Origin of the sequence: Bacillus cereus (assembly GCF_002561295.1) — a bacterium.
Lineage (GTDB): Bacteria > Bacillota > Bacilli > Bacillales > Bacillaceae_G > Bacillus_A > Bacillus_A cereus_S.
Genome location: NZ_NTUG01000004.1, coordinates 1 through 83,151 on the forward strand (window position 1 = coordinate 1; position 83,151 = coordinate 83,151).

Consider the following 83,151-nt stretch of genomic DNA (forward strand, 5'->3'; position numbering starts at 1 on the left):
ACTTTTTGGGTTCACTTCAGTATTACTTGGTGTGTTTACTCATGGTACAACATAATATGTCCGCATCCGCAGCAGTGTTTTGCAGTAATTTCTTGAAACACTGGATAGTTTTCTTCATCTCGGTGTTCAATGAATACCTTTTCAAAGCGATACATGTTTGGAGCATATGCCCAGTCTTGTTTCGTACGTGCATATAATGTAGATGAAAAGAACTCCTCTCCACCACAAACTACACATATTTTTTTCATTCTCATTCCCCCCTACGCTTGTCTTACTTCATTTATATGAACATGCGCATAAAAAAAAGACCTTCTATCATTAGAAAGTCTTTTCAGTCACAAAAAGAAATGTACGAAACATACCTACTCCGCTATACTCTTTCTTTTTACCAGTTTCCGTTTCAAAAGTTTGTTTTACTGTTATAAAAAACACACCGTTTCGTGTATCTGTGCTTACAAACTTCATTTTTTGTTCTTTCTTATCTACATTTTGTGTACATTCAAAGCTACCTTGATTACAAATCAATGCATACTTATCCTCTAAATAAGACTGGAAATCAGATTCTTTTGGACAAGTTAAAAGTAGTACTGCAACAAGAATAATGCTGACAATGCCTACCGCTGTATAATATTTCTTCATTGTTTCTCCTTTCAAAAAACAAGAAAACTTGACCTAAATTGCCAAGTTTCCTTAGTCCACAATCCATTGCCACTCTTGTTCTTTCTTATCAAAAATAAGCCAGCCCGTTTCGGTTGCATCTTTTTTTAATTCCTCTACGTTATCTAATACTTCATCCGTACTCTCATACGAACCAACTACGTATACAGGAATCTCTAAGCCTCTTCTCGACTCAATTTTCCCCGCTAAATCAATGTACAGCCCGTCTTCCATTAATGGAACAAGCCCAAGAATAACTTCTTTTGAAATTGCTGGGAATATTTTTGATTTTTGGAAGAAAGAAAAGCGTTTCTTTCCAAACGAACCAAGTTTGTACGGAATTACTTTGCTAAGCATTCCTACAAAATCAGCGATTCTACGGTAATACACTTTGTTGTACCAACCGTCATCGTGTGAAAAATAAACAAATCTATTTTTCAAAAGTGGGAAAAACGCTCTCCCAAGCGGTTCTTTTTTGTGAGCCAAATATAACAATTCTGCAATTTCCTTTGGCTCCAATTCATCTAAATCGCTTGCATCATCAAAATCTACCCAACAAAACTCATCAAATTCATCAATCTCTGCTTTGATTAATTTATGTATGTTTTCTTCTTCTACATATTCGAATAAAGTATGATAGTGAAAATCAGTCCACTCAAAATTATGTTTTAAAAGCAACACTTGATGAAGCGGTGAAGGGATATTACTTGCAAACTCTTCAAATGTAATTCCAGATGTAATAAAACAATGACCCCGACGATTACCATTAATATATATCATATTCTTTACTTGGTCAGATCCTCCAGACAAAGCACCTAGCCACCTTCGTTTTATATGTTTCAATTCTATAGCATATTTTAACATGAAAAATTTTAGAAACATAGAAAAAACTTCAAAAACTATTTACAATTTCATTAGTTTTATTACATACTGATTACAAGAAAAAAAGCCTATTGAAAAATAGACTTTTTTACGCGATTTCGTCCGGATTTTGCGGATGATGATTTTCAGTATGCTTTTCATTTTTTTGAAAAATGGATTGAATCTTATCAATCGTTTGTGGCGCTAACTCAATCATTTTTTCCGCTAGGTGTGTAGCATTTTGTAAGTGAAGAATATTCACGCCATCTTTATTCACTACAAGAAAAGCTACTGGAGTAATGGAAACACCGCCTGCACTCCCGCCGCCGAATGCTGGATTACCTTGTGCTCTTTGACCATCATTTGTTTGAAAATCTGATCCCCCTGCTCCAAATCCAAACGCTACTTTAGAAACAGTTAGCACTACACCGCCATCAGCCGTCTGAACAGGCTCCCCAACAATCGTATTAACATCGACCATTTCCTTTAAATTTTCCATCGCTGCTTTCATTAATCCTTGAATTGGATGATCCACCGTTCATAACCTCCTTTGTCATATCTTTCCTAGTTTTTCCTAAACCTTGTGAACTAAACATAAAATTTTATATTGATTTCAAAAATGATAAGTAATAATATTTAGAAAAAAAAAAGAGGCGATACTGTATGATACGGAAATTAACAAAGCGTGATCATGAACAAGTACTTACATTTCTAAAAGAAGAAGCAGCGATTAACCTATTTATCATTGGCGATATTGAAGCATTTGGATACGATGCAGACTTTCAAGAATTATGGGGCATTTTCACAGAGGGTGAAGCGTTACAATCCGTATTACTACGCTTTCATGATTCATTTATACCCTATGGAAAAGACGATTTTTCAGTTGCTGACTATGAAGCAATTCTTTCACCTCACAGGCCACTAAAACTTTCTGGTAAATCGGACATTGTAGAAAAACTTGAAGATTTACATGGTATACATCTCGGAACAAAAAATAAAATGTATTTTTGTGAGTGTAAAGATGATACTGCACTACCAGAAACAATACTTCATACTAGGATAAAACTAGCAACTATGGATGATGTTAAGCGAATTATGAAACTTAGAAGCAACATTGAAGAATTCCCACAGACAACAGAACAATCCGAAAAGATTTTGCGGCAATCCCTTGAAACAAATACAGGACACACATATTACATTGAAGAAGAAGGAGAAATTGTCGCTTCCGCTTCCACATCAGCTGAAAACTCTTTATCTGCAATGGTCGTTGGGGTATGTACACATCCAGATTATCGCGGCAGAGGATACGCTTCTCTCCTATTACAAAAGATGATTCAAGACTTTACTAAAGAAAGACGAACACTTTGCTTATTTTATAACAATCCAGCTGCTGGACGGATTTATAAGCGTTTAGGTTTTAAGGACATTGGAACGTGGACGATGTATCGGTAAACTTGAACACTTACTAATTAACTTTAACAATAAGAAGAAGCTCTAAGAATGCACTTAACACTTCCTCCTAAGCGTACAAAAAAACCTTTGGACATGAGCACATAGTAATAAATGTTCTCATACCGTGATATATACGCGTTCAAAAAGGAGTGTATTCATTATGTACCCTTATTGGCAACCCTATTATTTCACACACGATGTCCCTTATTTAAATGGGAATCGAACAGCTACATTTTCATCCGTACGGAATTACCGTGTCAGTAAAAATGAAGTTGCTTTAAAAAGTTATATGCGTTTACTATGGGAACAACATGTTGCTTGGACCAGAATGGCTATCATTAGCATTATCTTTAATTTACCTGATGTTAACTTTGCAATTACACGTCTCCTTCAAAATGCTCCAGATATGGGGAATTCTCTTAAACCTTTCTACGGTGACAATGCAGCAAAAAAATATAGTGATTTAATAAAAGATCACTTAGTGATTGCTGCCGATCTTGTCAAAGCAGCAAAGGCCGGTAATCAAAATGCCGCATCAATTGCAGAGAGAAAATGGTACGCTAATGCAGATGACATTGTTGAATTTTTAAGCCGTATCAATCCGTATATACCTAAAGAAGAATTTAGGAAAATGTTTTATGAACACCTAGCGTTGACTAAAGCTGAAGCAGTCGCCATTCTAAGTAAAGATTATCAAGCTGGTGTTCAATTGTATGACAGAATTGAGAAGGAAGCTTTGGAAATGGCGGATGCACTTACTGAAGGAATAATCAAACAATTCCCTCAGCTATTTCAATAAAGGCAAGATTTAATCAGTAGGCGTTTCTTCTTTGCTTTCGCTACACTTTGACGCGAAAGTCTTACCGTCCACGAATAGCGAGATAAGAAAGGACCGATTCTATCAAAGAATCGGTCTAGTTTTCATTGCCATGTACCCATGAATACTTTTCTTGCTTCAAGGTCATAACTACTTGTCTCTCAATAAATCCAAATTCTTTATACATCTCTTGCGCAAAATTCAATATTTGCTGAACTTCCTCTTCATTTTCCTTTTGAATCATTCTTTCATCCTCCTAAACCATTCCTTATACATGTAACACCATTTTTACCGTTTGCATCATATGCCCCTCAAAGTCTTCTTCAAATTTCTCTAAAGCCGCAAAGCCCTTTGCTTCATAAAACCGCTTCCCTTTTTCATTTACGGCTTCTACATGAATATAAATCTTTCGAACACCTTCTAAAAGGGTAATACCCCTTTGTAATAAAGCTGTCCCAATTCCTTTTCCTTGATGCTCCGGTAATAAATAAATAGCCCCTAACTCTGCTTCATTTTGATATTTGATAGGTGAAAAATTAGCAAACCCAACAATTTGATCTTCTACTTCTGCTACGAATAGGTGTGAATTCTCTAATCTTCTTTTCATCATCTCATCTGAATACGCTTGTTCTAAAAATTTATCTTGGATGCCTTGTGGGATAATCCCTTTATATGTATCATGCCAAGCCACTTTCGCCACTTCTTGTACAGCAGCAATATCCAGTGCATTCATTTCTCGAACTACGTATGTCATATTGATCTCCCCGTTTTCTTCAAGTTATATTCTGCTAAAACACTACAAGAAATCATATTACTATTTTCATCGTTCACTCTAATTAATTTCAAACTTTCTATAGTTGCTTTTTGTGCGCTAAAATTTTTGTATACAGTCTCCATTACACGAACAAACTGCTCTTGCTCTAAACGGTTGGCAATCGTACAATGTGGTACCCACTTCTCTGGTACATAATAGGAATGTGGATGATCGTGAAAATCTTTAAAATGATTATGAAACGATTGATGTAACTCTAGTAATCTTCCCGTTATCGTTGGGGCCAAAAAGATTGTTCCATTTGTAGGGAAAGTACCGACAGAAGCAAATTCAACTGGAAAGCACTCTATATTCTCTGTAAACTTTTCTAATTTCTCTCCATACGTTTTCAAATCCAAAGTATGATAATCGGCTAACGTAATATGAGGTTCTAAGTCTCCGTTATGTCCAAAATCTTTTAGTTCCTTTCCAATCGCTTTTACATGCTTCGAAAACCTTTCATCAAATGTAGCAATAACAGCGTACATCTTATTTCACTCCTTTACTTCTCTCAGTTCTTCCCACTCTTCACGAATCATTCCCATTCGAATAGAATCATAATATATCCCATTATAATAACGACATTTTCGCATTCTACCTTCTAACTTCATTCCAATTTTTTCTGCAACTTTCATCATTCGTTCATTTCCAGACCAGGTTGTGAGTCCAATCCTACCAATCTCCATATTTGCAAATAGCAAATCCCTATATAGTTGCAAGGCTTCTGTACCATAACCACCATTCCAATACGCTGGATTATAAATCGTAATTCCTATTTCTAACCAGCGTGACGCCTTATATTCCCAATAGAAGCCAACTGTTCCAATGATTTCGTTATCTGTTTCAATAATGAGTTGCGACAAAGGTTCCTCTTTAAGCTTAGATTGCAAACTCCCTTTATACACAGAATACTCCTGAATCGAAAATGGGAAATATGGTGCATCCCACTTTTTCCACTCAGGTTTTTCTTCCTTATATATTTGTGAATATAAAGAATCTATATCCTTCTCGTCTATTTTTCTTACAATTACTTTTTTACCTTGTAAATATATATGTTCCATATTTCCCCCATACTATTAAGTTGTATATTAGAATTTACCATATCATAATAATATATTAAATTTTTAGAAAAATCAAAACAAAGGCGCGAATTTTGTTGTATAATATTGTAAAAAAGACGGAGGGGTTTGATGTTACACAAAGCATCCCAATTTACGATAAAACTTTCATCAATCGTTTTATCACTTTTACTATTACTAAATCTACCTTATTTATTTATGACTCAAGGTAGATTCACCTTTCAACCGATTCAATTTTTCAAACAGATCTCTATTATGTTAAAACAGGTTTTCTCTCCAGATTCTCTCATCGTTCTATCATCAGACGCGAAGTTTGGTAATTTCAAAAAAACGCCATTATTCCCAACTGTTTTAGAACCTTACGTATATTCGTTTACTGTTCTATTTGTAGCTTTTTTTCTTGCACTCTTTCTTTCATCTAGCATGGCATTTTTTTATTTTTTAGCAAAAGATTCTATCAAAAAGTGGATAAACCGATTTGTTTTTATACTAGAGGCTGTCCCTGATATGATGATGATGATTTGTTTGCAAATGTTTTTCATTTGGTTACTCAGGAAATTTGGAGACTCTCCAGTCACAATTATTTCTTTTAATGAAAATCGAGCTTATTTACTCCCTATTTTATCTTTAACTATTTTACCTACATTACAAATGTTTCGGATGATGATTTTATATATAAAAGAAGAACACGAAAAACAATATGTGGAAGTTGCTTACGGAAAGGGGCTTTCATCAAGTTATATACTACGTGTACACTTATTTAAAAATATAGCTATCCATTTCTTTCACCATTTAAAAACAATTTTCGTTTTCTTACTTTCTAATTTGTTCATTTTAGAATTTATTTTTAATATGCAGGGTATTATTCAATTTTTATTTAGGAAGGCGTTTATTTCCCCACCTGCTACATTTATCGTACTTATCATGATTATTTTACCGTTTTATACGATTTTTCAAATCACTTCTTTTATGATGAACAGATGGCAAAAACAAATAAAAGGAGAAACTCTATGAAATCTATTTGGAAATCAAAGCGCTTTTTAATCGGCTTTACTTATCTCTTCATACTTGTTTCAGCTAGTTTTATTTATAGTTGGTTTTTTAAAGATAACATCTCAAAACCTCCTCTGTTACTATACAATGACAATTACGAATTAATTGGAAAGGCACCCTTTTCACCATCAGTAATGCCGCCCTTTGGATCTGATCGTTTTGGGGAGTCTGTTTTTTTACAAATTTTAGATGGAGCAAAATTCACAATTTTATTTGCCGTAGTAATTAGTTTCCTTCGACTTTTATGTGGAACATGTATAGGAATCCTCTTAAGTTTATATGCGCCAAAGTTTAAGAGATTTTTCCAGACATGTTCAGAAGTTTTTTATTATATCCCAACTCTATTTATCGCATTCATACTCATCACGCCTATTAATATTGTAATCACATCGAATGCTGATCGACTAAATCCAAATATTTCATTTGCTCTTTATCAAGCACTCATACTTATTTTTGTCGCTCTGCCTACAATTTCTTTATATATCTCCTCAGAAGTTGATGAATTTATGAAGCGAGATTACATATTAAGTTCACAGTTAATGGGGGCAAGCCGTTTTCATATTATTAAAAAACACTTACGAGCCTTATTGCTCGACCGCGCATTTGTTTTATTTATGGAGCATATTGTCCAAACGCTCATACTCATGATTCATTTAGCTTTGCTTAACATTGTAATCGGCGGGGTACAAATGCGAGAAATGAATGAAGGCGAATACAAAGCCGTTTCACTTTCTAATGATTGGGCAGGGCTTATTGGACTAAATCGTTATGAAATGAATCTGTCATTGTGGATTGTCTTTTATACTCTCGTCGCATTCTTCATTACTATTCTTTTTATTAAGTTCATGACACTTGGAATTCAAGATGCACTTAAAGCAAGAAGTTCGCAAACTTTAGCAGTTCAATCCATTCCAGATCAAAAAACATTTGTCAAAAATAAAGATTCTTTTTCATTTGCTTCTCTAGAAAAGAAAAATCAATCTTCGCTGCATTTATAAAAAATTAAATTCCTTATAACGGTTCTTTATATGATTTGGGAGACGATAATTGTGAAACGAGTTCAAGAACTATATCAACAATTTCAAGAAGAAATGGGATGGAATCATAATGATAGACGCAATGAATTTCAGCACAGTAAAGAATTTCTCTTATATACACATATGTTACTGACAACAGAGGTCGCTGAAGTCGCCGAGGAATTCCGAACCCTCTTTTTCAGAACTGAACAACTAAAAAAAGAAGGTGTTTCTGAACATGAAGCATATGCCCAGGTAAAGGAAGAAATACGTGAAAATCTCGGTAAAGAGCTTGCAGATTGTCTCGCTTATTTATGTAAGTTAGCTAACTTTTTTGAGTTTAACTTAGAAGAAGAACTTAGTAAAAAACTAGAGGAAGTACGCATTCGCTCTCAAAGTCTACAAACTAAAAAATAGGAGGATATTTCCCCTCCTATTTTTTAGTTATATATTTTTAATTTCTTCTCTATCATAACTCTTTATGAAATGAATAACTTACCTTTCCATAACCTTCTCGTTCGTAAAAACGGTGAGCATCTATACGCGGAAAAGCTGATGTCAGTGCAATACAAGTACACCCCTGTTCTTTCCCCCATTTTTCTATATATGATAGCAATACCTCACCATACCCTTTCGACCGATGAGCCTCCGCTGTTACAAGGTCATATACAAAAACATGTTTCTTATTATAAAAATTCGTACGTATTGCTACCCCAGCAAGGCTAACAACTTCACTATCTTCATTACATAAAGAAAACATTTGGTAATTTTCTTCTTTCATATGACGAAATAAAGATTGAGCTTCCTCTTTCATAAGTGCAGTTCGTAATTGTTGTAACACGGGTAATACCTCATCTAATTGTTCTTCTGTTTTTATTTCCTTAACATTCATCAGTAATCTCTCCTAACTATTTATAAAATTTTCTAAATGTTATATCATTAGTATAAATAGAACCTGCCCTTTTCTTAAGTGGCAGTTTATCTCTTTTTTATAAGGCCAGTTTTAAAGGAGAGCCCATACAATGGATTTAATCATTCCGCTACAATTAGAAAGTCAAACACCTATCTATATACAAATTTACGATTATATAAAACACGAAATCTTAAAGGGAACACTCCTAGCTGGAACATGTCTCCCATCTCACCGAAATTTAGCATTACAACTTGGTGTTAGCCGCATTACAGTCGAATCAGCTTATCAGCAATTGTCTGCTGAAGGATATGTAGAGAGTAAACCAAAGCGCGGTATATTTGTTGTTGAAGTAGATGTAGACGTTATCCCTAATCAACAGCAAAAACTCTCTTACCCATTAGAAAAAATAAGAAACGAGCTCATTCGTTTTGATTGTAGCCAAGGGAATATCGACCAAACAGTCTTTCCGCTCTCAAATTGGAAAAGAGCAATACAAGAATGTTTACTCCAATATGAAAACGACTTATTTACAAAAGAAGACCCGCAAGGAGAACAAATACTTCGCACTCACATTGCAACGTATTTATATCATGCTCGAGGAGTTCATTGCACACCTAACCAAATTATTATTGGTGCTGGTACACAACCCCTTCTTTGGCTACTCTTACAATTGCTTGGAAAGCAAAAATCATACGCCATAGAAAACCCTGGATTCCACCGCGTAAAAGCAATCATTCAAAGTTGCGGTCTTCCCAGCCACCCTGTCCCATTAGATGAGAAAGGAATAAACATGTCATCTCTTCATGATTGCAAGGCTAACGTTGCTTACGTTACTCCTTCTCATCAATTTCCATACGGTATGATTATGCCTTTATCAAGGCGACTTGAGTTATTAAAATGGGCCAATGATTGCTCAGGATATATTATTGAAGACGATTATGACGGAGAGTTTCGCTACGTTGGAAAACCTATCCCTTCCCTACAGGGACTCGATTCAAATGAACGTGTTATTTACATGGGAACTTTTTCAAAGTCATTTTTGCCTTCCTTAAGAATGGGCTATATCGTCCTTCCAAATCATCTTTTGGATACTTATAATAACTTAAATGGTATCTTTAAACAAACTGTTTCTAAAATTCCGCAGCTTGCTCTTGCTAGTTTTATTCACAAAGGGGATTGGGACCGACATTTAAATCGTGTTCGTACATTATATAAGAAAAAACATCATACATTAGTCAAATCACTTTTAAGCCAAATGGGCACTAATATTGATATACTTGGAGATCAATCCGGACTTCATATCGTGCTACATATTCATAACGGCATGAACGAACAAGAACTCATTCAATCAGCTGCTGAAAAACATGTAAAAGTTTACCCTCTATCCATATACGATTCAGTAAATAACCTACAAAAAGAAGCTTATATATTACTAGGTTTCGGAGGGATACCAATCGATGCAATTGAAACCGTAGTAACATTATTAAAAGAAGCTTGGTTTACTAAAAAAAACTGCTCCTCGCAAAAATAATTGCAAGAAGCAGTTTTTTTATGTCTAATCATTTGATGTTTGCCCTGAACGCGATGAAATCCCTGGGCGTTTCACACCAGTTGTTTCAGTTGAATAAGAAGCTTCAATGATGGCACTTGAATCTACAGAGAGAACGAGATCTTTCATCTTTGGATAAATAAAACGGTTTGTAATACAATAGATAATTCTCTGGTGCTCTCCTAAAAAACCACCTTCTCCATGTAGATACGTAACAGAAAGTTGTAACTCCTTCATAAGAAGTTCACCAATTTCTTTATTTTTACTCGAAATAATCATGACACTCTTGCCTTGATTAATACCATCTAATATGAAATCTATCATTTTCGTAACAATGTAGAAAATTGCAAGTGAGAACATCGCTTGCTCAATTGAAAATAAAATAGCGACAAATACAAAAATAACAGCATTTACAGCAAGTAAAAATGTACTAATCGGCACTTTAAAATGTTTGTTCATCCAGACTGCTAACATTTCTGATCCGTCAATTGCACCGCCCATTTTCACAACAATTCCTACTCCAATTCCAAATAATACTCCACCATACAATACAATTAGTAATTCAGACGTTGTAATCGCTGGAAATGGCTTCAAATAAATTAATCCGAGAGTTGTTACGACATTTGCATAAGAGGTACGAATAAAGAACTTTTTCCCCATTACTTTTGCAGTAAATAATAGAATTGGAATATTAAGTCCTAAAAACACACCATACAGCGGCAATCCAGCAACCTTATTTGCCATAATAGCGATAGCTGTTACCCCACCGTCTACTAGTCCATTGGGTGCCAAAATCAGCTCTAATGAGCCAGCTACAATAATCGATCCAATTGTTAATAACACATATTCAAATATTCTTTTCATTGATTACCCCCAAAACAGATATATTTTCTTAGTATTATCATACCGAAAATTCTCTATTTTTGCAAAGAAACGGCTATATTTACACAAATTCGACACTTTTTTGGAAATATATATATTCTATTTCTAAATCATATATAATTATTTTATCGAATTTTTAGAAAAGGAGTTTTTTCATGTTACAAAAGTTATTCAACTCCCCTATCTTATCTGTAGACGCATTACACCCAGGTTATGAAGATCATGCAAGTGACGTCTGGCTCGTAAAAACAGAAAAAGAGGAAGTTATCGTTCGATCTTCTAAAATGAAAACTGATCCAAACAATGATTTTTGGTGGGGATGTAAACACTTATTTGGAATTGACCCGAGAAATGTACACGCGCTAGAAACGATACATAAACAACTGCAACAGTATACAACGCTCCCTATCCCTAACGTATTACAAAAGCATACATTAGATCGAGAGTATGTTGTTGTTGAAAAGTTAAACGGTCAAGTACTCAAATCATTTATAAGACAACCAGAGTCTACCTTATATAGCCTCGGAAAAGGCTTAGCTCAAATCCATCAATATAAAGCAAATTATATTGGGAATCTGTCTGGAACTTTTCAAATTCCGCTTCATAAATTTCACCAACATATAATAGACGTAAGTAAACGACTTGTAACCATGTTTTACTCTAATCATTCTAAAATAAATGACTCATTCGAAGTTTTCCAGTCACAACTTTATGCGCTACCGACACCAAAAGAAGCAACTCTCATTTTAATTGATATGGACCCAACTCAATTTTTAACAGATGGTATAAAGATTACTGGATTAGTAGATACTGAGGCTTACGTGGTTGCACAAAGAGAGCTTGATTTTATCGGATTAGAATATGTATTTACAGAAAAAGAGGCCAACGCTTTCCGGAAAGGTTACGAGACAATTATGCCCATCCCTAATTTAGAACAATGCAGAGCACCGTACCGATATTTATATCGGTTATTATCCGTTCAAGGAAATGTGGACTTGGAGGAATGGTTGCAACACCCTTCCTTTTTCTAAAATACTCTTAAGAAGATTACGATATGCAGATTAGAAAACAGAAAGAATTATCACTGACTAAAATTCATCATATTATGCATTCAGCTCATATTTGCAAACGAAATGATGGCGCCGATTCCCCATCAAACTTATACGTCGATATTCTTAAGAAGCTAAAAAAACAGTTAAACATTGATTTAATAGCAACAAAAAAGCTGAATCGACGTAAAACGATTCAGCTCTTTCCTCAATTATTTTTTTCTTAATATATTCACAACAGCAGTCGTTTCATCATTTTCTTTATATACGCGCGGAATTCTTCGATCTAACATACAAGTCACTTCATAGTTAATTGTCCCTAACATATCGGCGATTTCTTCTACAGGAATTTCTTCCTCACCTTGTTTACCGTAGAAAACTACTTCATCCCCTACTTGTACAGGCATTGCGTTTGTAACATCTAACATTAACTGGTCCATACAAACGCGACCAAGAACTGGCACACGAACTCCATTAATTAACGCATGTCCTTTATTAGACAATTGACGATTATATCCATCTGCATATCCAATTGGAACAGTAGCAATCCACTCTTCACCTGTTGCTACATACGTGTTCCCATAGCTCACACCATGATTTTTTTTTGCATGTTTAATATGAGCTACTTTTGATTTTAATGACAATGCTGGTTGCAATGACACAACAGTATGATCTACTTCTTGTGAAGGGTACATACCGTAAATCCCGATTCCAACGCGAACCATATTTTGAAATGTGTTACTAAGTTCCATTGATCCAGCACTGTTGGAACTGTGTATATATGGTAGATGAATTCCCATTTCTTTCGCTGTAGTAACAGCTTTCTCAAATAAATTCGTTTGCATATTTGTGTATGTTTTATCTATTTCATCAGCTGTAGAATAATGTGTAAACACACCTTCCATTTCTATATGTTTCATGTTTTTTAGTTCTTCCAAAAATGGTGCTACTTCTTCTTCCTGCAAACCAATGCGACTCATCCCTGTATCGATTTTCACTTGAATACGTGCTTTTTTTCCTAATCGCTTCGCTACTTCATCAATACCTTTTAAATCTTCTATTCTATATACCGTCATCATAATATCATATTCAATAGCATCTTTAGCAGCTTCTACTGGTGTATACCCCAAAATTAATATCGGTACAGAAATTCCAGCCTCGCGCAGTTCAATTCCTTCATCTACAAAAGCAACAGCAAGTTGATTCACTCCCGCTTCAATCGCTGCTTTTGCAACTTCAACCGCCCCATGTCCGTATGCATTCGCTTTTACCGCCGCCATCATTGTCATATTTTCATCGTTCACACGTTTTTTAAATTCTCTCACATTATGTTTTATAGCATCTAAATTCACTTCAACAATTGTATCTCTTCCATATCTCAAACTCATCGGTCTAAACTCCTAACTCAATAATTGCTTTCCATTCTATTTCTCGTTCATTATGACCTTTTACAATATAATACTTTTCCATTTCTTAGTCAAACTACTGGAATTTTCGGAATTTTAAGTATGTTATAATACTCCTAAGACATTATTATATATGGAGATGAGGAGAATTACAATGTTTGTTCAAGCTGCATTACATCAACTTAAAGTTGCTATTGATACATCTATAGCAATGCTTAATCAACTCACTGAATTAGATTTACAAAGTGAACCAATTCCAAATAAAAGATCCTTATTTGAAATGTATGCTCACCTTTCACTTATTTGTCATGCCGATTTACTCATTTTAAATGAGGCTACACAAGAAGAATTACATAACTTTTATCTTGAACATACTCCAAAGACGCTTCATCAAATGAAGCAGAATATGTTCCGAGGATATACGCTTCTTTCTAAAACATTTTTATCCTATTCGGATGATGAACTAGCTGAAAGTACAACTTCATATTGGGGTGTTTCCTATTCCCGTTTTGAATGGTTATTAGAAATTGTGACACACTTCTATCATCATCGTGGACAAATTCATATTTTATTAGTTGAACATGGTAAAGATCCTAAAATTTCATTATTCGAATGATTTTTCATTCGAATAATAAATAATCATATGACACCAAATTCCTTTAACGCATAGGCTATCCCGCCTTCACTTGCCTTTTTTGTAACAAAGTCTGCCTTTTGCTTTAGCCTTTCCCCGCCATTTCCCATGGCAATTCCTAAACCTACATACTCTAACATATCAACATCATTTCCACCGTCTCCAAAAGCAATCGCTTCCGATTTACAAATATTCAGGTAATTCAGCACCTTTTTAATAGCAGTTAGCTTAGAAACTTCAGTATCCTCAAGCACATTCATAACATACCCATGAAAACGCTCAAATTTAAGTGCTGGAAATCTTTCTAGAAATTTTCGAGCTTCTGTTTCATCTGCATATAAACACACACAATAAACCTCTTCTGAAAGGGATTTCATTTTTTCAGGATATTGTTGTAGATATAAAGTCTCTTTTAACGCTTTCATTACCCGTTCATCATTAGAAGCTATGCCATTCATTGCGAACTCCTCTGTAAAATAAGAAACACCATGACCATTTAACTCAGCAAAAGTTGTGATAGCATGAACGGTTTCTTTCGACAGCACAGATTTATGTATAACTGTATCTTTATATTTTATATGTGCACCATTCGCAGAAATAAACGTATCAACACCTAACTCTTTAAATTCTAAGCATAAATTGTAAGGTCTTCCTGTTGTAACTACTACTTTCATACCTTTATCAATTACTCTCCGTATAGCTTCTTTCGTACTAGCATGCATACTTCTATCAATTTCACTTAATAAAGTGCCATCAACATCAAAAAAGACAACTTTATACATATTATCTCTTCTCTCCCATTAACAAATTTCTTTATACTAACACGATTGTAAACATAATTTCCCATCATATCAAAATAAAAAAGCAATTCTTCATTTATCATAAAGAATTGCTTTTATTCACAAACACTATTTTTCTCCCACACTACCTTTCGCCTTTCCTCCAACACCCCAATGGGAACCCGGAATCTCATTTACTAGTACACGTACACGCTCAGCATCCACATCTAAACTCTTTGCAACTGCATCTGTAACATTCGAAATGAGATTTTGAATCTGCTGTTGCTTTCTACCTTCAATAACTTGAATTTGTACAATTGGCATACGCATCTCTCACTTTACTATTTATTCACAAAACATTGATACGCTGCCTAAACCTTCAAACTGCGCAACAATAGCGTCACCAGTTTTAAAAGCAATTGCTTCAGATAACGCCCCGCTTAGTACAATATCCCCTTTTTTCAATCCTTCATTTTGTAATCCAAGCTTATTTACCGCCCAGGCAATCGCAGTCGCTGGATGCCCAAGTACAGCTGCTCCTGTTCCAGTTGTAGCCACTTTACCGTTTTTCGACATAACCATTCCAATATTGGCTAAGTCTATTTCCTTAGCGCCCATCCATTTACTTCCCAATAAAAACTTTGAAGATGAACAATTATCCGCGATTACATCCGGCAACGTAAATTTAAAATTCAAATAACGACTATCAATGATTTCCAAAGCTGGTGTAATATATTTCGTTGCCTTTAATACGTCATCCGCTGTAACGTTAGTGCCTTGTAAATCCTCTCCCATTAAAAAAGCAATCTCTGGTTCTACTTTTGGATGAATCAATGTTTCATACTGCACTGGTTCCCATTCAAACGCTAACATATCATGTAATAAATAACCGTAAATTGCTTCTTCAATCCCCATCATTTGTTGTTTTGCTTTACTTGTTAACCCAAGCTTTACACCAACTCGTTTGGATCCCTCTTTTATCTTTTGTTCGATTAATCGTTTTTGCAATATGTAAGCATCTTCCACTGTTAAATCTGGATGCTGATCCGTTACCTTTATCACTTCTTTTCGTTCTCTCTCTGCCTGAAGTAAATATTCAATAATCTCTGAATCTGCCCCTTTAACTAAAGCCATATTTTACACCCCCGTTTTTATCTTCCCTAATTCAGCTGCTACATCTAAAATCATATCTTCTTGCCCACCAACTACTTTTCGTCTGCCAAGTTCTATTAAAATATCACGAGCATCTACCCCAAATTTACGAGCAGCTCTCTCGGCATGTAGTAAAAAGCTTGAATAGACACCGGCATATCCCATGACAAGACTACCTTTTTGGATTTCTTGTGGTCCTGGTAACAGCGGAGCAACAATATCTTCTGCCAAGTCCATCATTTTATATAAATCTATATCTAGCTTATATCCCATGCGATCCAGTACAGCTAACAATACCTCTGTTTGCGCATTCCCCGCTCCGGCTCCAAGACAGCGAACACTTCCATCAATACGAGTTGCTCCTTCTTCAATTGCAGCAATTGTATTTGCTACTGCAACAGAAAGATTATTATGGCCATGAAAGCCAATTTCAATATTTAAAGATTGGCGCAGTGCATGAATTCGTTCTCTTACTTCATGCGGTAATAAAGCGCCAGCTGAATCTGTTACATAAACAGCTTGTGCTCCGTAGCTTTCCATAAGCCTTGCCTGTTCTACTAATTTCTCAACTGGTGCCGAATGCGCCATCATTAAAAAGCCACACACTTCCATACCTAACTCCCGAGCAAAATGAATATGTTGTGCAGAAACATCCGCTTCCGTTACATGAGTTGCTACACGAACAAGCCTTGCTCCAACGCTTTCTGCTTGTTTTAATTCATGGATAGTACCAATACCGGGAATTAGTAAGACAGCTACCTTTGCCTGTTTACATTCTTCCACTGCCGCTTCAATGAGTTTCATTTCATCTACTAACGATCTTCCATATTGCAGCGTAGAACCACCTAATCCATCTCCATGACTGACTTCAATATAATGCATACCAGCCTTATCTAACGAACCAGCTACAGACCTAACTTGTTCCTCAGTAAATTGGTGCCTCATTACATGACTTCCATCACGCAAACAAACTTCCGTTATTTTAATTGGCATATCACTATTTCGTTTCATTCATCACACCTCGCTTCTGCTCTTCCATTATTCGGGATGCAAATTCTTCACCAACTTTTAATGCGGCTGCTGTCATAATATCTAAATTACCTGCGTAAGGAGGAAAATAATCCCCGGCTCCTTCTACCTCTAAAAATACAGTCACACGGTTCCCATCAAACATTGGCTCTTGTTTTAAAGAATACCCTGGGACATATGACTTAACTTCTTCAACCATCTTATAAATCGCTTGCCCTATCAATAATTCATCCATATGTTTGACTTCACAATATACAGTGTCCCTCATTAAAATCGGAGGATCAGCAGGATTTAATATAATAAGCGCTTTTCCGTAGTCCGCTCCCCCAACTTCTTCAATCCCACGCCTTGTCGTAATCGTAAACTCATCGATATTTGCTCGTGTACCTGGACCTGCACTTAAACTAGAAATCGTAGCAACTATCTCCGCATACGTAACGTCCGCCACTTCGTTAATAGCATGAACAATCGGAATCGTTGCTTGTCCACCACATGTAATCATATTGACGTTCCGCGTTTCTACATGAGTCCTATCCTGTATGGCTGGACAAACAAATGGGCCACATGCCGCTGGTGTCAAATCTATCACTAGTTTTCCTAACTCTCTTAAAACTTCCGCATGATAAATATGGGCTTTAGCTGAAGTAGCATCAAATATAATATCCGCTATGCTAGGATTCTCAATGATCGCTTGTATACCATTATCAAAAATCTCATATCCTTCTTCTTTCGCCCGTCTTAATCCTTCTGATTCAGAATCTATCCCTACCATGGCAGTCATTTCAATACCTTTACTTTTTCTTAATTTATACATTAAATCCGTACCGATATTTCCAGAACCTATAATAGCCGCCTTCACTTTCCCCACATATATCCCCTCCGTTTCACACAATGATACAGTTATACAAATTTAATAGAAACCAAACCGAGAGACCCGAAATCAGCTTGAACTTCATCATTACATTGAACCGAAACGGCACCCGATAGTGCACCCGGCAAAATTAATTCCCCAGCCTTCAATGAAATTTGAAATTCGCTCAGTTTATTCGCTAGCCAAGCAACTGCTTGCGCAGGATGCCCTAATGCTGCCGCCCCTGCTCCAGTAGCAATTAAACTATTATTTTTATAGAGCGTCATTCCAGCTGTACGCAAATCTACTTCAGACACATTAGAAAACTTATCACCCACAACTACTCTCGCAGAAGAGCCGTTATCTGCTACTGTATCGGCAAGCTTAACCTTCCAATCTGCAATACGACTATCAATAATTTCAAGTGTAGGTACAATATATTTCGTTGCCATTAACACATCTACATATGTAATATTCGGTCCACTCAAATCTTCTGCTAAAATAAATCCAATTTCCGCTTCTACTTTTGGAGATACAAACGAATCTACAGGGATTACACTTCCACTTTCTATTTTCATACCATCTAGCAAATGTCCGTAATCCGGTTCATCCACTCCAAGCATTTGCTGCATTGCATCACTCGTAAGCCCGACTTTCTTCCCAATCACCGTGCTTCCTTGTTTTAACTTTTGTCCAACTACTTCGAGTTGAATGTTATACGAATCTGAAACAGATAGATTTGGATACCTTTCCGTAAAAGGAGAAATCGGTCTACACGTTTGTTCTGCCTGCAATAATTCATCTGCTAATTCCTTTATTAACACTTTCATATATCTCACCCCATTTTTAGAATCTATATTTAGAACCCATCAACGGAAATACCATTCCGCTGATGGAAGTTTCACTTTATAATTTCATCGTAACTGTCTTTGCCTCTGTATAAAATTCAAAACTATGACGCCCACCTTCTCGGCCAATACCACTTGCCTTAGAACCACCGAATGGAGTACGTAAATCTCGTACATACCAACAATTAATCCATAATAGTCCCGAATCAATTTGCGAAACAACTCGCTGTGCTCTTCTAAGATCATTTGTCCAAACAACTCCTGCTAAACCATAAATAGAATCATTTGCAATGCGAATTGCATCTTCTTCTGTCTTAAATGGTATAACAACTAAAACTGGACCAAAAATCTCTTCCTGGGCTACACGCATACAATTATCAACATCATATAGTACAGTTGGTTCATAGAAGTTCCCTTGTGCTAAACTTTCAATTCTTTTTCCGCCGTGTGCTAATTTCGCTCCTTCTGAAAGACCTATTTGTACGTATTGATCAACTGTTTCTAAATGTGATTTTGAAACAAGCGCTCCCATATCTGTATCTTCATCAAGAGGATCTCCTACTTTTATCTTTTTCACAGCTGTTACAAATTTCTCTAGAAACTGTTCATATATGCTTTCTTGTACAAGCAATCTTGAACCAGCTAAGCAAATTTCTCCTTGATTCCGATAAATTGCTTCAATCGATCCTTGTACTGCTTCATCTAAGTCAGCATCTTCAAATACAATATTTGCTGATTTTCCGCCTAATTCTAACGACACTGGTATTAAGTTTTCTGAGGCATTTCGCATAATCGTTTTCCCTGTATTACTTTCTCCTACAAATGAAATACGTCTTACAGAGGGATGCGTCGTCATTTTCGTTCCTACTGTGCTTCCTGGTCCAGTAATAATATTAAGCACACCTGGTGGTAGCCCGGCCTCATTCGCAATTTCACCAAGCATAACCGCACTTAACGGCGTGTAAGATGCTGGTTTCACAACTACTGTATTACCAGCAGCTAGCGCAGCTGACGCCTTCCATGTCATCTGCATAAATGGTAAATTCCAAGGAATAATTAAGCTTGTTACTCCCGCTGGTGCATATTTTGCATACGACATAAAGTTATGTTTATCATAATGTTCATGCACCATATACTTTGCCATCTCAGCGAAGAAACGAAAATTATGGGCAGAACGCGGAATATCAAAGCCACGGCTTTCTTTTATTGGTTTTCCGACATCAAGCGTCTCTATATACGCTAATTCATCTACTTTTTCCATAATCAAATCTGACATTTTGCATAAAATAGCCGAGCGTTCTTCCACAGGCATTTTACTCCATATGCCGCTTGTAAATGTGCGCCCTGCCACGTCTATCGCTCGCTTAGCATCCTCTTCACTTGCTTGCGCAACAGAGGCAAGTTTCCTATTTGTTGATGGATTGAATGTATCAAACGTCTCGCCAGACATCGCATCGACATATTGACCATCAATGAATAACTTCGCATCTTTTACTTTTATTTTTTCAGCTAATAGTTCTTTATTCATTTCCTTGCCTCCTACTCTTCAATTTCTAAAACCATCTCGATTTCAATTGTTGTGTTATTCGGCAATTGAGCCATTCCAACAGCGGAACGAGCATGTTTCCCCTTTTCTCCAAAAACATCTACTAATAAATCAGATGCCCCGTTTATCACCTTTGGTTGATCAATAAAATCTTCCGTACTGTTTACAAAACCAAGTAACTTTACAACTCGTTTCACCTTACTTAAATCACCTAATTCATTCTTTACGACACTTAATAAGTTCAACATCGACTGTCTTGCCGCCTTATATCCATCTTCTATTGATACATCCTTACCTAATTTCCCGTGGTACTCATCAACACCTTGTCCAGCAGTAAACAATAAATTCCCAACTCTTACACATCCAACATAATTCCCCACCGCTGGACGGATAGCTGGTAACGTGAGTCCCATTTCATTTAATTTACTCTCTGGTGTTTGTACTTTCTGCATATACTACACCTCTTTTTTTCATATCAATATTTAAGAAGCTCGCTGCATTTCCACCAAGCATCGCTTCCTTTTGTTCCTCCGATAACGCAAGCGTCTCGTCAATTACTTTACCTGGATGAATTTCTCGTAGTAAAAATGGATAATCCGATCCCATAAAAATCTTTTCATGCCCAAATCGTTCAATCATGTATTTAAGATTGATAGGATCATAGTTTAAAGAATCAAAATAAAATTTCTTTGCGTAATGGCTAGGAGGATATGTAGTTAATCTTAGATGCGGCCATACTTGCCATCCTTGATCTAATCGCGGCAAAATATATGGAAAAGAACCGCCACCATGAGCAAAACAAATCTTTAATCCAGGAAACTTTTCCATCATGCCGCTCCAGATAAGTGTAGCTGCTGCAAGAGCCGTTTCACTTGGCATCCCAACGGTATACATGAAATTATGATGCGGCATTCTATCTCGTCCTAACGTTTCCCATGGGTGAATAAAAATTGGAACCTGCCATTTTTCAGCCATTCGGAAAAATTCAATAAATGAAGGATCATCTAAATTTTTCCCATTTATATTCGTTCCAATTTCGATTCCATGTAACTTTAATTCCTTTATGCATCGCTCCATCTCACGAACTGCAGTTTCTCCATCTTGCATCGGCACTGTCCCTAATCCAACAAAACGATCTGGATATGCCGAGACTGTTTCCGCAATAAAATCGTTTTGAATACGTGCCATCGCTTCAGCTTCTGCTGGTTTTGCCCAATAAGAAAATGTAACAGGGATCGGCGATAATACTTGTATATCAACACCTTCGCGGTTCATATCTTCAATTCTTTTCTCCGGACACCATACTTGGTCTGTCACATCGCGAAAGTTTTTCCCTCCAACCATAATGGCAGCACCACATGTACAAGTACGATTTAATATCGGCCACCGGTCACCACCAAACTTCTCTTCAAAATCTGGAAATGTTTCAGGAATAATATGTGTATGAAAATCTATTCGCACTTCCATTCCTCCACTTCTTCTGGCATAATATGGCCACAGTTTTTACACGCTCGAATTTCCTTATTTGAATTAAAGCTATGAATTGCTTCTTTTACTTGTTTTTCAATATCGCTTAATTGAACTCGTACGCGATGCATTTCATGGTTACATTCGTCGCAGAACCAAACAAAATCCTCAAGTTCTCCTTGATTACGTTTTCTTTCAATTACTAATCCAAACGTGTCTGCGACGCGATGTGGTGAGTGTGGAACCATAGCCGGCAACATAAACACGTCACCTTCTTTCACTGTAACGACTTCACGTTTCCCTTCTTCCGTAATACACTCCACATAGCATTCACCTTTTATTTGATAAAAGAATTCATCTGAAGGATCCACATGGAAATCACGTCTTCTATTTGGTCCCCCTAAAATCATGGCAATAAACTCTGAATCTTGCCAAATCACCTTGTTATTCACCGGTGGTTTTAATAGCTCTTTATTTTCATCAATCCATTTTAGTAAATTAAAAGATTGTAATGTTTTTGACATGCTTTTTCCTCCTTATAATTCATTTATATTGTTTTAATAGGCCATCCTAATAAAGAATGAGACCTTTGTAATTCTCCTTGAAATAAATGATTTCGGATCCTCGTTGAAGAAATTCGTTCCCCACCTTCACAACAAATCTCTTCAACGATAGAAACTGCAAAATATTTCATCAGTAGCTCTATATCACCCTCGCGATTTTTTCCAAATCGAAAGTCTTCTCCTACATAAATTCCAGCTGGACATAACCTTTGTAACTCTTGAATAAAGTGACTAGCCGTTCTCGTTACATACGATTCATCAAAACGATTCACAACTACACGTTCAACACCAAGGTCTTGAAATCGATTTAATTTCTCATCAATTGATGTTAATACTTCATCTCCCTGAAAATAAGTACGTGGTGGTGGATCAAATGTATACACGACATTTGTAATTTTCAATTCTTGAGATTTCTCCACCGCGTTTCTAATAACAGTTTGATGTCCTTTATGAACACCATCAAAAGCTCCAATGGAAACAATCGATTTTATTAATTTCGGTACATAGTTATCATGTATATAAATGATTTTCACCTCTCTTTTTTAATCGGTGTCAAATATCTAAATAACCAAATTCCTTTGAAATCAAATTCGCAGTATGCATCACACTTCGAATCATCACTTGGCGATTGCTTCCTTGCATATACGTTTTCGGACCAACAATATTAAGAGCCGCAATCGTTCTCCCCGTATAAGAACGAATAGGAGCTGCAATACCATATAATCCATGCTCATTTTCGTTATCACTTACGGAATAACCTTGCTTGCGAATTGTCTGTAACTCTTCTTGAAATTTCTTCATACAGGTAATTGTATTTGGCGCCCTAGGCAAAAGCGCATGCTCTGAAGTGTACTCTAAAGAAGAAGGGTTAAATGAAAGAAGTACTTTCCCCGTACTTGTACAATATGCAGGCTTTCTAGATCCAACATGAGTTGAAATTTGAACTGAATCCTTTGATGAAACTTTCAAAATAAATACAACATCTCCTCGGTCAAACATACCAATATGCACTGTTCCATTAAATTTCTTCACGAGTTCCTCTACAATGGGAATTGCCCCACTATAAATCTCTTGTTGGAACATCACTTGATTGCCCCACTCTAACAATTTCCAACCCAATCGATATTTTCTTTGCTCATCTTGAATAAGCATTCCTTCTTCACATAATGTACGAACAAGATGGTGAACTGTACTCGGATTCATATTTAATTTCGCTGCAATTTCAGAGTTTCCTAATACTGGTTCACCGCTCGTGAAACAATTTAGAATTTTACAAATTTTACTGATAGAAGCGATCAAAATAATTTACCTCCCCTATTCCAGTTACATATTTTCAGGTTCATATATAGCTAAACATATAAGAAGATTTACATCCTAACAGTAAAATTCTTGTTATCTATTTGTAGCTCCTTCCTTTTCCACTCAAAAATGTAAGCGTGAACATTTTTGAGTTTAACTTAATGCACTTTCAGACGAATTTGTTTGCAAAGCATTATTCACAAGAGAAAGAGATTGCTGCTTTTTATACGCGTTATAAAACATCCCCATTTTGCGAACTGGATCACCAGAATAATAACGCTCATATTGTAATAAACGTTGTCCAAAGGCTTCACCACATAAATCCCAAGCGAGTTTAAATAAGCGCACACGTTCCTCAGAAGATACCCCTTCACGCCCAATATAATATTTATGCATATCATCTTGAATCTCTGGGTTCATAAAATCAGCACCTGTTGGTGACATCAACAGTCCACCAGCACCAATGGTTTGAATAATTTCAATAGCTCGTGGGTACATTTTTGGTAATAAACTACGTATTGTATCAAGCGGTAATCTCGCAGGAATAGCTTCACCATATGCATTCGTTTCATGCTCATATTCTGCTACTTGTAAGAGAGCACGAATTGTTTCTACATCTTGCATAAGTTCCGCTAACTGGTTTTGTACGTTTAAGAAACCATCTACTCCAATTGAATCTGCTAGCTTTATAGCTACTTCCGCTGCAAAAGAAAGTTTCACTAGGCCTCTTACTCCCGATTGGTGCGCAGGCTGATGTCCAATTCCAGTTTTCGGATACAGTTGATTTCCAGCTTCTACACTTTGATAAATGAATACTTTATCCCAAGGGATGAATACATTATGAAAAACAAGTAATGCATCCATTTCTTCAAACCTTGAAGCTAGTGGATGATCGAACAAAGAACGTTTGCCATCTTGCATTGGCTCGCGACAAAGAATTCTTAATCCTGGAGCATCAATTGGAACTGCAAAAGAAATCGCATGACGCTCATCACCTGGTTTAAAACTTGGATAGGAATAAATGATTACTTCATCTGTAATTGGGGCAAGTGTTGCTAGCATTTTCGCGCCGCTTACATACATTCCTTCCTCCGTTTCTTTCACCACACCTAAGTGCATCGTTGCATCTTCTTGCTGATGTGAGGCTTTACTTCGATCATTTTGTGGATTGATAATCGCATGTGTTAAAAACAAATCTTGATCACGTATATGTTTATAATAATTTTTTATATTTTTTCCCCATTCAGGATCGAATTTTTCAAAAAACCAAGAGTTACTTGCCATTGAAGTGACTGTAACATTTAAAAAGTCTGGCGTTCTTCCCATTAAACCAAACGTCGCTTTTGCCCATACCTCAAATAATTCCCGACGCGCTTTTAAATCCTCATAATTTCTTGGTACTAAAAATGCATTGGAAATCCGTTCTCCTGTCTCTTCACATATATGGGTAATTTTGTCCTGATACTCTGGATCGTGTTGCATATCATACAATTTAGCAATTTGTAAAATCGGTTCTCGAAAAACATCTTCATTTACAACATCTGTTACTCTTCTTCCACCAATCCAAATTTCAGGATTTCTCGCCTTTAACCCTTCAATATACTGAGCCCCTGTTCGAATCGCCATTTTTACCCCTCCAATATATACATTTTGAAGTTTATGATACAAATAAGTTTAGAAATTCTAGTCACTCTTTTCAATTGACAGAATTATTAATTATTATAAAACAATCTCTACTCGAAACGACTGCCTTATTTCACATTATGAAATTCCAGTAAAAATTTTAAGGGACATATAAAAAAGGAACAGTTTTCTGTCCCTCTCTTACATCATTCATTCACTTTCTCTGCATCCCAATAATATTTACTAAATGCCTCTGTCAAAACATCAATTGTGTTATACAGCTCTTCCAACGTATTATCAATGCCGCCCACTTCAATAAGCATGGCGTTTTGAGATAAATCTTGATTATAAACCCCATTTCCATCCTTTTTATATTTTGGGAAAATCCCTCTACTTAATCCGTAATAATTTTCATCTAAGTACGAATTTATCGCTCTTGCAATCTTTTCATTATGGGAACGTCCTTTGTTTTCCATCCCAATAACAAAATACAGTCTCGCATAAGATTTCCCATTCATTACTTTTGTCGTAACATTCTTTCGCTGATCATCCCTGTGAATATCAATTGGAAACATAATGTTATCATTTTTCGCCAACGCTTCTTTCACATATCCATGAGAAGCTCTATATGCTTGATACCATTTCCAATTCTTATTCGCTAGTAAATCTCCCATGTTTGTTTTATCATGAAGAACCGGTATTCCCTGTCCTTCCAATTGTTCTTTTAAACGTTCCCCTAAAAGCGAAACATTGACATCAGGGCTTGATGGATTTTTCGCCCCTGGTAACAGTGGATAAAAGGATTCCCAGCTATGCGTGTGATAAATATATACGGCTTTTTCACCTTTTGTATCACTTTTATGTTTTTGTACAGGATTCTTTTTATCTGCTTCTGTAATTTTATCCTTAGCTATTTCTCGTTCTTTTGTCACTTCTTCAATCGGTACACTAGATTCATTCGGAATATTTGTATAGTTCGTTCCTTCTCCAGCTACAATAATATGAGAATAGTATTTTGACATCCCGGGTACTTCTTTCCCAACAAACGTCCTTAAATCTTGTATTTTAAGATCCGTTGCAACAGAAAACAATACATTCCCAACTGATTCTCGTTTATTAGTTTTAAAATACTCTGATGCAAAATAACGATTTTCACTTTCAAATATTTGCACAAATCCTTGCATCGAAACTTTCCCAAACCACTGACTTGCATAATAAGATTTCATTGTATGTAAAAGTGAAGTCACGATAGACGCTGCTACTATCACTACAAATACATATGATAAAATTAAAAATAAAAATTTCTTTCCATGTATACGAGTTGCATACTTTTTCAATGTATCACCCTCTTTATACATGGGTATGTACAAGCTTTATATAATATACATTTTTACTAGACTTGTTGCATTTAATATAACCGCTAAAAAGAGTAGTAACGCAAATACCCTTTTATTTGATCGATGTGCGTTAATAGCACTTATAGAAAAACAAACGATATACAGCCAATGCAACCAAACAGAATAATTTAAGTATGTATGGAAAACAATATCTTTCATCACCCAGCACCAAATCAATATAAATGCTACAGCCCCGCAGATTTTCAAAACTTTCAAAATTTTGTTCGCTCAATCCCCTCCTAAATAAAAAAGAGAAATGGCTGCCCATTTCTCTTTCTCGTTGCTATTGTTCTTTCGGTGTATCAGAAGAAGGCAATTTCTTCGCTTGTTTTTCTTTGAAAATTTCCCCAATTGCACCAAGTGTACCAAGTGTTTCAATTGCATTTGATGGAATGAAGACTTTATTCGCCGGTCCTTTTGCAACCTCAGCTAATGATTCGAAAGATTTATAAGCAAGAACTCGTTCATCTAAATCCGCCGCACGTATTAATTCAATACGATTTTGTTCTGCTTTCGCAATCGTTTCAATTGCTCTTGCTTCCCCTTGTGCTTCTAGTTCTTTTGCTTCTCTTATACCTTCTGCTTCGCGAATACGTGCTTCTTTATCCCCTTCAGCCATTAATATTTTACTTTGTTTTTCCCCTTCAGCTCGAAGGACTTTATCTTGTTTTGCAGCTTCTGCTTCTAGAATAATCGCACGCTTATTACGCTCTGCTTTCATTTGTTTTTCCATAGACGCTTGCACATCTTTTGGCGGATTAATATCAACTACTTCAACACGTTCAATACGAACGCCCCACTTTTCTGTCGCTTCGTCAAGAGCTAAACGAATTTCTGTTGAAATTTTTTCACGGCCTGATAATGTTTCATCTAGTTCCATCTTACCTATAATTTGACGCATTGTTGCAGATGTAATATTACGAACACCATATTCATAATTAGAAATACCATATGTCGCAAGTTCTGGTTCAACAACTTGATAGAAAATAATTGTATCGATTTCTACTTGCACATTATCTTTCGTAATTACCTTTTGTGGTGGCACATTTGTTTGTTGAATACGTAAATCATGGTATACACGTATACGATCAACAATTGGGATTATTATATTTAATCCTGGCTGCATAATACGTTGGAATTTACCGAACCTTTCCACCACACCTACCCTTTGTTGGGGCATAATTTTAATTGTTAAAGCGATAAATACGATGACGATTAACGCAAAAATAATCGTTAATGTTAATGCTACCATTTTTATTCACTCTCCTTTTTCACATGTAAAACAGTACTGCTCCTCTTTATAACAATGACTCTTTCCCCAGTAGAAATGGGAACATCTGAAACAGCAGTCCAAGTATCTCCATCCACTTTCACAATTCCATTCTCTTCGCTTGTAATCGCTTGCATGATAATTCCCTTTTTACCAGCTAGTTTATCAACAGTATCAGTAAACCCTTTTGCCTCTCGGAAATTTTTAGAGATTCGTTTCGTAAAGAAAGTCAATGTTAAACTTACAATTGCACCTACAACAACTTGTAGGAATAGCGCTTCTGGGGCAAATAGTGCAATTAGACCTCCGACAACCGCTCCAATTCCAAGCCATAACATGTAAAAGGTAATCGATAACATTTCTGCAATAAATAAAATACCAGCTATAATAAACCAAATTACCCATCCAGCCATATGCAACCCTCACTTTCTTTTTTATTTTCTATATGTATATGAAAAAAAGAGTTGTTTATCACGTCCTCCTAATTAGAATGGGACGTTTCAATGGAAGCTACTGTACATATTCACTGTTACAATGAGTATTAATAAAATAGTATATTAATATATTCTTTATTATACATGAAAATTCCTGTATAAAAGTTACAAAAAATAAAATTCTTTCAAAAAAACATTTCACAGATTAAGATAAATATAAAAAAACAATTATTTATAAAAAGGAGGTATCCATATTGCCTCGGCAATCATTATTCTTTTATTGGGTTTCTAAAATGTGCATCACTCTCGCTGATGTTGTTTATGTGATGATTGTTACTACTCATATCTATATGACAACAAAATCAGCTACCACCACTGCCCTTTTTCCATTATTCGGAGTTATCGCAAGCCTTATTGCTAGTATATCTGCGCCACTTATACTGAACCGTTTCCGATCTTATTTCTTACTTTTTACATTACAAGAGATTAAGACTTTCCTTTTGATTTTTTTAACCGTGCTATTCCCTTTATTATCATCTAACATCACTGCTCTTCTTATTTTTATTATTTTTATTTCATTATGCGGAGGCTGGAGCTCTCCTTTATTATACGCTGTTATTCCACGCCTCACCTCACAAGAAAAATTAGTAAAAGTTAATAGTGTCTTTTCCTTTTCAACACAAATTGTTCAGGCAGCTGCTTATTCGTTCACAAGTGTAGTTGTCCTTTTTATTGGCGCTACTTCTACACTTATGATCAACAACATATTAATGATTTTGGGATGTATTGCATTATACATTTCATTGCGCACTATACAAGTTGAACAAACAACAGAAAAGTCAGCTTCTAAATCTGCTACTTTAATAGAGAGTTGGAAACTATTATTCCAACATCCATCTCTCCGTACAGTTACATATATGGATTTAATCGAAACATTTGCTGGAACGATTTGGATTGGAAGCATTACGATGGCGTATGTAACAACCGCTCTTCATAAAGGAGAAGAATGGTGGGGCTATATTAATACAAGCTATTATATTGGAACATTAATTGGGGGATTATTAGCATGGCGAATAAGTACGTATATTCAAAATAACTTAATACGCTCAATGGCTTTAGGATCACTTCTATTCAGTGCGCTCACTTTCTTATATGGCATAACAACCAACGGGTTTATTGCACTGCTTCTTTGCCTTCTAATGGGACCTGCTTATCAAATTAGAGATATTTCTCAAACAACCGTCTTACAATCAAGCGTGCCACCACCTCTATTATCAAAAATATATACAGCTCACGGCACACTTACTTCGGCTGTTTCCGGACTTTCTATGCTAAGCGTCGGTATTATTACCGATATTTTTGGTGTCCGTACTATATATATTATTGTTGCTTTTCTCATTTTATGCTCTGCTTGTTTATCTTTTATTTTGTTAAAACATACAAAGCAGCAAGGCAAGGATGTTTCTCTTTGATTACACATTCAAGGAAAATAAAAAAACGTTTTAGACGAACGAAATCCGTCTAAAACGCTTTTTATTGTATGAACAAGCTTTTTCATTTCACATACATCTCTTCTAGTAAATGTACAAACTCACCTTGATTTCCTGCTAATACTGGACATTTTGTTATATCAACCCATTCATAACAAAATGTTAGACCCTCATCTTCCTCTCCTGCACTTACGATATGTTCCCATGTTTCCTTAACATCTGTTAATAAAGACATATGAAAAAAGTGACGTTTTTGATATTCCTGTTTTTCTTTTACATGAACGATATAATCACCAATGAAGCGTTCCAGGCATAAATGACGTAAACCCGACTCTTCTAACACTTCACGCAGTACTGCTTCTTCTAATTTTTCCCCTTCATCAACTGTACCACCCGGAACCTGTATACCTGCTTCTGGCATATCACGATGTGTAAAAACAAGCAATTGCATAACGCCTTCTTTCTCCCTTGTAATGTATGCATATACCTTTTTCTTATATAACATCGTCATCTGGTCCATCTCCCCTTAATTTATTATTTCATTGCCTCTTCTAAGGTGAGTTGATTTTCATATAAATACGTAGCTTGTGGATTCCCTACATAACGAACGTGCCATGGTTCGTATCTATAACCCGTAATCGCTTCCTTCTCTTTTGTATACCGAATGACAAAGCCAAACTTATGTGCATTTTCAGCAAGCCATTTCCCTTCCTTTGTATCTCCAAAAACAGACTCTAATTGAAACTTAGCAGATTGTGATGTAATATCCATCGCAAGTCCCGTTTGATGTTCACTCGTTCCTGGAATCGCACTCGACATCGCTGTTTTTGCTTCTCCATCTTGAATCTTATACATTGTATTGAGTGCTTTTTGCCGATCAAAAGACCTGAATCCAGAGACTGCAAAGAGAAAAATCCGCTCTTGATCCCCTTGCTTGAACATGTTTTCAAGTGCCTGTGCTGCTTCTTGTCTCATCTTCTTTTTTTCTTGGTCACCTTCACTCGAATAACGCACTTTTGGAATAACTAAATCTTGTGGCTTATAACGATCTGGTAGCCTTCTACTTTTATTTACAAGTACAAGTACAGAATCCGGGTTATTCACAACCGCAAGATCTCCTTCTATTTTAGCAATCGTTTCTTGCACTTTTGGAAATAAAACGCTACTATTCACTTCTTGTGCCTGTTTATCTTTATACATTTTATAATTAATGCCTGCCACTCCAATAATAATTGCAACTACTACGAAAACCATTAGTTTCCATCTTTTTTTCATACAACGACCTCTTATTTTAATAATTTGGCCATATAATACTCATCGATGAGCTTTCCACCAACAATAAGAGAAGCTTTTTTGATACCTTCTTGTTCAAATCCTACTTTTTTATATAGTGCTTGAGCTCTTGTATTATGGGCCATCACTGTTAGTTCTAAACGCCATACATCATGTAATCTTGCCCATCTTTCTATCTCTTTAAACAGTGTTGTCCCAATTCCTTTTCCACTATATTCTTGTAAAATTCCAATTACAATCGCTGCTGTATGCTTATTTCTTTGCGCATTACCACCATTAGCTAAAATAAATCCAACTAACTGTCCCTCTTCTACTGATACCAATATTGTAGAATTATGATTTTCTATAAAGCGTTTAATCATATTTTTTTGTTGCTCCACTGTCGAACCACGTTCTCCTGGTTCTAATAGCATAAAAGTCGTTTCTTCATCTAATTGTTTTCCTAACTGTAAAAATGCTGCTGCGTCCTCTACTTGAATTTCTCGTATCATCTCTATCACCCTGTCGATTTTATAATGTGAAAAAGTCTTATCTATAAAGAAGATTTCGCTATTTTTTATGAAATACCTTTCTATTTTTCATAGGAGAAATAGAAAAATTTCGATATTAGTATAATGAAGATGAAATTCTTTTATAAAAAGAGCTTGGTTCCTATTTTCTTTTTGAACAAAAAAACGTAAGCACCTCGCTTACGTTCATCCATTCACCTTTTCTGCTTGCCAAAAATATTCACTAAATGCTTTTGCCAGTGCATCAATGGAACGATTTAATTCTTCAGAGGTATTATCTACACCTCCTACTTCAATTAAAATCGCCTGTCCTGACAAGTCTTGATTATAAATACCATTTCCCGTTTGAAATCCCTTTTGTATCACACCTCGACTTACACCTGGATATTTTTTATTTATCGCTTCATGTAGTGCAGTTGCTAATTGTAAGTTTTTTTCATAATTTTTATTTCCTTTTCCAATGACAAAAGCAAGCTTTGCATACGATTTATCTCCAATTTCTTTTGTCGTGACGCCTTTACGGGCACTATCTCGGTGCAAATCAAAAAAGTATTGTAATTCTTGATTACCCGCCATCGCCTCCTGTACAATTTCCCGAGACATTTTGTAAGAACTCGTATCATTTAACCCTCGACTAATCAACCGCTTCCCAACATCTGTTTTATCAAGAACTGCTCCTATACCTTCATTTTCCAATTGTTCGCGGAATCTATCTCCAAAAATAGAAATATTCGTAACAGAACTCGTCGCTTTATTCGGATTTGGATTATTTGTCAAATTTAATAACGGCAAATAAGACTCCCAGCTATGCGTATGATAAATAAAGGCTACTTGTCTTTTTCCTGTTGTTTGAGCGGGTTGTTTCTTCTCTTTATTCGTATCCGGTTTCGGAACTTGCCCTGTTTCTCCTGTTCGTTCTTTCACTACTTCCTCAAGTGGAACACTCGATTCTATCGGCAAATTGGAATAATCGGTTCCTTCACCGGCAATAATGATTTCTGCATCATACTTCCCAAACCCAGGAAGTTCTTTCCCAACGAAACTACGTACATCATCAAATCGAATATTTGTCGCTGTTGAAAAAAGAAAAGATGAAATGGAAAAGTCTTGGTTTAAATTTCGATATTCTTGTGTAAAATAATGATTTTCTTTTCCAATCACATACATATACCCATTCATTGATAACTCATTCAACCAATTATATAAATATGCTGACTTTGTTTCTTTCAATGAAGTCACCATCATACTAATAAGAAAAAAGGTTGCTAACATCATAAGGACAACAGCTAAAATAAGCTTACGTACACTTGTTAGTTTCACATAAAAAAAGCCTCGATTCATAACATCACCCTCTCTGTTTCAACTTATGTACAAGCTATAGAGAATAGACCGCCTAAATTTCGGCTATATTGTCATAGAGGTGAAATGAATTGAAGCTAATTATAGGTATAATTCCTATTGTTTTATCGTGTATTTTTTTATTATTTGCCGCACATCCTAAAGTCCGTGTTTTCTTAGATATTTGCGCATACCTTTCATTATATATACTTGGTACAATAATTGCTTTTCACGTATATGATGTTGTACTACATAACTTAGTATTTATGACAACCATTCACGGTATTTTGTTGAATCCGCTATTTCTCATCACTGGAGCTTATGTAGGAGTATACTCTTTATATCTCCTTATTTATAAAGTGAAACTTTAATCAGTGGGGGTTTTTTCNNGCTTTTACGGGCAGTTGATCCCCCGCCTATCTTCCTCGTTTCTCTCTGAATCTTGAGGTGGGGGTCTTACTGCCCGTTAATGCGGGATAAACTCATAACAAGCTTAAGAAGGACATAATACTTATCTTTTAATGGAGTGTAGAAATGAAACCTACTTTTATATGTCATAAATGCAAAAAATCAATTGCCAGAAAGCAAGATCTTGTTACCACAATATTTTACATACGCATCTATTTATTCCACCACACTTGTTTTAACCAACAATTTTTCTTTTCTAGTTTTATTCCTATTAATACGCTATTTGGCGTATATTTCATTTGGTATACTCTCACTGTAGGAATTATTTTAACTATAAGCGAGCCATCAGTTATTTGGAACTTCTTTTTAACACCTGCTTTATGCCGCTTCATTTCTTACTATTATATTGAACGTCACTTTCGCTGATAGCGGGTAGACTGTCCTTTCGGAATACTTAAACACTTCCACTCTTTTTCTTTCAGCAATTTTCCAACATAAATAATCTGTCCGATATGTGATGCATAATGAGCAATCTGCCTTTCAATTGCTTGCATAACACTATGTGCTTCACCCCGAATATGCACAGTCTTTAAAAGATCTTTCGGAGTTAATGATTGCAGCGCTTGAAAAACATACTCCCAACCTACCTTCCATGCTACTAGTAACTCCGCTTTTGAAGTGTAACCATCCTCAAATTCACCATCACGATTTCGATCTAACTTTTCACCATCCGTCGTTAAAAAATCCGTCCACCTTGAGCGCATATTTCCGTGTAAATGTTTGACTATAACGGCAATACTGTTTGCTTCTTCATGAGGTGCCCAGCTTATTTGTTCATATGATAACTGTGAAAATACATGTTCTCCTTGCTTTTGCATTGCCTTAAAGTTTAAAATTGTACATTCTAAATAGGCCTTTCCCACATCCATTCTAAATCCACTCCCCTATTAACTAATTGGTGTTCCATTAGGGACTTCTAAATCTGGCTGCAGTAAGATTACATCTCCTTGTTCCGGCACTCCACCTAGCACAAGTACTTCTGATTTATAGCCTGCAACGCGCTTGGGCGGAAAATTCACGATAGCTACAACCTGCTTTCCGATTAGCTCTTCTGGTATATACCTCTTTGTAATTTGAGCACTTGATTGCTTTATACCAAGTTCACCAAAGTCAATTTCTAGTTTAATCGCAGGTACGCGCGCTTCTGTGAACTCTTCTGCTTTTTTTATCGTTCCAACCCGTAAATCTAACTGTAAAAAATCTTCAAAATTAGCCATTTTATCACTCCTTCCACCTAACATTTAGACAAAACCAATCAAATCCCTCTAAAAAAAGAAAGATGCCTAAGCACCTTTCTTTTGTAACTCACTTGATTCATTTGGTTTATATAAAAAGTAACCGATAACCCCACCAATACACGATGGTAGTAACCATCCAATGCCTTCTTTATATAAAGGAAGCATTTGCAGGACATTTGTTATTGCATCGAACTTAATATTTACACTTTCTAAGCCGTTAAATATACTAATTACTAACGCACCCAAAATTGCACCGATATATATTGTATTTCGCTGTCCAATCCATTTATGAAAATAAGACAGTACAATTAGTACAATCGCAACAGGATAAATGATCATCAATACTGGTAATGTTACAGCGATCAGCTGTGTTAACCCTAAGTTTGATACAACTAAACTAAACACACATACCAATGTTACAATCATTTTATGTGATAATTTTGGGAATAAATTTGTAAAGAACCCAGCGCATGCTGATGTAAGTCCAACTGAAGTTGTTAAACAAGCAAGTGTAATAACAAGGGCCAATAATATTTTGCCACTCGTTCCATATAACTCATTAACAACTTTCGTTAAAATCAGACCTCCATTATCAGAAACGCCAAGTGATGTACTTGTCGAACCAAGATAAGCAAGTGATAAATAAATTAGTGTTAAACCTAATACAGCAATAATCCCGGATACAATTGTTGTTTTTGCAATTTGTCCACTCTCTTTTATCCCTTTTGAACGAATAACTTGTACAACAACGATGCCAAAGACAAGTGCACTAATGGCATCCATTGTTAAGTATCCTTGAATAAATCCACCAAAAAATGCGTTCTCTTTATATGCTTCTAAAGGTGCAGCTGGCGCCCCAATTGGATCAATAATTGCTTTCCCAACAATTACAGCAACAATTAATACCAATAACGGAGTAAGAAACTTTCCAAACCAATCAATTAATTTGGACGGGTTTAATGATAAGTACCATGTAATACCGAAGAAAACTGCTGTGTAGAGAAATAACATATACCATTCTGACACTAACGCTTCTGTTAAAAATGGTTTCATCCCCATTTCAAAAGAAACCGCTCCTGTACGTGGAATCGCAAAAAATGGTCCAATTGCTAAATAACTAATCAGTGGAAAAATAAAGGCAAATATAGGGTGCACTCTAGAAGATAGCGCTTTCAAGTCCCCCTCTACAAAAGCCACCGCAGTTACCGCTAATAGGGGAAGTCCGACTCCTGTCACAAGGAATCCAAGTGTGGCAATCCAAACATTTTCTCCTGCCTGTTGGCCTAATACTGGCGGGAAAATTAAATTTCCTGCTCCTAAAAATAATGCAAATAACATTAAACCAATCGCTATCGTATCTCCTGGCCTTAATCGTCCCTTCATCTCTCTGTTGCATAGCATGTCTCTATTGTTTCTATCTCTTTCACAATATGCTATGCATCCTCCTCTCTATCCATGTTGATTATATGCCCCTTAAAAAGCAATGTCTTTCCTCATAATTTCCCCTTTTCCCTTTTGCCTTAATCCATTCTATTAATTTTGATTTTTTTGAATATTCAAATCATTAGAGTGTTAAACTACAGAATTAACAGGTCCGACCTCTTTGCTTTTGTCTCACATATAGTAACATATTTAGTTGAAAAATAGAAACATATTTTTTATATGAAATTTTCCGAAAAACTAAATAGTATGCATATCTTTTTCATCTATTATTCTTTTAGAAAAATATTTTACAATGTGAAATCTTAATTAGCGAAGGAGTTTTTCATCCCCGCAGAGCATTTAATATTTGCTCTCACCAATCAGGTTTTTACAAGCAATTTCTTTTGTGGTCGCCCACACGAATAGCAAGCTAAACAAATACAACACACTCATTTTACATTTCGTCTAAATTTTTTCTAACATATACAACAAAAGGCCATCTAATCATACAGATGACCTTTCACCTTCTACTCTATTGTTTCCACTTCACGCGGATTATTCATTTCTTCTACGTATACGACACGAAATCCGTGATCTTCTAAATCTTGTAATAAAACATCTAACTCTTCTACTTTAAATTCTTCACCCAACGTAAACATAATTCTACGCACTAATAACGCATTATTATCAAATGTCATGAGACTTTGAATACCACTATATTTTTTCAAAACAGTGGATAACTTTTGAATAGCTCCATTATAATCCTGCGTTCCAACCATAACAGAATATACGCTAGAGTGAACGCCCCACGCATCTTCTAATAATTCAAATACTTTTTTATGAGTTAAAATCCCTAAAAATACTCCTTTTTCATCAACTACCGATAAATATGGTAATTTTTTAATAGTAAAAAATATTTTAAAGAAAGAAGAATCTTCTCTTACATATCCATCTTTATCGTTTAATAACTGTACTACGTTATCATCTAAAGAACCTTTATATTCTAAAATATCTACTTTATATACATTTCCTAGAAAGTTCTCTTTTTTCTCATCTAAAACTGGAACACAACGATAACCAGTTTTGTTTAAGTGCTCCAAAGCTTCACCTATTGTAACTGTTACTGAACAAAATAAAACCTCTCTTTTTGGCACGTAGTTCCCTTTTATCCTCATAAAAAGCCTCCTTATGTCAAAATACTTTCTGTGCCATAACTATATTATATTTTCAGAAAAAAATAAATATTTTTATTTTACTTTTCTGAAAATTTTCTGTTTTCTTGTCACTATTTGTTCATGAATGATTCTCTTTTTAAGAAATGCATTGAACTACCCCCACCTTCACTTTAGACGAGGGGGCTTCTTGGTTAAAATGATAAAGTTAAACGTTCATCAGTAAGGTTTTCCTCATTCCCACTGATTCTCACCCCTCATCAATCAAGCCGTTATGCGCTTAGGAAAGCAATAGCAACTCGTTCAAAGTTCCTTTATCCAGAGACGTCCAAGAAGACAAAACGACCGAAATTCTAGCTGTTAGTACGTGATAAACTATCATTCTGTACCTATTTGCTAACTGTAAATGAAATGAAAGAATTACTTCTTCATGCACGTTATACCTATATGTAAAGAAAAAGATATTGTAACCTATTCAAAAAAACGCTAAAATAAGAATAAGAATAAGAATTTTCTGAATTTTCAAAGAGTAGGTGATCTAGTATGTCTTCATTATTTCGTTCTTCCGCATATCGCTTTTTGACAGGGTTACTCATCATTCTTATCGTAAGTCCTATTCCTGCTGTATTATTAACGCATGAGTCTTCTTATTTGAAAGGTTTAGTTGGGATTTTTCATAACTTCTCTCATTTCCCGAACATTTCTATCCCGGTGATTGACTGGACGCATGAACCTATTTTTTTTTCATCACAACCTATTATGAATTCAACTACAGTGCTACATGTACCCGGACAGTCTACGCTTTTATTCCCTTATATGTGGGAAGTATACTTTTTATCAATTGTTCGCTTTACACTCGCACTCACAATTGGTTTTTTTATTAGCCTAGCAATTGGACGTTTGTTCTTACAGGCACCAAAATGGTTAAGAAAGTACACTTTCATATTACGTTGGATTCCATACTCATTCAGTACTGCCTTATTGCAATGTGCTATTGTTTTAATTTCTCTATACATTGCACGGTACATAACAATTCCATTCTTTTCTTCCTTTATTATCATCTGTAGTACTTCAATGATTATTGTTATGCAGGCAATAAAAAAATGGATCCCATTTTTAAATACTATCGAAGAGTATAATAGACATCATTCATCCTTTCTTATTAATACGTTATTCATGGCGATTTTCTCAAATAATAGATCTGTTTTTAGTTCTATTATTTTGTCATTCTTTTATATGGAGTGTATTTTTCACACAAAAGGATTACTACAATTTATTATTCAATTTGGAGGAAGTTCACCAACTATTGTTACAATTGGACTGTTACTCATTTATATCCCATACATCATTCTTTCCCTTCTTCAATCTATATGGACGACGAACCAATCCAATCATCAAACTTATATCATTTCCAAAACAACGATTAAATAATGTAACGTTAAGCTATCCCTCTCTTTTTTAAATGGAAGGTTATTCCCCTTTCATTCAGGGTAAAATACCAACGAATTCATGAATGATTAGAAAAACATTCCAATATTTACTCATTTCCTTTGACTATTATTTTCATTTCGATTTATTATAAAAGTATAACATACATGCAGGAGGTGACATCTTTATTCCCATTTTGGAGTAAAGAACACACTTGGACATATTAAATATTTTTCTCATTTTCTTACTTATTCTCATTTCAGGCTTTTTCGTTGCCTCAGAATTTGCGGTTGTAAAAGTACGAAAAAGTCGAATTGATCAGCTTGCCAATGAAGGGAATAAGCAAGCCTTAGCTGCTAGAAGCGTTGTGTCTAACTTAGATGTATATTTATCAGCATGTCAGCTTGGTATTACAATCACTTCTTTAGGTCTTGGTTGGCTTGGTGAACCAACTGTTGAACATTTACTGCACCCATTATTTGAAAGAATAAATATTACTGGTGCAATGGCTAACACACTTTCCTTTATTATCGCTTTTAGTGTTATTACTTTTTTCCATGTTGTATTAGGTGAACTCGTTCCGAAATCTTTTGCGATTCAAAAAGCTGAAACAATCGCATTACGGTTTGCCAAACCGCTTATATGGTTTGATAAAATCATGTATCCATTCATTTGGTTATTAAATAGGACAGCTTTATTCTTCACAAAGCTATTTGGTTTAGAACCAGCAAAAGAAAATGAACTTGCTCACTCAGAGGAAGAATTACGACTGATTTTAGGTGAAAGCTTTAAAAGTGGTGAAATTAATCAAACCGAATATAAATATGTAAACAATATTTTTGAGTTTGATGATCGTGTTGCCAAAGAAATTATGGTACCTCGTACAGAAATGGTTTGTTTATCTACCGAGAATACATTAGAAGAAAATATGGATATCGTGGCATCTGAAAAATATACACGTTACCCAATTATTGAAAAAGATAAAGATGATATTATCGGTATGCTAAATACAAAAGAAATTTTTCATGATCAAACGAAAGGAATTCACAAACCTTTAGAAGCGTATATCCACCCAGTCCTAACCGTATTTGAAACGGTGCCCATCCGTAAAACATTAATTCATCTCCAAAAAAATCGTGTTCAAATGGCGATTGTCATGGATGAATATGGCGGAACTGCTGGACTATTGACAATGGAAGACATTATTGAAGAAATTATTGGTGAAATTCAAGATGAATTCGATGCAGATGAATCACCAATGATTGAAAAACGCACACCAAAACTCACTGTTTTGGATGGAAAAGTACTTATTTCAGAAGTAAACGATATGTTTGGTTTACATATTGATGATAGTGATTTAGATACAATTGGTGGCTGGCTTCTCTCCCAAGCCGTTGATTTAAACATTGAAGTTGGCTATTCAATTGAATATGCTGGTTTTCAATTTAAAGCGTTAGAGCTTGACGGGCATCAAATTAAGAAAGTTGCTGTACATAAACTAGATAGTAAAAAGGAGATATAAAGTGACTGTTCTATTAACACTTTGTATAATTGCTTGTTTTATCGTATCATTTATTGCGTTTATCTATCCAATCATCCCTGGCATACTTGGCCTGTGGGCTGGATACCTCATTTATCATTTTGGTATAAATGATGGGGAGCTAACAACAAGCTTTTGGATTCTTCAAATCATTTTTACCGTCATTATTTTCATTGCTGATTTTATTGCAAATGGATACTTCTTAAAAAAATATGGAAGTACCAAATGGAGCGAACGTGTAGGAATGATTTCTATTATTGTCGGTTCCTTTTTCTTCCCACCATTTGGTCTCATTATCATTCCATTTCTATCAGTTTTCGTGACAGAAATAATGCATAAGAAAACACCAAAAGAAGCATTTATGGTCGGGATTGCTACGGTTGTTGGTTTTTTAAGCAGCACAGTGGCAAAAGCGATTTTACAAATTATCATGATTATCATTTTTGGATGTTACATTCTTTTTTAACCATCCCTTTTTAGGGATGGTTTTTTAATACGCAATACCTACGCGGCTATTGACATAAACTTCTTCATTTACTAGAGACCACGTAAAATGAGCCGTATCTCCTACCGTAATTTTTGATCCGTCCAGCGGTAACATATTTGCCTCTGCTCGGTACTCACCTGTTTCTTCGCCATCAATTAAATGGGTAGGACAAACAATTGTCCAACATAATTTACTATTTTTTAAAGCTACAAAAGCAGCCAAATGATCTTCTGCAGCTGTCGTGGTTTTTCTTTTGGATTCTTCCGATTGAAATCGATATATCTTTGGATTTGTTCGAGCTTGTAAAATACCTGCTGTTCCTATCGTGATAATCCTGTTTATTCCCTCTTCATCCATATATTTCATAATACTAGGTATGCTATGCGATAGCGTTCCATTTCCATCGGTCCCAAGAGCACTTAACACAATATCAGCACCCTTTAACGCCTTCTTCACATCGTTCTCCTGCAATACATCCCCTTCTACTATATGTAGATTATTCTGTTTCATCACGAGGCTATTTTGATTCCGAACTAACACTGTGACATCATGTGAATCTTGTAATGCTAGTTTCATTAACTGCGACCCAACTCTTCCAGTCGCTCCAAATATACATATTTTCATCTTCATACTCCTTACTTATTATTTCTCTCTATTTTTTCTCAAAAACGAGAAATATACAACTAAAAAAGCTTCCTCATCACCTGAGGAAGCCCCACTATACAGAATATGCTATTATTTTTTTTCCTTTGAATCTGAAGAATTGCTATCTTTACTCGTTTCTTGATCCTTCTTTTCATCTTGCTGCGTCGTTGTATCCTCATCCTTCTTGTTGTCCTCACCTTTACTACAACCTACCACAAATAAAGAGCTCGCAAGTGCCATAGCAGTTAAAGTTTTAACCCATTTATTCATTTGCTTATCCCCCTTTTGATAGAATATGTACAATCTCATATTACTTCTCTTTTTTGAAGGGAATATGAGAAAAGAGTAAAGATACAGTAAAAGTTTGTAAATTTTCTGATAACAACGATCTTATTTTTTTAATTTCGCAATGTTTTCACATATACTAAAAGTAATATAAAACAGAAAGGTTGATACATATGGAACTTGGATTAGCTGGAAAAACTGCTCTAGTTGTCGCTTCTAGTCAAGGGTTAGGAAAAGCAATTGCTACGGAGCTCATAAAAGAAGGAACAAACGTTATGCTATTAAGTCGTAATGAAAAAAAGCTAGCATCTTTACAAACAGAATTGATTGCTCTTAATACAGGTACTGCCATGTATACAGTTTGTGATGTTACAAATAAAGAGAGCGTAAAACAGGCGGTAGAATATACTGTACAAACTTTTGGTACAATTGATATTTTAGTAAATAATGCAGGTGGTCCTAAACCCGGTACATTTGAACAATTAACAGATGAAGATTGGTACAGTTCCTTTGAACTCAATTTATTAAGTTACGTTCGTATGATTCGTGAAGTACTTCCATATATGAAACAGCAAGGCGGCAAAATTATTAACATTGCTTCATCTTCTATTAAAGAGCCTATCCCTGGATTACTATTATCAAATACATTCCGCGTAGGTATTACAGGTTTAGCAAAAACGTTAGCATCTGAACTTGCTCCATATAACATTTTAATTAATACGATTGCTCCAGGACGCATTGCGACAGACCGCCTCGCATTTCTTGATGAAACAGCTGCTGAAAAGCGCGGAATTACCGTAGAAGACGTTCAAAAACAATATGAGGCAATGATCCCTCTTGGTAGGTATGGCCATTCTAGTGAATTTGCTACATTTGCTACATTCCTTGCATCCGATGCAAATACATATATGACCGGACAATCATTCCTTGTTGATGGTGGAATGGTAAAAAGCTTATAATTCTTATACAAAAAAACAAGACGGCCACTATTCCGTCTTGTTTTTTCTATGCAAACTTTTCATCTTCATATATATGTTCAATCTTATATTCTTTCTTCACAACATATTGCCACACACTATATGCATAACGATTCATTTTAACGAAGCAACTTTCCAAAAAAGAACGAAACTCTGGATTCGCAACTTCTACTGCAACTTGAGCAAACCTAAGTGCTAATCTTTTTAAATTTGAAATATAGGCAATAGCAATTTCGGTATCACTTTTACTAATGTTTTTTATAGCTATATTATTTTGGATAAGAGGGGATTTTAGTTGTTCACAAATAATATGCTGTACATTTTCACCCTCTTGAAAATTCACCTGTTCATTGTAAGCTTGCAAAATATAAGGCAAATGTTGTTTGAATATATCTCCTAATTCTTCATCTTTCACCTTATTCATACACTCACCGATCATATGAATCACTTCATAACTACACTTCATTAATTCTTCCATGCATCTCATATTAGAGCTCCCCCTTTCTTCTAAATATATGCCTATAAATAGAAAGCCAGAACATTTGCCACCTTTGCTAAAAACCAATCCCAACTACTAATTTTGTCAAAATCTTTGTCTGTTAATCGTTTAGAATCATGAAAATCCTTCTGTAATTTCCCCCATACTTCCGCAACAACTGCTTTATCATAGATAAAACAGTTTGATTCTGTATTTATATAAAAACTGCGCATATCAAAATTAGCTGTCCCTACATCAGCACTTATATCATCAATGATTGTCACCTTCCCATGAAAAAAGCCATCCCGGTATTGATAAATTTCCGCTCCACCATCTAGCATCTTTTTTAAATGTGGATAAGCAGCTTGTTTTAACAACAGTGCATCACTTTTAAAAGGAACAAGAATCTTTACAGCAACTCCACGCTGTAATGCCTCTTGCAAAACACTTATCATTTCTTTTCCTGGTACAAAGTATGGTGTTGCAATAACAATTGACTTGTTAGCCTGCTTCAATAGTCCACTATACTCTTTCCAAAGTCCTTTTCCATCAGAAAACATATACTGATATTTTGCACTTCCTTGTATAGAATCACCTTTATATAACGAAAGCTTTTCACCAGTATCCGCATGCCAATCGTCTGCAAATTTCCGCTCCATATCAACTGCTCCATCTCCTTCAATACGCAGTTGATAATCACGCCATCTCCCGAATTTAGGATCCTTTCCGAGATACTCCTCTCCAATGTTAAAACCACCAATATAAGAAACTTTCCCATCAATCACTGTAATACGACGATGATTACGTTGGTGCAATGAATAAAACAAGTTCTTCAACTTAGGTTTTTTACTGAAAGTAAATTTAACCCCTTTTTCTTTTAATTGCTGAATCACCTTTTTCTTAATTTTGTAGCCACCTATACGGTCTACTGACAATTTTACATCCACACCACTTAGAGCTTTCTTCTCTAATAAGCGTAAAAATTCTTGACTCACTTCATCTTTACCAACAATATAAAAGTGAATATAAACATACTTTTCCGAACGATTTATATCCTCAAACAAATTTTGATAAAAATCCTTCCCATTTGTATATAATTTAAAATTTCCAGTTCGCATTTTTGTTATTTCAAGTCCGCTAGTCATTTTTTTCCCCATTTCTAAATCAATGTTCATCCATATGAATATCCCTATAATACATAATAAAATGGATATATATTTCTTCATGGATAAAACCCCTTTTTCAAAATTGTTATTCCTATAGTTTTCCTTTTTTTCACGTTGACATACAAAAAAATACAGAATTTCGTGATATCTGTCCCTGTCAAACAAAAGTGAATTTGCATATTGTATGTTGTATCTTACAATAAAAGGAGGAAATAAAATGGGCTTCGCACACGGAAATGGATTCGCGTTACTTGTTGTATTATTTATCCTCTTAATTATCGTCGGTGCTGCTTGCTTCTGCTAATCAGCTCCTCTAAGGCGATATGTAGATGAAAAAACTATAAAAGCGGACACCTAAATTTAGGTGTCCGCTTTTCATTTCATGTCAATTATAAAGTGAAATTTTAATCAGTGTTTTCTCCATCCCCCACTGTTTATCCGCACGTACCAATCGGGCTGTTACGGACAATTCATCTCCCACCTACCTTCTTTGCTTTCGCTGAATTTTGAGGTGGGAGTATTACTGCCCGTTAATGCGGGATAAAAAAGAACCGATTATCATCAATCGGCTCCTCTAAATACATATTGTTCTTTCGGCTGTTCCACTTTATTCCACTTTGTTACTTCTAAAACAGGAATGTTTGCGTGGAACGGTTGATAAAACTCAGTTGCAATTTCACCTTCCACTTCAATCCAATCATCATTTTTCCACTCTACTCCCTCTGGTTTTTTCACTAACATACCATATACACCCGAATCGGCTACGCAGTGAATAATACCAAAGCGGAATAAGAAATACTGCTCTTTCTTCGCAGAATCATCACGGAAGACGAACCCTTTAAAGGAGAGTTTTTTTCCTGTAAACTCACCAGGATAATTATAAATCGTCTCCATCCCTTTTAAGAAATCTTCATCTTTTAAGGAAATACTATCTTTTGTTACGTATTCTTTTTTCCCTTTTTCCATTACACCACGATACCCTTCTTTTCCATAATAAATACTCGTATCGGGCCTTAAAAACTGCCGTGTAATAAATGGGTCAGTGCTCTCTGCCTGTGCAACAGGAAAATGAAATCCTTTTGTTTTCACGATATCTGAGTCTAGCGTCGCAATGGGAAAGAATAATCCTGAGATAATTGGAAAACAAAATAACGAATAAGAAAAGGTGCGTTTCCACCATGTGTTTTCATCTTTCGAATGATCATGTCCACAATGACTATGATTGCAACTGCAATCATGCTGTTCTTTTTCCTTTTGATGTTCTTTCTGAAAAACAATAAAAATTTGAACAAGTGTTAAAAAACCTAAGATAATTGCAGCTGTCATCGATAAATATGCATACTTCATATTTATATACTTTGTTATATTGCCAGAGATATGAAGCTGTGCAATTAAGATTGTAAACCCGAGTAAAATATATGCTCGAAACATAACCTACCACCCCATCGCATAAATGAGTAGTGAGCTTGCATAAACCACGATTGTAACTGTAGCTATCACAACAATTACAAATTTCGTTTTAAATGTCGCAAGCATCATAAACATATTTTTAATATCCACCATCGGTCCATAAACGAGGAACGCGACAAGTGACGCTGTTGAAAATGTACTTTGGAACGAAGATGCAATAAAAGCATCCGCTTCTGAACATAATGATAAAATAAAAGCAAGTCCCATCATAACAGCTGATGAAGAAAACGGACCTTGCCCTATAGCAAGTAGTGTTGAAGTTTGTACAAACGTTTGAACCGCAGCAGCAATTAAAGCTCCCATAACTAAGTATTTCCCCATCGAGAAAAATTCTTCAACTGCATGTGTACAAACATCCCACATCTTTTTACCCAATGGACGTTTATGATTTACTTCCGGAAAATGATCATCACGTAGTTGATGATCTTTAAACATAAGCGATAATATAAGTCCAACTATAATTGCAACTATAATTGCAACGATTGAACGATACCACACCATATGCATACTACTCCCGAATGCAACATACGTTGCAAATAATACAACTGGGTTAATAATCGGCCCTGTTAACATAAATGCAATCCCAGCATACGGCGGAACACCTTTTCCAATCAAACGTCTTACAATTGGAACGATTCCACATTCACATCCCGGAAACATCATGCCAAGAAAAGTAGCTAATAATACAGACAGAAATCGATTTTTCGGCATCCATTTTGCTACCATATCTTCTGTCACAAACATTTGAATGAATCCTGAAATAAATACACCAATTAGCACAAATGGTAGTGCTTCAATTAAAATCGAGATAAAGATTGTATTCATTTGCAGGAATGCTTTCGGTAATTGAAACAATTCCATGATGTATTTCCTCCATCTTTTCATTAACAATATGTAATTTTAACCTCAATTCATTATTTGAACAAGTCCTATACAAATTTAATAATAAAAATACACCTTCTACCCTTCGTACATATTTCTTATGCAAAAAAATTTTATTATACTAAAAAAGCTGCTCTAGCGCAGTTTCACAACTATGCTAGAGCAGCTTTCTTGAACGTTAAAAATAACGTTTTTTCCAAAAAATAAACGCTAAAGTGCAAGATAATGTTGCACATATAATCATTACAATTATAAAACCATGTGGATTTTCTTGCAAAGGAATCGTCACGTTCATTCCAAAGAAACTTGAAACCATTGTCGGCAATGATAAAATAATCGTAATAGAAGTCAATAACTTCATAACACTGTTTAAGTTATTCGAAATAACAGAACTAAACGTATTCATCATACCACTTAAAATATTACTATATATTTCAGCCATCTCAATGGCCTGTTTATTTTCAATTAACACATCTTCTAATAAATCTTGATCATCTTCATACATTTTAATAAACGTATTATTACGCATTAACTTTTGAATAACAATTTTGTTTGCTTTTAAAGATGTTGTAAAATACACTAAACTCTTTTCAAGACCGAGTAATGTAAAAATCTCTTTATTTTTCATCGACTTATTTAACTCGTGCTCTAAGTCGATTGTTTTTCGATTAATTTGTTTTAAATATCGTAAATAATAAGTAGAAATCGTATATAAGAGCTGCAGTGCAAAACGAGTCTTTTTAAAAGTATAAAATTCTTTAATACGCTGATTAATAAATCGTTCGAAAATTGGATTTTCTTCTAAACAGATTGTAACGAAGCATTCTGGCATTACAATCATACCAATTGGAATCGTATCATATATTGAATTTCCTTCTTCATCATGCCTCACTGTTGGAATATCAACGATAATTAATGCATTATCGTCCTCTTTCTCAATCCTTGATCGTTCTTCATCATCCAAAGGGTCTTTAATAAAATCCAATTCTACATTCAGTGTTTGCACAAGAAATTGAATTTCTTCTTCTGTTGGATGAAGTACATTAATCCAACACCCTTTTTGAATTTCCTCTATTTCTTGTAGTTTTCCGTTTCGGTCTGTTAAATAAATATTTAACATACTATCACCCCGATTCTTTTTACATGTGGGAATCTACCTCACTTAAACAACAGTTTTTGAACCGCTATTTTCAGCATATGAAACAAACGTTCAAATTTCAATAGGAAATTATTTTGAAAACGCTTTTCTTCACAATTTCTTTCAAAACAGAAAAAGACAGAGATTGCTCTGCCTTTTCGAAAGCTCATGTTGCCTTTATAACATATTTAGCAAGCATCCACAAGTTAAAGGTAACTGAAACTGTGTAGCCCGCGTAGGTTGAGATAATAAAACTGGTATAGTCAAAGTACGGCAATAATACAATATTCAATACGATTTTCACTATAATTCCCAAAGTTAAACCTAGAACTGTTTTTTGTTGCTGATTAACCCCTTGTAACATCGCAGCAGTGACTGTAAATAACGAAAATAATATACATGCTGGTGCATAGTACTGTAAAATAACACTTCCTAAACCTGGGTCATTTCCTACTCCAAATAAAAGAGTATAAATAGGTTTTGCTAATATCATCATTCCAATTGCCGCTGGAATAGTAATCCCTACAACAAGTAAATTCGTTCTCGTGAAATGTTTATATAGTAATTGTTCATTTCCAGCTGTATAAGCTTTCGTCATCTCCGGAACGAGAGACATACTAAAAGCCGTTGCAACAGATACAGGAATCAGTACAACCATTTGGACAAGACCAATGATCGCATTTATTTTTTCTGCTTCGTTTTGCACATACCCTATCTCTATTAACAGTTTATTGATCGTAAACGTATCAATTGTTTGATACAACGGAATCGCTAGTCCAACAGCAACAAATGGGATTGAATACGTAAATAGCTCTTTATATAAAGCGAAAAAAGACTTCGTTGTCTGAGGGATGCTGGCAACCTCTTTTTGTTTTAAGTATTTCCGCCTTCTCATATAAAACCCAATCAAAACAGTCAACCCCGCTACTGCCCCTATAAATGCTCCAAAAGTTGAGACTCCAACAGCTAGCGAAACAGAAGATTTCAAAACATGCAACACAACAAAACTTCCTATTAAAATTGTTAACACACGAAAAAATTGTTCCACAACTACACTAGATGCTGATGGTCCCATAGATTGAAATCCTTGAAAAAATCCACGTAATAAACTCATCACTGGTACAATTAATAAGGCAAAACTAACGATTTGAATATTATACGTAACAGCAGTCATACTATTACCAGTTTGATCACTTCCATCAATCACTAGCTTCGCAAGAGACGGTGCTAACATATAAAGAACTAAAAATGAAACAGTCCCCATCAAAATCATGAAAAACATTCCACTTTTCAACACCCGTTTTACTGTATGATAATCATTTAGCTCATCGTATTTTGACACCATTTTAGAAACAGCAAGTGGCAACCCCATCGTTGCAATACTTAACATAATTGTATATGGCCGATATGCGTATGTATATAATACATACCCACTCGTTCCTACCATTGCCGTAAACGGAATAACATATATAAATCCGAGCATTTTAGATATCATCGTTGCCATCGTTAAAAATAATGTTCCACGTAAAAACGGTGATCCTTTCATTTCATTCCTCCGCTACGCTTTATTATTACACAGTATGGACAACTTCTTTATTTTAGAACTAAAGCACATAAAAAAAAGCCAATGAAATCATTGACTTTAACGAACAGTTTTTCTCTTTTTCAAAACTTTCAACCCGAAATAAAGTGCTATAAAGAGCACTGCTCCAATAATTATATAATGCGTATAGTCCGCCGCATATTCTTTAATATGACGCCAATTCCCACCTAGCTTTTCCCCTAAATAAATAAAGAGAATTGACCATGGGATAATCGCAACTACTGTATATAGAGTAAAGAGTTTTAACGGCATTTTCGCTAATCCGGCTGGTATCGAAATGGCATGACGTACAACAGGGATAAAGCGAGCAGAGAAGATTACTCCCGCGCCATAACGTTTAAACCAACTTTCAGCTATATCTAAGTGATGTTTGTTAATCAGTAAGTATTTACCATACTTTTCAACTACTGGGCGCCCTCCGTAATATCCTAACCAGTATAAAAAGATTTGTGCTAATGTACCACCAATTGTACCGGCAATTACTGCTCCAATGAAACTTATTTTATCTTGTGCAACTAAAAAGCCAGCATAAGAAAGGACGATCTCACTCGGAATGATTTCAATCATTAACCCTAAAGCAACTCCAAAATATCCTAAACTTGCAAAAAACTGCAACAACTGCTCTATTAAATTCGCTAACATTTGCTTTCCTATCTCCTTTTCTGCTCACATACTTTCCTATTATCCCACAAAGATTTATGCATGCCAATATATTCCTCGTTCTCTACCAAAAATATGTACACTTCTTTATAAATATACCAGACACAAGGAGAGGAAAAAAAGAGATTTATACACGTTGAAAGGCACTAAATCTTACCTTTACACCTTTTCCTAATCAAGTACTGCATTTTTATTTCTATCTTTCATACAAGCAAACATTTCTCTAATCTGCCCTTCTGTATTTCTAGCAGTCGATAACTCTGGGATTTCCTTTTCACCAAAAAAGTTTACTTCCTCTGTTTCAATACTTGTTCGTTTTTCCCCTCCAACAATTTCACAACCAATGAATATTTTATATACATGTGTTGCTGCTGGTGATGGAAAATGCTTTTCTTTATCCAATACTGCTAATAGTCGAAAATGATCAACTTTATAGCCAGTTTCTTCCCAAACCTCTTTTGCTGCCACTTCTGTTGGCGTATAACCAACATCTGCCCATCCACCAGGTAGAGCCCATTTCCCATCACTTTTTTCTTTCACAAATAATAACTTATCATTCTGGTATACGACAGCTCGAATATCTACTTTTGGTGTTTGATAGCCTGTTTCACTCGCAAATAATTTCTCTACCACTTCCCAATCCGTCTTCGTATAATGAGACATCATAGTCACTGAAAGATCACGTAATTGCTTGAACCGTTCCACATCATATACATCTTTTGAATACGTTAAACCTGCTTGAGCGATAGCTTGTATTTGTTTTACCCAATCTATCCATCTCGCTTCCATATTCTCACCATCCTAAAAGTATATTACAGCTCCTAAACAAATAGTAGCTTATTCATATCATATTTAAAAGGGTTTCACTCTTTTTATAAAGACCTAGACATCCATACTTTTCATCTAAAATGAAATATTCAATCTATTGAAAATAAAAAGGAGATTGAATACGTATCAATCTCCTTTTCATTTTGACAATTCACATAAATGCTTCTGTATATATTGACGCCGATTGTTTATATATTGAAAAATAAGATCTGCTTCTTGATCAAAAATGTCTATTTTATCTTTCATATAGGGATCTTGAATTAGGTATGGGCGAATCGCTTCACACATCTCCTCTACTTTCGGTTTTATAAAAGGAACTGTAAATTGCTCTTCTAAAATTTCTTCAAGAATACTACGGTATTGTTGCCGAAATACTGGTATGTCAAGAATTCTAGCACTCAATGTGTTATATCCTTGAATTCGAATGTATTCGTGATTCAAAATTCTCCCCTCTACATCACGCCCCCATGTCGCATCGTAATCCCACGGTATCACTTCAAATAAATTCGTTTCATCATTATGATAAAGTGCATAGTTATGAACAAATCCATCAAAGTTTTGCGTCAAAATAACCCCTGCTAGCCACCGCAAATATTTGTCAACATCGAGATAATTTACAATTTCTTTTTCATATTTTTCTCTTGATAGTACATTCGCCTGATAGACAAATTCACTAAGCTGTTCTTCACTATGTTCATTTGCACATTTAAATTCATAACCTGCAGATAGGTTTGTTTTCACGCCTTGATCTCGTTCACTCATTAAAGAAAAGTTTGCATCATCATCAATTGCATAATAAATTGAGCCACTCGGTAATTTACGACTCTTCAAAAAGTTTTCATCAACAGACTCTAATTGTAAATATACACCTTGAATTTGACCGTTAATCTTCACAAAAACATGTTGTGATTTTGGTGATAATACACCAATTTCACTAAAAAAATCGAGTGATAATTTATTACGAATAAGCGATGGATCCTTAAACTCAGAGTTTAAATGAAATTCTTTCACCCCTTGAAAGCGTTTCGGTTTATAGAACTTAACATGATATGATTTTTTATCAAATTCTCGAATATGCGCCCCCCGGTACACAATATCAATATCATATTTTCTTTTCCCATAAGTTAGTTTAGCAGGCACTGGACTATCAGACCAAATATCTTTCTTTAATTCAACAAGGTACATTGGATGGATAAAAAAATCATAAGAAGGCAACATGTTCTCCCATCCCTTCTTTTTTTCTCTATCCAATGTATGCTCATTACTTTGTCCATGTCCATACATCCGCTATATATCTATTTCTATGCAATCTAAACTCTTGTCCCGTGCAAGAAGAAAATCATTTTCATATCATGATTACTGTAAAAACAAAAAATACTTTTTCATTTTAATTAGCGATAAGGAGGGTTTCTATGAAACGTGATATTCAAAAAGCCGTGGAGGAAATCAAAAGTGCAGGGATGGAAGAGTTTTTACATCAAGACCCAAGTACTTTTGAGCATGACGATGATAAATTTTCTTGTCACAAATGTAAAAAAAGTTGTAAATGTCCTCGCACAAAATGTACGCGCGTGAAAAAATGTACGTTCGTTACGAAATGTACGCGTGTGAAAAAATGTACGTTTGTTACGAAATGTACGCGTGTGAAAAAATGCACTTGTGTTACAAAATGTACACGCGTGAAAAAATGTACGTTCGTTACGAAACGTACGCGTGTACGTGTACAAAAATGGACATTTGTCACAAAAGTTACACGCGTGAAAAAATGTACATTCGTTACAAAACGTACACGTGTGAAAAAATGTACGTTCGTTACAAAACGTACGCGTGTGAAAAAATGCACTTGTGTTACAAAATGTACGCGCGTGAAAAAATGTACGTTCGTTACAAAATGCGTTCGTTTTGAAAAGAAATTTTATTGGACGAAACGATCATTCTGTAAGAAAAGTGTATTCTTTCCAGATCATGATTGCGATCATCGTAAAGAATCATCTTGGGATGATCATGGTCATTCCAACTGTCATGAAGAGGATCATCACAAACGTTCCTTCTGTAAAAAGAAGAAAAAATTCGATTATTTCTGGTATAAAAAACGCAATTACTAATTCTTTATACCTTCTTGTTACAAGTAAGTATAAAAAGGCCGCTCTCTCGCGGTCTTTTTATACTTGCTGAAAATGACTAATATCAGCAAACTGTTTTACACTAGATTTTTCCTCTTCAAATTCAATCACACTTAAGCTCGCACTATGCATAAATGGATCATCCCACACCTTTTCAACTGAAAGACCAGCAAAGTGTCCCACGAGTAATTTTGCTGCCGCTGCATGTGATACAATTAAAATATGTTCTCCTCTATGTTTTTCTAAAAGAAGGTTTACTCCTTCTATCACTCGATTATATACATCATAAAAACTCTCACCGGATGTCGAGCAAAAACGATGTGGCTCATTCCAAAATGTATGTACTTCCTCCGGATACTGCGCTTCCAAATCCGCTAACATTTGTCCTTCCCAGCTCCCCATATTAATCTCGTAAAAGTGTTCATCAGCTATAATCGGAATACTTCGCTCACCCTTGATTAACTCTGCTGTATGCATGGTTCTTCCACTTGGACTACTATATATCGCCTGAAGTGGTATATCCTTTATATGTTCCCCTAGTTGCTTTGCTTGCAACATTCCTGTATCAGTTAAATTCGAGTTTTTTCTTCCTTGCATACGCTTTGCTATATTCCATTCTGTTTCTCCATGACGTGTTACATATAATGTCGTCTTCATTCGTTTCCTTCCTCCTCATTAAATTGGTCGTAATCCCCATGGTTCTAATGTTCCTACCATATAATCACTTTGTTTACTCTGCATTCCTGCTATAACCCCTTCAGCAATTTCTTCATGAGTCAACCATCTTGAATATTCACCTTGTAAAATAAATCCTAATAATATTCTGTGATAATCACATAAAGAATTTCCTGTTTTTTGGCGCTCCGCCCTTGAAGCACTACTCCCTAGTATATGAAACAGACTATATGACTTAGAATGTGATTCAATTTCTTCACAAATTACTTGAAGCGCCTTTTTAGCAGTAGTATGTATCCAAGCTACTACTAATGTAATAGGACCATTTTGTTTCATAGTATCTTTAATAGATTGTTTTAAAGTTTCGCTATCATGGTAGTCAAGGGGAATACATGTGACGTTTTCTGGAGTATCACATGTATTCTTTATACCTTCTAGCTTATCTTTATCTCGCCCAATAATAGAAACGTAAAAGCCCTGATTACAAAGCCAAACGGACACTTCCTTTAGCATTCCTGTCCCTCCAACAATGAGCGCATGCATACTCTCCTCATCCCCTTATTCATCAATAAAATTTCATATGTGGTTTTGCTTCCTTATAATACTTTAAGCGATCCTGTAATGTACCTGAATGAAACTCAAACTTATGTCCATCTGGATCAATAAAATAAATAGACTGACAATCTCTTACATCACGTTCTCTGCCTTGTAAAATATGAACTTTATTTTCTTCTAAACGCTTTAATAGCTGTTGAAAATCCTCCTGTTGAACAGAAAATGCAAGATGTGTATAAGACTGATGAATTTCATTTCTTGCAATATCTACTTCTTCATTAAGTGCGATCCACACTCCACATACATCAAAATATGCAAGCTTTCTTCCTTTGACCAATAACTTCCCCTCTAATATTGTTTCATAAAATTGAATAGATTCTTCTAAATCTGAAACTGAAAAACAAAGATGATTAATGCCGTGTATCAACATACATCCCCCTTACAAAATAAGAGATGAGCGAATATTCACTCATCTCTTATTATACTATTTTTTTGTAACATATGCCCATTTATAACTAAAGTCACCACCAAATGTATGGTTTGCAATTCCTTTTACATATGTTTTTTCTAAATATGCAGTACTTTGCTGATAAGTAGGTGAGATTGCAACATCCTCGCCAATTAAGATTTTTTCAGCCTCTGCAAGTGCCTTCCAACGCGCGGCATCATCTTTTAACAATTCACCTTTTGACTTAGCAACTAAATCATCATACTTTGGATTTGAATACGCCATTTCATTAAATGTACTTCCTGTAATAAACATATCAATATACGTCATTGGATCTGGATAATCTGGACTCCACGCTGATAATGAAAAATCATACTGTAACTTCTTCTCTAAATCTAATTTTTGTTTATATGGTTGTTGTTTCAAATTCACTTTAATTCCAGGTAAATTTTTCTCAAGCTCTTCTTTAATAAAATCGCCAACTTTTTTCCTGCTGCCATTATCATCATTTAGTAATTCTACTGTAATTGTGTCTTGGCCCAATTCTTTTTTCGCTTCTTCCCATAACTTTTTCGCTTTTTCTGCATTATCTTTACTATCACGGAAATTTTTATTTACAGTACGGAAATCTTTCCCATCTGGACCCGTTGTGAATTTTTCTGGTACTAAGAAATATGCTGGTAATGAGCCATCATTTAAAATGACATCCGCAATACCTTTTTTATCATAAGCTAAATCAATTGCTTCACGTACTTTTTGATTTTTAAATGTTGGATTTTGTTGATTAAAGCGTAAGAAATACATACGCGGGTCTAGTTTCGTTTTGAATTCATCTGCCTTACTCTTTTTATATTTATCAACAAACTCTGAAGTTAAAATGACACGATCTGCTTGATCACTATCATATAAGTTCACACCTGTACTCGTGTCTTTTACGATACCGACATTAATTTCTTCTAGCTTTACAGTATCTTTATCCCAATAATTTGGATTTTTCTTTAATTGATAGCTTTGTTCATGTTTCCATTCACTTAACGTAAACGGTCCATTATATAAAATTTTATCAGCTTCTAATGCATACTTATCTCCCTGTGCTTTTACAAACTTCTCATTTAACGGGAAGAACGTTGGAAATGATGTAAGATCAAGAAAATATGGAGTTGGTTGTTCTAGTTCTACCACTAATGTTTTATCATCCTTTGCTTTTACACCTAGCTGATCAAGTGGCAACTCGCCCTTATTAACTTTTTGAGCATTTTTTACATCAAATAAAATAAATGCATATTCCGCAGCTGTTGCTTTATCAAGCGCACGTTGCCAGCCATATACAAAATCTTGCGCACGAACTGGCTCACCATTCGACCATTTTGCATCGCGCAATTCGAAAGTATATGTTTTCTTATCCTCACTAATCTTCACATCTTTTGCCATACCTGGAGTTGGTTTGTTATCTTTATCTAACCGATATAAACCTTCCATTGCATTGACAAATACTCGGAATGATACAGAATCTGTTGATTTTGACGTATCCATCGAAGGAATTTCTGCTGCTTCTAGTAAATTTAACACTTGTTGATCGGCCATATCCTTATTCGTTTCTTTCTTCGTTGTCGATGCTTTCTCCTCATTCCCGCAACCTGCAACGAACACACTTGTTGATAATGCAAGTGCCGCAAGCGTTGAAACTTTTCTCTTCATTCTTCCTTCCCCCAATCTGTATGTATACAATAAAGCATGTATGATAGTATTATACAAAAAATTCTGATTATTTCAAATGTTTTCTAGTATAAAACAAAAAAAGAAATGGATATAAGAGCTACTTCATTTACTCTTACATCCATTTCTTATAACATTTCTTTCTTGTCACCTTGGTGTAATCCATCTTCCAACTCAAAAAGATCTTGCGTACGAAATACATCTTCCATCATTTTCAAAAATGCTTGTTCGCCTTGTGGTTCACCATTAATTGTAAAAGAATACGGTTCAATTTCATGTAACCTGTAATCGACAACAAATTGAATAATAATTTTCTGTTTTGGTATTCCACTATTGTATCCATGAAATTCTACTAATTCTAATCCATCTTCCCCGCGATAATACATCCAATTCGGTTGCTGAAAATGCTTTTCAAACGATTCTCCAATCGAAAAGAAAGGATACTCATAAAGAGAGCTTGTTCGTACCTTTTGAATGACATCTTGATCTGTGGGAAAGAAAAAATGGCTCATAAATATACTAGCTGCCGTCAAAATTGTAACAATGGCAGCTCCCACTTTACTCGTTCCACCATTATCACGAAGAAGATAACCTTCAACTGCTACGTCCTTTATCCCTCTTGCCTTTATTCCATATATTTTCCGCTCAGCAAATCGATAATAGAATCCATTGGCAAAAATCCCAATCCCAATCATCATTAAAATGAGTAATAAAAAAGTAAGCGGAACCATATTAATGATTGGGAGCGCAACATTAAATCCCATATAATAGGAGAATGCATCACAAGCTACTAATAAGGTTACAAATAAACAAGCAGGCAAGTAATACTTTCGATATCCAAACCATCCAACATTAAAAAGAGCTGCCCATCCATTCCAACTCCACCCTGCTATCCGTTTCTTTTCTTTATCCCATTTCTTTTTATAATACGGATAATGCGTTCCCACATATTGTTCCATATCTTTTTCTATTGGTGAGATCTCCTCTTTTGTTCCATTTTGTAAAACTTGCTGACAACCTTCACAATTGAACTGACCGTCAGGACAAGGATTCCCACAATTTATACAATACAAATCAATCCCTCTTTCCGTGATTTCTCCCTACTTACGTGACTGCTCTTCAACATACTGCACAGTTGAAGAAAGCGACTTTCATACGATGGCAACTCCCCGTAAATTATAGATAAAACCATTCACCCCGCATGAACAGACAGTAATACTCTCACCTCAAAATTCGACGAAAGCAATGTCCAGCTCTAGCGGCTAAAATCTCTTTCGCTTTTCTGAAAAAGATAAGTAGGAGATAAACTGCCCGCAAAAGGCTTCCTCATTATTTCAAAATCCCCTCATGTTTTAATAACCATTCTTTTCGCCATAGTCCTCCTGCATAGCCAACTAGCTTTCCACTTTTTCCAATTACACGATGACATGGAACAATAATAGAAATCGGATTGCGACTATTCGCTCCGCCAATCGCACGTACTGCCTTTGTGTTACCCACTTTTTCTGCAATATCTAGATAAGAAGCACTCACTCCGTATGGAATCGTATAAAGCGCATCCCAAACACTTTTTTGAAATAGTGTCCCGGCTGCTGATAGTGGTACCGTAAATTCCGTTCGCTTTTGATGAAAATATTCGTCTAATTCAGCAAGACACTGTTCTACAATTTTGCTTGTATTCTCTTCTTTTCGTTCCTCTACAAAAATAACAGAAGTAATTCCTTCATCATTTGCAGTAATTTCAAGCAAACCTATTTCGCTTTCATAATACGCTCGGTACATGCCCCTATCCTCCAATTTCATTCATTTCAATAATTGTAACATAAAGAGAAAATTTAATCAGTGGCGGGGGATCGACTACCCATTAATGCAGGATAAATGTGCAACTTTTCGAGAATAAGCGTTTTATTTTGGAAACAAAAATGATGATGATACAATAAAGAAAATTGCAATAAGGGGGAATAACTATGAACTATCATCTTTTTTCACCTTATACGATTAAAAATATTACATTAAAGAATCGTATTGTCATGTCACCGATGTGTATGTATTCCTCAGAAAACGAAGATGGAAAGGTTACAAACTTCCATCATATCCATTACGCGTCGCGAGCAGCTGGTCAAGTAGGCCTTGTTATGCTTGAAGCTACAGCTGTTATACCTGAGGGACGTATTTCTCATAAAGATCTAGGTATATGGAGTAATGAGCATATTCCAGGGTTACAAAAAACAGTGTCACTTATCCATGAACATGGAGCAAAATCAGCTATTCAATTAGCACATGCTGGAAGAAAAGCCGAATTACATACAGATGCTGTAGCACCCTCAGCCATTGCATTTAACGATACAATGAAAATCCCAGTAGAAATGAGTAAACAACTAATCAAAAAGACAGTTTCTGCATTTCAAGATGCTGCATACCGGTCCAAACAAGCTGGATTCAATATTATTGAACTCCATGCGGCTCACGGCTATCTTATTAATGAATTTCTTTCTCCTTTATCAAACAAACGCACTGATGAATATGGCGGTCCACCTGAAAATCGTTACCGCTTCTTAAGAGAAATCATCGATGCTGTACATGAAGTTTGGAATGGCCCTTTATTCGTTCGTATTTCTGCAAATGACTACCACCCTGAAGGATTAACAGTACATGACTATGTTCAATTTGCAAAATGGATGAAAGAGCAAGGTGTAGATGTAATTGATTGTAGTTCTGGTGCAGTTGTCCCTGCCAACATAGACGTTTACCCTGGCTATCAAGTAACATATGCAAATCATATAAAAGAACAAGCAAACATTGCGACAGGTGCAGTAGGATTAATCACAAGTGGTATACAAGCAGAAGATATTTTAGCAAATCATGAAGCTGACTTAATCTTTATTGGTCGCGAGCTACTTCGCAATCCATATTTTCCGAGAACAGCAGCTAATGAACTTGGATTTGAATTACAAGAACCACGCCAATATCAACGTGCTCGTGGTAAAATAGCCCCAGCTCGTCGCTAATACGACATAAAAACGAGAAGGGATTCCCCTTCTCGTTCTCATTATTTCATCATTGTAATCTCTGTAGAATTATAGATATGGACACCAGATTCTTCACGTAGTGCCGCTAAATACATCCCTTTTGCAACTTGTTCAGCTGTAATCGGCTTATACTTTTTGAAAGTACCATTAAATACGAATGGAAAAATACCAAATATCTTCTCAGCCATTCTTTCTCCAAAACGAAATTCTTCTCGATCTCCAAGTAGTAGTGACGGTCTAAATATATGAATCCCACCAATCACCAACTTTTGAAGTTCCTCCTCCATCTTTCCTTTTACTTGTGAATAAAAGAAAAGTGATTTTGGATTGGCTCCCATAGAAGAAATAACTAAAAAGTTTTGCACACCTTGTTTTTCTGCTAAACAAGCTGCTCGTAATGTATATTCATAGTCTACTTTTTTAAAATTCGCTTTCGTTTTTGCTTTCTTAATCGTTGTCCCAAGACAGCTAAAGACATCATCAACAGCAAAAAACTCTTTATATTCTTCTAATATAGAAAAATCCACTTGTTTTTGCTGTAACTTTTCATGTTCCCATTGCAACGGTTTTCTAACAAAAATCATAACCGAATCATAGTAATCTGAGTCAAGTAATCGTTGCGTCACTTCTTGTCCCACTAAACCACTTGCTCCCAGTACTAAAGCTGTTCTTTTATTCATTTATCTTTATACCTCTTTATCTAATTTTATCCCGCTATTTGCGAACAGTAAGACCCCACCCCGAAATTCAGCAAAGAAGTTTGAGATGGGCTACTTTCTAGGAGTTTCCTTTTTCTTATTCTATCATAAGTAAAGCACTAGGAGTGATGCAAGTGCTTTACTTATTCGTCTCTCCTTTTTTTCTATTTGTAGGTAGTTTCGTTATTTCTTTAGAGTCACCTAAATTACTTATTAATGTCTTGAGGAAAATCAAAACACATGTTAGTGGTAAAACTACCGCTAATATGACTAAAATTGCCTCTATCAAGTAATTCAATCCCTCATCCCCTTTTCATATCCTCCTACCTCAATATATGAAAGGAATATTGTCACATATGCGACATTCACAAAAATTAATACTGTCCTTTTTGACAACTTTATAACAAAACCAAATCGAAATGATTATTATTTATCTCCCGTAAAAGCCCTCACTTTATTGCAACTTTCGTAAAGATGTATTATACTAAGTTCGCAACCTAAAACGGAATTATTACGTTTTGTAACCAAAAGATATTTTTTCTCTTATTTTTGGAGAAAATAAAATTGTAACAGAAAGAAAAGAGGAGAATTACATGAAGAAAAAATTAACGGTGTTTTCTTTTATACTTATTTTCACATTAATCTTCGCTGGGTGTTCCAGTAAAAAAGAAGACGTGGCCAAAAAGGATGGAAAACTCTCTGTGTATACAACCATTTTTCCCCTTGCTGATTTCGCTAAGAAAATCGGTGGTGACTATGTAACCGTAGAAACAATCTACCCACCAGGAGCTGACTCTCATACATATGAGCCAACTCAAAAGCAAACCGTACAAGTTGCGAAGGCTGATTTATTCATATATAACGGTGCGGAATTAGAACCGTTTGCAGAAAAAATGGAAAAAACATTAAAAAAAGAAAAAGTAAAAGTAATTAATGCCTCTAAAGACTTGGATCTTATCGCCTCATCAGAAGAAGAGCATCATGAGCATGAGGAAGGTCATAAAGAGGAAGAACACCATCACGACAAAGATCCACATGTATGGCTAGATCCTACACTTGCGATGAAGCAAGCTGAAAAAATTAAAGATGCACTTGTAGAATTACAACCAAATCATAAAAAAGAATTCGAGAAAAACTTTGCTGCTTTACAAACAAAGTTCACTGACTTAGATGATCACTTTAAATCTGTTGTTTCAGATGCAAAAACGAAAGATATTTTAGTTTCTCACGCTGCATATGGATACTGGGAAAAACGCTACGGTCTAAAACAAATACCAGTTGCTGGAATATCCGCTTCTGATGAGCCATCACAAAAAGAACTTGCCAACATTACAAAAACAGCAAAAGAGCATAATTTGAAATACATTCTATTTGAGACGTTCTCCACTCCGAAAGTGGCAGAGGTAATTCAAAAAGAAACAGGAACAAAAATTTTACGTTTGAATCATCTTGCTACTATCTCTGAAGATGATGCAAAGAAAAATAAAGATTATTTCACATTAATGGAAGAAAATCTAAACACATTAAAAGAAGCTATAAACTAAACACCTTTCTCTTTTAGACAGCTAAATTTTTTAGCTGTCTTTTTCATAGACTTAGTGCTTGACTTAAATGAAAGAACCAGTAAAATTATCCATATTAGCTTTATAACATTTCAGAAGGCGAGTTGGAACTATGAATCTTCACATTTGTGAAGTAACAGCAAATAATTGGCGTTCAGTCGCTGCTTTAAACGTCACAAAGGAGCAGCAACAATTTATTGAGAGTAATGCGTTTTCTTTAGCGGAGTCTCTATATGAAGAAAATGGAACGTCAGTAGGCTTATATGATGAAGAAATACTTATTGGATACGCAATGTACGGTTGGTATTCAGCAAAAGATAATAGCGTATGGCTAGATCGTTTTATGATTGATTACCATTTCCAAGGAAACGGCTATGCGAAACGCTTTCTTCATCTGCTAATTCAATATTTACAACAAAAATTTCAATGTAAAAAGATTTATTTAAGCTTACATCCAGAAAACAAACTAGCAATGAAACTATATGAGTCTTTCGGCTTTCGCTTAACTGGTGATATTGATGATGAAGGACCCGTTGTTGGTGTTGTAATGGAATTACTTATAGATGAAAGTATAAGCCTGTGAAAGCAGGCTTATTTGATTTTTTACTAATCTTTGTTTATTAATCGTACATTCTCAATCTGTACCATCTGCAATGCTTGTTGTATTTCATAAACGGCCATCAAATTATTTTTAGTGAGTAACCCAAGAATCCTCCAACGTATCATTTTTGTCCTCTCTTAAAAACACTGAATATTGTTTATTTTTCAATCGTTACAACTAAACAACCAATACAAGTAAACATAAATTTACATCGTTTACTAACAACCAGTAGGGATAAAAACATAAATTCAACAAAATATACAGATAAGAGTCCAAAATAATTATAAGGTAGGGATTACATAATGAAGATATTTAAATTCTTAATCGCCGGCGTTACTGCACTATTCATCATGCTTAGCAGTAATAACTTCCACATCCCAGTAGAAGCAACAATAGAGACAGATATTGATGTAGTGCGTCAAACACCAATTACGTTTGTGCTCGTTCACGGTGCTTGGGGGGATTCTAGTTATTGGGATAAAACAGCTAATGAGTTGAAACAAATAGGGCATAAAGTCTATACCCCGAATTTACCAGGTCATGGAAAAAACACAAACAAGGCTGTAAACCACTCTGATTACGTAAAATCTGTAATTACTTATGTAAAAGAAAGAAATATAACAAACTTTGTTCTTGTCGGTCATAGTTTTGGAGGTACTGTTATTTCTAAAGTTGCCGAGCAAATTCCAGATCGAATCCATAGACTCGTCTTTATGGACGCATTTGTCTTAACAAATGGAGAAAGTGCAGCTGATGAAATCCCAGCCGAAGGAAAAGCACTTTGGGCTGAGCTTGCAAAAAAGTCAAAAAATAATGCTATCCAATTGCCTTTTCCTATTTGGCGAGAAACCTTTATGAATAATGCTAATCTCGACTTAGCGAAAAAAGTTTATGCAACTGTTACACCAGAACCTGCTGGGCCTCTCTTTGAAAAACTGGACCTTACAAAATTTTATCAATTAAATATTCCAAAAAGTTATTTCTATTTAACCGAAGACACGGCAGTTCCACAAGGTAAAGAATCAGGGTGGCACCCTCACATGTCAAATCGCCTTGGCCTATTCCGTTTAGTAACTACACAAGGTGATCACATGACTATGTTCCACGTTAAACCAGCAATTGTCGCAAAGAAATTAATTGAAGCTGGCAGAGATTAATAACCAAAAATAAGCCCGCTACATTAGCGGGCTTATTTTACGCACTCTTTAAAATATTCTTGAAACCATTCTTTATTTATATCTTTCCCGATGAAAACTACTTCACTAACACGCTCTTCCCCTTCTTGCCACTCTCTATCATAAGAAGCAGCAAATAATGTATGAACGCCTTGGAAAACAATACGACGATCCACACCGTCAATTGAAAGAATTCCTTTATACCGATATAAATACTCTCCTAACTCTTGAACAACAGCGGACATCCATTCGTTTAATTTCTGCAAATCAAGTGGACGCTCTTCACGTAATACAAATGATTTCACACCTTCTAAGTGATGGTGCTCTTTATGCGGATAAATTTCTAATGTATCACGCGTTTTAAACGTTTGAATTTCTAACAAAGCAGGAATATTCACTTCACAATTTGTCGTTGGGATTAATTTTGCCGTTGGGTTAATCCCTTGTAACTCAGTAAGAAGTTCTTCCTTTTCCACTTCTTCAATTAAATCTACTTTATTTACTAAAAGCATATCAGCAAAGGCAATCTGTTCTTTCGCTTCTAATCCTTTTTCAAAATGTTTATGTATATGATAACTATCTACCACTGTCACAACGCCATTAATTTTGTATGCCGCTTGAATAACTGGATCTAAAAAGAACGTTTGGATAATCGGTCCTGGGTTCGCAAGACCTGTCGTTTCAATCACTAGGCCATCAAAATCCATTTTCCCTTCGGCTTTTACATCTAGTAATTGTTTTAAAGCAACCAGTAGATCTTCACGCACTGTACAGCATAAACAACCATTTGTCATTTCCATAATTTCTTCTTCTACATTCATAATCAATTGGTTATCGATGCCAATTTGACCTATTTCATTTACAATGACTGCTAGTTTCTTACCATGTTCTTCTGATAAGATACGATTTAATAATGTCGTTTTCCCAGACCCAAGAAAACCCGTTAAAATTGTTACTGGAATCATTTCGTACATCTCCTTATAGCTATATCTTCATACATTATACCATACTGATAAGGTTAATAATGGATGGAGGTTTTCTTCATCCCTCATTAATGACTATCGTTCCCCCCCTACCAATTAGGCTTTTAGAAATAATTCCTCCGCACATCTCTTTCTCTTCCTTAACTGAAGGTGGAAATTGTTTTTTCGATAAGGACATATTCATTGTAACTACAGCCTGATAACTATATAATAGTACCGAATAAGAAAGCCTTTTCAAAAATATTGTCATTTATCAGGGGGTCTACTTAAAATGGAACGAATTCAAATGGCTAGTAACCTTGAATTTTCTCGTATTATTCAAGGATTTTGGCGCTTAGCAGAATGGAATATGTCAAAACAAGAATTACTTTCTTTTATCGAAAATTGCATGGATATGGGGATTACAACTTTTGATCACGCCGATATTTATGGAGGATATACGTGCGAATCATTATTTGGAGAAGCGTTACAATTACAGCCTTCTTTACGTGAAAATATGCAAATCGTCACAAAATGTGGAATCGCTCCCCCATCTCCAAAATTCCCAGATCGCTATGTTGCTCACTACAATACGAGTGCTGAACATATCGTGAAAAGCGCAGAGCAATCACTGCAAAACTTACATACTGATTATATTGATTTGTTACTGATTCATCGACCTGACCCGTTTATGGACCCAAATGAAGTCGCTGAAGCTTTCACACGTTTAAAACAAGATGGAAAAGTACGTCATTTTGGTGTATCTAACTTTTTACCGTCTCAATTTAATATGCTTAGCTCCTATTTAGATTTCCCGCTCATTACAAACCAAATTGAAGTATCTGCGATGCATCTTGAACATTTTGAAAAAGGTACAATTGACCTATGCCAAGAAAAAAGAATCGCACCTATGATTTGGTCTCCTCTTGCTGGCGGAGAAATCTTTACAGGACAAAATGAACGTGCTATACGCTTACGAGAAACTTTGCAAAAAATCGCGAATGAACTCCATGTTGATCGCATCGATATGATCATGTATGCATGGTTACTTGCTCACCCAGCAAACATGCTACCAATCGTTGGTTCTGGTAAATTAGAACACGTGAAGACGGCAATCGAAGCTACAAAACTTACATTAGATCGTCAGCAATGGTTTGCTATCTTTGAAAGTTCGAATGGACATCCTGTACCATAATGTGCTAATACATTATAGTAGGTATTGAATATCCCACTCCTTTTCATGTTATAATTACCATAAAAAGCAGTGGGATTTATGAATAACTCGAATAAAGATTACTCCTGGAAACTACTCAAAATTTGGTTATCTATTCCAAGAAGTGCAAGACTTGCATTCTTATGGGCTATTATTTTAGGAGTTTCCTATTTAGGATGGGTAAAAATCATTAAACAGTTCTTATAATGACTGAAACTTAAATAATAATACAATTCAAAAAGCAGAGCTCATACATTATAGCTCTGCTTTCTCGTACCTATTTCTTGTCATCGCAAACACACACGTATCTCTTAATCCATTACCATCTACTGCTACACTACTACTTTCTAAAATTCCTTCTAAGTTGAAACCTAATTTCTCAGGTATCGCTCTACTTTTTACATTTTGTGAATCACAGCGAATCTCTATCCGGTTTGCCTTTAACTCTGAAAATGCATACTCCATAATACCTTGCGCTGCTTCTGTCATATAGCCTTTTCCACCGAAACGCGAATCTATCCAATATCCAATTTCAAATTTTAGTACCTCCCAATCAATACGATGTAATCCAGCAGAAGCTACAAATTCTCCGGTTTCTTTTAAAAATACGAGTAATCTCAAATCTTCACGTTGTAAAAATTGAATATGCGATCTTCTTATACTCGCTTCGATTTCTTCTTCTGTTTGCTCTTTTTGAGCGAAAACCATCCACGGTTTTAGTTCTTCTATCGATGCATTGATAGCTTCATAGACCGCTTTTCCATCCCCTGGTTTCGGCATTCGAATAAAAAGCCTGTCTGTATAAAATTCAGAAGGAAAATCAAGTAATAACGGATTCATCCCAAACACTCCCTATTATTCTTTTATATATAATAATATTCAATCTAAACCCTACAGTAAATGTATTTTTCTGAATTCAAATTATTTTCAAACTCAATACCTCTCTCGATTCATATATACTACGTTTACCTACTACTCATACTATCAATTGATTTACCTCAACTGCCGTACGGATTCCAGATTCAATTGCTCCTTGTATCCATCCATGATAAAGCGTTGTATGATCTCCTGCAAAATATATTTTCCCCTCGGGTTTTACAATAGCCGGCTGCAATTCTGCTTCTTGACCAGCTTGAAAAATTGCAAACCCTCCTAATGCATATGGATCTAATGTCCAACTTTTGGATACTCCTGATATAAATTCATCATATACTTGACCGCCTAATATCGTTGCTAAGTTTTGTAATGTATAATAAATACGATCACCTTTCGTTTGTCCATCCCATAACAATGCATCGTACGACCATGTGTAACTCCCAAGCATCATAGCTGGTCCCTTAGTCCCAATACCATGACTAGGATAATACGCATAGCGGATTGGTAAATCAGTAATAATTCTCCCCCCTAATTGACCCTGCTCTTCCCAAAAGCGACTTTTAAATTGCATTCCTATTTTTGTAGCCGCCATATAATGTAGTTCACGAATTGCTCTCCACTTTTCATGTGATACAGAGTCAAATGGATCAATTTCAACAAAACGCATTGTGGAAAATGGAATTGTAATAATAACTAAATCACCTGTTATACTGCTATATTCAAACGTCTCTTCATGTCTACAATATGCTGTCACACCTTTATCATGCTGATGAAGTTTCATTAGTTTTTGATTGTATACAATTTCATTCTGTAACTGAGGCAAAAAGGCTTTCGGAAGCCGATCATTGCCTCCTATAATTTCACAAAAACCGCTTTCCTGCTGCATGATATATAAAAAACGCAATGTTTCCACAAATGACCTCTCTAAAAATCCTTCTAAATCTAAAAGCACACCGATCATTTCAATTGCTACTGGTGAAAAATACGTATTATATTGATACGGATGATACTTTAAAAATTGTGCTGTTGAATACTTTCCAAAATCTTTTTCAACAATCCCCCAATTTTTATTTGGATTTTTTTTAATGAAGTCAATAATCGGCTGCACTGCTAGCAATAATAATTCCTCAGAGGTTTTTCCTTCTTCATTCATTGCTACCGGATAACGTAATATACTAGGGTTCTTCTCATATTGCCTCAATGTCGTTTTTCTACCATTCACATACAGAATATCTGTCTCATTTCGATTAATAAAAGGAGTTACTTGTAGACCAAATTTTCTTATATAAGCCATCGTTAGTGTATGTATATAAGGAATACGCATCGCTCCAACATCTAAATACAGTCCTGTATCCTTCATTCTAACAGTCTCAATTCGCCCCCCTACACGATTATTCGCTTCTAAAATCTTCACATGATGTCCTGCACTCTTAAGTAACGATGCTGATACTAAACCAGCCATTCCAGCGCCAATTATAATGATTTGTTTTGGCTCTACCGTTTTCGATAGTCCTTTATCAATAATTTTCAACATGTCATCAGTTGTAATATGGGATTGTGTATACACTCGCATTATTCCACCCCTTACTTTTAAAATACAAAACAGTGATTCTCTGAATTGTATTCACAAGCATAGTAGAACAATACAGTATATTTCTGAATATTCACTAATAATTCACAGAGATTAGCTCTCATCACTTCGTTCTTATCATATAATAAAGATATAGATAGGAAATGTAAGGAAGGGATTGATAAAAATGAAACGTACTTACGACTATCTTGAAACAAAAAAACATTTAGAATTAAAAAAGCAACTGTTATGTAAAAAATTATTAAATGTAAATTTAACTGAAGAAGATCGAAATCAAATTAAGATGGAAATCGATAACTACGACTATATTTTAACTTTAGTGGACATGAATCATTATGAACGAGGAATTTCTCATAACAAGCGGATGTGAAAACATTCGCTTGTTTCTTTGAGCATTTCTTTACGCATTTTTCGTAAGTAAATATATAATAGAATGTACATTAAGATAGAGAGGTATATTCTATGATAAAACTAAGTGTATTAGATCAATCACCTATTTCTGATGGCAGTACGGCAACTGAAGCTTTTTCCAATACGGTAACACTTGCTCAAGAAGTGGAAAAACTAGGTTTCACTCGCTTTTGGGTATCTGAACATCATAATTCTGTCAGTTTAGCTGGCTCAAGTCCTGAAGTACTCATAACTCATATTGCAGCGAAAACAAATCGTATCCGCGTTGGCTCCGGTGGCGTTATGCTTCCCCACTATAGTTCATACAAAGTTGCGGAAAATTTCCGTGTACTAGAAGCGCTTTATCCAAATCGAATTGACCTTGGCGTAGGTAGGGCACCAGGCGGTATGCCTATTGCAACTCACGCATTGCAAGAAGGAAAAATGATTTCACTCGACCAATATCCAGAACAAATTCAAGATGTAGCCATGTATTTACATGACAAAGTACCTGAAAACCATCAATATGCAAACTTAAAAGCTTCCCCTATCATTCCTACTGCACCCGAAATATGGATGCTTGGGTCCAGCGGGGAAAGTGCAATGATTGCAGCAAAACAAGGAACTGCTTTTGCCTTCGCCCAATTTATTAACGGTTATGGCGGCCCAGAAGTAATGCAAGCTTACCAAAAACAATTCCAACCATCTTTCTTAGGAGACAAACCAAAATCAATTGTTGCTATTTTTGTTATTTGCGGAGAAACAACTGAGGAAGCTGAAAAAATCGCGTCTAGTCTTGATTTATCTATTCTATTATTAGAACAAGGAAAACGTACAACTGGTACACCGTCTATTGAAACAGCACAAAACTATTCTTATAGTGCCTATGACCTATTCCGCATCAAGGAAAATCGGCAACGTATGATTGTAGGGGATCCAGACTACGTCAAAGAGCAAATTGTACATTTGAGTAACACTTACAATACCGAGGAATTTATGATTGTAACAATTACGCACCAGTTTGAGGATAAGTTAAAGTCATATCGCTTGTTAGCAGAAGCTTTTGATTTATCCCGCATTAACGGACAGTAATGCTCCCACTGATTAATGTTTCACTTTATAATATACAAAAAGTCCATCATACGAGATGGACTTTTTTCAACCTAAGCTTTTTATAGAACTGTACCCTCAATATATGTAACAGCTTCTTGTAAGATTTCTTCAAAATCCTCTGGGTAATCGTGTTTTAAGTTCTCTATAATTTTATATTTATGCTCTATATTTTTCTTTTTTAATAATGCCACAAACTTTTGTGTACATTCAAAACAATCTTCGTCCTGATTTCCACACACAATATATCCCTTGATTCCTTTATCTCTTAATATGTTCAGCATATTTTCCCATTCTTCGATTTCAGGAAGCCACGGGGCTACAAAAATAAATCCTTTTACTTTTATATTTTCTTTTAATATTGTATGTAACGCCACTCTTGCCCCAGCAGAAAATCCCCCGATAATTGTATGATCCAGCTCACCATGATTGTTTGCTATAATACTTTCATAATGTTCCTTCAACTCACGGACCCCTTTTTCCACATGATCCCAAACATATCCTTCTGAAAATTGAATTTGAGAAGACTGCGGTAATGCTAACATGTAATCTTGAGACACAACTGATTGCCAATAAGGCTCTGCTATCTTCATATTTTCTTGATCGCCATGCAATGCAATGAATAAATTGTTATAAATACCGCTATTTCCTTGTATCAATTTCAATTGAACTTGTTCAGACTTCTTTGCTGCTTCTTCCCTCTCTTTACAAAGCTGAACCATCTGATGAAATTCTTCATGTTTATGGAGAGGTTTCAAATCATCGTCCGTCAGTAAATACTCATAGCCATACCAAAGCTTATTTTCTATAATCGCTTCTTTCATTATATGTAAAGCTTCTTTCTCAAGCCCAGACGCGCTCGCTAATGCATATTTGAAATTATATATTTGAGCCTTATTACCACCAGTTACTTTATCAGCGTTTTTTGCAATATATTGATACGCTTCCAAACTGCCGTTCTTTACATAACATTCTAATGTTCCATTTAACAAACCAATATAAGTGATGCTATTCATCCATTATTCCCCCGTAACCTTTTTCTCTACAAACTTTTGGATTACCCTAAGGCTTCAGCAGATGTGTACGATTATAGTCTCGCCATCTATTAACAGTAACTCTCTCTATCCGTAGGGAACCGTTCGTTAATTAGATTATAATTTTGCATGATACATCATTTCTTTCTGCTACTCTTTTATCATTTAATCACAATTAGACAGAATAATCAATCTATTTATCGATATATAACCCCATTCCAATTTCTAAAAAACAAAAAAACAACAATTTATAAATTGTTGTTTTTTGTTAAACAATACTCTTTTTACTCTTATCTGGTTTACTTGAAACTAAATAATGTTTCTCTGAAATATATAATTCCCGCTTTAATATACGATCTAAGTATGGCGCTAGTTTCATCCCACATATAAGTCGATCCTCATTATCTTCTACAATAGGAAACATTTCTTTTTCTGTTACATATTGATCTACTGCTTTTTGTACAAGATCAATTTCTTTTACAAGTTCTAAATTTTCCTCTGTATGCTCAAATACCTCAAGCGTTTCCTTCGTTATAATGAACGTATTTGTAGGAAATGCTGGTAAATACGGTTTTAACAAATCATAATTCACTGTATAATCTTCATTGACTAATACTGTATAAACAATATTAGCATTTTTCTCCAGAAACTGAGCCATTGATTGCTCTAATTCATCTTTTGTAATTTGCCTCTTTTCTTTTCCACTTTTGAAAAAGCGAAACATTGCATCGCCTCCTTTTACTATATTATACCATAAAAGGAAAGCTGAAAAATCATAAAAAAGCCTATTGAAAGAATTTTCAATAGGCTTTTGATATCTTATTTTAAAAATGCACTTAACATCCAGACATGTTGTTCCAATGTTGTATGAATCGCTAATAGCATATCTGCTGATGTTTCATCTCCAGCTTCATCCGCCACTTCCATACCTTCTTTTAACTCTTGAATAATTGCTGAAAAATCACTTACTAATGTTTGCACCATTTCTTCAGCTGGTTCTTTACTTGTACCTTCATGTACAGTCGATATTTCTAAATACTCTTTCATTGTTGCTAATGGTTTTCCTTCTAGCGCCAAAATACGCTCTGCTAATTCATCAATATATGTTGCTGCTTCTGTATAAAACTCTTCAAATTTTTCATGTAATGTAAAGAAGTGTGGGCCTGTTACATACCAGTGATAGTTATGGAGTTTTACATATAACACATTCCAGTTTGCTACCTGTTTGTTTAATACTTCAACAACATTTGTTTTCGTACTCATTCAATCCACTCCTCTTACTATTTTAGAATTATTCTCTTTTAATAACACATTCATATTGTACCATAAATTTCCTACCTGTCCAAACCATCCGCTCATATGTCACAAACTTGCAACAACTTTAATCATTCCCTCATGCCCGTAAATCCATGTACTCTTTCTTTCACTTCACATGTCTAATTGTCCAAGCTCACACATATGTATAATAATAGGTCACGCTCATCATAGTAGAGAGAGGGATTACATGGATAATCAGCAATGGCAAGTAGCTAAGAAAGTTGCAGCTACTTATATTGGGACTGTCGTTGGGGCTGGATTTGCAACTGGGCGAGAAATTGTTGAATTCTTTACGATTAATGGATTATACGGAACGATCGGAATATGCATAAGTGGATTTTTTTTTATTTGGCTTGGTACAAAGATGATGTTGCTTTCTTCACAAATCGGTGCATTTTCTGCTCAAGAATTTAACAGATATTTGTTTGGCGATGTATTTGGCAATGTGATAAACACTTTATTATTACTTGTACTTTTTGGCGTAACAAGTGTTATGCTATCGGGTGCTGGTGCTGTCTTCGAGGAACAACTTCGTCTACCACGGCAACTCGGCATTTTCATTACAGTTATCGCATGTATCGTCATTGGTAGCCGCGGGTTACAAGGTGTATTTGAAGTAAATACACTTGTCGTACCCATTATGATGATTTTCATTATCGGACTTGCTATTACAACTTTTATTCATGGTACAACACCAATTCTTAACACTGTTCCGACAGAAAATTGGAATATGAAATGGGTAACAAGTCCCCTTACATATGTTGCTTTAAATCTTTCTCTCGCCCAAAGTGTTCTCGTACCGCTAGCAAGTGAAGTAAAAGATCGAAAAGCGATTCTATGGGGGGGAATTTTAGGAGGAGCTGGGCTGAGCTTTATTTTATTATGTAGTCATTTAGCCATCTTATCTGTTGACCAATTTTATCAATATAACATTCCCATGGCTGAAGTAGTAAAAAAGTTTAATGCTACTTTTCATTTTTTCTTCGTCCTTATTATTTTCGGGGAAGTATTTACAACATTAGTTGGAAATGTATTTGGGATGACAAAACAAATGCAGTCTATCACTGGTTGGAAGAGCAACCATATTGTTTATTTTATTTTATTAATCAGTTATGCTTTTAGCTATATCGGTTACAGCGAGCTCCTTCACATTTTGTATCCAATCATCGGATGGGTTAGTATTATTCTCCTCCCAATAATCGCATATAAACAACTTGAAAAAACATAGTAAAAAGCATCCATGATTTACGGATGCTTTTTTCACTCACAATCTTCACAAACTTCCCAATATAGTCCCATCTCCACTGCAAGAAATGGTTTTAATTGTAATCGGATCATTCGGCTCGGCATACGCTCTAAAACAAATTGGATGCCTTCGCCCTCTTCCTCTAACTCAGTTTTTAAAATTGCGATCCGCTGTATAGTTGTAATTGGACAACCTTCTTTATATAAAGTAATTCGTAATTCGTCATATTCATTAAAAAATAATTCTGCACTCATATGTTCTGTTGGTACACTATTAACAATTGAATACTGACCATTTTCTTCTTGGATTACATATTTCCAGCCACTTTTCCCCTCTTCTATTGGAGCAACTTGAAATAATGACATCAAATCCTCGTATAGCATAAGCTAACCCCTCTCTTACTAAAAAACAATGAGTATTTTGTATACCCTTTTTCTCTATCACTATCAAGCTTATTGTACCATATATCCCCCTCTTTCCGTATTCATCTGCCTAATAACTTTTCCTAAGATCGAAGTTCACAAAATAAAACAGGGATGACGTTATCATCCCTGTTTTTCACTACAATACTTTTCCTGTCGCAGCTAAAGCTAATACCACTATTAAACTTGTAAAGAGTAACGATACAATAAAACTAAAAATTGGTAATGTTTTCTTTTCATTCTTTTTAAACAATAGTCTTACACTAATAATGATATTTAATGGCACAAATATGAAATAAAAATATTTAATAAATTGCATTGCGCCATCCGAGCTATTAAAAAGTGTTCTAATTACAAACACTTCAATTAAAAAGATAAGAAAAAATGAAATACTTAACCAAAATGAGGCATAGCTAAGCCAAGAATGTCTTTTCGTTCCCCAATACACTCCCATACGCTTCTCCTTTATAAATAGTCTACTTTTCAATAATTATACGCGCATGCAACAAAACCCTTTATTTTTCGACGATAATTTTCTATTTTCTACTTACAAACAACAAAAAACCAAAAATATTTTATCAATTTTTGGTTTTTTGTCCTATTTCCTATTCTATTTTTTCCGATTCTGTTTCGTCATCTTTTTCCATTTCCCTCGTTCAGCACGTGCAAGTACCGGATCTTGTTTTCTCATCGCGTATGCAATTTCTTTTTGCAATTTTTTATAATTTCTCAAGCGATGCACTGCTAAAATCCCTTCTTCAATGGCGGATTGAACTGCACATCCAGGTTCATTTTCATGGTCACAATTTCGAAAACGGCAACCTTTTGCTAATTCTTCAATATCAGAAAATGTCGCATGGATGGCCTCGCTCCCTTCCCACAGTTGTAACTCCCTCATTCCTGGAGTATCAATCACTAAACCGCCACTCGGTAATCGAAATAGTTCACGATGAGTCGTAGTGTGGCGCCCTTTACTATCCTCTTCACGAACATCACCTGTTTTTGCAACTTCGCTCCCGATTAATGCATTTAGTAAAGTGGATTTCCCTACCCCAGAAGAACCGACTAAGGCAATTGTCTTTCCTTTATCTACAAACTGTCGCAAAGACTCAATTCCAAGTTGTTGCAAACTATCAACTACAAAAATCGGAACGCCAATCGCTACAGCTTCTGTCTCCAATACCTTTTGTTCCAGATCACTGCAAAGATCACTTTTTGTTAAAACAATGACAGGCATTGCCCCACTTTCATAAGCTAACAATAAATATCGTTCAATTCTTCTTACGTTAAAATCATGGTTAAGGGCATTTACTAGAAACAGATAATCAACATTTGCTGCAACGATTTGTTCAGCCGTTTTGTCTCCAGCTGCTTGTCTAGAAAAAGAACTCCTTCTTGGAAAAACACTATGAATAATCGCTTTATTTTCCTCTTCTATTTTCTTTATATGCACCCAATCGCCAACTGCTGGGTAATCACTTTTAACTAATGCTTCATGACGAAATTTCCCAGACAACTCAGCGATATACTCACCATCTTCACACATAATCCGATACATATGTTTATGTTCTAATAAAATACGTCCTACTGTAAATCCCTCTAAAGACCCCTCTTCAAAAAAAGAATCCCATCCAAATAATTCTAAATAAGCTGTATTCAAATTTATATCCTCCCTATTTTAAGCCTAATGGAAGGATGATGCGACCTTTATAAAGTACCGCCTTCTCCGTCCATCTTTGTATTCGCTTTTACATTCATATAAGTCGTCACCATAATACATCACTCCGTTCTTATTTTAGTTAATCTCATTATATGTAATATTATTTTGAAAAGCTACTTTATTTCACTAAATTTTCAGATATATACTTTTTTATCGTTCTTATTTGTCCACGATGGCTGATCTCATCTTCTAGTACATGGAACCACAAGTAGTACTGATTATATACGACTCCGTTTTCCCATCGTCCTTCTGACATTAACCATGCATCATCTTTTCCTCTTAAATATTGCAAAGATTCTTCTCTTACTTTATTTAAAATTTGTATGTAGTATTGTACGTTATGCCCATAAATGTTTCTTCCTGCTTCTCCTAAGAAAAGAGCATCCTCCCATATTTTCAGTTCTTCATTGGTGAAATCACGACTTTGAAAAGAAATAAGCTGATGAACTTTTTCTATTGCAGCAATATGTTTTAATAAGGCGCCGATGGAATTGCCACCATCAACCAAGATAAAATCTAAATGTTCTACTGTTAAATCTTTTATTTCTTGCAATGTAACCGCTCTTGTATGTTCAAGCATACTAACAAGTTGTCCAATATTAGGCGTATAATCCTCTACACTTCTTATTCGATAATCTATTTTCATGTTCTCATCACCCTTCTCTATATTTATAATAATGAAAACGAATGCTATGTAATAGACTGAAATATATCGAAATTTTCTGTTATAATAAAATTGAACATGCATATGGCCAAAACAAATTTTCTCAATATTTGTATATGGAATTGAAAAAGGAATCCATACAATGGAATCCGAATTTTATATACTAAAAGGAGTGGATTTGATGGAGATGTATCAATGGCTAACTGCTGTTCTTATTGGTGGTGTTACTGGTTTCGTTTCCCATCTTATCAATAACCAAGGTAAGTTATTGCTTCCACGCCGTTTAAAAACATTTTTCCACCTTGGATTTTTCACTGATATTTTGACCGGTAGTCTTGCCGCACTTCTAGGACTCGTTTTATTTGATGTGACAACAATTAAAGAGATTATTAAAGTATCTATTGTCACTGCTATTTCAGGACAAACGTTCTTACTCCATCAAGCTCTCGGTGGTGAACAAGCAAAAAATACACAGATTGGTAAAGCAGATGAGAAAATTCAAGAAATTGACAAATTACTACGCCGTTAAACTATACTTACTGCATAAATGATTGCTATAATGAAAAATAAATCTTTCTGAATGGTACCGTCTGTCAGAAGAAAGGGTGTTTCGTATGACAAAAAAGAAAATAGAAGATTTCTTAACAGACTCTGAAAAAGAGGAACTAATAGAAAACTACAAATGCTTACGAGCAGCCCGCACAAAACGTGAAGCTAACCATTTCGGTGAATCTGTGAATCACCTATTAGATAAAGCAAAAAAACGAATTATTGAAGAAGCTGGCATAGAAGATGAAAATGCAGCAACAGTTCAAACGAAACGAAAAGCACTGTTTTAGTAATGTATCTAAAACGGTGCTTTTCGTCACTTTGTTTACATAATAATGTTATTATTAACTACAAAGAGGCCGTTTGCTGTTTTTCTTCTATTTCTACTGTCACGTATCGATCACTTTTTCGGAACACTAACAGTGAAACCACATATAAGATAGCCGTAAATGAACCAATGAAAATAAAATTATCAAATGTTACAAACAGCACTCCCGCTACTGCCGCTCCAATCGTTTGCCCAATATACATAGAAGAATTTGCTAACGCCGCTCCTGTTCCCCTAGCTACACTAGATATCTTTTGCAAATGACTCATCATGAGTACAAATAAAATTCCTGTAGCAAAATCAACCTTATCCCATCATTTTAAAGTTTTACGTGAATCTGGTGTTATGTACACTCGTCTAGAAGGTACGCAACGCTTTGTTTCTATTCGAACGGAAGATTTAAATGCTAGATTTCCCGGATTATTAGATACTGTCTTGCAGGCAACAGAACCGTACTAAAAAACATCTCATACCAATATGAGATGTTTTTTAGTACCAACTATTCTTTTAACAAATCTATTAATCCATTTCCTTCTGATGTTCGCTCATATCCTAAAGGTACTGTACGTTTAATGAGCTGCGCATAAATTTCTGGCTCCGTTAACTTTCTACCATACTCTCTCTCACATTGCTTAATGAGAAGTGCTAATGCTCCAGCGATGTGTGGCGTAGCCATTGAAGTTCCACTCAATACGGCATATTTTCCTTCTGGATAAGTGGAGAGGATCCCATCTCCTGGTGCCACTAAATCAATTTCTTGATTTGAATTACTAAAGCAAGCAAGTTTCCTTTCTAAATCTACAGCTCCTACTTCAATTACTTCTGAATAAGCACCTGGAAAATCTAATTCTTCCGTTTTATCACTACAATCCCCATTATTTCCTGCAGCACACACAACAAGTACATCTTGTTTCACTGCGTGTTGAATGACTTCATGTAACTCTGGAACATCTTGTGGCCCGCCAAGTGACATAGAAATAATTCGTACACGCTCTTGGTTAGGTCCTCTCCAGCGCACTGCATAATCAATCGCCTCAATAATATGTTGATAGTTTCCAGAACCGTCCCCAGATAACACCTTTAATACTAGTAATTTAGCAAGCGGTGCAACGCCTAGAACACCAACGCCATTTTCTGCTGCAGCAATTGTTCCTGCAACATGAGTACCATGACCGTTATTATCAAGGTAAATATTAGCATTCCCCTCATAGTCATCAGTAAAGTTCCTGCCACCAATAATGCGATCCTTTAAATCAACATGATTGATATCGCAGCCTGTATCTAATACCGCTACGACGATATCTTTCCCTTTTGCACTCTTTTCCCAAACCTCAGGAGCATGAATCAGTTGTACACCTGGCGGAATTTCGTTTACTTGCTCTATTACTTTATCAACCGTAAACGGAATTAATTGAATACCTTTTTGTTTATTCGCTGTACTACTATTCATCTTAATCCCTCCTACAAATATATTTCTCTCTCGTTTGAATACGCTTACATTTATAAACTAAATTCGTTTCTTTCCTCTAAATTTCCTGCCTTAAAATGTTTCTCAATATAAAAAATGCCTTATATAAATTGGCCCAATACTTGATTTCGTTTGAATACCAAACAAAATAAAAGATCTCCCAACATCATGTATTAGGAGATTTGTATGAACTACTATATATTAACTCATCCGCAATCTTTCTTTCAATTGCTTTAAATAACGGGATCGTATCAAAATGAAGTACACAATTTGAATCCCTACAAAGATACTTAATACAACCGCATTTTCTTTTACAAGCGAATACTCAAACATTTGCCCTAAAGCTGTTAACGCAACCGCACCATGTAATGTTGCAACGCCAATTGGAACAAAGAATAATAATGCTAATCGAATTGTTACTACTTTTGCTAACTCACCACTTGTTAATCCCACTTTTCGAATGGAATCAAATAAACGATAGTCATCATCTAAGTCAGAGAATAAGCGGAAGTATAAAAAACTACCTGCACAAACAAAGAATACAATACCAATAAAGAATCCTACAAAAAAGATAGGCCCAGCAAATTGTAAAGCTTGATTTTGATCATATTCTGCAGCACTAAATCTTGAATGCTCTTGATAAGATTTCATTTCGTTTGTGAGTTCTTTTCCAGCTTCCAGTTCATTTTTTGTTTCGTTTGTTTTATACATATAATCTTTTACTTCTTGAAATCCATTTTGCAGTAAATTATATTGAACATCTGAAACGACATATATATTTCCAGTAAGTGCTCTACCAAGAGAAGATGTGTCCACCTTTTTCACTTGCAACGATTTGTTATCATTCGGTAATTCAATTGTTGTTCTCTCTTTTTTCGGTGGACCGGGTATTTCTATTGATAGAAATAGTACTTCATTTTCATTCCATATCTCAGCTGGTTCCCCGGTTAACTCTGCATATTTTTTATAATCAGATGCTCTCACAAAAGTCGCATCTCGTAATTGTTTATCCTCCGTCTGCTTGGATACAACTTCTATTTTGTTAGCAGATATATGATGCTTCTTCAATGTTTGTCCAATGAATTGTACGTGCTTTGCTTCATTTTCATTTCCTTGTTTAGATTGATAATGAAATGCAATGGGTTGCTCCATGATTCCTTTTGTCATAGAAGCAAAGCCGACTAACGTACCAATAGCAGAAAAGGCTACAGTGGAAATAATCGTAACAATAAAGAACATTCGTGCGTTATCTCTCATGCGATACGCTAAATCTGAGAGAGTAATAATATTTGTTCTTTTCCAAAACAACCGTTTACTCTTCTTGCATGCTCGAATAATAAATACACTAAGCTGCTTATATAATAAATACGTTCCAATAGTAACAACTGTCGTTACAGGAATCAACATAATAAATACCATGGCACCATGCGAGGTTAGCGCACCTACATATCCCGCACTAAGCAATAATACAGCTAACATTGAAGAAATAATAGATGCTTTTGGTTCAGGTTTTGCTTTTACCGAACCTCTAAATAGTTTCATAATTTGATTTTTACGGATTAACCCTGCACTAAAGAAAGAAATGATAATAAATAAGAAGAAAAACATAACACTTGTCACACCAATTGCTGTCGTTGGCAAATAGTAGGATAAAGACAAATCTAAGTTTAACAATAATGGTGCCACCATAATTAATATACCTGAAAATATCATTCCACAAATAATTCCCGTAATAATGGCAGCAATCCCAATCATCACATTTTCAAAAAAAATAAGCCGTTTTAATTGAAATTTCGTCATACCTAACATCATTAAAATGCCTAATTCACGCTTTCTTGTTTTCAAAAACATTCCCATTGAATATAGGATGAAGAAAAAAGTAAAGAGATAAATAATAACTTGTGCAAACGACATACTGACAAACACATATTGACCTAATTGACTAGCACTTAATGCTGGATGAAATGCAAAAAATGAGTAAACAAAAAATGCCATAATTGCAAATGCACTACTTAAAAAATATGCTGAATATGTTCGTCTGTTTCGCGTTACATTACGAAACGCTAATTCCCTAATATTCATATTGTTTCTCCGCCCTTTCAATCACTATACTGCAATCATAATAAAGCGAAGAAATATCTTCCATCGATTCAAATGACAAAAACCTTACATTTTTGAAAGGTTACATAAAAATTGATTAAACAACGTAGTTTCTTTATAATGACTACATTCATACGTTCATCCTATTGTATATTCATTAATTTTACGGAATAATAAGGATGGAGATATATGAGTCAGTACATATAAACGTGTTGCTTGTTCTATATGAATAGGAGGAAAACATAATGACATTACAAGAGCAAATTATGAAAGCATTACATGTTCAACCTGTAATCGATCCAAAAGTAGAGATTCGTAAGCGCATTGACTTCTTAAAAGACTATTTAAGAAAAACGGGTGCAAAAGGATTCGTACTTGGTATTAGTGGCGGACAAGATTCAACGCTTGCCGGTCGACTAGCGCAGCTTGCAGTTGAAGAAGTTCGCAATGAAGGAAGCAATGCAACATTCATTGCTGTACGTCTCCCATATAAAGTACAAAAAGATGAAGATGATGCACAATTAGCACTTCAATTTATTAAACCAGATCAATCGATTGCTTTTGATATCGCTCCGGCTGTCGATGCATTTTCTAACCAATATAACGAACTATTAGGCGAATCGTTAACAGACTTTAATAAAGGAAACGTCAAAGCTCGCCTTCGTATGGTCACACAATATGCAATTGGCGGTCAACAAGGTTTACTCGTTATCGGGACAGATCATGCTGCTGAAGCTGTAACAGGTTTCTTTACAAAATTCGGAGATGGTGGCGCTGACCTTCTACCGCTTACAGGCTTAACGAAACGTCAAGGAAAAGCTTTATTACAAGAATTAGGTGCCGAAGAACGCCTTTACTTGAAAATGCCAACAGCAGATTTATTAGACGAAAAACCAGGCCAAGCGGATGAAACGGAATTAGGGATTACATATGATCAATTAGATGATTATTTAGAAGGAAAAGACGTTCCAGCAGACGTTGCTGAAAAGATTGAAAAACGTTATACAATAAGTGAACATAAAAGACACGTCCCAGCATCGATGTTTGATGATTGGTGGAAATAAGCATCAAAAGACAAAAGAAGCCAGTTTATATTGGCTTCTTTTTCTAGATTTTTAAAAAACTAATGTCTCATCAATAGCGCTACCCCTTTAAAGATTGCCACCCACACTACAAAAGGTAGATCTAACGTATCATGAACATGAACATTGTAGTCATACATACTCAAAATACTCTTATATATTGAGGGCACTTTATTTGCTGTCATAATAATTTTCTCTTCATCTTTACTTATAGTAATATTCTTAAAGGCCAGTGTCGTCTTTATAACATAACTGTTTTGACCATAAACTAAATGCAGTTCTTTGAACATAGATTCTTTCTTTAACAATGGTACACTTTTAACTCGCGCAATCCCACTTCCATCTGAATGATATACTATAAATACATTATAAATAACATTTTCTTTTGTTGATATTGCTTTATACTCTTCTTCCTCTACAAAGAACGAATATTTTCCATTTGGAAAACTCCATCTTGGATAAAGTAGTATTTCTTCTTTCGTTTGTGTTTCTTGTATATACGTTTTTCTCAGATCCATAAAAGCATCTTTAAAAACAAATTCATAAGTCATCTCTGTTACAACATGTATGTTTTTGTTATCGATATACAGCCACCCTCCCCTCCGAAATATCATCTAAACAGTCGCGATGTTGTTCATTAAATAAAGTTGGCATTTGATCTAAGGAAAAGAACTTCAAATCCAATGTCTCTTCTCCATCTATCTTTTTACTTCCACCAATGATAGAGCATTTAAAAAAGATGACAATTGTCTGTGCCTGATCCCCATTTGGATACGTTTGAAAGTATTTCGTATATACGCCAATAAGCCCATCGATTTTTACAGTATATCCCGTCTCTTCTTTTATTTCTCGAATTGCTGTTTCCTCAGCCGATTCGCCAATCTCCATTGCCCCTCCAGGAAAACCCCAAGCCTCAAAATCCCCTCTTTTTTGTAATAGTACTTCCCCCTTCTCATTAAAGACGCATCCCCCTGCAAAATTTAAAATAATATAGTCATGTCCTACTTTTTCACGTATTTCTTTAATATAATTAGCCACTTTCTTCCTCCCCAGAACATCTATGATTATTTTTTCTCTCTTTCAAGCAATTCAATTATTCTATCAAGCTTTTTTTCTATATTTTTAGAACGGTTTTTGTTTACAGAAGCTCTTAATACTAGCCTTTTTACAAACAAAGTAAATGAGATGCAAAATATAACAATGAGTCCCACTATCACGAATAGATAAGCAATTGCAAATATATCATTTTCAAACAAAGACATTCTATACTCACACCCTTTATTCTTGATAATTTTACCATATTCTAACTATAACCGATTCCTTTCTAATCATCACGAACAATCCATACTAACAAATACAAAAAGAGCACCTGTTTGAAGTGACCCCTAAAAGTTAGACACGGTTATTTCGTTAGGCAGCTTGATAAAAATGAGTCCGGTATTGCACCGGGCTCATTTTTAATTTTGCCTTTATCCGTTTCGTATTATAATAATCTATATATTTTTCTAATTCTATTTTAAAATACTCTACACTTTCAAACTCTT

The 83,151-nt window shown here is 35.3% G+C and carries 97 protein-coding genes and 2 pseudogenes; 29 read left to right on the forward strand and 70 right to left on the reverse strand.

Going from position 1 to position 83,151, the window contains the following annotated elements; all coding sequences use genetic code 11:
* Positions 1 to 35 precede the first annotated feature (35 nt).
* From CN373_RS02975 to ytfJ, 4 genes are all read right to left on the reverse strand, one after another.
* The gene (locus CN373_RS02975) at positions 36 to 248 is read right to left on the reverse strand and encodes a hypothetical protein (RefSeq protein ID WP_000717668.1); all 213 of its coding nucleotides are present in this window, start codon (positions 246 to 248) and stop codon (positions 36 to 38) included.
* 70 nt (positions 249 to 318) lie between these two features.
* Positions 319 to 639, reverse strand: a complete 321-nt coding sequence (locus CN373_RS02980) for a hypothetical protein (RefSeq protein ID WP_098358808.1) — start codon at positions 637 to 639, stop codon at positions 319 to 321.
* A 51-nt stretch (positions 640 to 690) separates the two neighbouring features.
* Positions 691 to 1,467: a hypothetical protein gene (locus CN373_RS02985; RefSeq protein ID WP_000014083.1), complete on the reverse strand. Its 777-nt coding sequence runs from the start codon at positions 1,465 to 1,467 to the stop codon at positions 691 to 693.
* 160 nt (positions 1,468 to 1,627) lie between these two features.
* On the reverse strand, positions 1,628 to 2,053 hold the full coding sequence (ytfJ, locus tag CN373_RS02990) for a GerW family sporulation protein (protein ID WP_000349994.1): 426 nt from the start codon (positions 2,051 to 2,053) through the stop codon (positions 1,628 to 1,630).
* Between the two features lie 128 nt (positions 2,054 to 2,181).
* Here ytfJ and CN373_RS02995 point away from each other — a divergent pair, with 128 nt between their 5' ends.
* Entirely contained in the window at positions 2,182 to 2,970 is a 789-nt protein-coding gene (locus tag CN373_RS02995) for a GNAT family N-acetyltransferase (protein WP_098358809.1), read from the forward strand.
* Between the two features lie 160 nt (positions 2,971 to 3,130).
* Complete coding sequence (locus CN373_RS03000) at positions 3,131 to 3,769, forward strand: acetylglutamate kinase (RefSeq protein WP_098358810.1); 639 nt, start codon at positions 3,131 to 3,133, stop codon at positions 3,767 to 3,769.
* Between the two features lie 115 nt (positions 3,770 to 3,884).
* Here the strand turns inward: CN373_RS03000 and CN373_RS25460 are convergent, their stop codons facing one another.
* The 4 genes from CN373_RS25460 to CN373_RS03015 are packed head-to-tail and all read right to left on the reverse strand — an operon-like array spanning position 3,885 to position 5,659.
* Positions 3,885 to 4,031 (reverse strand): hypothetical protein, encoded by a 147-nt coding sequence (locus CN373_RS25460; RefSeq protein ID WP_002056541.1) that lies wholly within the window; start codon positions 4,029 to 4,031, stop codon positions 3,885 to 3,887.
* Between the two features lie 24 nt (positions 4,032 to 4,055).
* The gene (locus tag CN373_RS03005) at positions 4,056 to 4,541 is read right to left on the reverse strand and encodes a GNAT family N-acetyltransferase (RefSeq protein WP_098358811.1); all 486 of its coding nucleotides are present in this window, start codon (positions 4,539 to 4,541) and stop codon (positions 4,056 to 4,058) included.
* Positions 4,538 to 5,086, reverse strand: coding sequence for a 2'-5' RNA ligase family protein (locus CN373_RS03010; RefSeq protein WP_000271407.1), 549 nt, complete (start codon positions 5,084 to 5,086; stop codon positions 4,538 to 4,540). Before CN373_RS03010 ends, CN373_RS03005 begins: the two co-directional genes overlap by 4 nt.
* A 6-nt stretch (positions 5,087 to 5,092) precedes the next feature.
* Positions 5,093 to 5,659 carry a GNAT family N-acetyltransferase gene (locus CN373_RS03015; protein WP_000400165.1) on the reverse strand — a complete coding sequence of 189 codons (567 nt, stop codon included), beginning with the start codon at positions 5,657 to 5,659 and terminating at the stop codon, positions 5,093 to 5,095.
* Between the two features lie 129 nt (positions 5,660 to 5,788).
* Here CN373_RS03015 and CN373_RS03020 point away from each other — a divergent pair, with 129 nt between their 5' ends.
* The 3 genes from CN373_RS03020 to CN373_RS03030 are packed head-to-tail and all read left to right on the forward strand — an operon-like array spanning position 5,789 to position 8,163.
* The gene (locus tag CN373_RS03020) at positions 5,789 to 6,691 is read left to right on the forward strand and encodes an ABC transporter permease subunit (RefSeq protein ID WP_098358812.1); all 903 of its coding nucleotides are present in this window, start codon (positions 5,789 to 5,791) and stop codon (positions 6,689 to 6,691) included.
* The gene (locus CN373_RS03025; protein WP_000836590.1) at positions 6,688 to 7,728 is read left to right on the forward strand and encodes an ABC transporter permease; all 1,041 of its coding nucleotides are present in this window, start codon (positions 6,688 to 6,690) and stop codon (positions 7,726 to 7,728) included. The genes CN373_RS03020 and CN373_RS03025 overlap by 4 nt, the downstream gene beginning before the upstream one ends.
* A gap of 51 nt (positions 7,729 to 7,779) precedes the next feature.
* Positions 7,780 to 8,163, forward strand: a complete 384-nt coding sequence (locus CN373_RS03030; RefSeq protein WP_000832647.1) for a MazG-like family protein — start codon at positions 7,780 to 7,782, stop codon at positions 8,161 to 8,163.
* Between the two features lie 52 nt (positions 8,164 to 8,215).
* Here CN373_RS03030 and CN373_RS03035 read toward each other — a convergent pair whose 3' ends face one another.
* The gene (locus tag CN373_RS03035; protein WP_098358813.1) at positions 8,216 to 8,638 is read right to left on the reverse strand and encodes a GNAT family N-acetyltransferase; all 423 of its coding nucleotides are present in this window, start codon (positions 8,636 to 8,638) and stop codon (positions 8,216 to 8,218) included.
* A gap of 130 nt (positions 8,639 to 8,768) precedes the next feature.
* On the opposite strand from CN373_RS03035, the gene CN373_RS03040 reads away from it, so the two are divergent.
* Positions 8,769 to 10,190 (forward strand): PLP-dependent aminotransferase family protein, encoded by a 1,422-nt coding sequence (locus CN373_RS03040; protein WP_098358814.1) that lies wholly within the window; start codon positions 8,769 to 8,771, stop codon positions 10,188 to 10,190.
* Between the two features lie 24 nt (positions 10,191 to 10,214).
* On the opposite strand, the gene CN373_RS03045 is transcribed toward CN373_RS03040, so the two are convergent.
* The gene (locus tag CN373_RS03045; protein ID WP_098358815.1) at positions 10,215 to 11,072 is read right to left on the reverse strand and encodes a YitT family protein; all 858 of its coding nucleotides are present in this window, start codon (positions 11,070 to 11,072) and stop codon (positions 10,215 to 10,217) included.
* 173 nt (positions 11,073 to 11,245) lie between these two features.
* On the opposite strand from CN373_RS03045, the gene CN373_RS03050 reads away from it, so the two are divergent.
* The gene (locus CN373_RS03050) at positions 11,246 to 12,121 is read left to right on the forward strand and encodes a nitrate reductase (RefSeq protein ID WP_098358816.1); all 876 of its coding nucleotides are present in this window, start codon (positions 11,246 to 11,248) and stop codon (positions 12,119 to 12,121) included.
* A gap of 230 nt (positions 12,122 to 12,351) precedes the next feature.
* Here CN373_RS03050 and alr read toward each other — a convergent pair whose 3' ends face one another.
* Positions 12,352 to 13,527 carry an alanine racemase gene (gene alr / locus CN373_RS03060; protein ID WP_098358817.1) on the reverse strand — a complete coding sequence of 392 codons (1,176 nt, stop codon included), beginning with the start codon at positions 13,525 to 13,527 and terminating at the stop codon, positions 12,352 to 12,354.
* Positions 13,528 to 13,699: 172 nt separating this feature from the next.
* Here alr and CN373_RS03065 point away from each other — a divergent pair, with 172 nt between their 5' ends.
* Entirely contained in the window at positions 13,700 to 14,161 is a 462-nt protein-coding gene (locus CN373_RS03065; RefSeq protein WP_000497977.1) for a DinB family protein, read from the forward strand.
* A 23-nt stretch (positions 14,162 to 14,184) separates the two neighbouring features.
* Here CN373_RS03065 and CN373_RS03070 read toward each other — a convergent pair whose 3' ends face one another.
* The 16 genes from CN373_RS03070 to CN373_RS03145 form a co-directional block, all read right to left on the reverse strand.
* On the reverse strand, positions 14,185 to 14,961 hold the full coding sequence (locus tag CN373_RS03070; RefSeq protein WP_000278942.1) for a Cof-type HAD-IIB family hydrolase: 777 nt from the start codon (positions 14,959 to 14,961) through the stop codon (positions 14,185 to 14,187).
* Between the two features lie 126 nt (positions 14,962 to 15,087).
* Positions 15,088 to 15,282, reverse strand: coding sequence for a 4-oxalocrotonate tautomerase (locus CN373_RS03075; protein ID WP_098358818.1), 195 nt, complete (start codon positions 15,280 to 15,282; stop codon positions 15,088 to 15,090).
* A 21-nt stretch (positions 15,283 to 15,303) separates the two neighbouring features.
* Positions 15,304 to 16,092 carry a 2-keto-4-pentenoate hydratase gene (locus tag CN373_RS03080; protein WP_098358819.1) on the reverse strand — a complete coding sequence of 263 codons (789 nt, stop codon included), beginning with the start codon at positions 16,090 to 16,092 and terminating at the stop codon, positions 15,304 to 15,306.
* 3 nt (positions 16,093 to 16,095) lie between these two features.
* Positions 16,096 to 17,121 carry a 4-hydroxy-2-oxovalerate aldolase gene (gene dmpG, locus CN373_RS03085; protein ID WP_000828207.1) on the reverse strand — a complete coding sequence of 342 codons (1,026 nt, stop codon included), beginning with the start codon at positions 17,119 to 17,121 and terminating at the stop codon, positions 16,096 to 16,098.
* The gene (locus tag CN373_RS03090) at positions 17,108 to 18,007 is read right to left on the reverse strand and encodes an acetaldehyde dehydrogenase (acetylating) (RefSeq protein WP_000521066.1); all 900 of its coding nucleotides are present in this window, start codon (positions 18,005 to 18,007) and stop codon (positions 17,108 to 17,110) included. The genes dmpG and CN373_RS03090 overlap by 14 nt, the downstream gene beginning before the upstream one ends.
* A gap of 32 nt (positions 18,008 to 18,039) precedes the next feature.
* Entirely contained in the window at positions 18,040 to 18,819 is a 780-nt protein-coding gene (locus CN373_RS03095) for a 2-keto-4-pentenoate hydratase (protein WP_000866051.1), read from the reverse strand.
* Positions 18,820 to 18,895: 76 nt separating this feature from the next.
* Entirely contained in the window at positions 18,896 to 20,365 is a 1,470-nt protein-coding gene (locus CN373_RS03100; protein WP_001031176.1) for an aldehyde dehydrogenase, read from the reverse strand.
* An 11-nt stretch (positions 20,366 to 20,376) separates the two neighbouring features.
* Positions 20,377 to 20,835: a RidA family protein gene (locus CN373_RS03105; RefSeq protein WP_001174604.1), complete on the reverse strand. Its 459-nt coding sequence runs from the start codon at positions 20,833 to 20,835 to the stop codon at positions 20,377 to 20,379.
* Complete coding sequence (locus CN373_RS03110) at positions 20,807 to 21,850, reverse strand: amidohydrolase family protein (RefSeq protein ID WP_098358820.1); 1,044 nt, start codon at positions 21,848 to 21,850, stop codon at positions 20,807 to 20,809. The genes CN373_RS03105 and CN373_RS03110 overlap by 29 nt, the downstream gene beginning before the upstream one ends.
* Positions 21,835 to 22,374, reverse strand: a complete 540-nt coding sequence (gene nbaC / locus CN373_RS03115) for a 3-hydroxyanthranilate 3,4-dioxygenase (protein ID WP_000047730.1) — start codon at positions 22,372 to 22,374, stop codon at positions 21,835 to 21,837. Before nbaC ends, CN373_RS03110 begins: the two co-directional genes overlap by 16 nt.
* 23 nt (positions 22,375 to 22,397) lie before the next feature.
* On the reverse strand, positions 22,398 to 22,946 hold the full coding sequence (locus CN373_RS03120; protein WP_000692525.1) for an FAD synthetase family protein: 549 nt from the start codon (positions 22,944 to 22,946) through the stop codon (positions 22,398 to 22,400).
* 19 nt (positions 22,947 to 22,965) lie between these two features.
* Entirely contained in the window at positions 22,966 to 23,712 is a 747-nt protein-coding gene (locus tag CN373_RS03125; protein ID WP_000561979.1) for an IclR family transcriptional regulator, read from the reverse strand.
* Positions 23,713 to 23,865: 153 nt separating this feature from the next.
* Positions 23,866 to 25,338 carry a 4-hydroxyphenylacetate 3-hydroxylase family protein gene (locus CN373_RS03130; RefSeq protein WP_001007857.1) on the reverse strand — a complete coding sequence of 491 codons (1,473 nt, stop codon included), beginning with the start codon at positions 25,336 to 25,338 and terminating at the stop codon, positions 23,866 to 23,868.
* A gap of 203 nt (positions 25,339 to 25,541) precedes the next feature.
* Positions 25,542 to 26,693, reverse strand: coding sequence for a stage II sporulation protein P (spoIIP, locus tag CN373_RS03135; protein ID WP_111901861.1), 1,152 nt, complete (start codon positions 26,691 to 26,693; stop codon positions 25,542 to 25,544).
* A 322-nt stretch (positions 26,694 to 27,015) separates the two neighbouring features.
* Entirely contained in the window at positions 27,016 to 27,984 is a 969-nt protein-coding gene (locus CN373_RS03140; protein WP_000226246.1) for an SPFH domain-containing protein, read from the reverse strand.
* Between the two features lie 2 nt (positions 27,985 to 27,986).
* Complete coding sequence (locus CN373_RS03145) at positions 27,987 to 28,415, reverse strand: NfeD family protein (RefSeq protein ID WP_000929500.1); 429 nt, start codon at positions 28,413 to 28,415, stop codon at positions 27,987 to 27,989.
* Positions 28,416 to 28,690: 275 nt separating this feature from the next.
* Between CN373_RS03145 and CN373_RS03150 the strand changes: the two genes are divergently transcribed.
* The gene (locus CN373_RS03150; RefSeq protein WP_098358822.1) at positions 28,691 to 29,908 is read left to right on the forward strand and encodes an MFS transporter; all 1,218 of its coding nucleotides are present in this window, start codon (positions 28,691 to 28,693) and stop codon (positions 29,906 to 29,908) included.
* Positions 29,909 to 29,990: 82 nt separating this feature from the next.
* On the opposite strand, the gene CN373_RS03155 is transcribed toward CN373_RS03150, so the two are convergent.
* From CN373_RS03155 to spoIIP (CN373_RS03170), 4 genes are all read right to left on the reverse strand, one after another.
* Positions 29,991 to 30,437: an NUDIX hydrolase gene (locus CN373_RS03155; protein WP_000178295.1), complete on the reverse strand. Its 447-nt coding sequence runs from the start codon at positions 30,435 to 30,437 to the stop codon at positions 29,991 to 29,993.
* Positions 30,438 to 30,460: 23 nt separating this feature from the next.
* Entirely contained in the window at positions 30,461 to 31,201 is a 741-nt protein-coding gene (locus tag CN373_RS03160) for a M15 family metallopeptidase (RefSeq protein ID WP_000747699.1), read from the reverse strand.
* Between the two features lie 11 nt (positions 31,202 to 31,212).
* The gene (locus CN373_RS03165; protein WP_000617603.1) at positions 31,213 to 31,710 is read right to left on the reverse strand and encodes a GNAT family N-acetyltransferase; all 498 of its coding nucleotides are present in this window, start codon (positions 31,708 to 31,710) and stop codon (positions 31,213 to 31,215) included.
* 204 nt (positions 31,711 to 31,914) lie between these two features.
* On the reverse strand, positions 31,915 to 33,069 hold the full coding sequence (gene spoIIP, locus CN373_RS03170) for a stage II sporulation protein P (protein ID WP_001079310.1): 1,155 nt from the start codon (positions 33,067 to 33,069) through the stop codon (positions 31,915 to 31,917).
* Positions 33,070 to 33,158: 89 nt separating this feature from the next.
* On the opposite strand from spoIIP (CN373_RS03170), the gene CN373_RS03175 reads away from it, so the two are divergent.
* Positions 33,159 to 33,437: a hypothetical protein gene (locus CN373_RS03175; protein ID WP_000766830.1), complete on the forward strand. Its 279-nt coding sequence runs from the start codon at positions 33,159 to 33,161 to the stop codon at positions 33,435 to 33,437.
* Positions 33,438 to 33,887: 450 nt separating this feature from the next.
* Here CN373_RS03175 and CN373_RS03185 read toward each other — a convergent pair whose 3' ends face one another.
* The 4 genes from CN373_RS03185 to cbpA form a co-directional block, all read right to left on the reverse strand.
* A complete protein-coding gene (locus CN373_RS03185) occupies positions 33,888 to 34,403 on the reverse strand; it encodes a DUF1572 domain-containing protein (RefSeq protein WP_000382452.1) in 516 nt (171 codons plus the stop codon).
* An 18-nt stretch (positions 34,404 to 34,421) separates the two neighbouring features.
* Positions 34,422 to 34,751 carry a chaperone CsaA gene (gene csaA / locus CN373_RS03190; RefSeq protein WP_001263025.1) on the reverse strand — a complete coding sequence of 110 codons (330 nt, stop codon included), beginning with the start codon at positions 34,749 to 34,751 and terminating at the stop codon, positions 34,422 to 34,424.
* A gap of 66 nt (positions 34,752 to 34,817) precedes the next feature.
* Positions 34,818 to 36,155, reverse strand: coding sequence for a branched-chain amino acid transport system II carrier protein BrnQ4 (gene brnQ4 / locus CN373_RS03195; RefSeq protein WP_000678503.1), 1,338 nt, complete (start codon positions 36,153 to 36,155; stop codon positions 34,818 to 34,820).
* Positions 36,156 to 36,721: 566 nt separating this feature from the next.
* Complete coding sequence (gene cbpA / locus CN373_RS03200) at positions 36,722 to 37,369, reverse strand: cyclic di-AMP binding protein CbpA (RefSeq protein WP_001220518.1); 648 nt, start codon at positions 37,367 to 37,369, stop codon at positions 36,722 to 36,724.
* A gap of 540 nt (positions 37,370 to 37,909) precedes the next feature.
* On the opposite strand from cbpA, the gene CN373_RS03205 reads away from it, so the two are divergent.
* From CN373_RS03205 to CN373_RS03215, 3 genes are all read left to right on the forward strand, one after another.
* On the forward strand, positions 37,910 to 38,797 hold the full coding sequence (locus tag CN373_RS03205; RefSeq protein ID WP_098358823.1) for a hypothetical protein: 888 nt from the start codon (positions 37,910 to 37,912) through the stop codon (positions 38,795 to 38,797).
* 211 nt (positions 38,798 to 39,008) lie between these two features.
* The gene (locus CN373_RS03210) at positions 39,009 to 40,316 is read left to right on the forward strand and encodes a hemolysin family protein (RefSeq protein WP_000353725.1); all 1,308 of its coding nucleotides are present in this window, start codon (positions 39,009 to 39,011) and stop codon (positions 40,314 to 40,316) included.
* Position 40,317: 1 nt separating this feature from the next.
* Positions 40,318 to 40,800: a DUF456 domain-containing protein gene (locus CN373_RS03215; protein WP_098358824.1), complete on the forward strand. Its 483-nt coding sequence runs from the start codon at positions 40,318 to 40,320 to the stop codon at positions 40,798 to 40,800.
* 24 nt (positions 40,801 to 40,824) lie between these two features.
* Here the strand turns inward: CN373_RS03215 and CN373_RS03220 are convergent, their stop codons facing one another.
* Together CN373_RS03220 and CN373_RS03230 are read right to left on the reverse strand one after the other, a co-directional pair.
* Positions 40,825 to 41,445, reverse strand: coding sequence for an NAD(P)-dependent oxidoreductase (locus CN373_RS03220; protein WP_000686558.1), 621 nt, complete (start codon positions 41,443 to 41,445; stop codon positions 40,825 to 40,827).
* Between the two features lie 111 nt (positions 41,446 to 41,556).
* On the reverse strand, positions 41,557 to 41,736 hold the full coding sequence (locus CN373_RS03230; RefSeq protein WP_001045971.1) for a hypothetical protein: 180 nt from the start codon (positions 41,734 to 41,736) through the stop codon (positions 41,557 to 41,559).
* A 188-nt stretch (positions 41,737 to 41,924) separates the two neighbouring features.
* Between CN373_RS03230 and CN373_RS03235 the strand changes: the two genes are divergently transcribed.
* On the forward strand, positions 41,925 to 42,710 hold the full coding sequence (locus CN373_RS03235) for an SDR family oxidoreductase (protein ID WP_098358825.1): 786 nt from the start codon (positions 41,925 to 41,927) through the stop codon (positions 42,708 to 42,710).
* A 46-nt stretch (positions 42,711 to 42,756) separates the two neighbouring features.
* Here CN373_RS03235 and CN373_RS03240 read toward each other — a convergent pair whose 3' ends face one another.
* Positions 42,757 to 43,215, reverse strand: a complete 459-nt coding sequence (locus CN373_RS03240) for a spore coat protein (RefSeq protein ID WP_001203663.1) — start codon at positions 43,213 to 43,215, stop codon at positions 42,757 to 42,759.
* A 32-nt stretch (positions 43,216 to 43,247) separates the two neighbouring features.
* Entirely contained in the window at positions 43,248 to 44,432 is a 1,185-nt protein-coding gene (gene cls, locus CN373_RS03245) for a cardiolipin synthase (RefSeq protein WP_098358826.1), read from the reverse strand.
* A gap of 157 nt (positions 44,433 to 44,589) precedes the next feature.
* On the opposite strand from cls, the gene CN373_RS03250 reads away from it, so the two are divergent.
* Positions 44,590 to 44,676, forward strand: coding sequence for a YjcZ family sporulation protein (locus tag CN373_RS03250; RefSeq protein WP_000505094.1), 87 nt, complete (start codon positions 44,590 to 44,592; stop codon positions 44,674 to 44,676).
* A 257-nt stretch (positions 44,677 to 44,933) separates the two neighbouring features.
* Here CN373_RS03250 and CN373_RS03255 read toward each other — a convergent pair whose 3' ends face one another.
* The 7 genes from CN373_RS03255 to cotH form a co-directional block, all read right to left on the reverse strand.
* Positions 44,934 to 45,803 (reverse strand): TIGR03943 family putative permease subunit, encoded by an 870-nt coding sequence (locus CN373_RS03255; RefSeq protein ID WP_000488041.1) that lies wholly within the window; start codon positions 45,801 to 45,803, stop codon positions 44,934 to 44,936.
* Between the two features lie 3 nt (positions 45,804 to 45,806).
* The gene (locus tag CN373_RS03260) at positions 45,807 to 46,703 is read right to left on the reverse strand and encodes a permease (protein WP_000418721.1); all 897 of its coding nucleotides are present in this window, start codon (positions 46,701 to 46,703) and stop codon (positions 45,807 to 45,809) included.
* 199 nt (positions 46,704 to 46,902) lie between these two features.
* Positions 46,903 to 47,844: a magnesium transporter CorA family protein gene (locus CN373_RS03265; RefSeq protein ID WP_000932385.1), complete on the reverse strand. Its 942-nt coding sequence runs from the start codon at positions 47,842 to 47,844 to the stop codon at positions 46,903 to 46,905.
* A 184-nt stretch (positions 47,845 to 48,028) separates the two neighbouring features.
* Positions 48,029 to 49,408, reverse strand: a complete 1,380-nt coding sequence (locus CN373_RS03270) for a putative polysaccharide biosynthesis protein (protein WP_000678853.1) — start codon at positions 49,406 to 49,408, stop codon at positions 48,029 to 48,031.
* Between the two features lie 96 nt (positions 49,409 to 49,504).
* Entirely contained in the window at positions 49,505 to 50,107 is a 603-nt protein-coding gene (locus CN373_RS03275) for a DedA family protein (RefSeq protein ID WP_000880710.1), read from the reverse strand.
* Positions 50,108 to 50,296: 189 nt separating this feature from the next.
* On the reverse strand, positions 50,297 to 50,914 hold the full coding sequence (locus tag CN373_RS03280) for an NUDIX hydrolase (protein WP_000388270.1): 618 nt from the start codon (positions 50,912 to 50,914) through the stop codon (positions 50,297 to 50,299).
* Between the two features lie 177 nt (positions 50,915 to 51,091).
* On the reverse strand, positions 51,092 to 52,171 hold the full coding sequence (gene cotH / locus CN373_RS03285) for a spore coat protein CotH (protein WP_033664673.1): 1,080 nt from the start codon (positions 52,169 to 52,171) through the stop codon (positions 51,092 to 51,094).
* Between the two features lie 194 nt (positions 52,172 to 52,365).
* Between cotH and CN373_RS03290 the strand changes: the two genes are divergently transcribed.
* Complete coding sequence (locus CN373_RS03290) at positions 52,366 to 53,058, forward strand: CotG/ExsB N-terminal domain-containing protein (RefSeq protein WP_000817469.1); 693 nt, start codon at positions 52,366 to 52,368, stop codon at positions 53,056 to 53,058.
* A 57-nt stretch (positions 53,059 to 53,115) separates the two neighbouring features.
* Here CN373_RS03290 and CN373_RS03295 read toward each other — a convergent pair whose 3' ends face one another.
* The 6 genes from CN373_RS03295 to CN373_RS03320 form a co-directional block, all read right to left on the reverse strand.
* Entirely contained in the window at positions 53,116 to 53,733 is a 618-nt protein-coding gene (locus CN373_RS03295; protein WP_000859005.1) for a phosphoserine phosphatase 1, read from the reverse strand.
* A gap of 18 nt (positions 53,734 to 53,751) precedes the next feature.
* Positions 53,752 to 54,294: a short-chain dehydrogenase gene (locus CN373_RS03300; RefSeq protein ID WP_098358827.1), complete on the reverse strand. Its 543-nt coding sequence runs from the start codon at positions 54,292 to 54,294 to the stop codon at positions 53,752 to 53,754.
* A 22-nt stretch (positions 54,295 to 54,316) separates the two neighbouring features.
* On the reverse strand, positions 54,317 to 54,733 hold the full coding sequence (gene fosB, locus CN373_RS03305) for a FosB/FosD family fosfomycin resistance bacillithiol transferase (protein ID WP_000581204.1): 417 nt from the start codon (positions 54,731 to 54,733) through the stop codon (positions 54,317 to 54,319).
* Between the two features lie 57 nt (positions 54,734 to 54,790).
* Positions 54,791 to 56,452 (reverse strand): peptide ABC transporter substrate-binding protein, encoded by a 1,662-nt coding sequence (locus CN373_RS03310; RefSeq protein ID WP_000824501.1) that lies wholly within the window; start codon positions 56,450 to 56,452, stop codon positions 54,791 to 54,793.
* 146 nt (positions 56,453 to 56,598) lie between these two features.
* On the reverse strand, positions 56,599 to 57,543 hold the full coding sequence (locus tag CN373_RS03315) for a DUF2628 domain-containing protein (protein ID WP_000271584.1): 945 nt from the start codon (positions 57,541 to 57,543) through the stop codon (positions 56,599 to 56,601).
* Positions 57,544 to 57,799: 256 nt separating this feature from the next.
* Positions 57,800 to 58,252: a methylated-DNA--[protein]-cysteine S-methyltransferase gene (locus tag CN373_RS03320; protein ID WP_098358828.1), complete on the reverse strand. Its 453-nt coding sequence runs from the start codon at positions 58,250 to 58,252 to the stop codon at positions 57,800 to 57,802.
* A gap of 185 nt (positions 58,253 to 58,437) precedes the next feature.
* Between CN373_RS03320 and namA the strand changes: the two genes are divergently transcribed.
* Positions 58,438 to 59,478: an NADPH dehydrogenase NamA gene (namA, locus tag CN373_RS03325; protein ID WP_098358829.1), complete on the forward strand. Its 1,041-nt coding sequence runs from the start codon at positions 58,438 to 58,440 to the stop codon at positions 59,476 to 59,478.
* A 41-nt stretch (positions 59,479 to 59,519) separates the two neighbouring features.
* Here the strand turns inward: namA and CN373_RS03330 are convergent, their stop codons facing one another.
* Complete coding sequence (locus tag CN373_RS03330) at positions 59,520 to 60,179, reverse strand: oxidoreductase (protein ID WP_001042756.1); 660 nt, start codon at positions 60,177 to 60,179, stop codon at positions 59,520 to 59,522.
* A 611-nt stretch (positions 60,180 to 60,790) separates the two neighbouring features.
* Here CN373_RS03330 and CN373_RS03340 point away from each other — a divergent pair.
* From CN373_RS03340 to CN373_RS03350, 3 genes are all read left to right on the forward strand, one after another.
* Positions 60,791 to 61,741 carry a metal ABC transporter substrate-binding protein gene (locus CN373_RS03340; RefSeq protein ID WP_098358831.1) on the forward strand — a complete coding sequence of 317 codons (951 nt, stop codon included), beginning with the start codon at positions 60,791 to 60,793 and terminating at the stop codon, positions 61,739 to 61,741.
* Between the two features lie 130 nt (positions 61,742 to 61,871).
* Positions 61,872 to 62,342, forward strand: coding sequence for a GNAT family N-acetyltransferase (locus CN373_RS03345; protein ID WP_001048685.1), 471 nt, complete (start codon positions 61,872 to 61,874; stop codon positions 62,340 to 62,342).
* 320 nt (positions 62,343 to 62,662) lie between these two features.
* Positions 62,663 to 63,517: an alpha/beta hydrolase gene (locus CN373_RS03350; protein WP_098358832.1), complete on the forward strand. Its 855-nt coding sequence runs from the start codon at positions 62,663 to 62,665 to the stop codon at positions 63,515 to 63,517.
* A gap of 32 nt (positions 63,518 to 63,549) precedes the next feature.
* Here the strand turns inward: CN373_RS03350 and CN373_RS03355 are convergent, their stop codons facing one another.
* The gene (locus CN373_RS03355; protein WP_098358833.1) at positions 63,550 to 64,500 is read right to left on the reverse strand and encodes a CobW family GTP-binding protein; all 951 of its coding nucleotides are present in this window, start codon (positions 64,498 to 64,500) and stop codon (positions 63,550 to 63,552) included.
* A gap of 289 nt (positions 64,501 to 64,789) precedes the next feature.
* Between CN373_RS03355 and CN373_RS03360 the strand changes: the two genes are divergently transcribed.
* Entirely contained in the window at positions 64,790 to 65,692 is a 903-nt protein-coding gene (locus CN373_RS03360) for an aldo/keto reductase (protein ID WP_098358834.1), read from the forward strand.
* Positions 65,693 to 65,770: 78 nt separating this feature from the next.
* Entirely contained in the window at positions 65,771 to 65,917 is a 147-nt protein-coding gene (locus tag CN373_RS25465; protein ID WP_165770726.1) for a hypothetical protein, read from the forward strand.
* 48 nt (positions 65,918 to 65,965) lie between these two features.
* On the opposite strand, the gene CN373_RS03365 is transcribed toward CN373_RS25465, so the two are convergent.
* Entirely contained in the window at positions 65,966 to 66,550 is a 585-nt protein-coding gene (locus tag CN373_RS03365; protein WP_001068772.1) for a GNAT family N-acetyltransferase, read from the reverse strand.
* A 136-nt stretch (positions 66,551 to 66,686) separates the two neighbouring features.
* The gene (locus CN373_RS03370; protein WP_001267131.1) at positions 66,687 to 68,159 is read right to left on the reverse strand and encodes a flavin monoamine oxidase family protein; all 1,473 of its coding nucleotides are present in this window, start codon (positions 68,157 to 68,159) and stop codon (positions 66,687 to 66,689) included.
* A gap of 184 nt (positions 68,160 to 68,343) precedes the next feature.
* Between CN373_RS03370 and CN373_RS03375 the strand changes: the two genes are divergently transcribed.
* Positions 68,344 to 68,547 (forward strand): DUF3896 family protein, encoded by a 204-nt coding sequence (locus CN373_RS03375; protein ID WP_000831893.1) that lies wholly within the window; start codon positions 68,344 to 68,346, stop codon positions 68,545 to 68,547.
* A 92-nt stretch (positions 68,548 to 68,639) separates the two neighbouring features.
* A complete protein-coding gene (locus CN373_RS03380; RefSeq protein ID WP_098358835.1) occupies positions 68,640 to 69,659 on the forward strand; it encodes an LLM class flavin-dependent oxidoreductase in 1,020 nt (339 codons plus the stop codon).
* A gap of 80 nt (positions 69,660 to 69,739) precedes the next feature.
* Here the strand turns inward: CN373_RS03380 and CN373_RS03385 are convergent, their stop codons facing one another.
* The 3 genes from CN373_RS03385 to CN373_RS03395 all read right to left on the reverse strand — a co-directional run bounded on the left by CN373_RS03385 (position 69,740) and on the right by CN373_RS03395 (position 71,974).
* A complete protein-coding gene (locus CN373_RS03385) occupies positions 69,740 to 70,693 on the reverse strand; it encodes an alpha/beta hydrolase (RefSeq protein WP_098358836.1) in 954 nt (317 codons plus the stop codon).
* Positions 70,694 to 70,979: 286 nt separating this feature from the next.
* Positions 70,980 to 71,435, reverse strand: a complete 456-nt coding sequence (locus CN373_RS03390; RefSeq protein WP_000488186.1) for a DUF3939 domain-containing protein — start codon at positions 71,433 to 71,435, stop codon at positions 70,980 to 70,982.
* 95 nt (positions 71,436 to 71,530) lie between these two features.
* On the reverse strand, positions 71,531 to 71,974 hold the full coding sequence (locus CN373_RS03395) for a Dps family protein (RefSeq protein WP_098358837.1): 444 nt from the start codon (positions 71,972 to 71,974) through the stop codon (positions 71,531 to 71,533).
* A gap of 241 nt (positions 71,975 to 72,215) precedes the next feature.
* Between CN373_RS03395 and CN373_RS03400 the strand changes: the two genes are divergently transcribed.
* Positions 72,216 to 73,256 (forward strand): YkvI family membrane protein, encoded by a 1,041-nt coding sequence (locus CN373_RS03400; RefSeq protein WP_000370189.1) that lies wholly within the window; start codon positions 72,216 to 72,218, stop codon positions 73,254 to 73,256.
* Positions 73,257 to 73,288: 32 nt separating this feature from the next.
* Here CN373_RS03400 and CN373_RS03405 read toward each other — a convergent pair whose 3' ends face one another.
* The 4 genes from CN373_RS03405 to CN373_RS03420 form a co-directional block, all read right to left on the reverse strand.
* A complete protein-coding gene (locus CN373_RS03405) occupies positions 73,289 to 73,657 on the reverse strand; it encodes a DUF3979 family protein (RefSeq protein WP_000965069.1) in 369 nt (122 codons plus the stop codon).
* Between the two features lie 178 nt (positions 73,658 to 73,835).
* On the reverse strand, positions 73,836 to 74,150 hold the full coding sequence (locus tag CN373_RS03410; RefSeq protein WP_000539561.1) for a hypothetical protein: 315 nt from the start codon (positions 74,148 to 74,150) through the stop codon (positions 73,836 to 73,838).
* Between the two features lie 156 nt (positions 74,151 to 74,306).
* A complete protein-coding gene (gene rsgA, locus CN373_RS03415) occupies positions 74,307 to 75,356 on the reverse strand; it encodes a ribosome small subunit-dependent GTPase A (RefSeq protein WP_098358838.1) in 1,050 nt (349 codons plus the stop codon).
* 178 nt (positions 75,357 to 75,534) lie between these two features.
* Positions 75,535 to 76,062, reverse strand: a complete 528-nt coding sequence (locus CN373_RS03420) for a DinB family protein (RefSeq protein WP_000687343.1) — start codon at positions 76,060 to 76,062, stop codon at positions 75,535 to 75,537.
* A gap of 199 nt (positions 76,063 to 76,261) precedes the next feature.
* Here CN373_RS03420 and CN373_RS03425 point away from each other — a divergent pair, with 199 nt between their 5' ends.
* Both CN373_RS03425 and CN373_RS03430 read left to right on the forward strand, forming a co-directional pair.
* Entirely contained in the window at positions 76,262 to 76,609 is a 348-nt protein-coding gene (locus tag CN373_RS03425) for a DUF4257 domain-containing protein (protein WP_000426315.1), read from the forward strand.
* An 85-nt stretch (positions 76,610 to 76,694) separates the two neighbouring features.
* Positions 76,695 to 76,919, forward strand: a complete 225-nt coding sequence (locus tag CN373_RS03430) for a hypothetical protein (RefSeq protein WP_000162600.1) — start codon at positions 76,695 to 76,697, stop codon at positions 76,917 to 76,919.
* Between the two features lie 58 nt (positions 76,920 to 76,977).
* Here the strand turns inward: CN373_RS03430 and CN373_RS03435 are convergent.
* Positions 76,978 to 77,256 (reverse strand): annotated as a pseudogene (locus CN373_RS03435) (MFS transporter); the annotation flags it as partial.
* Between CN373_RS03435 and CN373_RS03440 the strand changes: the two are divergent.
* Positions 77,243 to 77,416 (forward strand): annotated as a pseudogene (locus CN373_RS03440) (ArsR/SmtB family transcription factor); the annotation flags it as partial. The pseudogenes CN373_RS03435 and CN373_RS03440 sit on opposite strands and share 14 nt — an antisense overlap.
* Before the next feature lie 40 nt (positions 77,417 to 77,456).
* On the opposite strand, the gene CN373_RS03445 reads toward CN373_RS03440, so the two are convergent.
* Positions 77,457 to 78,407 carry a S8 family peptidase gene (locus CN373_RS03445; RefSeq protein WP_001089032.1) on the reverse strand — a complete coding sequence of 317 codons (951 nt, stop codon included), beginning with the start codon at positions 78,405 to 78,407 and terminating at the stop codon, positions 77,457 to 77,459.
* A gap of 219 nt (positions 78,408 to 78,626) precedes the next feature.
* Positions 78,627 to 80,507 (reverse strand): FtsX-like permease family protein, encoded by a 1,881-nt coding sequence (locus CN373_RS03450; protein WP_001025967.1) that lies wholly within the window; start codon positions 80,505 to 80,507, stop codon positions 78,627 to 78,629.
* A 263-nt stretch (positions 80,508 to 80,770) separates the two neighbouring features.
* Here CN373_RS03450 and nadE point away from each other — a divergent pair, with 263 nt between their 5' ends.
* The gene (gene nadE / locus CN373_RS03455; protein ID WP_098358841.1) at positions 80,771 to 81,589 is read left to right on the forward strand and encodes an ammonia-dependent NAD(+) synthetase; all 819 of its coding nucleotides are present in this window, start codon (positions 80,771 to 80,773) and stop codon (positions 81,587 to 81,589) included.
* Positions 81,590 to 81,648: 59 nt separating this feature from the next.
* On the opposite strand, the gene CN373_RS03460 is transcribed toward nadE, so the two are convergent.
* The 4 genes from CN373_RS03460 to CN373_RS03475 all read right to left on the reverse strand — a co-directional run.
* Entirely contained in the window at positions 81,649 to 82,125 is a 477-nt protein-coding gene (locus CN373_RS03460; RefSeq protein WP_232297290.1) for a hypothetical protein, read from the reverse strand.
* A 58-nt stretch (positions 82,126 to 82,183) separates the two neighbouring features.
* Positions 82,184 to 82,645, reverse strand: a complete 462-nt coding sequence (locus tag CN373_RS03465) for an NUDIX hydrolase (protein WP_000024984.1) — start codon at positions 82,643 to 82,645, stop codon at positions 82,184 to 82,186.
* A 26-nt stretch (positions 82,646 to 82,671) separates the two neighbouring features.
* Positions 82,672 to 82,869, reverse strand: coding sequence for a DUF4083 domain-containing protein (locus CN373_RS03470; protein WP_098358842.1), 198 nt, complete (start codon positions 82,867 to 82,869; stop codon positions 82,672 to 82,674).
* Positions 82,870 to 83,017: 148 nt separating this feature from the next.
* On the reverse strand, positions 83,018 to 83,151 hold a 134-nt coding region (locus CN373_RS03475), incomplete at its 5' end, for an IS3 family transposase (protein WP_133116031.1).

What these genes read in the sequence shown, in the direction of transcription:
- CN373_RS03300 (WP_098358827.1), bottom strand. Translation starts at nt 54,294, where the DNA reads ATGCATGCGCTCATTGTTGGAGGGACAGGAATGCTAAAGGAAGTGTCC.
- CN373_RS03065 (WP_000497977.1), top strand. Translation starts at nt 13,700, where the DNA reads ATGTTTGTTCAAGCTGCATTACATCAACTTAAAGTTGCTATTGATACA.
- CN373_RS03010 (WP_000271407.1), bottom strand. Translation starts at nt 5,086, where the DNA reads ATGTACGCTGTTATTGCTACATTTGATGAAAGGTTTTCGAAGCATGTA.
- CN373_RS03295 (WP_000859005.1), bottom strand. Translation starts at nt 53,733, where the DNA reads ATGAAGACGACATTATATGTAACACGTCATGGAGAAACAGAATGGAAT.
- nbaC (WP_000047730.1), bottom strand. Translation starts at nt 22,374, where the DNA reads ATGTCAAAAACATTACAATCTTTTAATTTACTAAAATGGATTGATGAA.
- CN373_RS03260 (WP_000418721.1), bottom strand. Translation starts at nt 46,703, where the DNA reads ATGGAATTGTTTCAATTACCGAAAGCATTCCTGCAAATGAATACAATC.
- csaA (WP_001263025.1), bottom strand. Translation starts at nt 34,751, where the DNA reads ATGGCTAATTTTGAAGATTTTTTACAGTTAGATTTACGGGTTGGAACG.
- CN373_RS03075 (WP_098358818.1), bottom strand. Translation starts at nt 15,282, where the DNA reads ATGCCAATTGTACAAATTCAAGTTATTGAAGGTAGAAAGCAACAGCAG.
- CN373_RS03355 (WP_098358833.1), bottom strand. Translation starts at nt 64,500, where the DNA reads ATGATTCCAGTAACAATTTTAACGGGTTTTCTTGGGTCTGGGAAAACG.
- CN373_RS03020 (WP_098358812.1), top strand. Translation starts at nt 5,789, where the DNA reads ATGTTACACAAAGCATCCCAATTTACGATAAAACTTTCATCAATCGTT.
- CN373_RS03385 (WP_098358836.1), bottom strand. Translation starts at nt 70,693, where the DNA reads ATGAATAGCATCACTTATATTGGTTTGTTAAATGGAACATTAGAATGT.
- CN373_RS03165 (WP_000617603.1), bottom strand. Translation starts at nt 31,710, where the DNA reads ATGATACGAGAAATTCAAGTAGAGGACGCAGCAGCATTTTTACAGTTA.
- CN373_RS03330 (WP_001042756.1), bottom strand. Translation starts at nt 60,179, where the DNA reads ATGAATAAAAGAACAGCTTTAGTACTGGGAGCAAGTGGTTTAGTGGGA.
- CN373_RS03095 (WP_000866051.1), bottom strand. Translation starts at nt 18,819, where the DNA reads ATGAAAGTGTTAATAAAGGAATTAGCAGATGAATTATTGCAGGCAGAA.
- CN373_RS03050 (WP_098358816.1), top strand. Translation starts at nt 11,246, where the DNA reads ATGTTACAAAAGTTATTCAACTCCCCTATCTTATCTGTAGACGCATTA.
- CN373_RS03040 (WP_098358814.1), top strand. Translation starts at nt 8,769, where the DNA reads ATGGATTTAATCATTCCGCTACAATTAGAAAGTCAAACACCTATCTAT.
- nadE (WP_098358841.1), top strand. Translation starts at nt 80,771, where the DNA reads ATGACATTACAAGAGCAAATTATGAAAGCATTACATGTTCAACCTGTA.
- CN373_RS03375 (WP_000831893.1), top strand. Translation starts at nt 68,344, where the DNA reads ATGAAACGTACTTACGACTATCTTGAAACAAAAAAACATTTAGAATTA.
- CN373_RS03350 (WP_098358832.1), top strand. Translation starts at nt 62,663, where the DNA reads ATGAAGATATTTAAATTCTTAATCGCCGGCGTTACTGCACTATTCATC.
- CN373_RS02995 (WP_098358809.1), top strand. Translation starts at nt 2,182, where the DNA reads ATGATACGGAAATTAACAAAGCGTGATCATGAACAAGTACTTACATTT.
- CN373_RS03340 (WP_098358831.1), top strand. Translation starts at nt 60,791, where the DNA reads ATGAAGAAAAAATTAACGGTGTTTTCTTTTATACTTATTTTCACATTA.
- CN373_RS03370 (WP_001267131.1), bottom strand. Translation starts at nt 68,159, where the DNA reads ATGCGAGTGTATACACAATCCCATATTACAACTGATGACATGTTGAAA.
- CN373_RS03400 (WP_000370189.1), top strand. Translation starts at nt 72,216, where the DNA reads ATGGATAATCAGCAATGGCAAGTAGCTAAGAAAGTTGCAGCTACTTAT.
- CN373_RS03270 (WP_000678853.1), bottom strand. Translation starts at nt 49,408, where the DNA reads ATGAAAGGATCACCGTTTTTACGTGGAACATTATTTTTAACGATGGCA.
- CN373_RS03110 (WP_098358820.1), bottom strand. Translation starts at nt 21,850, where the DNA reads ATGGAAGTGCGAATAGATTTTCATACACATATTATTCCTGAAACATTT.
- CN373_RS03130 (WP_001007857.1), bottom strand. Translation starts at nt 25,338, where the DNA reads ATGGCGATTCGAACAGGGGCTCAGTATATTGAAGGGTTAAAGGCGAGA.
- CN373_RS03470 (WP_098358842.1), bottom strand. Translation starts at nt 82,869, where the DNA reads ATGTCTTTGTTTGAAAATGATATATTTGCAATTGCTTATCTATTCGTG.
- CN373_RS03105 (WP_001174604.1), bottom strand. Translation starts at nt 20,835, where the DNA reads ATGCAGAAAGTACAAACACCAGAGAGTAAATTAAATGAAATGGGACTC.
- CN373_RS03155 (WP_000178295.1), bottom strand. Translation starts at nt 30,437, where the DNA reads ATGACGATGTTATATAAGAAAAAGGTATATGCATACATTACAAGGGAG.
- CN373_RS03275 (WP_000880710.1), bottom strand. Translation starts at nt 50,107, where the DNA reads ATGTTAGCGAATTTAATAGAGCAGTTGTTGCAGTTTTTTGCAAGTTTA.
- CN373_RS03405 (WP_000965069.1), bottom strand. Translation starts at nt 73,657, where the DNA reads ATGCTATACGAGGATTTGATGTCATTATTTCAAGTTGCTCCAATAGAA.
- cls (WP_098358826.1), bottom strand. Translation starts at nt 44,432, where the DNA reads ATGAAGAAATATATATCCATTTTATTATGTATTATAGGGATATTCATA.
- CN373_RS03145 (WP_000929500.1), bottom strand. Translation starts at nt 28,415, where the DNA reads ATGGCTGGATGGGTAATTTGGTTTATTATAGCTGGTATTTTATTTATT.
- brnQ4 (WP_000678503.1), bottom strand. Translation starts at nt 36,155, where the DNA reads ATGAAGGGACGATTAAGGCCAGGAGATACGATAGCGATTGGTTTAATG.
- CN373_RS03205 (WP_098358823.1), top strand. Translation starts at nt 37,910, where the DNA reads ATGTCTTCATTATTTCGTTCTTCCGCATATCGCTTTTTGACAGGGTTA.
- CN373_RS03250 (WP_000505094.1), top strand. Translation starts at nt 44,590, where the DNA reads ATGGGCTTCGCACACGGAAATGGATTCGCGTTACTTGTTGTATTATTT.
- CN373_RS03445 (WP_001089032.1), bottom strand. Translation starts at nt 78,407, where the DNA reads ATGAATAGTAGTACAGCGAATAAACAAAAAGGTATTCAATTAATTCCG.
- CN373_RS03035 (WP_098358813.1), bottom strand. Translation starts at nt 8,638, where the DNA reads ATGAATGTTAAGGAAATAAAAACAGAAGAACAATTAGATGAGGTATTA.
- CN373_RS03140 (WP_000226246.1), bottom strand. Translation starts at nt 27,984, where the DNA reads ATGGTAGCATTAACATTAACGATTATTTTTGCGTTAATCGTCATCGTA.
- alr (WP_098358817.1), bottom strand. Translation starts at nt 13,527, where the DNA reads ATGAGTTTGAGATATGGAAGAGATACAATTGTTGAAGTGAATTTAGAT.
- CN373_RS03280 (WP_000388270.1), bottom strand. Translation starts at nt 50,914, where the DNA reads ATGGAAGCGAGATGGATAGATTGGGTAAAACAAATACAAGCTATCGCT.
- CN373_RS02975 (WP_000717668.1), bottom strand. Translation starts at nt 248, where the DNA reads ATGAAAAAAATATGTGTAGTTTGTGGTGGAGAGGAGTTCTTTTCATCT.
- cotH (WP_033664673.1), bottom strand. Translation starts at nt 52,171, where the DNA reads ATGTTGCCTTCTTATGATTTTTTTATCCATCCAATGTACCTTGTTGAA.
- spoIIP (WP_111901861.1), bottom strand. Translation starts at nt 26,693, where the DNA reads ATGTATAAAGAGGGTGATACATTGAAAAAGTATGCAACTCGTATACAT.
- CN373_RS03365 (WP_001068772.1), bottom strand. Translation starts at nt 66,550, where the DNA reads ATGAATCCGTTATTACTTGATTTTCCTTCTGAATTTTATACAGACAGG.
- spoIIP (WP_001079310.1), bottom strand. Translation starts at nt 33,069, where the DNA reads ATGAATCGAGGCTTTTTTTATGTGAAACTAACAAGTGTACGTAAGCTT.
- CN373_RS03230 (WP_001045971.1), bottom strand. Translation starts at nt 41,736, where the DNA reads ATGAATAAATGGGTTAAAACTTTAACTGCTATGGCACTTGCGAGCTCT.
- CN373_RS03460 (WP_232297290.1), bottom strand. Translation starts at nt 82,125, where the DNA reads ATGGATCTGAGAAAAACGTATATACAAGAAACACAAACGAAAGAAGAA.
- CN373_RS03395 (WP_098358837.1), bottom strand. Translation starts at nt 71,974, where the DNA reads ATGAGTACGAAAACAAATGTTGTTGAAGTATTAAACAAACAGGTAGCA.
- CN373_RS03045 (WP_098358815.1), bottom strand. Translation starts at nt 11,072, where the DNA reads ATGAAAAGAATATTTGAATATGTGTTATTAACAATTGGATCGATTATT.
- CN373_RS03005 (WP_098358811.1), bottom strand. Translation starts at nt 4,541, where the DNA reads ATGACATACGTAGTTCGAGAAATGAATGCACTGGATATTGCTGCTGTA.
- CN373_RS03430 (WP_000162600.1), top strand. Translation starts at nt 76,695, where the DNA reads ATGACAAAAAAGAAAATAGAAGATTTCTTAACAGACTCTGAAAAAGAG.
- CN373_RS02980 (WP_098358808.1), bottom strand. Translation starts at nt 639, where the DNA reads ATGAAGAAATATTATACAGCGGTAGGCATTGTCAGCATTATTCTTGTT.
- CN373_RS03290 (WP_000817469.1), top strand. Translation starts at nt 52,366, where the DNA reads ATGAAACGTGATATTCAAAAAGCCGTGGAGGAAATCAAAAGTGCAGGG.
- CN373_RS03220 (WP_000686558.1), bottom strand. Translation starts at nt 41,445, where the DNA reads ATGAAAATATGTATATTTGGAGCGACTGGAAGAGTTGGGTCGCAGTTA.
- CN373_RS03025 (WP_000836590.1), top strand. Translation starts at nt 6,688, where the DNA reads ATGAAATCTATTTGGAAATCAAAGCGCTTTTTAATCGGCTTTACTTAT.
- CN373_RS03360 (WP_098358834.1), top strand. Translation starts at nt 64,790, where the DNA reads ATGGAACGAATTCAAATGGCTAGTAACCTTGAATTTTCTCGTATTATT.
- CN373_RS03080 (WP_098358819.1), bottom strand. Translation starts at nt 16,092, where the DNA reads ATGGCTTTAGTTAAAGGGGCAGATTCAGAGATTATTGAATATTTACTT.
- CN373_RS03450 (WP_001025967.1), bottom strand. Translation starts at nt 80,507, where the DNA reads ATGAATATTAGGGAATTAGCGTTTCGTAATGTAACGCGAAACAGACGA.
- CN373_RS03420 (WP_000687343.1), bottom strand. Translation starts at nt 76,062, where the DNA reads ATGAAAATAGATTATCGAATAAGAAGTGTAGAGGATTATACGCCTAAT.
- CN373_RS03000 (WP_098358810.1), top strand. Translation starts at nt 3,131, where the DNA reads ATGTACCCTTATTGGCAACCCTATTATTTCACACACGATGTCCCTTAT.
- CN373_RS03310 (WP_000824501.1), bottom strand. Translation starts at nt 56,452, where the DNA reads ATGAAGAGAAAAGTTTCAACGCTTGCGGCACTTGCATTATCAACAAGT.
- CN373_RS03425 (WP_000426315.1), top strand. Translation starts at nt 76,262, where the DNA reads ATGGAGATGTATCAATGGCTAACTGCTGTTCTTATTGGTGGTGTTACT.
- CN373_RS03380 (WP_098358835.1), top strand. Translation starts at nt 68,640, where the DNA reads ATGATAAAACTAAGTGTATTAGATCAATCACCTATTTCTGATGGCAGT.
- CN373_RS03015 (WP_000400165.1), bottom strand. Translation starts at nt 5,659, where the DNA reads ATGGAACATATATATTTACAAGGTAAAAAAGTAATTGTAAGAAAAATA.
- CN373_RS03240 (WP_001203663.1), bottom strand. Translation starts at nt 43,215, where the DNA reads ATGAGATGCATGGAAGAATTAATGAAGTGTAGTTATGAAGTGATTCAT.
- CN373_RS03100 (WP_001031176.1), bottom strand. Translation starts at nt 20,365, where the DNA reads ATGAATAAAGAACTATTAGCTGAAAAAATAAAAGTAAAAGATGCGAAG.
- CN373_RS03410 (WP_000539561.1), bottom strand. Translation starts at nt 74,150, where the DNA reads ATGGGAGTGTATTGGGGAACGAAAAGACATTCTTGGCTTAGCTATGCC.
- CN373_RS03390 (WP_000488186.1), bottom strand. Translation starts at nt 71,435, where the DNA reads ATGTTTCGCTTTTTCAAAAGTGGAAAAGAAAAGAGGCAAATTACAAAA.
- CN373_RS03160 (WP_000747699.1), bottom strand. Translation starts at nt 31,201, where the DNA reads ATGAAAAAAAGATGGAAACTAATGGTTTTCGTAGTAGTTGCAATTATT.
- cbpA (WP_001220518.1), bottom strand. Translation starts at nt 37,369, where the DNA reads ATGAGGATAAAAGGGAACTACGTGCCAAAAAGAGAGGTTTTATTTTGT.
- CN373_RS03185 (WP_000382452.1), bottom strand. Translation starts at nt 34,403, where the DNA reads ATGGATGTGGGAAAGGCCTATTTAGAATGTACAATTTTAAACTTTAAG.
- CN373_RS03320 (WP_098358828.1), bottom strand. Translation starts at nt 58,252, where the DNA reads ATGTACCGAGCGTATTATGAAAGCGAAATAGGTTTGCTTGAAATTACT.
- CN373_RS03255 (WP_000488041.1), bottom strand. Translation starts at nt 45,803, where the DNA reads ATGTTTCGAGCATATATTTTACTCGGGTTTACAATCTTAATTGCACAG.
- namA (WP_098358829.1), top strand. Translation starts at nt 58,438, where the DNA reads ATGAACTATCATCTTTTTTCACCTTATACGATTAAAAATATTACATTA.
- CN373_RS03070 (WP_000278942.1), bottom strand. Translation starts at nt 14,961, where the DNA reads ATGTATAAAGTTGTCTTTTTTGATGTTGATGGCACTTTATTAAGTGAA.
- CN373_RS03235 (WP_098358825.1), top strand. Translation starts at nt 41,925, where the DNA reads ATGGAACTTGGATTAGCTGGAAAAACTGCTCTAGTTGTCGCTTCTAGT.
- CN373_RS25460 (WP_002056541.1), bottom strand. Translation starts at nt 4,031, where the DNA reads ATGATTCAAAAGGAAAATGAAGAGGAAGTTCAGCAAATATTGAATTTT.
- CN373_RS25465 (WP_165770726.1), top strand. Translation starts at nt 65,771, where the DNA reads ATGAATAACTCGAATAAAGATTACTCCTGGAAACTACTCAAAATTTGG.
- CN373_RS03265 (WP_000932385.1), bottom strand. Translation starts at nt 47,844, where the DNA reads ATGTTAAATATTTATTTAACAGACCGAAACGGAAAACTACAAGAAATA.
- CN373_RS03345 (WP_001048685.1), top strand. Translation starts at nt 61,872, where the DNA reads ATGAATCTTCACATTTGTGAAGTAACAGCAAATAATTGGCGTTCAGTC.
- dmpG (WP_000828207.1), bottom strand. Translation starts at nt 17,121, where the DNA reads ATGAAACGAAATAGTGATATGCCAATTAAAATAACGGAAGTTTGTTTG.